The sequence below is a fragment of the Acidaminococcus fermentans genome (genome assembly GCF_009696675.1).
Taxonomy (GTDB): Bacteria; Bacillota; Negativicutes; order Acidaminococcales; family Acidaminococcaceae; genus Acidaminococcus.
The window spans coordinates 115,222-217,144 of record NZ_VULN01000003.1; the positions used below are offsets into that span (position 1 = coordinate 115,222).

At 54.8% G+C, this 101,923-nt stretch carries 94 protein-coding genes, 1 tRNA gene, 1 pseudogene and 1 riboswitch (1 of these 97 cut by a window edge); of the genes and pseudogenes, 87 read left to right on the forward strand and 9 right to left on the reverse strand.

Annotated features, from left to right (window positions below):
- Positions 1–195, forward strand: the end of a protein-coding gene (locus FX155_RS02845; protein ID WP_154487740.1) for a zinc-ribbon domain-containing protein. It extends 237 nt beyond the left edge of the window; 195 of the gene's 432 nt are visible here — the last part of the coding sequence; the start codon falls outside the window, past its left edge; the stop codon is at positions 193–195.
- Positions 196–254: 59 nt separating this feature from the next.
- On the opposite strand, the gene rpmB is transcribed toward FX155_RS02845, so the two are convergent.
- Positions 255–446, reverse strand: coding sequence for a 50S ribosomal protein L28 (rpmB, locus tag FX155_RS02850; protein ID WP_012937850.1), 192 nt, complete (start codon positions 444–446; stop codon positions 255–257).
- 119 nt (positions 447–565) lie between these two features.
- Between rpmB and recG the strand changes: the two genes are divergently transcribed.
- The 31 genes from recG (at position 566) to rpsI (ending at position 32,095) form a co-directional block, all read left to right on the forward strand.
- Positions 566–2,629, forward strand: coding sequence for an ATP-dependent DNA helicase RecG (gene recG, locus FX155_RS02855; protein ID WP_022488100.1), 2,064 nt, complete (start codon positions 566–568; stop codon positions 2,627–2,629).
- Positions 2,630–2,786: 157 nt separating this feature from the next.
- Positions 2,787–3,515, forward strand: a complete 729-nt coding sequence (locus tag FX155_RS02860) for a TVP38/TMEM64 family protein (protein ID WP_022488101.1) — start codon at positions 2,787–2,789, stop codon at positions 3,513–3,515.
- Between the two features lie 190 nt (positions 3,516–3,705).
- Positions 3,706–5,784, forward strand: a complete 2,079-nt coding sequence (fusA, locus tag FX155_RS02865) for an elongation factor G (protein ID WP_308664570.1) — start codon at positions 3,706–3,708, stop codon at positions 5,782–5,784.
- An 84-nt stretch (positions 5,785–5,868) separates the two neighbouring features.
- Positions 5,869–6,726: a DMT family transporter gene (locus FX155_RS02870; RefSeq protein WP_154487741.1), complete on the forward strand. Its 858-nt coding sequence runs from the start codon at positions 5,869–5,871 to the stop codon at positions 6,724–6,726.
- A 145-nt stretch (positions 6,727–6,871) separates the two neighbouring features.
- The gene (gene tkt, locus FX155_RS02875; RefSeq protein ID WP_154487742.1) at positions 6,872–8,860 is read left to right on the forward strand and encodes a transketolase; all 1,989 of its coding nucleotides are present in this window, start codon (positions 6,872–6,874) and stop codon (positions 8,858–8,860) included.
- A 57-nt stretch (positions 8,861–8,917) separates the two neighbouring features.
- On the forward strand, positions 8,918–9,733 hold the full coding sequence (thiD, locus tag FX155_RS02880; RefSeq protein ID WP_154487743.1) for a bifunctional hydroxymethylpyrimidine kinase/phosphomethylpyrimidine kinase: 816 nt from the start codon (positions 8,918–8,920) through the stop codon (positions 9,731–9,733).
- A 6-nt stretch (positions 9,734–9,739) separates the two neighbouring features.
- A complete protein-coding gene (gene thiE, locus FX155_RS02885; RefSeq protein ID WP_022487041.1) occupies positions 9,740–10,372 on the forward strand; it encodes a thiamine phosphate synthase in 633 nt (210 codons plus the stop codon).
- Positions 10,373–10,384: 12 nt separating this feature from the next.
- Positions 10,385–10,789 carry a hypothetical protein gene (locus FX155_RS02890; RefSeq protein WP_022487040.1) on the forward strand — a complete coding sequence of 135 codons (405 nt, stop codon included), beginning with the start codon at positions 10,385–10,387 and terminating at the stop codon, positions 10,787–10,789.
- A 77-nt stretch (positions 10,790–10,866) separates the two neighbouring features.
- Complete coding sequence (ylxM, locus tag FX155_RS02895; RefSeq protein WP_022487039.1) at positions 10,867–11,232, forward strand: YlxM family DNA-binding protein; 366 nt, start codon at positions 10,867–10,869, stop codon at positions 11,230–11,232.
- 2 nt (positions 11,233–11,234) lie between these two features.
- Positions 11,235–12,581 (forward strand): signal recognition particle protein, encoded by a 1,347-nt coding sequence (ffh, locus tag FX155_RS02900; RefSeq protein ID WP_022487038.1) that lies wholly within the window; start codon positions 11,235–11,237, stop codon positions 12,579–12,581.
- Positions 12,582–12,608: 27 nt separating this feature from the next.
- Entirely contained in the window at positions 12,609–12,881 is a 273-nt protein-coding gene (rpsP, locus tag FX155_RS02905) for a 30S ribosomal protein S16 (RefSeq protein ID WP_012937860.1), read from the forward strand.
- An 11-nt stretch (positions 12,882–12,892) separates the two neighbouring features.
- Positions 12,893–13,120: a KH domain-containing protein gene (locus FX155_RS02910; RefSeq protein ID WP_154487744.1), complete on the forward strand. Its 228-nt coding sequence runs from the start codon at positions 12,893–12,895 to the stop codon at positions 13,118–13,120.
- Positions 13,121–13,131: 11 nt separating this feature from the next.
- Positions 13,132–13,539, forward strand: coding sequence for a YlqD family protein (locus FX155_RS02915; protein ID WP_022487037.1), 408 nt, complete (start codon positions 13,132–13,134; stop codon positions 13,537–13,539).
- A 4-nt stretch (positions 13,540–13,543) separates the two neighbouring features.
- Positions 13,544–14,038, forward strand: coding sequence for a ribosome maturation factor RimM (gene rimM / locus FX155_RS02920; RefSeq protein WP_022487036.1), 495 nt, complete (start codon positions 13,544–13,546; stop codon positions 14,036–14,038).
- Position 14,039: 1 nt separating this feature from the next.
- A complete protein-coding gene (trmD, locus tag FX155_RS02925) occupies positions 14,040–14,810 on the forward strand; it encodes a tRNA (guanosine(37)-N1)-methyltransferase TrmD (protein ID WP_022487035.1) in 771 nt (256 codons plus the stop codon).
- 120 nt (positions 14,811–14,930) lie between these two features.
- Positions 14,931–15,272, forward strand: coding sequence for a 50S ribosomal protein L19 (gene rplS / locus FX155_RS02930; RefSeq protein ID WP_012937865.1), 342 nt, complete (start codon positions 14,931–14,933; stop codon positions 15,270–15,272).
- 57 nt (positions 15,273–15,329) lie between these two features.
- Positions 15,330–15,869 carry a signal peptidase I gene (gene lepB / locus FX155_RS02935; protein ID WP_022487034.1) on the forward strand — a complete coding sequence of 180 codons (540 nt, stop codon included), beginning with the start codon at positions 15,330–15,332 and terminating at the stop codon, positions 15,867–15,869.
- Positions 15,870–16,042: 173 nt separating this feature from the next.
- Complete coding sequence (gene ylqF / locus FX155_RS02940) at positions 16,043–16,930, forward strand: ribosome biogenesis GTPase YlqF (RefSeq protein WP_022487033.1); 888 nt, start codon at positions 16,043–16,045, stop codon at positions 16,928–16,930.
- 1 nt (position 16,931) lies between these two features.
- Complete coding sequence (locus FX155_RS02945) at positions 16,932–17,744, forward strand: ribonuclease HII (RefSeq protein WP_022487032.1); 813 nt, start codon at positions 16,932–16,934, stop codon at positions 17,742–17,744.
- Positions 17,745–17,835: 91 nt separating this feature from the next.
- Entirely contained in the window at positions 17,836–18,192 is a 357-nt protein-coding gene (locus FX155_RS02950; RefSeq protein WP_022487031.1) for a YraN family protein, read from the forward strand.
- A 137-nt stretch (positions 18,193–18,329) separates the two neighbouring features.
- Entirely contained in the window at positions 18,330–19,853 is a 1,524-nt protein-coding gene (locus FX155_RS02955; RefSeq protein WP_022487030.1) for a YifB family Mg chelatase-like AAA ATPase, read from the forward strand.
- Positions 19,854–19,865: 12 nt separating this feature from the next.
- Positions 19,866–22,184, forward strand: coding sequence for a prepilin peptidase (locus FX155_RS02960; protein WP_154487745.1), 2,319 nt, complete (start codon positions 19,866–19,868; stop codon positions 22,182–22,184).
- Positions 22,177–22,740 carry a hypothetical protein gene (locus FX155_RS02965; RefSeq protein WP_022487028.1) on the forward strand — a complete coding sequence of 188 codons (564 nt, stop codon included), beginning with the start codon at positions 22,177–22,179 and terminating at the stop codon, positions 22,738–22,740. The genes FX155_RS02960 and FX155_RS02965 overlap by 8 nt, the downstream gene beginning before the upstream one ends.
- 91 nt (positions 22,741–22,831) lie before the next feature.
- On the forward strand, positions 22,832–24,088 hold the full coding sequence (locus FX155_RS02970; RefSeq protein WP_022487027.1) for a pyridoxal phosphate-dependent aminotransferase: 1,257 nt from the start codon (positions 22,832–22,834) through the stop codon (positions 24,086–24,088).
- A gap of 79 nt (positions 24,089–24,167) precedes the next feature.
- On the forward strand, positions 24,168–25,826 hold the full coding sequence (locus FX155_RS02975; protein WP_022487026.1) for a nucleoside kinase: 1,659 nt from the start codon (positions 24,168–24,170) through the stop codon (positions 25,824–25,826).
- Positions 25,827–25,841: 15 nt separating this feature from the next.
- Positions 25,842–27,032, forward strand: a complete 1,191-nt coding sequence (locus tag FX155_RS02980) for a pyridoxal phosphate-dependent aminotransferase (RefSeq protein ID WP_022487025.1) — start codon at positions 25,842–25,844, stop codon at positions 27,030–27,032.
- Positions 27,033–27,463: 431 nt separating this feature from the next.
- On the forward strand, positions 27,464–28,717 hold the full coding sequence (locus FX155_RS02985) for a DEAD/DEAH box helicase (protein ID WP_022487024.1): 1,254 nt from the start codon (positions 27,464–27,466) through the stop codon (positions 28,715–28,717).
- Between the two features lie 29 nt (positions 28,718–28,746).
- On the forward strand, positions 28,747–30,213 hold the full coding sequence (gene gltX / locus FX155_RS02990; RefSeq protein WP_154487746.1) for a glutamate--tRNA ligase: 1,467 nt from the start codon (positions 28,747–28,749) through the stop codon (positions 30,211–30,213).
- A 4-nt stretch (positions 30,214–30,217) separates the two neighbouring features.
- On the forward strand, positions 30,218–31,117 hold the full coding sequence (locus FX155_RS02995) for an ROK family protein (RefSeq protein WP_154487747.1): 900 nt from the start codon (positions 30,218–30,220) through the stop codon (positions 31,115–31,117).
- A 127-nt stretch (positions 31,118–31,244) separates the two neighbouring features.
- Complete coding sequence (gene rplM, locus FX155_RS03000; RefSeq protein WP_022487021.1) at positions 31,245–31,682, forward strand: 50S ribosomal protein L13; 438 nt, start codon at positions 31,245–31,247, stop codon at positions 31,680–31,682.
- 20 nt (positions 31,683–31,702) lie between these two features.
- Positions 31,703–32,095 carry a 30S ribosomal protein S9 gene (gene rpsI / locus FX155_RS03005; RefSeq protein ID WP_012937880.1) on the forward strand — a complete coding sequence of 131 codons (393 nt, stop codon included), beginning with the start codon at positions 31,703–31,705 and terminating at the stop codon, positions 32,093–32,095.
- 158 nt (positions 32,096–32,253) lie between these two features.
- Here rpsI and thiC read toward each other — a convergent pair whose 3' ends face one another.
- From thiC to FX155_RS03020, 3 genes are all read right to left on the reverse strand, one after another.
- On the reverse strand, positions 32,254–33,561 hold the full coding sequence (gene thiC, locus FX155_RS03010; RefSeq protein ID WP_154487748.1) for a phosphomethylpyrimidine synthase ThiC: 1,308 nt from the start codon (positions 33,559–33,561) through the stop codon (positions 32,254–32,256).
- Between the two features lie 66 nt (positions 33,562–33,627).
- A riboswitch (TPP riboswitch) is annotated at positions 33,628–33,724 on the reverse strand.
- A 223-nt stretch (positions 33,725–33,947) separates the two neighbouring features.
- Positions 33,948–35,108 (reverse strand): tyrosine-type recombinase/integrase, encoded by a 1,161-nt coding sequence (locus tag FX155_RS03015; RefSeq protein WP_022487019.1) that lies wholly within the window; start codon positions 35,106–35,108, stop codon positions 33,948–33,950.
- A gap of 84 nt (positions 35,109–35,192) precedes the next feature.
- A complete protein-coding gene (locus tag FX155_RS03020; protein WP_022487018.1) occupies positions 35,193–35,873 on the reverse strand; it encodes a helix-turn-helix transcriptional regulator in 681 nt (226 codons plus the stop codon).
- 186 nt (positions 35,874–36,059) lie between these two features.
- Here FX155_RS03020 and FX155_RS03025 point away from each other — a divergent pair, with 186 nt between their 5' ends.
- The 16 genes and pseudogenes from FX155_RS03025 (at position 36,060) to FX155_RS03115 (ending at position 47,283) form a co-directional block, all read left to right on the forward strand.
- On the forward strand, positions 36,060–36,260 hold the full coding sequence (locus FX155_RS03025; RefSeq protein ID WP_022487017.1) for a helix-turn-helix domain-containing protein: 201 nt from the start codon (positions 36,060–36,062) through the stop codon (positions 36,258–36,260).
- Between the two features lie 70 nt (positions 36,261–36,330).
- On the forward strand, positions 36,331–36,531 hold the full coding sequence (locus FX155_RS03030) for a helix-turn-helix domain-containing protein (RefSeq protein ID WP_022487016.1): 201 nt from the start codon (positions 36,331–36,333) through the stop codon (positions 36,529–36,531).
- A gap of 5 nt (positions 36,532–36,536) precedes the next feature.
- On the forward strand, positions 36,537–36,809 hold the full coding sequence (locus FX155_RS03035; RefSeq protein WP_022487015.1) for a hypothetical protein: 273 nt from the start codon (positions 36,537–36,539) through the stop codon (positions 36,807–36,809).
- Positions 36,810–36,972: 163 nt separating this feature from the next.
- Entirely contained in the window at positions 36,973–37,191 is a 219-nt protein-coding gene (locus FX155_RS03040; RefSeq protein ID WP_022487014.1) for a hypothetical protein, read from the forward strand.
- A gap of 105 nt (positions 37,192–37,296) precedes the next feature.
- On the forward strand, positions 37,297–37,587 hold the full coding sequence (locus tag FX155_RS03045) for a hypothetical protein (RefSeq protein ID WP_154487750.1): 291 nt from the start codon (positions 37,297–37,299) through the stop codon (positions 37,585–37,587).
- 68 nt (positions 37,588–37,655) lie between these two features.
- Positions 37,656–38,171: a hypothetical protein gene (locus FX155_RS03050; protein WP_154487751.1), complete on the forward strand. Its 516-nt coding sequence runs from the start codon at positions 37,656–37,658 to the stop codon at positions 38,169–38,171.
- A gap of 793 nt (positions 38,172–38,964) precedes the next feature.
- Positions 38,965–40,884, forward strand: coding sequence for a tetracycline resistance ribosomal protection protein Tet(W) (tet(W), locus tag FX155_RS03060; RefSeq protein WP_063856415.1), 1,920 nt, complete (start codon positions 38,965–38,967; stop codon positions 40,882–40,884).
- 50 nt (positions 40,885–40,934) lie between these two features.
- Positions 40,935–41,702: a class I SAM-dependent methyltransferase gene (locus FX155_RS03065; protein ID WP_004010385.1), complete on the forward strand. Its 768-nt coding sequence runs from the start codon at positions 40,935–40,937 to the stop codon at positions 41,700–41,702.
- A 169-nt stretch (positions 41,703–41,871) separates the two neighbouring features.
- On the forward strand, positions 41,872–42,294 hold the full coding sequence (locus FX155_RS03075) for a sigma-70 family RNA polymerase sigma factor (protein ID WP_154487752.1): 423 nt from the start codon (positions 41,872–41,874) through the stop codon (positions 42,292–42,294).
- Positions 42,287–42,499: pseudogene (locus FX155_RS03080) on the forward strand (helix-turn-helix domain-containing protein). Before FX155_RS03075 ends, FX155_RS03080 begins: the two are co-directional and overlap by 8 nt.
- A gap of 497 nt (positions 42,500–42,996) precedes the next feature.
- Positions 42,997–43,395 carry a plasmid mobilization protein gene (locus FX155_RS03090; protein ID WP_002596229.1) on the forward strand — a complete coding sequence of 133 codons (399 nt, stop codon included), beginning with the start codon at positions 42,997–42,999 and terminating at the stop codon, positions 43,393–43,395.
- Entirely contained in the window at positions 43,367–44,992 is a 1,626-nt protein-coding gene (locus tag FX155_RS03095) for a relaxase/mobilization nuclease domain-containing protein (protein ID WP_002596230.1), read from the forward strand. The genes FX155_RS03090 and FX155_RS03095 overlap by 29 nt, the downstream gene beginning before the upstream one ends.
- The gene (locus FX155_RS03100) at positions 44,982–45,368 is read left to right on the forward strand and encodes a cysteine-rich VLP domain-containing protein (protein WP_002596231.1); all 387 of its coding nucleotides are present in this window, start codon (positions 44,982–44,984) and stop codon (positions 45,366–45,368) included. Before FX155_RS03095 ends, FX155_RS03100 begins: the two co-directional genes overlap by 11 nt.
- A gap of 72 nt (positions 45,369–45,440) precedes the next feature.
- Positions 45,441–46,235: a replication initiator protein A gene (locus FX155_RS03105; RefSeq protein WP_006356266.1), complete on the forward strand. Its 795-nt coding sequence runs from the start codon at positions 45,441–45,443 to the stop codon at positions 46,233–46,235.
- On the forward strand, positions 46,232–47,074 hold the full coding sequence (locus tag FX155_RS03110; RefSeq protein WP_002596233.1) for an ATP-binding protein: 843 nt from the start codon (positions 46,232–46,234) through the stop codon (positions 47,072–47,074). The genes FX155_RS03105 and FX155_RS03110 overlap by 4 nt, the downstream gene beginning before the upstream one ends.
- 14 nt (positions 47,075–47,088) lie before the next feature.
- A complete protein-coding gene (locus FX155_RS03115) occupies positions 47,089–47,283 on the forward strand; it encodes a transposon-encoded TnpW family protein (RefSeq protein WP_002596234.1) in 195 nt (64 codons plus the stop codon).
- 64 nt (positions 47,284–47,347) lie between these two features.
- Here FX155_RS03115 and FX155_RS03120 read toward each other — a convergent pair whose 3' ends face one another.
- Entirely contained in the window at positions 47,348–47,548 is a 201-nt protein-coding gene (locus FX155_RS03120) for a hypothetical protein (protein WP_002596235.1), read from the reverse strand.
- 225 nt (positions 47,549–47,773) lie between these two features.
- Here FX155_RS03120 and FX155_RS03125 point away from each other — a divergent pair, with 225 nt between their 5' ends.
- From FX155_RS03125 to FX155_RS03250, 26 genes are all read left to right on the forward strand, one after another.
- Positions 47,774–49,390 carry a recombinase family protein gene (locus FX155_RS03125; protein WP_002596236.1) on the forward strand — a complete coding sequence of 539 codons (1,617 nt, stop codon included), beginning with the start codon at positions 47,774–47,776 and terminating at the stop codon, positions 49,388–49,390.
- A 1,026-nt stretch (positions 49,391–50,416) separates the two neighbouring features.
- A complete protein-coding gene (gene nifJ / locus FX155_RS03130) occupies positions 50,417–53,932 on the forward strand; it encodes a pyruvate:ferredoxin (flavodoxin) oxidoreductase (RefSeq protein ID WP_022488152.1) in 3,516 nt (1,171 codons plus the stop codon).
- Positions 53,933–54,116: 184 nt separating this feature from the next.
- On the forward strand, positions 54,117–55,721 hold the full coding sequence (locus FX155_RS03135; protein ID WP_154487753.1) for a Na/Pi cotransporter family protein: 1,605 nt from the start codon (positions 54,117–54,119) through the stop codon (positions 55,719–55,721).
- Positions 55,722–55,798: 77 nt separating this feature from the next.
- Positions 55,799–56,341, forward strand: a complete 543-nt coding sequence (locus tag FX155_RS03140) for a TIGR00730 family Rossman fold protein (protein WP_154487754.1) — start codon at positions 55,799–55,801, stop codon at positions 56,339–56,341.
- A gap of 192 nt (positions 56,342–56,533) precedes the next feature.
- Positions 56,534–56,608 (forward strand) — tRNA-Gly (locus FX155_RS03145).
- Between the two features lie 192 nt (positions 56,609–56,800).
- Positions 56,801–57,550 carry a glycosyltransferase family 2 protein gene (locus tag FX155_RS03150; RefSeq protein ID WP_154487755.1) on the forward strand — a complete coding sequence of 250 codons (750 nt, stop codon included), beginning with the start codon at positions 56,801–56,803 and terminating at the stop codon, positions 57,548–57,550.
- Positions 57,551–57,583: 33 nt separating this feature from the next.
- Positions 57,584–58,513, forward strand: coding sequence for a glycosyltransferase family 8 protein (locus FX155_RS03155; protein WP_154487756.1), 930 nt, complete (start codon positions 57,584–57,586; stop codon positions 58,511–58,513).
- Between the two features lie 24 nt (positions 58,514–58,537).
- Positions 58,538–59,746: an O-antigen ligase family protein gene (locus tag FX155_RS03160; RefSeq protein WP_154487757.1), complete on the forward strand. Its 1,209-nt coding sequence runs from the start codon at positions 58,538–58,540 to the stop codon at positions 59,744–59,746.
- A gap of 12 nt (positions 59,747–59,758) precedes the next feature.
- Complete coding sequence (locus FX155_RS03165) at positions 59,759–60,550, forward strand: glycosyltransferase family 25 protein (protein ID WP_154487758.1); 792 nt, start codon at positions 59,759–59,761, stop codon at positions 60,548–60,550.
- Between the two features lie 50 nt (positions 60,551–60,600).
- On the forward strand, positions 60,601–61,614 hold the full coding sequence (locus FX155_RS03170; protein WP_229778410.1) for a glycosyltransferase family 9 protein: 1,014 nt from the start codon (positions 60,601–60,603) through the stop codon (positions 61,612–61,614).
- Complete coding sequence (locus tag FX155_RS03175) at positions 61,611–62,606, forward strand: glycosyltransferase family 8 protein (protein ID WP_154487759.1); 996 nt, start codon at positions 61,611–61,613, stop codon at positions 62,604–62,606. Before FX155_RS03170 ends, FX155_RS03175 begins: the two co-directional genes overlap by 4 nt.
- 107 nt (positions 62,607–62,713) lie before the next feature.
- Entirely contained in the window at positions 62,714–64,555 is a 1,842-nt protein-coding gene (locus FX155_RS03180; RefSeq protein ID WP_154487760.1) for a phosphoethanolamine transferase, read from the forward strand.
- Between the two features lie 45 nt (positions 64,556–64,600).
- Positions 64,601–65,566: a glycosyltransferase family 8 protein gene (locus FX155_RS03185; RefSeq protein WP_154487761.1), complete on the forward strand. Its 966-nt coding sequence runs from the start codon at positions 64,601–64,603 to the stop codon at positions 65,564–65,566.
- 32 nt (positions 65,567–65,598) lie between these two features.
- Positions 65,599–66,000, forward strand: coding sequence for an HI0074 family nucleotidyltransferase substrate-binding subunit (locus FX155_RS03190; RefSeq protein WP_154487762.1), 402 nt, complete (start codon positions 65,599–65,601; stop codon positions 65,998–66,000).
- 220 nt (positions 66,001–66,220) lie between these two features.
- Positions 66,221–67,171, forward strand: coding sequence for an ATP-binding protein (locus FX155_RS03195; RefSeq protein WP_229778411.1), 951 nt, complete (start codon positions 66,221–66,223; stop codon positions 67,169–67,171).
- An 18-nt stretch (positions 67,172–67,189) separates the two neighbouring features.
- Complete coding sequence (locus FX155_RS03200; protein ID WP_022488139.1) at positions 67,190–69,217, forward strand: LTA synthase family protein; 2,028 nt, start codon at positions 67,190–67,192, stop codon at positions 69,215–69,217.
- A gap of 630 nt (positions 69,218–69,847) precedes the next feature.
- Complete coding sequence (locus FX155_RS03205) at positions 69,848–71,014, forward strand: nucleotide sugar dehydrogenase (RefSeq protein ID WP_022488138.1); 1,167 nt, start codon at positions 69,848–69,850, stop codon at positions 71,012–71,014.
- Between the two features lie 9 nt (positions 71,015–71,023).
- A complete protein-coding gene (locus tag FX155_RS03210) occupies positions 71,024–72,022 on the forward strand; it encodes an NAD-dependent epimerase (protein ID WP_154487763.1) in 999 nt (332 codons plus the stop codon).
- A 48-nt stretch (positions 72,023–72,070) separates the two neighbouring features.
- Positions 72,071–72,898 carry a carbon-nitrogen hydrolase family protein gene (locus FX155_RS03215; protein ID WP_022488136.1) on the forward strand — a complete coding sequence of 276 codons (828 nt, stop codon included), beginning with the start codon at positions 72,071–72,073 and terminating at the stop codon, positions 72,896–72,898.
- A gap of 154 nt (positions 72,899–73,052) precedes the next feature.
- Positions 73,053–74,459: an alanine/glycine:cation symporter family protein gene (locus FX155_RS03220; RefSeq protein ID WP_022488135.1), complete on the forward strand. Its 1,407-nt coding sequence runs from the start codon at positions 73,053–73,055 to the stop codon at positions 74,457–74,459.
- Positions 74,460–74,656: 197 nt separating this feature from the next.
- Positions 74,657–75,976, forward strand: coding sequence for a trigger factor (tig, locus tag FX155_RS03225; protein WP_154487764.1), 1,320 nt, complete (start codon positions 74,657–74,659; stop codon positions 75,974–75,976).
- Positions 75,977–75,996: 20 nt separating this feature from the next.
- Positions 75,997–76,590: an ATP-dependent Clp endopeptidase proteolytic subunit ClpP gene (gene clpP / locus FX155_RS03230; RefSeq protein ID WP_022488133.1), complete on the forward strand. Its 594-nt coding sequence runs from the start codon at positions 75,997–75,999 to the stop codon at positions 76,588–76,590.
- Positions 76,591–76,633: 43 nt separating this feature from the next.
- Positions 76,634–77,908 carry an ATP-dependent Clp protease ATP-binding subunit ClpX gene (gene clpX / locus FX155_RS03235; RefSeq protein ID WP_022488132.1) on the forward strand — a complete coding sequence of 425 codons (1,275 nt, stop codon included), beginning with the start codon at positions 76,634–76,636 and terminating at the stop codon, positions 77,906–77,908.
- A gap of 68 nt (positions 77,909–77,976) precedes the next feature.
- A complete protein-coding gene (gene lon, locus FX155_RS03240; protein WP_154487765.1) occupies positions 77,977–80,295 on the forward strand; it encodes an endopeptidase La in 2,319 nt (772 codons plus the stop codon).
- Position 80,296: 1 nt separating this feature from the next.
- Positions 80,297–80,926 carry a ribosome biogenesis GTP-binding protein YihA/YsxC gene (yihA, locus tag FX155_RS03245; protein WP_022488130.1) on the forward strand — a complete coding sequence of 210 codons (630 nt, stop codon included), beginning with the start codon at positions 80,297–80,299 and terminating at the stop codon, positions 80,924–80,926.
- A 100-nt stretch (positions 80,927–81,026) separates the two neighbouring features.
- Entirely contained in the window at positions 81,027–81,695 is a 669-nt protein-coding gene (locus FX155_RS03250) for an NUDIX hydrolase (protein ID WP_154487766.1), read from the forward strand.
- Here the strand turns inward: FX155_RS03250 and FX155_RS03255 are convergent.
- Positions 81,613–82,845 carry a type II secretion system protein GspD gene (locus tag FX155_RS03255; RefSeq protein WP_022488128.1) on the reverse strand — a complete coding sequence of 411 codons (1,233 nt, stop codon included), beginning with the start codon at positions 82,843–82,845 and terminating at the stop codon, positions 81,613–81,615. The genes FX155_RS03250 and FX155_RS03255 overlap by 83 nt on opposite strands.
- Complete coding sequence (locus tag FX155_RS03260) at positions 82,842–83,366, reverse strand: hypothetical protein (protein ID WP_154487767.1); 525 nt, start codon at positions 83,364–83,366, stop codon at positions 82,842–82,844. The genes FX155_RS03255 and FX155_RS03260 overlap by 4 nt, the downstream gene beginning before the upstream one ends.
- 124 nt (positions 83,367–83,490) lie before the next feature.
- On the opposite strand from FX155_RS03260, the gene FX155_RS03265 reads away from it, so the two are divergent.
- Together FX155_RS03265 and FX155_RS03270 are read left to right on the forward strand one after the other, a co-directional pair.
- Positions 83,491–84,720, forward strand: a complete 1,230-nt coding sequence (locus FX155_RS03265) for a GspE/PulE family protein (RefSeq protein ID WP_154487768.1) — start codon at positions 83,491–83,493, stop codon at positions 84,718–84,720.
- Positions 84,721–84,731: 11 nt separating this feature from the next.
- On the forward strand, positions 84,732–85,385 hold the full coding sequence (locus tag FX155_RS03270; RefSeq protein ID WP_022488125.1) for a trimeric intracellular cation channel family protein: 654 nt from the start codon (positions 84,732–84,734) through the stop codon (positions 85,383–85,385).
- A gap of 282 nt (positions 85,386–85,667) precedes the next feature.
- Here FX155_RS03270 and FX155_RS03275 read toward each other — a convergent pair whose 3' ends face one another.
- Both FX155_RS03275 and FX155_RS03280 read right to left on the reverse strand, forming a co-directional pair.
- A complete protein-coding gene (locus FX155_RS03275; RefSeq protein ID WP_022488124.1) occupies positions 85,668–86,159 on the reverse strand; it encodes a YajQ family cyclic di-GMP-binding protein in 492 nt (163 codons plus the stop codon).
- Between the two features lie 118 nt (positions 86,160–86,277).
- Positions 86,278–87,834 (reverse strand): DUF4127 family protein, encoded by a 1,557-nt coding sequence (locus FX155_RS03280; protein ID WP_154487769.1) that lies wholly within the window; start codon positions 87,832–87,834, stop codon positions 86,278–86,280.
- Positions 87,835–87,969: 135 nt separating this feature from the next.
- Here FX155_RS03280 and uvrB point away from each other — a divergent pair, with 135 nt between their 5' ends.
- The 11 genes from uvrB (at position 87,970) to scfB (ending at position 101,629) form a co-directional block, all read left to right on the forward strand.
- Complete coding sequence (gene uvrB / locus FX155_RS03285) at positions 87,970–89,964, forward strand: excinuclease ABC subunit UvrB (RefSeq protein WP_154487770.1); 1,995 nt, start codon at positions 87,970–87,972, stop codon at positions 89,962–89,964.
- Entirely contained in the window at positions 89,957–92,776 is a 2,820-nt protein-coding gene (uvrA, locus tag FX155_RS03290; RefSeq protein ID WP_154487771.1) for an excinuclease ABC subunit UvrA, read from the forward strand. Before uvrB ends, uvrA begins: the two co-directional genes overlap by 8 nt.
- Complete coding sequence (gene uvrC, locus FX155_RS03295; protein ID WP_154487772.1) at positions 92,773–94,635, forward strand: excinuclease ABC subunit UvrC; 1,863 nt, start codon at positions 92,773–92,775, stop codon at positions 94,633–94,635. Before uvrA ends, uvrC begins: the two co-directional genes overlap by 4 nt.
- 120 nt (positions 94,636–94,755) lie before the next feature.
- The gene (gene rd, locus FX155_RS03300) at positions 94,756–94,917 is read left to right on the forward strand and encodes a rubredoxin (RefSeq protein ID WP_012937911.1); all 162 of its coding nucleotides are present in this window, start codon (positions 94,756–94,758) and stop codon (positions 94,915–94,917) included.
- Positions 94,918–94,986: 69 nt separating this feature from the next.
- Complete coding sequence (locus FX155_RS03305; RefSeq protein ID WP_154487773.1) at positions 94,987–95,796, forward strand: Cof-type HAD-IIB family hydrolase; 810 nt, start codon at positions 94,987–94,989, stop codon at positions 95,794–95,796.
- Positions 95,797–95,872: 76 nt separating this feature from the next.
- The gene (gene rapZ / locus FX155_RS03310) at positions 95,873–96,739 is read left to right on the forward strand and encodes an RNase adapter RapZ (RefSeq protein WP_022488118.1); all 867 of its coding nucleotides are present in this window, start codon (positions 95,873–95,875) and stop codon (positions 96,737–96,739) included.
- A 10-nt stretch (positions 96,740–96,749) separates the two neighbouring features.
- The gene (locus tag FX155_RS03315) at positions 96,750–98,123 is read left to right on the forward strand and encodes a gluconeogenesis factor YvcK family protein (RefSeq protein WP_154487774.1); all 1,374 of its coding nucleotides are present in this window, start codon (positions 96,750–96,752) and stop codon (positions 98,121–98,123) included.
- A 2-nt stretch (positions 98,124–98,125) separates the two neighbouring features.
- Positions 98,126–99,055 (forward strand): DNA-binding protein WhiA, encoded by a 930-nt coding sequence (gene whiA, locus FX155_RS03320; protein WP_022488116.1) that lies wholly within the window; start codon positions 98,126–98,128, stop codon positions 99,053–99,055.
- Positions 99,052–99,903 (forward strand): polysaccharide deacetylase family protein, encoded by an 852-nt coding sequence (locus FX155_RS03325; RefSeq protein WP_154487775.1) that lies wholly within the window; start codon positions 99,052–99,054, stop codon positions 99,901–99,903. The genes whiA and FX155_RS03325 overlap by 4 nt, the downstream gene beginning before the upstream one ends.
- Positions 99,904–99,990: 87 nt before the next feature.
- Complete coding sequence (gene scfA, locus FX155_RS03330) at positions 99,991–100,134, forward strand: six-cysteine ranthipeptide SCIFF (RefSeq protein ID WP_071142269.1); 144 nt, start codon at positions 99,991–99,993, stop codon at positions 100,132–100,134.
- Between the two features lie 85 nt (positions 100,135–100,219).
- A complete protein-coding gene (gene scfB / locus FX155_RS03335) occupies positions 100,220–101,629 on the forward strand; it encodes a thioether cross-link-forming SCIFF peptide maturase (RefSeq protein ID WP_154487776.1) in 1,410 nt (469 codons plus the stop codon).
- Positions 101,630–101,923: the final 294 nt, after the last annotated feature.

A 101,923-nucleotide genomic window follows, 5' to 3' on the forward strand; every position in this document is an offset into this window, starting at 1 on the left:
AATGTAATCGTGGACATCCACAAAAAACGCATGGAAGTGTACAGCCTGAAGCCCCAGAACCGGGAAACGGATAAATTTGTGGCCCTGTTCGAGGAAAAGGCCCAGGCTTACCTGGATCAGCGGATTTGTCCCCAGTGTCATGCAGCGCTGCCCAAAAACGTGGCCTTTTGCCCCTTCTGCGGGGCGAAGCTGTAGAGAGAAACAAAAAAGCTGGCTGCCGAAGCAGTCAGCTTTTTTATGTTGTAACCTATAGCTTAGATGGCGCGGGTTACCTTGCCGGAACGTAAGCAGCGAGTGCACACGTTGATGCTCTTCACTTCACCGTCTACCACCGCTTTAACCTTTTGAACGTTAGGTTTCCAAGAACGTTTTACATGTCTATTGGAATGGCTGACGTTGTTGCCGGACAGCTCACCTTTGTTGCAGATTTCACAGATGCATGCCATGGTCCCACCTCCTTCAAGTTATAAGGCAATGCTTTATTTTTAAAACTCAATGTAGCTATTTTAACACAAATTGGATTATAATTGCAAGTAGAAAACCATGAGAAAAGGAGAAAATGACCATGTGGTGGCAGGAACCTGTAAGCAAACTCAAAGGCATCGGGCCCAAAAAGGCCCTGGAATTCGCAAATATCAACGTAGAGACCATCGGCGACCTGCTGAATCATTTTCCCCGGCAGGGCTGCTATCTGGATTATTCCCACATCCGGACCATCGGAGAACTGACCACCGGTGGGGAAATGCAGCTGTTCCGGGGGACCATCGTCCGGCTGAACAACCGGCGGAGTGCCCGGAACATGAAATACGCCACCATTACCCTGGGGGACGGCACGGGCTTTGCGGAAATCGTCCTGTTCGGGGCACAGACCTACATGACCCGGGTGTACCATACCGGAGATGAGGTGCTGGTCATCGGCAAGGTGAACCTGGGCCGCACCGCCAAAAGTGTCACCAGCGCCAGTCTGTCCCATGTAAAGGATGAAAAGGCGGAGGCCCCCGGCATCCTGCCCACTTATGCCCTGACCGGCAGCCTGACCCAGAACCAGGTCCGGGGGGCGGTGCGCCAGGCTCTGGCCCTGGCCCGGAAGGAACTGCCGGAGTGCCTGCCGGAAAAGATCCTCCAGGCCAAGCATTTCCTGCCCCGGCTGGAAGCCCTGGAGAACATTCACTTTCCCAAAAGTCCGGAACTGCTGGAAAAGGCCCGGCAGCGGCTGATTTTTGAAGAGCTGTTCTTTCTCCAGTGCGGGCTGCTCCATCACCGGGTGGAAATCAAGAAGGACAGCCGGGGCATCAAGATGGCCCGGTCCGGAGAGCTGGTGCAGAAGGTACGGGAAGGTCTGGGCTTTGCGCTTACCGACAGCCAGAAAAAAGCCTGGCAGGAAATCGACGACGACATGCAGAGCCCGGAACCCATGAACCGGCTGGTCCAGGGGGATGTAGGCTCCGGGAAGACGGCCCTGGCCCTTCTGGCCCTGGCCAAAGCAGTGGAAAACGGCTACCAGGGCTGTCTCATGGCTCCTACAGAGATCCTGGCGGAACAGCATTACCAGGAAATGCAGAAGGTGCTGGAACCGGCCGGAATCCGGACGGCCCTTTTGACCGGAGGCCTGACTGCCAAAAAACGCCGTCAGGTGCTGGAAGGCCTGGCAGACGGCTCCATCCAGGCAGTGGTGGGGACCTACGCCCTGATCCAGGACAAGGTGGTGTTCCATTCCCTGGCCCTGGCCATTACGGACGAACAGCACCGGTTCGGGGTGGCCCAGCGGGCCAAACTCCAGGCCAAGAGCCAGTATGCGCCCCATGTGCTGGTGATGACCGCCACCCCGATTCCCCGGACTCTGGCTCTCACCGTGTACGGGGACCTGGACGTGTCCCTGATGAAAGGAATGCCCCCGGGACGGAAACCGGTCCGGACCCTGTGCTACACCGAGGACAAACGGCCGGCAGTGTACCAGGGGATGGTCCATCAGATCCAGGAAGGCCACCAGGCCTATGTGGTGTGCCCCCTGATCGAGGAAAGCGAAGGGGTGGACGCCAAGGCGGCGGAAGAACTCTACGAGGAACTGACTTCCACCTATCTGAAGGGGATCCCCTGCGGGCTCCTCCACGGCCGTCTGAAGCCGGAAGAAAAGGATGCGGTGATGGAAAGTTTCGCCCGGAACGAAACCAAGGTGCTGATCACCACTACGGTGGTGGAAGTGGGGGTGAACGTGCCCAATGCCACACTGATGGTCATCGAGGGAGCGGACCGGTTCGGCCTGGCCCAGATGCACCAGCTCCGGGGCCGGGTAGGACGGGGCAGCGCCCAGTCCTACTGCGTGCTGCTTACCGCTTCCACCAATCCGGTGACCCTGGAACGGCTCCAGATCATGCGCAGCTGCAGCGACGGGTTCCTGCTGGCGGAAAAGGATCTGGAACTCCGGGGGGCCGGCCAGTTCTTCGGCCTGCGCCAGCACGGCCTCAGCGACCTGTACATAGCGGACATCCTCCGGGATACGGATACCCTGGTGGAAGCCCGGAAAGCGGCCCAGTGGGCCATGGGAGACCCGGACACGGCCCAGGAAGTGATCCGCGCCGCTGCCACCACCCAGTTCGACGGACGGTTCGAGAGGATATTCAATGCATAAGGTGGAGCTGCACGTTGCGTGCAGCTCCCCTCGCTGTCAGCGGCCCCCTTCTTTCACCTTTCTTTACATGCAGTTTTCATTTCTGTAACAAGTTCCGGCTATAATAAATAAAATCCACTATTGACCTTTCATTGATTTTGTCATAAGGAGCCGTATCATGGAAGCACCTGTACAATCACAACCGCAATATCCTGCCCAAGACCGCTGTTCGGAACGGACTTTCAAACTTCTGGCTTTTGCCGGGCTGTTGGGGGTCCTGGTCCTGATCCATTTTCTGGACCCCGGATTCTATCACCAGATCGTCCACCTGGCCCGGGGTGGGAACATCCAGGAAACCGTGGACTTTCTCCGCTCCTTCGGCCCCTGGGCCGTAGTCATCAGTTTCCTGCTGGATGTGTTCATCAACGCCGCCGGCTGTCTTCCCTCCATTTTCCTGTCTACGGCCAATGGGGTGGTGTTCGGGCTGCCGGTGGGGATCCTGGTATCCTGGTCCGCGGAAAGCGTGGGGGTGATTCTCAGTTTCCTCATTATGCGGTATTTCCTCCGGTCCACAGCGGAAACCGTCATTGCCAAAAGCAACAATCTCCAGAAACTGGACGAGATGAGCAGTGAAAACGGCCTGGTGGCCATGGCACTGGCACGGACCCTGCCCTATTTCCCTTCCGGGATCCTCACCTGCTTGGGAGCCATCAGCCGGATGAAGTTCCGGGACTATGTGATTGCCACCTTTATCGGGAAACTGCCCTCCACGGCCCTGGAAGTGGTGGTGGGCCACGACATCGTCCATTTCCGCCAGCATATGGACCGGCTGGCCATCCTGGTGACTCTGGTGCTCCTGGTCTACGGAACGCTGCTGTACAGCCGGTACCGGAAACGTCGGGCCTGAGAAAGAGCTGCAGAAGGAATGTGTATCTATCGTTACACATTCCTTTTTCTTTTGGGAGAATTTCAAAAGTTTTCTGTAAAAAGCAGGAAAAAGGCTGTCTTTCCCCGAAAAAGAGTACCATCAGACTTGTTGAGGACCCTGTTTCGGCAGCGGTACCTCCTGCACCATACGGAACAAAGGGGGCTGTACAGTGAAAGAGTATACAGGTGATAAAATCAGAAACGTGGCAATCGTAGGTCATGGAGGCGCAGGCACCACTTCCCTGACGGAAGCTCTGCTCTACCGCAGCGGGGCCATCAGCCGGATGTGCAAGGTGGAAGACGGCCAGACCACTACGGACTTTGAACCGGAAGAAATCAAAAGAGGGGTTTCTGTCAGCGCCACCCTGGCACCGGTGGAATGGCGGGATGTGAAGATCAACTTCATCGATACCCCGGGGTTTGCGGATTTCGTGGCGGAAGTGAAAGGGGCCTTCCGGGCGGTGGACAGCGTGCTGATCGTGGTCAGCGCCACCAGCGGGGTCCAGATCGGGACGGAACAGTGCTGGAAGCTGGCGGAAGAAGCAGGTCTGCCCCGGCTGATCTTCGTGAACAAAATGGATCGGGAAAACGCTGATTACGACAATATCCTGGACAATCTCCGGGCCAAGATCGGGAAACGGATCCTGCCTCTGGAACTGCCTTTGGGCAAGGAAGCGGATTTCTGCGGGGTCATCGACGTGTTCAACCAGAAGGCCTACCGGGGCAACGGCAACGGGGCCGACGAAATCGAGGTCCCTGCTGATCTGAAGGAATGGGTCCAGGATGCCCATGACAAAATGGTGGAAGCGGCGGTCGAAGCCGATGACGAAATCATGGAACGGTATCTGGAAGGGGAAACCATTTCCGATGAAGAAGTGATGAGCTGTCTGGTGAAGGGCATCCGGCAGGGAATCATCTTCCCGGTGCTCTGCGGCTCCGCCTTCAAGAACATCGGCCTGGGCCGGACCCTGTCCGCCATTGTGGACTATACCTTCCCGGCCATCCTGAACGAATACCATGTAACCAACCTGAAAACCGGAGAAGTGGAACGGCGGGATTCCAACGCACCGCTGGCCGCTCTGGTGTTCAAGACCACCTCCGATCCCTTTGTGGGACGGATGAGCTTCATCCGGGTGTTCTCCGGGGTTATCAACGCCGACAGCACTGTGTATAACGCCAGCCGGGATGAAATGGAAAAGGTGGGGGCCATCTGTACCCTCCGGGGCAAGAACCAGATCCCCATGAAGGCCATTACCGCCGGGGATATCGGGGTGATCTCCCGTCTCCAGTTCACCATGACCGGGGATACCCTGAGTGCCAAGGAGGCACCGGTGCAGTTTGCACCCATTGAATACCCTCTGCCCATGTACAGCCGGGCCATCGCTCCCAAAAAGAAAGGGGACGAGGACAAAATTGCGGCGGCTCTGAACAAGCTCATGGACGAAGATCCTACCTTTATCGTCAGCCGGAACCCGGTGACCAAGGAAACTCTGATCAGCGGCATGGGAGACCAGCATCTGGACATCCTGATGGAACGGATGAAACGGAAATTCGGGGTGGAAGCCGTTTTGAAACCGCCCATGGTGGAATACCGGGAAACCATCCGGGGTTCTGCAGAAGTGGAAGGCAAATACAAGAAACAGACCGGGGGCCACGGCCAGTACGGCCATGTGGTCATCAAAATGGAACCTCTGCCTCCGGGAAGCGGTTTTGAGTTCGTGGACAAGATTTTCGGAGGTGCCGTGCCCCGGCAGTACATCCCGGCGGTGGAAAAGGGCATGAAGGAATCCATGGAACACGGGATCCTGGCCGGATATCCGGTGGTGGATCTGAAGATCACCCTGCTGGATGGGTCCTATCATACGGTGGACTCTTCGGAAATGGCCTTCAAAGTGGCTTCCCACATGGCCTTCCAGAAAGCGGCGGAACAGTCCAAGCCTGTGCTGATGGAACCCTATTACAACCTGGATGTGTATTGTGACGAACGGATGACCGGGGACATTATTTCCGACCTGAACAGCAAACGGGGACGGATCCTGGGGATGCAGTCTGCAGAAGACGGCCGGGCTGTGGTAAAGGCCCAGGTGCCCTATGCGGAAATCCTGGATTACGCTGTGGATCTCCGGGCCCTGACCCAGGGGACCGGGACCTTCGAAATGAAGTTTGACCATTACGAAGACGTGCCTCCCAAGATGGCGGACAAGATCATTGCTGAAGCCAGAGCCAAGGCAGAAGCCGCCAAAAAGTAAAAATATGCGTTTACCGGACCTGCCGGCCATTGCCGGAGGTCCGGTTTTTGTGTAAACTGAAAGGGATCGATTGTACAAGGAGGAATGGATGTGACACTGACTACTGAAAAAAAGGGCATCTTGGCTTCCATCCTGGCGGCGGTGTTCTTTACCACCATGGATGTGGGAGCCAAGAAACTGCTCCACCTGGGCACCGGGGAAATCACCTTCTTCCGGGGACTGGTGGGGATGCTGTTCCTGCCCTTTATGGCCCGGATGGAAACCCTGCCGGTGTTTTCCGGGAAGGACCGGGGGCTGCTCCATCTCCGGGGCCTGTTCGGATGTGCCTGCCTGCTGTTCTTTTTTTACTGCCTCAATGGATTGAAACTGGGGGACGCGGAAATCCTCACTCAGCTCTCTGCCTTTTTCATGTGTCTCCTGTCCCCGATTTTCCTCCGGGGCAGTCTCCAGAAGCGGTCGGTGCCCTGGCTGGGGGTGATCGCCTTGGGAGCGGCCATCGTCCTTCAGGTGTGGAATTTCCACTCGTTCAACCTTTATGCCCTGTTTGGAATCCTGTCCGCCTTCTTTGCAGCCAGCGCTTACGTGTGCATCGGGAAGATGACGGAGCGGGGAGGCCACACCCAGACGGAACTGGTGCTGTATTTCCAACTGTACAGCACTCTGGGAGGACTGGTGCTCATGGGTATGGACCGGTGGACCCTGCCGACAGGGGCCGAATGGGGATGGATCCTGGAAATGGCCCTGTCCGCCCTGATGGGGCAGGTGTGTCTCACCTGGGGGTGCACCCACATCCATCCTACTATGGTGAACTTTCTCATGTATACCGGCATCCTGTTCCATATCCTGGCGGGAGCTCTGCTCTGGGGCGAAGTCCTGACTGGGTATTCCTGGGTGGGCGGCAGCCTGATTGTGCTGGGGAGCGTGCTGCTGCTGAGACAGTGAGAAGAAGGGCGGTTGACAGATGACCGTTGACAGTGCTGCTGTCCTTGCAGCAGCACCCCTTGCGTTACCCCCTCAAATGGCCTATAATCAGAATGAATGACTGTGTATACCACTTTTTTACATCCGCTATGGAGGGATTTTTTTCATGCAAAATATTGATAATGAAAGCATCAACACCCTGCGTTTTTTGTCCATCGATGAGGTGCAGGCGGCCAATTCCGGTCACCCGGGCCTTCCTCTGGGAACCGCGCCCCTGATGTACACCATTTGGGACCGGTTCATGAAATACAATCCTGAAAACCCCAACTGGTTCGACCGGGACCGTTTCGTCCTGTCCCCGGGCCACGGCAGCGCCCTGCTCTATGCCATGCTCCATGTGGCCGGCTATGATCTGTCCCTGGAAGATCTGAAGAACTTCCGTCAGTGGGGCAGCAAGACTCCGGGCCATCCGGAATACGGTGTGACCCCCGGGGTGGATGTGTCCACCGGTCCTCTGGGCCACGGCTTTGCCATGGCAGTGGGACTGGCCATGGCGGAAGAAATGATGGCCACCCGGTACAACAAGGAAGGCTACAAGGTGGTGGACCATTACACCTACGGCATCACCTCCGACGGAGACCAGATGGAAGGGGTGGCTTCTGAGGCCGCTTCTCTGGCCGGTACCCTGGGTCTGGGAAAACTGATCTTCCTCTATGATGACAACAAGATCACCATCGAAGGCAGCACGGACATTGCCTTCCGGGAAGATGTGGGAGCCCGGTTCAAAGCCTATGGCTGGCAGGTGCTGCGGGTGGCTTCTTCTGAAGATGTGGAAGCTTTGGCCAAAGCCATTGAAGCCGCCAAGAAGGAAACCCGGAAACCGTCCCTGATCATCGTGAAGACCCATATCGGCTTCGGCAGCCCCCGGCAGGATATGGCCAGTGCCCACGGGGAACCCCTGGGGGCGGAAAACGTGGCCAAGACCAAGGAAGCCGCCGGCTGGGACGGCAGCCAGTCCTTTGTGGTGCCGGAAGCCGTGAAGAAACATTTTGCGGACAAACTGCCCCAGTGCCGGAAAAACGAAGAAGACTGGAACAAACTGCTGGAAGACTACGGCCGGGCTTATCCGGAACTGGCACAGGAACTGGCTGACCGGCTGGACGGGAAAATGGATCTGGATGTGAAAGACCTGATGGCTGCCTTCAAGGATACGGACAGTGTGGCCACCCGGGCCGCCTCCGGTTCCGTACTCCAGCTGCTGGCTGACAAGATTCCTGCTCTTACCGGGGGCAGCGCTGACCTGGGGCCCTCCAACAAAACGGAAATGAAGGGCAAAGGCTTCTTCTCCGCCGAAGACCGGACCGGCCGGAACATCCACTTCGGCATCCGGGAACATGCCATGGGCTGCATCGTCAACGGTCTGTGCCTCCATGGCGGTATCCTGCCTTTCGGGGCCACCTTCCTGGTGTTCGCCGACTTCATGCGGCCGGCTGTGCGGATGGCGGCTCTCATGGGCATCGGCAGCGTGTTCGTCTACACCCATGACAGCGTGTTCGTAGGGGAAGACGGGCCCACCCATGAACCCATCGAACAGACCATGAGCCTGCGGCTGATCCCCAACGTATCCGTGTTCCGCCCGGCGGACGCCCTGGAAACGGCTGTGGCCTGGAAAGCCGCCTGCGAAAACCGGAAGCAGCCCACCTGCCTGCTGCTCACCCGTCAGGGTCTGCCGGTGCTCCATGGGTATGAAAAGACCATTGCCAAGGGTGCGGCCAAAGGGGCCTATGTGCTGAGCCCCTCCGCCAAAGACAAGGTGAAGGCTGTGATCATTGCCACCGGCAGTGAAGTCCATCTGGCTCTGGATGCCCAGAAAGCCCTGGAAGAAAAAGGCATTGGGGTCAATGTGGTGTCCATGCCCAGCTGGGATGTGTTCGAACAGCAGAGCAGTGCCTACAAGAAGAAAGTCCTGCCCAAGGATGTGCCTGCCATCGCCCTGGAAGCCGGAGTACGCACCGGCTGGGCCCGGTACACCGGCAGCGAGGACAGAGTCCTGGGCATCGACCGGTTCGGCGCTTCCGCCCCCGGCAAGACCGTCTACAAAGAATTCGGCTTCACCGTGGACCATGTGGTGGAAATGGTGAAGAAACTGAAGTGATTGGATGAAAAAGGCTGTCGCTCAGGCGGCAGCCTTTTTCAGAAAGAAGGAGAAAACATGTTCCATCTGTTGACCATTGCCGGGTCGGATTCTTCCGGCGGAGCCGGCATCCAGGCTGACCTGAAGACTTTTGCCGCTCATGGCTGCTACGGCATGAGCGTGATCACTGCCGTGACTGCCCAGAACACCACCGGGGTCACCGCCATCCAGAACATCGACCCGGAAGTGGTGGAAGCCCAGATCGATGCCGTATTCCAGGATATCCGGGTGGACGGGGTCAAGGTAGGGATGGTGTCCAATTCCGCTTTGATCCGGGCCATTGCCCGGAAAATGGAGGAGTACGCTCCCAAAGTGCTGGTGGTGGATCCGGTGATGGTGGCCACTTCCGGCAGCTATCTCTTGGAAAAAGAGGCCCGGAAGGACCTTCAGGAAAAACTGCTGCCTCTGGCCACCCTGATCACTCCCAACATGCAGGAAGGAGAAGTATTGTCCGGCCTTTCCATCCGCAGCCAGGATGACATGGAAAAGGCTGCGGCGGTGATCTGCCAGAAAGGGGCCAGGGCCGTGCTGCTGAAAGGCGGCCATCTGGCGGATACGGCCGATGACTACCTTCTGTATCCCGGGGAAGGGGACTGGCTGAAGGGAAAATGGTTCCCGGGCCAGCGGTTCGACAACCCCAATACCCATGGCACCGGCTGCAGCCTGTCTTCTGCCCTGGCCGCGGAACTGGCCGCCGGTCAGCCACTTCCGGAAGCCGTGGAAAAGGCCAAGGCCTATGTGGCCCTGGGCATCCAGAACGGTCTGGCGGTGGGCAAGGGCCACGGGCCCATCCACCATTTCGTGGATCTGTACCGGCATGCCGGCTGGGAGTGATGCATCATGAAAAAATTTGATCTGAGCCTGTACCTGGTCACTGACCGGAACTGTCTCCAGGGCAGGGATTTTTATGAAGCGGTGGAGGAAGCCCTCCGGGCCGGGGTGACCCTGCTCCAGCTCCGGGAAAAGCATCTGGGCCTGGAAGACCTGGTGGCGGAAGGGAAAAAGGTAAAGGCCCTGTGCCGGAAGTACCAGGTGCCCTTCCTGGTGGACGACAATGTGGAAGCGGCCAAAATCCTGGAAGCAGACGGTGTCCATCTGGGCCAGGAAGACGAGGCCATCCAGAAGGCCCGGGCGGCTCTGGGGCCGGACGCCATCATCGGCATTTCCGCTCACAATCTGGAGGAAGCCCTGGAAGCCCAGGCCCAGGGGGCCGATTACCTGGGAGTGGGGGCCCTGTATCCCACCGGGAGCAAAAAGGATGCCTCCCTGCTGCCTGCCGGGATGCTGGAAAAAATCGTCCAGGCGGTCCGGATCCCGGTTGCAGGCATCGGAGGCATCCAGGAAGACCGGATGGAGGAAGTACTGGACCAGGGTGCCGCCGGCTGTGCCATGATCAGCGCCATTCTGGGAGCTCCTGACATCACCGCTGCTGTCAGCCGGATGAAGGCCCTAATCCAGGCCCGGCAGCAGTGACGGGAGGCAGCCATGGCAAGCGACCTGAAAACGGAAAAACTGGGGAAGAAGCTCCTGTCCCGGTTCACCCGGCAGCTGACGGACCAGGTGTTCCTGTTCCTCCAGCAGGACCCGGAGCTTTATGAGGAATACCAGGCCCTGGTCCGGGACAGCAGCCCCAACGGTGTGAATTCCGTCCTGGGCCGGATGATCACCGAAGCCTATGATCTGGTGAACCTGAACAAGGAAACCCATCCCCAGTCCCCTCTTTTGAAAAAATACACCCGCCATGCAGTCCGGTGGGAAAAGGAGGACCTGGAAGTCCAGAAAAAAGTCCTTTACGGGGACCGGGACCTGTTTACTCCCCAGCCGGCCAAATCCGGTGAGGAACGGAAAGCCCCCAAAAAGAAGGGACCGGACCAGGAGAGTCTCTTCTGAGAAAAAAACCTTGCCTGTCAAGGAAAAATCCTTGACAGGTTTTTCTCTTTATAGTACAATAGCACCCGGTGATATTCATGCAGGATGAAGGCTTTGAAAAAAGGATCCGGTTCGGTCAGCTCTATGCCATCTACGGCGGGCTGCTCACGGAGAAACAGCAGAAAATCATGGAAGAGTATTTCTACGATGACCTGTCATTGGGAGAAATCGCGGAAAATACCCAGACCAGCCGTCAGGCGGTCTATGATCTGCTGCGGCGTGTGGAACAGACCTTGGAAAAGTACGAAAACAGACTTCACCTGCTGCACCAGGATCAGGAACGGCAGTTCAAGCTCCGGGGAGCGGTAAAACTCCTGGAAGCCTGCCGGATCAGTGACAGCACCGATCCCCGTTTGGGGAAGGTGGAAGATATCCTGAAAAGCATCATTGACGAAAGCAGGTAACTATGGCTTTTGAAATCCTAACCGACAAACTGACGGCAGCCATCCAGAAGCTCCGGGGACAGAAGACGGTTTCCGAACAGGATCTGAAAGAGACCCTCCGGGAAGTCCGGCTGGCCCTGCTGGAAGCGGATGTGAACTTCAAGGTCGTCAAAGAATTTACCGCCAAGATCAAGGAGCGGGCCATGGGGCAGCAGGTTGACCCCAATCTCACTCCAGGCCAATATATTGTGAAGATCGTCCATGAGGAGCTCATCGAGCTCCTGGGGGGCACCCAGAGCAAGCTGAACCAGGCGGCCAATCCGCCTACGGTAATCATGCTGGTGGGGCTCCAGGGCGCCGGCAAGACCACCACTCTGGGCAAGCTGGCCAACTACCTGCGGAAAAACGGGAAGAAGCCGCTGATGGTGGCCGGGGACGTGTACCGTCCTGCCGCCATTACCCAGCTGGAAGTCATCGGCAAACAGCTGGATATGCCGGTGTTCTCTCTGGGAGACCAGGTTTCTCCGGTGGAAATCGCCAAAGAATCCCTGAAGCGGGCCAATGCCCTCCTGTGCGATACCGTGCTCATCGATACCGCCGGCCGTCTCCATGTGGACGAGACCCTGATGAATGAGCTGAAAGACATGAAAGCCGCGGTCCATCCGGACGAAATCCTGCTGGTGGTGGATGCCATGACCGGCCAGGACGCCGTTACGGTGGCCGATTCCTTCAACAAAGCCCTGGGCATTACAGGGCTGATTGTGACCAAGCTGGACGGTGACGCCCGTGGGGGCGCCGTACTCAGCGTCAAGGCAGTGACCAACTGTCCGGTGAAGTTTGTAGGGATGGGAGAAAAACTGGATGCCCTCCAGCCCTTCTATCCTGACCGTATGGCTTCCCGGATCCTGGGCATGGGGGACGTGCTCTCCCTGATCGAAAAGGCTCAGGAAGCCATCGATGTGGATTCGGCCAAAAAAATGGCGGAATCCCTGAAGAAGAATGAATTCACCCTGGACATGTTCCTGGACCAGATGAAACAGGTCAAGAAACTGGGGTCCCTGGAATCCATTCTCAGCATGATCCCCGGCATGGGTAAATTTGCCAAGCAGCTGGAAGGGGTGGATCTGGACGGCAAGGAAGTCCGCCGGCTGGAAGCCATCATCTATTCCATGACGCCTCAGGAGCGGCAGAATCCCCGGATCATCAACGGGTCCCGGCGCAAGCGCATTGCAGCCGGCTGCGGCCAGCGGGTCCAGGATGTGAACCGGCTGCTGAAGCAGTTCGAAGAGAGCAAGAAGCTCATGAAGACCATGCAGGGTATGAACAAGTATGCACGGAAAGGCAGATTCAAACTGCCTTTCATGCAATAAAACCAATCTGGTAAGGAGGTGAATGTTGTGGCAGTTAAAATCCGTCTGAAACGTATGGGTGCCAAAAAGAGCCCCTTCTATCGTATCGTCGTTGCTGACGAACGGGCTCCCCGTGACGGCCGTTTCATCGAAACCGTAGGTACCTACGATTCCACTGTTGATCCCGCCGTGGTTACCATCGACGAAGAAAAAGCTCTGTCCTGGATGAAAAAGGGCGCACAGCCGACTGATACGGTTCGTTCCATGTTCAGCAAACAGGGTCTGATGGCGAAACTGGCTGGCGAAAAAGCAGCCAAATAAGGAGGATGACTATGAAAAAGATAGTTGAAGTGATTGCTAAGGCTATCGTGAATAATCCCTCCGAGGTCCAGGTGGAGGAAGAAAGGACCGGATCTTCCGTGATCCTGAAACTCCACGTGGCGCCTGAAGATATGGGTAAAGTGATCGGCAAACAAGGCCGCATTGCCAAGGCCATCCGTCTGGTGATGAAAGCAGCTGCTACCCGCGAAAACGTGAAAGTCATCGTTGATATCGACTAAAGGTGGTTACCATGGATAAAATGATCGTTCGGGTGCCTGTAGTCATCAAGGCCAAGGTCACTGAAGACCTGAAAGCCAAGATCATTGCAGATATGAAGCGTCAGGTCCAGGCGGCAGAACTGGATTTCGAACAGTTCCAGTTCAATGCCAAGCGGGCGCTGAATGAACAGTCCGCTGCCGGTCCGGAGGCTGTCCGGGGGCTCCAGGAGCAGATCCAGTATGAAAAGGCCCAGCGGGGCCATGCTCTCCAGGAACTGAAAGACAAGCTGGAACGGGCTGAAAACCTGGAAATCGGCAGTGAAGTCGGTCATGGTACACTGGAACGTTCTGTAGAAATCGCTGTAGGCAGCGACCTGGAAGCCCTTATGGGGGCGGAAATCGTCGTGGAAGACGGCAAAGTCGTCGGCTTCAGAGAATAAGCCTATGGAACAGCATATCGTGATTGGCAAAATTGTCGCCCCGCATGGCGTGCGGGGCGAATTTCGCATTATGCCGCAGACGGATCATCCGGAGCGGTACGCCAAAATGAAGAAGATCACCCTGGACAACGGCCGGGACTACACGGTCCAAAGCCTCCGTCAGCACAAGAATGTGTACCTGATGAAGGTGGAGGGCATTGAGACCATGAACGATGCGGAGACCCTCCGGGGCCGGACCATCGTCCTGCGGCCGGAAGAACTGCCTCCTCTGCCGGAAGGCCAGTTCTATGTCCGGGACATCATCGGCTTTGCCGCCGTGACTCCGGAAGGGGAAACGGTGGGGATGCTGAAGGATGTGATCAGCCCCGGTTCCACCGATGTGTTCGTCATTGCTCCGCCCCAGGGGGAAGATATCCTGGTGGCGGCCATTGCGGACAATATCCGGAACATCGACTGGGAAAAGAAGCAGATCACTGTGGTGCTGCCGGAGTGGATCTGAGATGAAATTCGTATTTGTCACTCTTTTCCCGGAGATGATCCGGAGCGCCTGCAGCTGGAGCATCCTGGGCCGGGCGGCTCAGGAAGGGCTCCTGTCCGTGGACTGTGTGGATCCCCGGGACTATGCCACCGACCGGCACCGGAGCGTGGACGATACCACCTGCGGCGGCGGAGCAGGGATGGTGCTGAAACCCCAGACTTATCTGGCGGCCCTGGAACGGGCCCGGGAGCTGGCACCGGGAGCCCTGGTGGCGGCCCTGACCCCGGTGGGAGAATCCCTCCGGCAGGAACGGGTGTGTGAACTGGCCCGGAGCGGGCAGGATCTGATCCTGCTCTGCGGCCATTATGAAGGCTTTGACGAACGGATCCTGGAGGAAGCTGATCTCCGGCTTTCCATCGGGGATTTTGTGCTGACCGGAGGAGAACTGGCGGCCCTGTGCATCATGGATGCAGTGGCCCGGTTCATTCCCGGGGTGCTGGGCAAGCAGGTAAGCGCCGAGGAAGATTCCTTCCATGACAGCCTGCTGGAATACCCCCAGTACACCCGTCCGGTGGAGTACAGGGGCAAAGCCGTGCCGGAAGTCCTGCTTTCCGGCGACCACGGTAAAATCGGCCAGTGGCGGAGAAAGGAGAGCCTGCGGGCCACCTTCCTCCACCGCCCGGAACTGCTGCGGACCATGCAGTGGCAGAAGGGGGACGGGAGACTGTTCCTGGCCATGGAAGAAGAAGAAAAAGAGAAGTCCCGGACGGCCGGGAAAAGCAGGGAATCCTGACTTTTTCGGTTGCACCGGGAGCCGGCTGTATGGTATAATACAGCGTATGCATTAACGGGCGGTCCGCTGTTAGCACGTGGCTAGACATGAACGTCTTGGATTCTGAGGAGGAAATTAATAATGAACGTTATTGAAGCAATTGAAAAGGAACAGCTGCGTTCCGACATTCCCGAATTCCGTCCTGGCGATACCCTGAAGGTATATGTGAAGGTTGTGGAAGGCACCCGTGAACGGGTTCAGCTGTTTGAAGGCGTATGCATTGCCCGGAGCGGTTCCGGTGCCCGGGAAATGTTCACTGTTCGCCGCGTTGCTTCCGGCGTTGGTGTGGAAAGAATGTTCCCTGTCCATTCCCCGCGTCTGGAAAAAATCGTTGTATCCCACAGAGGTGTGGTACGCAGAGCAAAACTGTACTATCTGCGTAAACTGACCGGTAAAGCCGCTCGTATCAGAGAACGTCGGTAATCGGATCAATGAGGCAGTTGCTCCGGCAACTGCCTTTTTTATTGCAAAGGAGAAGGCATGAGCGAAGAAAAGAAATCCGGCTCCTGGCAGGATACGGTCAGTGACTGGCTGATTTCCATCATTGTGGCCGTGGTGCTGGCTTTTGGGATCCGTACCTTCCTGGTGGAACCCTATATGGTCTCTGGACCTTCCATGATGAACACCCTCCAGGACCAGGAACGGCTGCTGGTGAACAAGCTGGTCTATTACACCCGCCAGCCCAAACGGGGAGAAATCATCGTGTTCAAGTATCCCAGTGACACCCGGCGGGACTTCATCAAACGGGTCATCGCCGTGGGCGGGGACACCATCGAGATCCGGGACGGGAAGACCTATGTGAACGGGGAAGCCCTGGATGAAAGCTATATCCGGGAACCCTTCCACACCAACCTGCCCAAGACCACCGTCCCTGCCGGCCATATCTTTGTTATGGGGGACAACCGGAACAACTCCGAAGACAGCCGGTTCCGGGATGTGGGCTTTGTGGATCTGAGCCTGGTGAAAGGCAAAGCCAGCCTGATCTTCTGGCCCCTGGGACAGATACGGGCACTGCCTTGAAAAAAAGGGGCTGTGAAAAAATGAAAGATCATTTTTTCACAGCCCCTTTACTGCACCAAATTCCCGTTAATGCCCCGCTTTTTCCACAATTCGCTTCTGAATGGGAAGCATGGTATAATGGGGCCTATGCATATTGACAGGCGTTGCCTGTTTGGATAAGAAAGGATGTACCCATGGAAAATACAATCGGCGGAAAGAAATTCCATATCCAGTGGTTCCCCGGCCATATGACCAAGGCCAAACGGATGATGGAAGCCAACCTGAAACTGGTGGATGTGGTGGTGGAACTGCTGGACGCCAGGATTCCCCGGTCCAGTGCCAACCCCATGCTCCAGCAGCTGATCGGCAGCAAGCAGAAAATCGTGGTGCTGAACAAGACGGACATGGCAGATCCGGACCGGACCCGGGACTGGCTGGCCTATTTTAAGAAGCACAGCTTTACGGCCCTGGAGGTGGACTGTCAGAAAGGCAAGGGAGTCAAGGCCCTGGTGAATGCCATCCAGAAAGCCGGAGAACCCACCCTGGAAAAATGGCGGAAAAAGGGCGTACGGAACCGGTCCATCCGGGTGATGATCGTAGGAATCCCCAATGTGGGGAAATCCACCCTGATCAACCGGCTGCTGGGGAAGAACAAAGCCGCAGCCCAGAACAAGCCGGGGGTGACCCGGGGGCCTCAGTGGGTGATCCTGGGGAAGGGGCTGGAACTGCTGGATACCCCCGGTGTCCTGTGGCCCAAATTCGACAATCCGGAAACCGGGTTCTGCCTGGCGGTGACCGGTGCCATCCGGGAAGAGGTCTTTGATCAGGAAACCGCCGTCCATATCCTGGTCCAACGGCTGATGAAGCTGTATCCCCAGGAATTGTCCGCCAGTTACCGGATCGAACTGACACCGGAAGATACCGTGGAAGCGGCGGAGGAAAAAATCGCCCGGGCCCGGGGCTGCCTGAAAGCCGGCGGAGTCCTGGATATGAATAAAACAATCCAGATGATTCTCCGTGACTTCAAGACCGGGAAACTGGGATCCTTCTCCCTGGAAGCCGCTCCCCGGGACGAGGCCTGACATGGAAAAAAAAGAGAGCATCCAGGTAATCCGGGAACAGCTGAAACTGGGGCCGGAAGAAGCAGAACTGGAACGCTGGCGGAAGGATGGGCGGACCGGTGTCCGGAAACTGCTGGAAGCCTATGACCGGAAACAGGCAGCCCGGAAACTGGAACGGGAACGGCTGGAACGGCTCCAGGATCTGGAACGGGAATTTTGGGAACGGGGTATGGATCAGGTGGCCGGCTGCGACGAAGCGGGCCGGGGGCCGCTGGCCGGACCTTTGGTGACGGCGGCAGTGATCCTGCCTCACGGAATCTGGCTGCCCGGTCTTACCGATTCCAAAAAGGTCACTCCTGCCCGGCGGGAAACCCTGTATGGAGAGATCCTGGAACAGGCGGTTAGCGTTACCGTCAGCATCCTGGGACCCAGGGAAATCGATCGGCTGAACATCTACCAGGCGGCCAAAACCGCCATGACCCTGTGTCTGACCCATATGAAGGTGCACCCTCAGGGGGCCATTACCGATGCCATGCCCCTGGAGATTCCGGGGATCCCTGTGGAGGATATGGTTCGGGGGGACAGCAAAAGTGCAGCGGTGGCGGCCGCTTCCATCATCGCCAAGGTCACAAGGGACCATATCATGGAAGACCTGGACCGGGACTATCCCCAGTACGGATTTGCCAAACACAAGGGATACGGTACCGCCCGGCACATCCAGGCCATCCTGGACTGCGGCCCCAGCCCCTGGCACCGGAGAAGCTTCGAACCTCTGAAGTCCATGGATCTGAAAGAACCCGCCGTCAGTGAAAACAAACTGCTGAAGTTGAAATAGGGGGCTGTTGCCAGGGCAACAGCCCGGTCAGCTGTCAACGGCTTAAGGAAGTCAGCAAAGCTGACATTGAACAAAAAAGGAGGGAATCAGTATGGTCCACCAACGCCGCCGGTTCGGGAACTGGGGGGAGGAGGCGGCCGTCCGCTATCTGGAAAAACAGGGATATGAGATCCTGGACCGGAACTACCGGAGCAGTTGGGGAGAAATCGACATCATTGCCCGGCACTGGGGAGTGCTGGCCTTTGTGGAAGTAAAGACCCGGCACAGTCTGAAATTCGGCCGCCCTGCCGCCGCCGTGACCCGGGACAAACAGATCCGCCTCCGGAAAACCGCCTGGTGCTACCTGCGGGAGAATCCGGTGATCCGGTACAGGAGCCGGTTCGATATTATCGAGATCCTGGATCTGTATGGGAAAATTTCTCTGAATCATTTGAAGAATTGCTTTTAAGTATAAAATCTGTCAATGGTCAACTGCCGATGGATGCCAGCGTGGGTGGCTTTGGATGAAGAAATCGGTGGTTTCTCCAATCACGGCAAACGACACACGATGAACGACTCACGATACACGACAAAGGAGCTGATTCCATGTACGCACGGACCTGGGGGGAAACCACCCGCGGGATCAACGGAGAAATGGTTACAGTGGAGGTGGATGTGACCAACGGCATGCCTGCCTTTGAAATGGTGGGGCTGCCGGATACGGCAGTGAAGGAGGCCCGGGAGCGGGTGAAGGCTGCGGTGAAGAATTCCGGCTTCCGGTTCCCGGACACCCACATAACCGTGAACCTGGCTCCGGCGGACCTGAAAAAGGATGGGGCCGGACTGGATCTGCCCATTGCCCTGGGGGTGCTGGCTGCCAAGAAGTATGTGAAACTGCCGGACCCCATGCCCGTGTTTGCCGGAGAGCTGGCCTTGGATGGATCCCTGCGCCCGGTGAACGGGATCCTGCCCATGATCCTCCGGGCCCGGGACGAAGGGCTGCCGGCCATTTTCATCCCTTCCGGCAACGCCACCGAAGGGGAACTGGTGGATGGTATCCAGGTCTATACAGCGGACAACCTGGGGCAGATCGTGGACCATTTCCAGGAAAAGCAGCCTCTGGAGCCTCTGGCCAAAAAGGTGCTGGAACTGGAGAAACCCCTGGAGGATACCGTGGACTTTGCAGACGTCCAGGGCCAGAAAGTGGCCAAGCGGGCCCTGGAAATCGCTGCGGCGGGAGGCCACAATGTGCTGATGGTGGGGGCTCCCGGAGCCGGGAAGACCATGCTGGCCCGGCGGCTGCCTTCCATCCTGCCGCCCATGACCGAGGAAGAAGCCCTGGAAGTGACCAAGATCTACAGCATCTCCGGCCTTTTGAAAGGCCACCACGGCATTATGGTGGAACGGCCTTTCCGGAGCCCCCACCACACGGTTTCCCAGTCGGCACTCATCGGAGGGGGCAGCATCCCCCATCCCGGAGAGGTGACCCTCAGCCATCACGGAGTCCTGTTTCTGGACGAGCTGCCGGAATTTTCCCGGAGCGCCCTGGAAGTGCTCCGGCAGCCCCTGGAAGACGGGATGGTCACCATCAGCCGGGTCCAGGCCTCTCTCACCTATCCCGCCCGGTTCATCCTGGTGGCGGCCCAGAATCCCTGTCCCTGCGGGTTCTGGGGAGAAGAGGACAACCTTCACCAGTGCACCTGCCGGCCCGGGGACATCGCCCGGTATCAGAAGAAGATTTCCGGGCCCCTCCTGGACCGGATCGACATCCAGATCCACGTGCCCCGGCTCCAGTACCAGGAAATGAAAAGCAGAAAGAAGGGGGAAAGCTCCGCGGCCATCCGGGAACGGGTGGTGGCAGCCCGTCAGGTCCAGCGGGAACGGCTGAAAGGCACCCACCTGTTCTGCAACGCCAGTATGGGCCGGCGGGAGGTCAAGGCCTTCTGTCCTCTGACACCTCAGGCGGAAGCCCTGCTGGAAAAATATTTCGTCAGCCTGGGCCTCAGTGCCCGGAGCCATGACCGGATCATCAAAGTGGCCCGGACCATTGCGGATCTGGCCGGCAGTGAGGACATCACGGCGTTCCATCTGGGCGAAGCCATCCAGCTGCGGACCAGCATCCAGGGATAGGAGGGCGGAACCATGATTTCCCTTCCATGGCTGTCTTTGCTCATTTCCTTTTTCTGGTTCGCCCTGGGCTCCTGTCTGGGCAGCTTCCTGAATCTGTGCGCCAACCGGCTCCGGCGGGAAGAATCCATTATCTGGGGCCGGTCCCATTGTGACAGCTGCGGCCATATCCTGGGGCCGGGAGAACTGATCCCTCTGGTCAGTTATCTGCGCCAGAAGGGAAAATGCCGGCACTGCGGCAAAGAACTGACCGTATCCCTGTTCTGGCGGGAAGCGGAAGCCGGAGCCCTGTTCCTGCTCCTTTCCCGGATGCCCGGGCCTCCGGCGGTACTGGCTCTGAGGCTGGCTTGTGTGAGCCTACTGCTCCTTATGGCTTGGACGGACAGGGACGAAATGCAGCTGTACGAAGTTTTTTTCCTTCCCCTGGGACTGTTGTTCCTGCTTCTCCACGGACTGACGGACGGAGATTTTTTGTCTCCTCTGACAGGGGCCGGACTGCTGGGGGGACTGCTCCAGCTGATCCACTGGCGGTATCCCCAGGGCATGGGAGCCGGGGATCCCAAACTGGCAGCGGTGATGGGTCTGTGGCTGGGACCCTGGACAGGGCTCCAGGGCCTTTTCCTGGCTGCCGGCCTTGCTTTTGTTTCCGTCTGTCTGTTTGCCTTTAATCCGGAAAACAACGGATGGGACAAGGCACCAGTACAGGTGCCCCTGGCTCCCTATTTCGTCCTGGCCGGACTGCTGCTCCGGTTCCGTTCTGTCTTTGGGCTGATGGAACCGGACAGGATGCTGCTGTGTGTCCTTGGGCTTGCAGGACCGGGGCTGGAAGAAGGAAAAGCCCGGCTGGGCCAGGCTGCAGGGTGGCTCCGGCGCCGGCTGTCTCCCTGGCCCCGGCAGCTGCTGGGTGTTCAAATCAGCGGAGACCGGGTGACTCTGGTTCAGGTCCGGAAAAAGAAGAAAGCCTGGGAAGTGGAACGGTACCAGGAACTGGCCTGGCCGGAACGGATCCGGCTGGCCCTGTACCGGCAGCAGGGGGAGGAACCGGCCCTGTGGCTCCAGGAAGTCTGTGCCAAACGGGGGGTTACAGCCCAATCTATCCTGTGGCTCCTGGGGCCGGATCTGTTGGAATTCCGGAATCTGTCCCTGCCCGGTCTGTCCCGGAAGGAACAGATCCAGGCGGCATCCTGGGAGATCCTACAGCAGATCCCCTATCCCCCGGGTTCTTTTGCCCTGGGGACGGAACCCTGTCCGGACCGGAAGGAAGAAATCCTGGCGGGAGCCGTGCCCCTGGCCCTGCTGGATACCGTAGGGGTCATCAGCCGGCAGCTGGATTGGGAAATCCTGCAGGTGGAAGGGGCTCCGGCGGCCTGGGGATGGTGGCTGGAAAAAGAGGAGGCGGGATTTCTCCTGATCCTGGGAGAAGAAGGCCTCCAGGGGGCCTGGTATGCCCGGGGCCGTCTCCTGGCCTGTCGGAACCTGCCGGGATCCGGTCGGGGAGAACCTTTCCGGGACCAGCGGGACGAGGCGGTGGAAACCCTGTGGGAACATCTGTCTCCCGGGGTCCGGGACCGGTTCCAGGACGGGCCGTCCGGTCTGTATCTGGCCGGCGGTACGGAACAGGAACAGGCTGCCTGGCTGGAATTCTTCCGGCAGCAGTGGGAATGCCCTGCTCAGGTCCTGGAACTGGAACCCCGCTTCCAATGGGCTCCCTATTATGAAGAGAAAAAGCAGGCGGTTCTTACAGCTGGCCTGTGGGGTGTTTTGGGAGGGATCCTGGGGGCCGGACGGGAGAGTGGTTTCTGCTTTTCCCTGTTCCGGCAGGGAACGGGAAGGCTGTCCCGGATCTCCTGGTCGGCCCTGGGAAAGAAACTGGCGGCGGTTTCCCTGATCCTTTGTCTATGGCTGGCCGGATGCCTTTTCCTGGCCCGGAAGGAACAGGAACGGTGCATCTTACAGCTGCAGCAGGTCTCCGGCTGGGAAACCTTCTGGCAGGCACAGCAGCAGCGGCGGAAACAGCTGGCCCGGCAGCAGAAAGAAAAAAAGCAGCGGATCCGGCAGCAGGTGAACTGGGGGGATTTCCTGACTCTCCTGGGGAACCAGGTGCCGTCAGACTGCTGGCTTACCCGGGTGGAACAGCAGAAGGAGGGAAAGGTCCTGCATCTGGAAGGCCGGAGCCTGAAAAGGAATGGGGCTCTCCAGCTGGTAAAACGCCTCCAGCAGCGGCCGGAAGTGATCCAGGTGAAACTGGACCGGCTGGAACAGGAAGAAAGGGAATCAGATCTGACCGGTTTTGCCCTCCAGATCCGTCTGAAAGAGGAGGAAACTCATGGATGAAAAGAAACCGCTGGTTTCCCGGCTCCGGGAGGATCCGTTCCAGGGAGCCCTGCTAGGCCTGGGCGTACTGTGCCTGTGGACCTGGCTGGTGCTCCCTCTGGGCCGGGAACTGCTGACTGTGAAAAGACAGAATGAGGTCCGGAAGGAGAAACTGGAGCAGCTGGCCCTTTTTGCAGCCCGGTGGGATCCGGAACAGGAGGCCCGGGAAAAAAGTCTGCTGGAACAGGGAAAACGGGAGAATCCCTCCCTGCCTCCGGAAGCCTGGCTGGGGGCCCTGGAAGCTGCCGCTGCCCGGAACGGGCTCCAGGTGATCCGACTGGCTCCCCTGACTCCGAAAGGAAAAAAGGATCCGGCTGGCCTGGAAGCGGAACTGGAAGGCTCCTATCCCCGGCTGGTGACTTTTTTCCGCTGGTGGGAAGCCCGGTATCCCGGGGTGTGGACCCGGGAGGGGCGGCTGGAGGCCCGGGAAAAAGGGGAAAAAGTGCTGTTTCACGGAAAATTCATAACAGGCCCTGTGAAAAGTTCCAAATCGGGAGAAATACACACTTCTTATTGACCGATTTCGTTAATAATGAGATAATAGAATGTACAACGATTATTCTCGTTTTAAAAACGTTCGCTTTTTACTGAGGGGAGGACCTATTATTATGATGAACAGCTGTGTTGCACCACATGCCCAGAAGAAGACCAAGCCGTCCAAGGACCGTATTTTTGGAGCCAGCGAAGCGGCCCAGAAACGGATCAGCGAAATCGGCGCAGATGCGGTGATCAATGCCACCATCGGCTGCATCCTGGACAATGATGAAAACTTTGTGGTGCTGCCCACAGTCAGCAAAGTATACCGGAGCCTGAAAGACGCGGAATATTTTAAATATGCCCCCATCATGGGCCTGCCGGAATATCTGGAACTGGTTCAGAACGCCTGCTTCAGCCAGTCCCGTCCGGAAGGGTTTACGGCAGCCATTGCCACCGCCGGAGGCACCGGGGCCATCCATCATGCTGTCTGGAATTATGCGGAAGCCGGAGATACCGTTCTGACCTCTGCCTGGTACTGGGGAGCCTACAACCAGATCTGCGAGGATATGGACCGTCACCTGGCCACTTATCCCATGACCACCCCGGAACACAAGTTCAACCTGGCCGGCTGTGAAGCCAAAGTCCGGGAAATCCTGGCCCAACAGGACCGGATCCTGCTGATTATCAATACTCCGGCCCACAATCCCACCGGGTTCAGCCTGACTCCGGAAGACATTGAAAATGTGGTGAAGATGCTGGAAGCCGCCATTGCCGGTACCGACAAAACCGCCGCTCTGTGCCTGGATGTGGCTTACATCGACTATGCCGGGGAACGGGAAGAAGTCCGGAAAATCTTCCGGAAGCTGTCCAACCTGCCCAAAAACATCTTTGGCCTGATCGCCTACAGCCTGTCCAAGAGTTTCACCATGTACGGCCAGCGCTGCGGAGCTCTTATCGGGGTCACCAGTGATGAAAAACAGATCCTGGAATTCATCAACGCCAACAAATACACCAGCCGGGCCTGCTGGTCCAACTGCAACCGGGGTGCCATGGATACCCTGGACACCATCTACAGTGATCCGGAACTGCTGGAAACCATCCAGAAGGAACGGGCCCATTACTACAGCATGATCCAGGAACGGGGAGACATCTTTACGGATGAAGCCAAAAAGTGCGGCCTGAAGATGCTGCCCTACATTTCCGGTTTCTTCCTGTCCATTCCCGCCAAGGATCCGGAAGCGGTCTGCGACCGGCTCCATGAAGACAATATTTTCTGCGTGCCTCTGGCAGCCGGGGTCCGGGTAGCCGTATGCGGAGTGCCCAAGCATAAAGTCTACGGCATGGCAGCCAAAATCAAAGCAGCCATGGACGAAGTGGGAGAAGACTAAAAAACAAAAGGAGCCGGAAAGCAGCACAGGCAGCCTGCGGGCTGACAGATCCAGAAAACAGAAAAGGGGAGCGGAACAGATGCAGATTACAGGACCAGACGGAAAACCAAAAGCATTTCAGGACGGGACGCCTCTCGGAGTCATCGCCCAATCCTACAAACAGCTCTACAGCAGTCCCGTGGCGCTGGGGGTGGTGAACGGCCAGCCCCAGCCGCTGCAGCTGTGTCCTCAGGACGGGGATCATGTGACCTTCTATCCCCTGGACAGTGAGCAGGGATACCGGTCCTACATTGCCACCTTCCAGTTTGCCCTGATTGCCGCCATGAACCGGAGACGGCCGGAAATCCAGCTGGAAGTGGAAAACACCTTTGGTCATGGCCTTTTCTGTTCGGTCAAGAACAAGATCTTCCTGAGCAAATATGATCTGGAAGATGTGACCCACTGCATGGAAGAGATGATCCGGGATCAGGAACCGGTCCAGATCCGGCAGCTGAGCCGGGATGAAGCCCGGTCCTATGTGAAGCCCCAGTTCTTCCAGGATGAGGCTCCTTTGCTGGATGCCCTGCCGGAGGATTACCGGATCAACCTTTACGGGGTGGGGGACCGGTTTGCCTATTCGGTGATGCCCCTGCTGCCCAATCTGGGCTGCCTGAAGGCCTTTGAACTGGTGTGGATGGGGTCCGGGATCCTGCTCCGGTACGGCCGCCAGGACCAGCTGGACCGTCTGGAACCCTATGTGGAACGGAAAAAGCTGGCGGCAGTCTATGCCCAGTCGGAAAAAATGGGCCAGGTGATGCACTGTCCTACGGTGGCAGCCCTGAACCAGTACATCCGGGAAGGGAACAGCCGGGGCATCATCCAGATGTGCGAAGCCTACCATGAAAAATCCATTGCCCGGATCGCTGATGAAATCGACGCGGATGGACGGAATGTACGGCTGGTGCTGATCGCCGGCCCCTCTTCCTCCGGGAAGACCACCTTTTCCCAGCGGCTGGCAGTGCAGATGCGGGTGAACGGCCTGCGGCCCATTCCCATTTCCCTGGACAATTATTTCAAGGAGCGGGAGCAGACCCCTCGTCTGCCGGATGGCAGCTACGATTTTGAATCCATTGAAGCCCTGGATACAGAATTGTTCAATGAGCATATGGAACGGCTGCTCCGGGACGAAACCGTGGAAATCCCTTACTTCAATTTCAAGACCGGCCACCGGGAATATCGGGGCCAGAAGGTGTATCTGGGGGATGACGGAGTCCTGGTAGTGGAAGGCATCCATGGGATGAACGAGAAGCTTTCCGCCCGGGTCCGGCGCAGGAACAAGCTGAAGATCTACATCAGCGCCCTGACGCCTCTTTCTTTTGATGATTACAACCGGATTCCCACCACCGATATGCGGCTGCTCCGCCGGATGGTCCGGGATTCCCAGTTCCGCTCCCATGATGCCCGCCAGACCATCCAGAACTGGCACAAGGTGCGTCAGGGAGAAGAACGGAACATTTTTCCCTTCAGCGAAGAAGCGGACATTATGTTCAATACCACCCTCATTTATGAGCTGGCCGTATTCAAAAAATATGCCTGCCCCCTGCTGGAACAGATTCCCCGGGATGCAGCAGAATATCCGGTTGCCCGCAATTTCCTGGATATGCTGCAGATCGTAGAATCCATAGACGACAAGGCCATTCCCAACAACTCCATTATCCGGGAATTCATTGGCCATTCGATTTTTGGAGATTTACTGTAAGGAGGAACAAGAACCATGCACATTTCCCAACGGACGCTGCACATTCCCACATCCCCCATCCGGAAACTGGCGCCTATTGCCAACCGGGTGGAAAAGACCAAAAAGATCTATCATCTGAATATCGGACAGCCGGATATCCCCACCCCGGAAAGTTTCTTCGAAGGGGTGGCCTCCTACCATCCCAAAGTGGTGGCCTATGGAAAATCCCAGGGGGATGCCAAACTGCTGAAAGCCATCCAGGGATATTATGAATCCTGGGATATGGACTATGCCCTGGACGATATTTTTGTCACCAACGGGGGCAGTGAAGCCATTTCCTTTGCCATTATGACCACCTGTGACCCGGGGGACAATGTGCTCATGTTCGAGCCCTTCTATGCCAACTACAAGAGCTTTACCGGGGCCTACAATGTGGAAATCAACGGGGTTCCCACCTCTCCGGACACCGGCTACCATCTGCCGGATCAGGAAACTGTGGAAAAATACATCAATGACAAGACCCGGGCCATCCTGATTTCCAACCCGGGGAATCCCACCGGGGTAATCTACACCCGGGAAGAAATGGACATGCTGTCCCGGATTGTCCGGAAATATGATCTGGCTCTCATTGCCGATGAAGTGTACCGGGAATTCGTCTATGATGGACAATACACCAGCTTCGGACGGCTCCGGGAACTGGATGACAACCTGGTGCTCATCGATTCCGTCTCCAAACGGTACAGCGCCTGCGGCGCCCGGAGCGGCTGCGTGATCACCCGGAACAAGGCTCTCCAGCAGGAACTGCTGAAATGCTGCCAGGCCCGGCTTTCCTGTCCGGACATTGTGCAGCTGGGAGCTGCGGCTCTGTACACCACCCCCAAATCTTACTGGGAAGATGTGAAGAAAGAATATACCAAACGAAGGGATACCATCAAGGGATTCCTGGCCCAGATGCCCGGCGTGATTTCCTCCGATCCCAAAGGGGCTTTCTATGTCATGGTGAAAATGCCCATCGACGATACGGAAAAATTTGCCAAGTGGCTGTTGGAAGACTTTGACATCGACGGGGAAACTGTGATGATCACCCCCGGCAACGGGTTCTATGCTTCTGATGTAACCAGAGGACAGGACGAAGCCCGTCTGGCCTACGTACTGAACGTAAAAGACCTGGAAAAAGCCATGCACATCCTGGCGGAAGGATTGAAGCAGTATCCGGGGAGAAAATAAAAAAAACCGCTGCCCAGGCAGCGGTCTTTTTTTATTTGCAAATGGAATCGATCCAGGCAAACAATTCTTCCAGATCGTAGTCTCCCGCGTGGCCTTTGCCCCAGGCGGTTGACGGATTTTCCCTCCAGATAGGCGGAAGGAATGAAAATGTTCATCTTTTCATAGTCTGCATTTTTGGGATGGGATACATACACCAGATCCCGCCAGGCATAGTAGGAAACCTGCCGGGCTTTGAGATGTCAGCGTTGTTCGATACAGCAGCAGGCCAGATTTGCTTATTGCGGGCCAAGCTGATAGCTGACTTCTGATAGACCCACAAGATACGGTCTGATTTCTTCTTACTCGCCGCCCCATCCCCCTTTTTCCTTCCCTTCCTCCGGTTTTTACGCTATAATAAAGGGTACGATTGAAAAATGAGAGGAGATGATTCCATGGCGGCAGGTTTTGCCCAGCTGAAAGTGGACGAGGCGATGGTGGAGAAGCTCCATCGGACGGGGAAGGACATCCCCACCCCTGTACAGGAGCGTGCCATCCCGGCCCTTCTGAACGGCCGGGACGTAATCGCCCGTGCCCAGACCGGGGTAGGGAAGACACTGTCCTTTGTGATCCCCCTGTTTGATAAAGTGGACCCGAAGAAGGAATTTGTCCAGGCCCTGATCCTTTCCCCCACCCGGGAACTGGCTCAGCAGACGGCCGGGGAAATCCGGAAACTGGACGGGGATACGGGAATCCATACCCTGACGGTCAGCGGCGGACGGGATTTTGAAGAGGAAAAACGGAAAATCGGGCACAGGGCCCAGGTGCTGGTGGGAACTCCCGGCCGGCTGCTGGATCACCTGCGGAAGGGGAACACCAGCCTGGGCGGGGTGAAATACCTGGTGCTGGACGAAGTGGATGAAATGCTCCGCCAGGGCTTCGGGGAGGATATCGAAACCCTCCTGAGCCTGATGCCCCAGCCCCACCAGACCATGATGTGTTCCGCCACATTGGATGAGGAAGTCCGGAAACTGGGCCGGCAGCTGACCACCAATCCCCTGGTCATCGACATTGCCCCCAGGGAAGCCACTGCTTCCACTATCCATCAGATCTGCATCAAGGTCAGCGAAGACCACAAGGCAGAGGCCCTGGCTTCCCTGATCCGCCGGTACAACCCCTTCCTGATGCTGGTGTTCTGCTGCAGCAAGGAACGGGCCATCGAACTCAGCGACTGGCTCTATGGGGAAGGTTTCAATGTGGATGTGCTCCACGGGGACATGTCCCAGACCAAGCGGCGCCAGGTGATGGAAAACTTCCGGAAGGCCAAGCTCCAGATCCTGGTGGCCAGCGACATTGCCGCCCGGGGCCTGGATGTGGAAGGTATCACCCAGGTGGTGAACTACGACATTCCCCACGATCCGGACTGGTATGTCCACCGGATCGGACGGACGGGCCGGGCCGGCAGCGAAGGCACGGCCATCACCTTCTATACGGCGGATGAGACCCGCTGGCTCCAGAACCTGGAGAAGAAGCTGAACATCACCCTGGAACGGCAGAATCTGGCCGGGGAGAAGGTCCGCCGGACGGTGAAGCCGGTGCGTCCCAAGAAGAAACGGGTGCCCAAACGGGGCAAAAGCGCTGTAGGTCCCAACAAACGGGGAACCAAATATGCGGAAGCGTCCCGGAAACAGAAACCCAAAGAAAAATAATCAATCATTGAAATGGAGAGGTGCTAACCATGAGTGAAGTACGTGTACGTTTTGCTCCCAGTCCCACTGGGTATCTGCACATCGGCGGGGCCCGGACGGCTCTGTTCAACTGGCTGTTTGCCCGGAGCCAGGGGGGGAAGATGGTCCTGCGGATCGAAGATACCGACCGGGACCGGCTGAAGGAAGATTCCGTCTCCCAGATCATTACCAGCCTGAAATGGCTGGGCCTGGACTGGGATGAAGGACCGGAAGTGGGCGGGGACCATGGCCCCTACTACCAGTCTGAACGGCTGGACCTGTACCGGAAATACTGCCAGCAGCTGGTGGATGAGGGCAAGGCCTACTACTGCTTCTGCTCCGCCGCCGATCTGGAAGCCCAGCGGGAAGAACAGCGGAAGAAAAAGCAGCCTTTCCATTATGCAGGCACCTGCCGGGACCTGGATCCGGCGGAAGCCAAGAAACGGGTGGAAGCGGGAGAAGCCCATTCCATCCGGATCAAACTGCCCAAAGAAGGCACCATCACCGTCCATGACATGATCCACGGGGACGTGACCTTCAACTGGAACCAGTTCGATGATTTCGTCATTATGAAGACCAACGGGATCCCCACCTACAACTTTGCCGTAGTGGTGGACGACCATCTCATGGGCATGACCCATGTGCTCCGGGCGGAAGAACACCTGACCAATACCCCGAAACAGCTGGTGATCTACGATGCCCTGGGCTGGAAAGCACCGGAATTCGGCCATATGCCCATGATCCTGGCACCGGACCGGAGCAAACTGAGCAAACGGCATGGAGCCACCTCTGTGGAAGAATTCCGGGACAAAGGGTACCTGCCGGAAGCCATTATCAACTACTTGACCCTGCTGGGCTGGGCACCCGGCAATGACCAGGAAATCTTCACCCTGGAAGACACGGTGAAAGCTTTTGACTTCAGCAAAATGTCCAAAAAGGCTGCCGTATACGATGTGAAAAAGCTCACCTGGCTCAACGGACAGTATCTGTCCGACCTGCCTCTGCGGAAAATCGCCGATGCCGCCGTGCCTTTCTTCAAGAAAGCCGGACTCATCGATGACAGCTATCTGCCGGCTCATCAGGAATACTTCGACCACCTGGTGGATGTGGTCCGGGTGCGGGTAAAGACCCTGGAAGAACTGGCGGATGGTGCCAGCTATTTCTTCAAGGATTTTGACAGCTACGATCCCAAAGGCGTGGCCAAGTCCTTCAAGCCGGAAGCCGCTGACCTGCTCCAGAAAGCCCATGATGCCCTGGCAGCCCTGCCAGTGTTCGATCTGAAGACTACGGAGGAATGCTACAACAAGCTGGCGGAAGAACTGGGCCTGTCCCTGGGCAAAGTGATCCATCCCACCCGTCTGGCCCTGACCGGCCGGACCTTCAGCCCGGGCATGTTCGACGTGATGGTGCTCCTGGGCCGGGAAAAGACCCTGGAACGGCTGGAAAAAGCCATCGCCTTCATCAAGACACAGGGCTGAACCCATGGATAAATACATCTGCCTGGATATTGGGGGCACCGCCATCAAATACGGCCTGGCAGACAGCAGAGGGAGACTGTTCAACAAGGACAGTCTCCCCAATGTTATTGCCAAAGACGGAGTGGACGCCTTCCTGGACCAGGTGCTGGGGCTGATCGGCTTCTACCAGAAATACTTCAAGATCCAGGGGGCCGCCATTTCCATGGCTGGCATGATCAATCCCCAGAACGGGGAAGTGCTCCATGCGGCTCCGCATTTTCCCGGGCTCACCGGCACCAATCTGGTCCAACTGGTATCCCGGAAGCTCCAGCTGCCCTGCCGGGTGGAAAATGACGTGAACTCTGCAGCCCTGGGGGAATACTGGCTGGGGAACGGCCGGGGAGCCAAAAGCCTGTTCTGCATCACCATCGGCACCGGCATCGGGGGCGCCTTTGTACTGGACGGCAAACTCTGGCCCGGGAATTCCTTCACTGCCGGGGAAGTGGGACAGGCCAAACTGGGTGGCCGGAACCACTGGGAGGACGCCGCTTCCGTCACTGCTCTGGTCCAGAAAGCCGCCCGGCTGAAAGGAGTGGATCCGGAAACCCTCAACGGGAAGATCCTCTGTGAAATGGTCCGCCACGGGGACAAACCTCTCCACCGGCTGCTCCGGGAAACCGTCCACCAGTGGGCCACAGGAATTGCGGCCATCTGCTACATGATGAATCCCCAGCGGGTGATCCTGGGGGGCGGCATCATGGCCCAGCAGGACCTGCTGGAACCCATGCTCCAGGACAGCCTGAAAAAGGAACTGCTGCCGGTGGTACTGGACAAGACCACCGTGGCCTTTGCGGGCCTGGGCAATGATGCAGGGCTGATCGGCGCCCTATACAACTTCCTGGCCAGAGAAAAGAAAAGAAGTTGACATCAGCTGTAATATACTGTACAATATTACGGTATCACTTTGAGCATGCGCCGTTAGCCCCGGCCCGTACCCAAAGACTCATCACTGGATACAGTTCAAGATTGAGTTTTTATTAGGAGGAATAAGGATGAAAACATACATGGCCACCCCGGCTACCATTGAACGCAAATGGTATGTAGTGGATGCCGCTGACAAGACTCTGGGCCGTCTGGCTGCAGAAGTTGCCAAAGTGCTCCGCGGTAAAAATAAACCGACTTTTACCCCGCATATGGATACCGGTGATCACGTGATCATCATCAACGCTGCTCAGGTGAAACTGACCGGCAAAAAACTGGTGCAGAAGGTTTACTTCCGTCATTCCGGGTATCTGGGCGGCGACAAATACACCAAAGCAGGGGATATGCTGAAGAACAACCCTGTAAGAATGGTGGAACTGGCTGTTCGGGGTATGGTTCCCCACAACCGTCTGGGCAATCAGATCATCAAGAAACTGCATGTATACGCTGGTTCTGAACATCCTCATGCTGCACAAAAGCCTGAAGTTCTGACCATCGATATTCGCTAAGAGGAGAGGAGAACTAGAAAATGGCAAAAGTTACGTATGATGCAACTGGCAGCCGCAAAAGCTCCGTTGCCCGTGTTCGCCTTGTTCCGGGCGAAGGCAAAATCGTTGTAAACGGCCGTGAACTGAGTGAATACTTCGGCCTGAAGACCCTGGAACTGGTTGTTCGGCAGCCGCTGGACACCACCGAAACCCTGGGCAAATATGATGTACTGGCCAACGTTGTTGGCGGCGGCATCTCCGGCCAGGCTGGCGCAATCCGTCATGGTATTGCCCGCGCCCTGCTGAAAGTTGACGCTGATTTCCGTCCTCTGCTGAAGAAAGCCGGTCTCCTGACCCGCGATCCTCGGGAAAAGGAACGCCGCAAGTACGGTCTGAAAAAAGCAAGAAAGGCTTCCCAGTTCTCCAAACGGTAATTTTCCGTTCCGGTTCATGGAAACCTCAAACGAGGGTATTGCACATTCTGTGCAATACCCTCGTTTTTTGCATATCCAACGAATCCTTTTCTTCAGCCATTGACCATTGACAATTGACCATTGACATAAAAAACAGGGGCCTGGATGGCCCCTGTTTTTTATTTGCTCTTCTTCGCCTTGACTTCGTCCATGTATTCGTTCATGATCTTCACGGCGCAGTAGTCTCCGCACATGGAGCAGTATTCTTCGCTGCTCTTGTTCTTGGCAGACCGGATGGCTCTGGCTTTTTCCGGATCGATGGCCAGGCTCAGCTGTTTGTCCCAATCCAGGACTTTCCGGGCTTTGGCCATGGCCAGATCCTGGGCTACCGCAGAGGGCAGGCCTTTGGCCACGTCGGCGGCATGGCCGGCGATCCGGGCGGCTACCACCCCTTCCCGGACGTCATTGATGTCCGGCAGGCCCAGGTGTTCGGCCGGAGTCACATAGCACAGGAAGTTGGCGCCGGTAAAGGCGGCCAGGGTACCGCCGATGGCGGAAGTGATGTGGTCGTAGCCGGGAGCGATATCGGTGACCAGGGGCCCCAGCACATAGAAGGGAGCACCGTGGCAGATCCGTTTCTGGAGCTGCATGTTGGTGGCAATCTGGTTGTAGGGAACATGTCCCGGGCCCTCCACCATCACCTGTACCCCTTTGGCCCAGGCACGCTGGGTCAGTTCGCCCAGGTTCAGCAGTTCCTGGATCTGGGTCCGGTCGGTGGCGTCTGCCAGGCAGCCGGGCCGGCAGCCGTCGCCCAGGCTGATGGTTACATCATATTTGGCACAGATGTCCAGGATTTCGTCGTAGAATTCGTAGAAGGGATTTTCCTTCCCGTTGTGGAGCATCCAGCCGGACAGGAAAGAACCGCCCCGGCTGACAATGTCCATTTCCCGGCCTTCGTTGATCAGGTTGTGGAGGCACTGGCGGGTGAGGCCACAGTGCATGGTCATGAAGTCAGCCCCGTCCTTGGCCTGCTGTTCCACTACGGTGAAAATGTCGTTCTTGTCCATTTCCGTCACTTTGCCATGGGCCTTGATGGCCTGGACCGTGGCCTGATAAATGGGTACGGTGCCCACCATGGCGGTGGAATGTTCAATGATGGCCTTCCGGGAGGCGTCGATGTTGTTGCCGGTGGACAGATCCATCACCGCATCAGCTCCGGCGTCGATGGCTGCTTTCAGTTTGTCCAGTTCCGGAGCGGGATCCGGAAAAGCGGAAGAAGTCCCGATGTTGGCGTTCACCTTGGTGGAAAGGCCTTCGCCCACACCCCGGGGGACCAGGTTCTTGTGGTTGATGTTGGCGGGGATGCAGATGGTGCCTTTGGCCACTCCGTCCCGGATGAATTCCGGGGTGACTCCTTCCTGGCGGGCCACTTCCGCCATCTGGTCAGTGATTTTACCCTGCAGTGCAGCTTGTCTTTGGGTCAGCATAAAACAAATCCTCCTTCATGGATACAAAAAGGGCCGCTTTCCTGACATAAAGGAAAGCGGCCCGACAAAACAGCCTCACCACTTTCCTTCGGCGGTATTAACCGCATCAGGTTCAAAGGGTCGACCGTCAGGTCTCTCAGCGATAGCGCCCCTAGTGATGCTTCAACTTTAACAAAAAATAGAAAAGAATGCAACAGGAAAAATTCAAATTGCTAACTTCTGAGTAGTTAGACAATTCACAATAAATCTAGGCGGCCTAATTGCGTTTATGTTCGCAACAGACCGTAAACGTAGAATCCATGCGGGTTTTCGGCTTTTTCGTCACCTTCTTTATGTTCGATGAAATCCGTAAAAATAACAACGCTCTGCACAATTTCTGCACATTTTTAGATGGTCAGTTTTTCAAGGGCTTCCCGTTCTTTTTCCTTCATTTTACTGGTGACATGGGTGTAAATCTTCATCGTGGTTTGCGGGTTGGAATGTCCGACCCTTGCCATAATGGTTTTGAGGGGGAAGTTTTCTTCTACCAACATACTGATATGGGTGTGACGAAAAATATGAGAAGTGATGTGCTTGCCATTGACCCGAACCTTTTTGAGAGTCGATTCAATGGTATTATAGTCATAGGGAGAACCAGAGCGACCCGTAAAAATGTAACCTTTGTCCTTGTAACCGTCCGTCCACAGAGATTTCCTTTTATCATCCGTGATGAACCATTCAAGGATACTGACGGCACGGGAGTTGATTGCCACGGTGCGACAGGAAGTCGCATTTTTAGGAGTGCTACGGCGGGTGGGCAATTCCTCGTATTCTACACGAGTTATTGTCCCATTGACATGGATTTCCTTCTTTTTAAGGTCGATATCTTCCCGCCGCAAGGCCAGAAGTTCCCCAATCCTCAGCCCCGTCAAGCTGATGAACTCCATAGCGTATCCGATTCTCTCGTTTATCGCTACAAGTTGGTGAAGACAATCCTTCAATTCATCCCGTTCCAAAAACTTGTTGGCGGTCTTGCCTTCTTCTTCCATCGTCATGGGACGGCGGGGAAGTCGGATTTCCAGAAATTCGTTGATATTGTCGATATAGTGGGCCTTTTTCGCATAGCGCATGGAATTCTTGATGATTCCCAACACTGCATTACAGTACCCTCGTGAATTTGCGTTCATGGATTTTATGGCCCTTTCCACAAGGGCGGGGGTAACGTCACGGAACAAAATCCCATCGGGAAGCAAGGAGAGAATCTTGCGAACTTGATTGATGTGATTTTGTTGTGTCTGCGGCTTTACCTCGCTTTTCACAGAGTCGAGCCATTCGCCCAACAGTTGCCGCATGGTCAACGTTTTGGCTATCGTTTCAGCCCTTTTCGGTTTGGCCATCCTCTTGACGTTGTACTTCTTCAACAACATCCGCCGTGCCTGGCCCTCAGCCTGTTTCGTGTGTTTGGCAAGGGTGACGGCAATGGAATAGGTCTTCCCATTCTCATCGGTGAACCGTTCACGGTAGACATACCGTGTACCTTTCGAATTTTTCGTTTCAGTTATCCACATATACAATACCTCTTTCCCGTTCCACGCTGCCCCTGTAAGCCGCCAGACATGGGATAAAGGTATCAGCCCCCGCATGGACGGGGGTTATTTTTTGGGAACTGTGGACAGGTCGAACGGGTGATACCGCTCTTCCAGATATTCGCAAACATCGAAAAAGTTCGGGTTCAGTGAAGTGAATTTCGCTCTCAGTTCCTTGTATTTTGGGTCTTTATCTAACTCCATCATAGCGGGGTAGAGTGATTCTTCCTGTAGAAGACGGAAGGCGTTATCCAGTTGCCGCCGTTCAACATGGTTGCCCTTTGACTGTAAAAGACTGACGATTTCAACAACTCTTTCATATGGTAAATAGTAGGATTGCACGGGCGGCGCATACAGTTTGGTAGAACGGTCTTTAGAATCCGACATTCTGAACGGAAACCCCTCAACGCTTTCAGTAGAAAGAAGTTCAACGGTCGTGGAACCATCTCTTTCGAGAAATTGCAAACGATACCCATAGGATTCCAAAAAGTTTACAAGTTTTTCTTTCTCGCTTTCTGGTTCGTAATCTATGAGCCTGTCAAGCGATAATCCCAACACCCTTGCGATTTTCCAACAGATTTCAATGGACGGTGTTCTTCTTCCACCCTCGTAATTTATGAGGGCTTGCCTAGAAATATTGGCCCCGTGTGCAAGTTCTTCTTGTGTCAGTTCGGCACGTTCTCTGTAGAACTGGATTGCCTTTCCCAATTTACCTGCAAATGAATCATCTTTAGCGGTTGCGACCATTTTTATCACCTCATCTCAATTATACAGTTGCGTTTAACCCTAGTCAACAACTGAATCGTAATTTCTATTATGGTCGCCCCTTGTAATTTTAGAAAAAGTGTGCTACTGTATAAATGTAACCAAATGGAATAGTAAAAATAAATGCTGTTCCAAATGTTCAGACACTAGAGAAAGGAAGTGTTCCTCATGAGAATCAACGTTTACGCCGTGTTGGACGCAATGGCAAAGAAGGAAGTCAACCAAACCGCCCTCGCCAAAAAATCGGGCGTGACAAGGCAAGCCATAAACAACGTGCTGAAAGGACAGAAGAGGGGTGTGCGTATCGACACGATTGGCAAACTTGCCGCCGCACTCGATGTTCCGCCCCTCGAACTCATCCAAAAATAAAATGCTGACTACGCTGCCCCTGTAAGCCGTCAGCCTGGACAGTTCAACGAATCGGGAAGGAGATATTTGTATGGAAAAGTACACATTGAAGAAGGCACGGGAACAGTTGGGCCTTCCACAAGACATGGCCGCATTTATCATCGGGGTGACTTCCACCACCTTGCGGCGTTGGGAACGGGGTGAATCAACCCCGACCCTTGAAGGGTTTTGGAAACTCTGCAAACTCTATGGGGTTGAACCCGACAAAATCTGTCTAATGGAAAGGAGATGATTTCCATGAAGGAGAACGAGATGGTCAAAATCGGCGGCAAGCTGTTCCGTCAGTTCGCCCCCATCGATTTTGATGGGAACCAATGGTTACGGACGACCCAACTTGCAAAGATGTTCTCTCTGACACGTAGCACGATTTGGAAGTTCGTGGGAATCATGGAAACCGAACCACGGTACAAGAACAGCATTCTTCATGTCAGCCCCCGTGCCACGCTCATCAAGGGGCGGGATTTCCTCGCATACCTGCAAGACCGTAACCGAAACTACATGAGGGGGTGAAGACAGACGGCGGCAAGGGTATCACGGAAGAACATGGACGGAAAAGGCCCAAAAACAGCGAGCAAGGGGCCAGATTTTCAAAATAAAAAATCAGCCGTGATAGATTCCATGCACCAAATAGATGACACGGAAATACCACGGCTGATGGAAAGGACGATTTTTCATGAAGAAGAAAATCATTGTTACTGAATCGAAAAAAACGCCGATACGGGCCATTCGTGAATATTGCCTAGAGTGTAGCGGGGGGAGCAACGTAGAAGTGAAATTGTGCGCTCTGGAACGCTGTCCCCTGTATGCGTTTCGGTTCGGGGTGCGCCCCGCAACGGCGGCAAAGAGATTTGCCAGTCAAGGCAATGACGTAATAAAAAAATCCGCTCTGTGAAGGACAAAAACACGAAGCGGATTGGAACAGTACAACGGGAAAGAAGTATCTGTTTTTTCTATTGTAACACGATTTGTTACATTTTACAAGTGAAAGGAGAATTTGATGATATATCAAATTTTAAAATCCCGTCATGCTGACAGCCCCGAAACGGCTGTCACTACAGATGAACTGATTGAAGCGACTGGACTCAGCAAACGACAGGTTGTTGAACAGGTCAAGAAAGAGCGTGAACATCACTTCATCAATAGTATTACGAAAGACGGCGGCGGCTACTACCGACCCCGTACAAGGGCGGATGTGGCGAAGTACAACAAAATCCGTGAATACAGGATTGCCCAAACGGCTATTACCATGAGGATGTCCAGAAAGTTCTTGAAGCGTTGGGGGAACTGAAACCCGTGGGGGCTGCCGTTGTGCGGCCCCTCTTCCATTCTAATCAACTCTACAAGGAAGTGATAAATTTGGGCAAGAAGCGAAATAAGAAAAATAATCTGAACCCGTGGTTGACAGCAAACCGACCAGAGCAGAAAGATTCCTTCATACAAGTTGGTGTAAGCCTTGCAACTCATCCCGCTTTTAAAGATTTATCATACTCAGCAAAGTTTACATATGAACAGATGTGCCGTGCGGCGAACTATGCTAAAAATAATGGTCTATCAGAATTCGTTTTCCCTCAGTCTGTGTTTAGTAAATATGGAATAACCAGAAGCACGTTCCAAAAAGCGAAAGAACAACTAATAAGCCACGGCTTTATAGTCTGCACGTTTTGCGGAAAAAATCAACGAGTTGAATCAAAATACAAGATGGTGAATTGGTGGAAAGAGTGGAATCCTTTAAACGGCTGTCTGAAATGGGGGCGGCTACTGTCTAAAAATGGTACGGCTAACAACGTTGGCGCACCCGATGTTGAGTGTCAGCCCCTTCCTAAAATGGATATTACAATTTCCGGAAATGATGAAACCCCGCATGAAACCTAGCTTTTTGGGATTGTAGGCTGTTTCTTGTGCCGTACCAATTTTAGACAAGGGGTGTACCGAATTCAGACAGATATTATAATAATATAACCATGGCTAGGGGCTTATTTAGTGGTTGTATGTTTGTCACCCTGTTGAAATGCTCATGTACGGTAAGGAAGCAAGCAACCGAAAACAAGAGATAGACCGCCAGCACTACACTATTCCGAACCAAAGACCAAAAGATAAGCATTGTGGGAAAATCTAAACTTTTGGATTTTCCTACAATGCCAACTACGGCGGAATCCCTCCCACTCCTTATATCTTTCTGTATACATTGAATTTGTATTTAGTAAAATGCAGACAACACCACGGATCGGCTTTTGGTTGGACAATTCCAACCAAACACCACAGCAGACAGCAGAAAACATTCTGAACGCTAGGAAGCCGGTATGATTGTTACATATAAGGGGAAGAAAAATTTCTTTTAGGTACTTGCTTTCCTAAAACTGATGTGATATAATGATTTAATCCAGAAAAGGAGTAAAAAATATGCGGCAAGGGATTCTTAAATAAAACTATAATCAAATAGTGGGAACAAAGGATTATGATAGCTCCTTTTGTAGGGGCTTAGTTTTTTGTACCCAATTTAAGAATACTTTTGCCTTATCAATTTTGACATATCCCCAAAAACAGCAATCACAAACAGGTGTATGCTGTATATGTGTATGTCCGCAACTTATAATCCCCAGTGGTAAAAGTATTTTACTGCTGGGGATTTTTATGCCCTTTGGGGCTGTAAAGGGAGGACAATCACATGAAAATAATCAATATTGGAATTCTTGCCCATGTAGACGCTGGAAAGACGACCTTGACGGAGAGCCTGCTATATGCCAGCGGAGCCATTTCAGAACCGGGGAGCGTCGAAAAAGGGACAACGAGGACGGACACCATGTTTTTGGAGCGGCAGCGTGGGATTACCATTCAAGCGGCAGTCACTTCCTTCCAGTGGCACAGATGTAAAGTTAACATTGTGGATACGCCCGGCCACATGGATTTTTTGGCGGAGGTGTACCGCTCTTTGGCTGTTTTAGATGGGGCCATCTTGGTGATCTCCGCTAAAGATGGCGTGCAGGCCCAGACCCGTATTCTGTTCCATGCCCTGCGGAAAATGAACATTCCCACCGTTATCTTTATCAACAAGATCGACCAGGCTGGCGTTGATTTGCAGAGCGTGGTTCAGTCTGTTCGGGATAAGCTCTCCGCCGATATTATCATCAAGCAGACGGTGTCGCTGTCCCCGGAAATAGTCCTGGAGGAAAATACCGACATAGAAGCATGGGATGCGGTCATCGAAAATAACGATGCATTATTGGAAAAGTATATCGCAGGAGAACCAATCAGCCAGGAAAAACTTGCGCGGGAGGAACAGCGGCGGGTTCAAGAAGCCTCCCTGTTTCCGGTCTATCATGGCAGCGCCAAAAAGGGCCTTGGCATTCAACCGTTGATGGATGCGGTGACAGGACTGTTCCAACCGATTGGGGAACAGGGGAGCGCCACCCTATGCGGCAGCGTTTTCAAGGTTGAGTACACCGATTGCGGCCAGCGGCGTGTCTATCTGCGGCTATACAGCGGAACGCTGCGCCTGCGGGATACGGTGGCCCTGGCCGGGAGAGAAAAGCTGAAAATCACAGAGATGCGTATTCCATCCAAAGGGGAAATTGTTCGGACAGACACCGCTTATCCGGGCGAAATTGTTATCCTTCCCAGCGACAGCGTGAGGTTAAACGATGTATTAGGGGATCAAACCCGGCTCCCTCGTAAAAGGTGGCGCGAGGCCCCCCTCCCCATGCTGCGGACGACGATTGCGCCGAAAACGGCAGCGCAAAGAGAACGGCTGCTGGACGCTCTTACGCAACTTGCGGATACTGACCCGCTTTTGCGCTGCGAAGTGGATTCCATCACCCATGAGATCATTCTTTCTTTTTTGGGCCGGGTGCAGTTGGAGGTCGTTTCCGCTTTGCTGTCGGAAAAATACAAGATTGAAACAGTGGTAAAGGAACCCACCGTCATTTATATGGAGCGGCCGCTCAAAGCAGCCAGCCACACCATCCATATCGAGGTGCCGCCCAACCCGTTTTGGGCATCTATCGGACTGTCTGTTACACCACTCCCGCTTGGCTCCGGCGTACAATACGAGAGCCGGGTTTCGCTGGGATACTTGAACCAGAGTTTTCAAAACGCTGTCAGGGATGGTATCCGTTACGGGCTGGAGCAGGGCTTGTTCGGCTGGAACGTAACGGACTGTAAGATTTGCTTTGAATACGGGCTTTATTACAGTCCAGTCAGCACGCCGGCGGACTTCCGCTCATTGGCCCCGATTGTATTGGAACAGGCATTGAAGGAATCGGGGACGCAGCTGCTGGAACCTTATCTCTCCTTCACCCTCTATGCGCCCCAGGAATACCTTTCCAGGGCTTATCATGATGCACCGAAATACTGTGCCACCATCGAAACGGCCCAGGTAAAAAAGGATGAAGTTGTCTTTACTGGCGAGATTCCCGCCCGCTGTATACAGGCATACCGTACTGATCTGGCCTTTTACACCAACGGGCAGAGCGTATGCCTTACAGAGCTAAAAGGGTATCAGGCCGCTGTCGGCCAGCCGGTCATCCAGCCCCGCCGTCCAAACAACCGCCTGGACAAGGTGCGCCATATGTTTCAGAAGGTAATGTAAAGATACATAATCGTCAAGACGGCAACAATCAGAAGTTATGGAGGGTAACAATGGAATATCGTAAGGAAGATTTAATGGAAGCAAAAAAGCAAATTTTGGGAGTGGGAGAGAACATGGGAACAGAGGAAAGTAAAAAAATCTGGGAGGAGAACGCACAATTTTGGGATAATGCAATGGGTGACGAATCTAATGAATTTCACAGAGAGGTAGTGCGTCCCAAAGTAACGGAACTTCTATCTCCTAATCCTGCGGATTATATTTTGGATATTGCGTGTGGCAATGGAAATTATTCTTCGTATCTTGCACAAAGAGGCGCTTCGGTTGTCGCTTTTGATTACAGCAAAAAAATGATAGAATTGGCTAAAAGACGGCAATCACAATATGCAAAACAAATTGAATTTTGTGTGGCGGATGCGACCAATAGAAAAAGTATATTAGAATTAAAAAGAAATCGAGCCTTTACGAAAGCAGTTTCTAATATGGCAATTATGGATATTACGGATATTGAACCACTTCTTATGGCTGTTTATGAACTGTTGCAGGAAAGCGGAATTTTTGTCTTTGCAACGCAACACCCTTGTTTTGTCACGTTGACTGAAAAATATATGACACCGCACAGTTACTATGATATAGCGATTGAAGGGCAACCGAAAGAGCAGATTTATTATCATCGTTCCATACAAGATATTTTTAACCTTTGTTTTAGAGCTGGATTTGTCATTGATGGATTTTATGAAGAATGTTTCAAAACCAACAAAGAAATTCCTATGGTAATGATAGTAAGGCTTAAGAAGGTAAAACGTGATACCTTACAATAAATTCAAGTTTGTCGGGTAAATAGCAAAGCCAGCCGAGCCAGCGGGCGGTCAAGATGAACGGGCTTCGCCCACCGTTGACAGCCCCGCCCGGTTTCGCAGTTAGGCAGTCAAGGAGCGACAGCAAGGAGTGCTGCCGCCCCGCACTATTATTCAGAGAGGGGGAATTTCCATGACAGACCAGAAAGCCTATCAAGAATATATCCAGCGCAGGTACAACGCCTTTTGCAAGACTGTTATCCGCTGTGCCGCCTTGGACAAGATTTTGAAGCTTAAACGGCAATGGGAACGGCAAGTTTCCCTTGACTATCTGATGAACGAGAAGTTTGTCCAGTTTGCCGCGTCGGAGCCGGACGAGGAATACCCATTTACCGTCTGCGGTCAGACCGTCCTGCTCTGCAACGCCGCCCTTGCCGACGCGATCTCTGTTTTGCCGGAGCAGACGCGGGAAGAAATCCTGCGCTATTACTTTCTGCGCCAGCCGCAGCGCGTGATCGGCGCGTGTATTGGCCGGTCACGCAGCACAGCGGGGCGGCATATCCAGCTTGCCTTGCAGCGGCTACGCGAAGAAATGGGGGTGAGCCGGTATGAGTAGACTTCTCCCCTATGAAACAATCCTCAAAGCCCGTGAGGGCGACCCAGAAGCCGTGAACGCTGTCCTGCTCCACTACGCCGGATATATCCGCTATTTCTAAAAAGTGAACGGGCAGGTCAACGCCGAGGTGGAGGACTATGTAAAGCAGCGGTTAATTGACTGTCAATTCAAGTTCCGGCTTGACGAACCACCGGACAAGTCATAAAAACTGAATACCAGCCGCCACCGACGCGGCCAGCGAAAGCAGTAAGTCTTGAAAAAGATTTACTGCTTTTTTTGTTGTCCGGCTCCGCTCCCGGCCATTTTGCCCCCTGCCGGTTGTAGTAGTAAGCGAGGAGGGAATTTTTCTGCCCTGGTGTTTGGCATTTGGAGCATTTACCCGTAGTAGAGGGCAAAGAGAAAGGATTTCTCCAACACCGGGTAGAAACCACTGCGTCCGGTGTCATTTTAGCGAAAGCGGGCAGGAATGCCCTTTACAGGATTAGTAGTAGCAGAAAAAGAGAAACAAACTTTTGTGGTTGCAGTTTTCCAAAAAAGTGGCGGACGGAAGTGAGAGAAAGTTTGCAGTCACGGAGAGCAAGTTTCTACCACGGTGCCAAAATCCGCAATTCTGCAGTTTTGCCCCTCGCGGGAAACTTGTTGGGGAGTGCCTTCCCCAAACCCTGCTCATGCGCCCTTACGGGCGAGAAAGGAGGTCACACCATGCGAAAGAAATACAACACGCCCCACCGCAGCCGCGTTGTGAAAACCCGGCTGTCCGAAGATGAGTATGCCGACTTCACAGCGCGGCTTGCGCCCTATGGTATCAGCCAGTCCGAATTTCTCCGGCAGGCGATACGGCGGGCGACCATACGCCCGGTTGTCCATGTGTCGTCGGTCAATGACGAGTTGCTTTCCGCTGTCGGGAAGCTGACAGCCGAGTACGGCAGGATCGGCGGCAACCTCAATCAGATTGCCCGGTATCTGAACGAATACGGCGTACCCTACAACACCCTTTCCGGCGAGGTACGCGCCGCCATATCCGACCTTGCCGTCCTCAAGTATGAAGTCCTCAAGAAAGTAGGTGACGCGGTTGGCAACACTCAAGCATATCAACTCTAAAAACGCCGACTACGGAGCCGCCGAGCAATATCTTCTCTTTGAGCATGACGAGTTTACCATGAAGCCCGTCCTTGATGAAACCGGCAGGCTTATCCCCCGCGAGGACTACCGGCTGTCCACGCTGAACTGCGACGGGGAGGATTTTGCCGTTGCGTGTATGCGGGCCAATCTCCGCTATCAGAAAAACCAGCGGCGGGAAGATGTGAAAAGCCACCACTACATCATCAGCTTTGACCCGCGGGACGGGCCGGACAACGGCCTGACCGTAGACCGGGCGCAGGCGTTGGGGGAACAATTCTGTAAAGAGCATTTTCCCGGCCACCAGGCCCTTGTCTGCACCCACCCGGACGGGCATAACCACAGCGGCAACATTCATGTGCATATCGTCATAAACAGCCTGCGGATTGAGGAAGTGCCGTTCCTGCCCTACATGGACAGGCCGGCCGATACGAAAGTCGGCTGCAAGCACCGATGTACCGACGCTGCCCTGCGCTACTTCAAATCCGAAGTCATGGAGATGTGCCACCGGGAGGGGCTTTATCAAATCGACCTCTTGAACGGCAGCAAGAACCGCGTCACCGACCGGGAGTATTGGGCGCAGAAAAAGGGACAGGCCGCGCTGGACAAGCAGAACGCCCCCATGATTGCCGATAGTATCACGCCCCGGCAGACCAAGTTTGAAACGAACAAGGAGAAGCTGCGGCAGACCCTACGGAAAGCCCTTGCCACCGCCGCCAGCTTTGACGAGTTTTCCTCTCTGTTGCTGCAGGAGGGTGTGACCGTCAAGGAGAGCCGGGGGCGGCTTTCCTACCTCACGCCGGACAGGACAAAGCCAATTACCGCCCGGAAGCTGGGCGACGATTTTGACCGCGCCGCTGTCTTTGCCGTTTTAGAGCAAAACGCCGCCAGAGCAGCCGAAGCGCCAGCCAGATCCCCCGATCCCCCACGCACCATAAAAGACCGCTTGCAGGTTGCCAGAGCCGAGATAGCCGCCCCGAAACAGGACGGAGTGCAGCGGCTTGTGGACATTGAGCAGAAAATGGCCGAGGGCAAAGGCCGGGGCTATGAACGCTGGGCGAAGATACACAATCTGAAGCAGGCCGCCAAAACGCTGTCCGTCTACCAGCAATACGGCTTTACTTCCCCGGAGCAGTTAGAAGCCGCCGTTGACACCGCCTATCAGAAAATGCGCCAGACCAGCGGCGAACTGAAAGCACTGGAAACGAAGCTGCAAGGGAAAAAGAAGTTGCAGCGGCAGGTGTTGGCCTACGCCCAGACCAAGGCCGCCCGCGACGGGCTGCGGGCACAGAAATCCGAGAAAGCCCGCGCCGCATACCGGCAGGCCCATGAGAGCGATTTTATCATAGCCGACGCAGCAGCCCGGTATTTCAAGGCGCATGGCATTACCAAGCTGCCCGCCCGGAAAGCGTTGCAGGCCGAGATCGAGCAGCTTATCTCCGAGAAAGACGGCCTGTATAACACCTATCACGAACAGAAACAGCGGTTCAAGGAGTTGCAGACCGTCAAGCGGAACATCGACCAGATTTTGCGCCGGGACGAGCCGCACCGCAGAAAGGAGCAGAGCCATGAGCGATAACCTGCCCCACATGGACTACCGCCAGCACCGGCGGGCGCGGCGGCTGGTACATGAGTGCTGTAACTACGATGAGGGGAACTGCCTGCTATTGGACGACGGGGAGCCTTGCGTGTGCGTCCAGAGCATTTCCTTTTCCCTCATGTGCCACTGGTTCCGTGTGGCTGTCCTGCCCCTTGACGGGGAGCTGGCCGCAGCCCTCTTGTGCCGGGGAAGCCGGAAACGGTGTGCCGTCTGCGGGGCGGCCTTTGTCCCCAAATCCAACCGGGGAAAATACTGCCCCGACTGCGCCGGGCGCATGAAGAAAATCAAAGCCGCCGAGAGAAAGCGGAAACAAAGGCAGAGATGTCACGCTTTAGAGCCTTTCAAACCCGCATAAATCAAGGCTTTTTTCGTGGGTGTCAAAGGGTACGCGATACATTTATCCTTTTCCCCCGGAAACGGCGTTTTAATGCGTGACAATACGCCAAAATCAACCCGAACACAGGGAGGTGATCCTATCGCTGATTATATCAGGGCAGACACGCGGCTGCCCGCCTATCTGCCGTATCCCCGTTTCCTGCTGAAAATGGAGATTTCACAGACCGCCAAGCTGCTGTATTCGCTGCTGTTAGACCGTTCCACCCTCTCCCAGAAAAACAAGTGGCTGGACGACGAGGGCAGGATTTATATTATCTATCCCATCGCGGAGATAGCAGAAATACTGGATAAAGGCAGCACCACCATCAAGGGGGCGCTTAATGAACTGGACACGGCGGGGCTGTTGGAACGGGAACGGGGCGGCTTCTCCGCACCGAACCGGCTTTATGTCAAAGTACCGCCAGTGCCACAGGTACAGTTTTCAGACCAACTGATGGCCGGAAGTCCGCCCCTCATAGAGCCGGAAAACCGTCCTACTGATGGTCAGAAAACCGACCTTATGATGGTCGGAAAACCGTCCCCTAACCAAACTACTATAAACAACCTTACAGAGAGCCAAACAAAGGGAGTGAGTGGGGGGCCGTCCGCGCCCTATGGCCGATATGGAAATATTTTTCTGTCACAGACCGAATACGACGAGTTGCAGGCAGAGTACCCTGACAGGCTGGAACGGTTCATCGAGGAAATGAGCCGCTACCTTGCCGCCAACGGGAAAAGCTACCAGAACTATGCCGCCGCCCTGCGGATATGGGCGGGGAACGACAAAAAGGAAGCCCCTAAAAAGGGCATACCAGACTACTCATGCAAGGAGGGCGAGAGTTTATGAAGAATGAAATCAACGCGGTTTTGGAGAATATGACGACCACCATCCCGGAGCCGGAGGACTACACCGGCGAGGACGGTTTACTGTACTGCGGCAAGTGCCGCAAGCCGAAAGAAGCCTATTTTGCGCCGGATAAGGCCGCTATCTTCGGGCGCGACCGCCACCCGGCAGAGTGCGACTGCCAGAGAACCGCCCGCGAGGAACGGGAAGCCGCCGAAAAGCGGCGCAGACACCTTGACACCGTGGAAGAACTGAAACGCCGGGGCTTTACCGACCCCACCATGCGGGACTGGACTTTCGAGAACGACAACGGCAGGAACCCGCAGACCGGGCTTGCCCGCCGGTATGTGGAGCATTGGGAAGATATGCGGACAGACAATATCGGCTGCCTGTTCTGGGGCGGCGTAGGCACCGGCAAAAGCTACCTTGCAGGCTGTATCGCAAACGCCCTCATGGAGAAAGAAATCCCCGTCCGCATGACGAACTTTGCTCTTATCCTCAATGACCTTGCCGCCAGCTTTGAGGGGCGCAACGAGTACATTTCCCGCCTTTGTCGTTATCCGCTGCTGATCCTTGACGACTTCGGCATGGAACGCGGGACGGAATACGGGCTGGAACAGGTGTTCAATGTGATTGACAGCCGTTACCGCAGCGGCAAGCCGCTGATCGTCACGACCAACCTTACGCTGGACGACCTGCACAACCCGGAGGACACCGCCCATTCCCGGATTTATGACCGCCTGCTTTCCATGTGCGTCCCGGTACGCTTTACCGGCGACAACTTCCGGCAGGAAACCGCCAAGCGGAAAATGGAGAGCATGAAGAAACTGATTACCGACTGAAAGGAGTATTGCCTATGGCAGATAACAAGCAGCACGACACCCGCACCACCCGCCGCCCTGACTGTGTGACGGAAATCCGCATGGGCAATTCCGTCCTTGTCGTGTCCGGCTATTTCAAGAAAGACACCACAACCACAGCCGCCGACAAAATGGCGCGGGTACTGGAAGCGGAAGCCGCTGCTACACAGGAGCCGACTTATCCGGCGTGAACCGGGGCATGGAAAAGCGGCCATGCCAGGGAGCATGACCGCTGGAACGAAAATCGGAAGTGCTTTAGCAATTCTTAATCTCATTCTCTATAAAATAATTTGCAATTTCAAAGGCTTTTATTCTTCTCTTTGCCAATGTGATTTGTGATTTATAACGCTCGGAATTATCCTTTGATTCAAATGTTTTTACTGTTTCTCTTAGCTTGTGCAGAGTTGAATCAATTTGCCTTTTGGCCGCGGTTAATTCATCTATTGTATACTTCATGTTTTCTCCTTTAACTTCTGATTTTTTTGTTAAATCAGAGTATACCACGGAGTTATGAACTTTTCTACTGCAAATATGGGACGACAACCCATACCATAAAAATCGGAAAATTGAAAAGCTGTAAAGAAGCAAATTTAACGCTTTTGCCGCTGTACAGCCCCCGCCGTTCCGTGGTACAATGAAACCACGGAATAGTGGGGCTGGCTGTCGGAAACGGAGGATTTTATGTTAAGACAAGCCACCCAAAACCTCATTACCGCCCTTTATCCGAGATTGTCCCACGAGGATGAATTGCAAGGCGAGAGTAATTCCATATCGAACCAAAAAAGGATACTCGAAACCTACGCAAAACAGAACGGCTTTACCAATCTGCGCTGGTACACCGACGACGGTTTTTCCGGCGCGAACTTCCAGCGGCCCGGATTTCAAGCCATGCTTGCGGACATTGAAGCCGGGAAAGTGGGTACGGTCATCGTCAAGGACATGAGCCGGTTAGGGCGAAACTACTTGCAGGTAGGGTTTTACACGGAAATGCTGTTCCCTCAAAAGGGTGTGCGTTTTATCGCTGTCAACGATAATGTGGACAGTGCCAGCGAGGGCATGGACAACGATTTTACCCCGCTGCGAAATCTGTTCAATGAATGGCTGGTGAGAGATACGAGCAAGAAAATCAAGGCAGTGAAAAAGTCAAAAGGCATGAGCGGCAAGCCTGTTACCAGCAAGCCGGTTTACGGCTATGTGATGGACGAGGACGAGAATTTTATTATAGACGAGGAAGCCGCCCCGGTGGTGCAGCAGATTTACCAGCTTTGCCTTGCCGGGAACGGCCCGACCAAGATTGCCCGTATGCTGACGGAGCAGCAAATCCCCACGCCGGGGACGCTGGAATATCAGCGGACAGGCAGCACCCGCCGTTATCACCCAGGCTATGAGTGCAAATGGGCGACCAACACCGTCGTTCATATCCTCGAAAACCGAGAGTACACCGGATGTCTGGTGAACTTCAAAACGGAAAAGCCTTCTTATAAGGTCAAGCACAGCATAGAGAACCCCGTCGAGAAGCAGGCCATTTTCGAGAACCACCATGAGCCGATCATCGACAAGGAAACATGGGAACGGGTGCAGGAGTTACGCAAACAGCGCAAACGCCCGAACCGCTACGATGAAGTGGGGCTGTTCTCCGGGATTTTGTTCTGCGCCGACTGCGGCCATGTGCTGTATCAGCAGCGGTATCAGAACAAAGACCGCAAACAGGACTGCTACATCTGCGGCAGCTACAAGAAGCGCACCCGCAACTGTACGGCGCACTTTATCCGCACCGATCTGTTGACCGCTGGTGTCCTGGCAAATCTCCGGCAAGTGACCGAATACGCAGCCAAGCATGAGAGCCGGTTTGTGAAACTACTTGTCCAGCAGAACGAGATCGGCGGCAAGCGAAAGACCGCCGCAGCCATCAAGCAGCTTGAACAGGCGCAGGAACGCATTTCTGAAATCAGCCGCATTATCAAGCGGCTGTATGAGGACAATGTAAACGGCAAAATCAGCGATGAGCGTTTCATGGAACTGTCGGCTGACTACGAAGCCGAGCAAGCGGAGCTGAAAAAGAGAGCCGCCGCCCTGCAAGCCGAACTGGACAAGTCACAGGCAGCTACCGTCAACGCCGAGAAATTTATGGGCATTGTCCGCAAGCACCTTGCCTTTGAAGAACTGACCCCCACTCTCTTGCGGGAAATGATCGAGAAAATTGTGGTGCATGAGTGCAGCTATGATGAGAACGGCACCCGCAGGCAGGACATTGAGATTTATTACAGCTTTGTCGGCAAGATTGACTTGCCCGAATAACCGCCCGACCTATCCGACACAATGGCCAAGTGTCGGATAGGAACGGCAAAATTTTTTGCACTTCTATTGCTTCTTTATCACACATAAGCAAACAGATGGGGCATGAACCACCACCACAACCACACCCCTGTATGACCATTGAAGATGTCAACAACCATTGGAACCATGAGTTGTAGACCATTCCACAAGGAAACCCCTTCCTGTCTATGGGGAGAAGAAGGAAGCAAAACCGTTCGGCGTTCTGCTTGAAGGCCAGACCATCGGGGGCCAGAAGTGCGGCAAATTCCCAAAAGGGCGTGCGCTGCTGTTCGTCCTGGCCAATGCGGGGGCTGTGATTTGCGGCCCCCTCTTATTCATGATGAGGAAAATCATCGAGTATACGCCCCATTTTCAAGAAGAAAATCATGGGGATATATAAACCCTTGCACAGAACACAACGAAAGCCCATTGGGATAGAAGCGGCGGCTTCCATGAACCAGTAAGAGGGAATCCCTGTAGCTGAACCGTCCCCGATTTCGTCAAGGTACTGGTTCGGGCCTTCAATGTGCGAGGGTCGGGCGCACGGCGGCGGGTCTTATGAGAAATTTCACAGATTTGTCACATTCTATACAGTGCCGCATGGATTCCCCCGCATGATGTTCGGCGGCGTGACATGGCGTGACCGTCACGTGACATCACCGTGACGTCACGTTTTTGGGAAGTTGCTTCTAAAAGTGAAAATTTCTCTTTTCCCTGTGGAAGCGTTGAAGAACCCAAATAAAAAAGGCCCGATTCTTCATCGGGTCTGGACGGCTTACAGGGGAAGCGTGAAGTTTTATGTTATGCTCATTTTTTGCACAATCGGTGGTTTATGGCCCGCAAAGCCAGTAACCACGAGATGTTAGACAATTCGCAATAAATTGTCTACAAATAAGAAAAAATTTATTTGAGATTCTGTTCATTTTGATATATAATTATAGGCGACTAGGGGGACTATGGAAGTCTTACTATCGTAGTCAGTATCTCTTAGAAAGAGGGGCTATTTAAATGAAAAAAATGAAGACAATGGATGGCAACACCGCGGCCGCATATGCTTCTTATGCGTTTACGGAAGTTGCAGCGATCTACCCGATCACTCCTTCTTCTCCTATGGCAGAAGCAAGTGATGAATGGGCTTCTCATGGCAAGAAGAACATTTTCGATCGCCCGGTACAGATCATGGAAATGCAGTCTGAAGCAGGTGCTGCCGGTGCTGTGCACGGCTCTCTGGCTTCCGGTGCTCTGACCACGACCTACACTGCATCCCAGGGGTTGCTGCTGATGATCCCGAACATGTACAAGATCGCTGGCGAACTGCTGCCCGCCGTATTCGACGTTGCAGCCAGAGCTTTGGCTACCAGCTCTCTGAACATCTTCGGTGACCACAGTGACGTTATGGCCTGCCGTCAGACCGGCTTTGCCATGCTGGCAGAAAGCGGCGTTCAGGAAGTTATGGACCTGACCGCAGTTGCTCACCTGTCCGCCATCAAAGGCCATGTGCCTTTCCTGAACTTCTTCGATGGGTTCCGTACTTCTCACGAAATCCAGAAGATCGAACTGCTGGACTATGATGAACTGAAAAAACTGGTTGACTACGATGAACTGAAGAAATTCCGTGAAAATGCGCTGAACCCGGATCATCCTGTAATCCGTGGTACCAACCAAAACCCGGATATCTACTTCCAGACCCGTGAAGCTGTAAACAAATACTACGAAGCCCTGCCGGAAATCGTAGAAGATTACATGAACAAGATCAGCAAGCTGACCGGCCGTGACTACAAGCTGTTCAACTACACCGGTGCTCCCGATGCTGAAAACGTTGTAGTAATCATGGGCTCCGGCGCTCAGACCGTGGAAGAAGTTGCCAAGATCCTGAACGCTCAGGGCGAAAAAGTCGGCGTGCTGAACGTACATCTGTATCGTCCGTTCTCCGCCAAACATTTCTTCCAGGCCATGCCTGCAACCGTAAAACGGATTGCTGTTCTGGACCGGACCAAGGAAGCTGGCTCCAACGGCGAACCTCTGTACCTGGATGTCCGGGACATCTACTACAACAAGGCTGACCGTCCTCTGATCATCGGCGGCCGTTACGGCATGGGTTCCAAGGAATTCTATCCTGGCGATGCTCTGGCTGTGTTCGACAACCTGAAGGCTGCTGAACCCAAAGACCACTTCACCGTAGGCATTGTGGATGATGTGACCAACACCTCCCTGCCGAAGGAAAAGACCCTGGACATCACCCCGAAAGGCACCATCTCCTGCAAGTTCTGGGGCCTGGGTTCCGATGGTACCGTTGGTGCCAACAAGAGCGCCATCAAGATCATCGGCGACAAGACCGACATGTACGCACAGGGCTACTTCGCTTATGACTCCAAGAAGTCCGGCGGTATCACCGTATCCCACCTGCGTTTCGGTCATACTCCGATCCATATGCCGTTCCTGATCAACTTCGCTGACTATGTTGCTGTACACAATCCTTCTTATGTACATCGTTACAACGTAGCCTCCGGCCTGAAAAAAGGCGGCGTGTTCCTGCTGAACTGCCCCTGGAACGCTGAAGAACTGGACAAGGAACTGCCTGGCCAGCTGAAACGCTACCTGGCAACCAACGACATTCAGTTCTACACCATTGACGCTGTGAAGATCGCTTCTGAAATCGGTCTGGGCGGCCGTATCAACATGATCATGCAGGCTGCATTCTTCAAACTGACCGGCGTAATCCCTGTGGATGATGCTGTGAAGTACCTGAAGGAATCCATTGTTACTTCCTATGGCAAGAAAGGCCAGAAGGTCGTTGACATGAACAATGCCGCTGTTGATCAGGGCGTCAATGCCATCAACAAAGTGGAAATCCCCGCTGCATGGGCTGATGCAAAAGACGAAGACCTGTACAAGAAGACTGGCAACGCCTTCGTTGACAACATCATGATCCCCATGAACGAACAGGAAGGCGACAAGCTGCCGGTCAGCGCTCTGATGGGCCAGGCCGATGGTACCTTCCCCTCCGGTACTGCTGCTTATGAAAAACGCGGTATCGCCATCAACGTTCCTGAATGGAACATTGAAAACTGCATCCAGTGCAACCAGTGCGCCATCATGTGCCCGCACGCTGCCATCCGTCCGTTCCTGCTGACTGACGAAGAAGTGAAGAACGCTCCGGAAGGCCTGAAGACCAAACCGGCTCTGGGTGCAAAAGGCCTGAACTTCTGCATCACCGTGAGCCCCATGGACTGCCAGGGTTGCTCCAACTGCGTGGATGCCTGCCCGGGCATGAAAGGCAACAAGGCTCTGGCCATGAAACCTTTCGCTACTCAGGAAGGCCGCGCTCCCATCTGGGATTATGTGGTGAACAAGGTTGCTCCGAAAGCCAACCCCATGACCACGGCTACTGTGAAGGGCTCTCAGTTCGAACAGCCCCTGCTGGAATTCTCCGGTGCCTGCGCTGGCTGCGGCGAAACCCCGTATGCCAAACTGGTTACCCAGCTGGTTGGTGACCGTATGATGATCGCCAACGCTACCGGCTGCTCCTCCATTTGGGCTGCTGCTGCTCCTTCCATGCCTTACACCACCAACCACAAGGGCCATGGTCCTGCCTGGGCCAACTCCCTGTTCGAAGACAACGCTGAATATGGTCTGGGTATGTACCTGGGCGTAAAGGCTGTCCGGGATCGTCTGGTTGACGAAATGAAGGCTGCTGAAGCTGTTGCTTCCGCTGACCTGAAGGCTGCCATGGAAGACTGGATTGCCAACAAGGACGAAGGCGAAGGCTCTCGTGCCCGTGCTGAAAAACTGGTTGAACTGTTGGAAGCTGAAAAAGCCGGCAAACCGGAACTGGAAGCTCTGTACGAAAACAAACAGTTCTTCGTGAAACGTTCTCAGTGGATCTTCGGCGGCGACGGCTGGTCCTATGATATCGGTTACGGCGGACTGGACCATGTACTGGCATCCGGCGATGATGTAAACGTAATGGTATTCGATACCGAAGTTTACTCCAACACCGGCGGACAGTCCTCCAAGTCCACTCCTGAAGCTGCTGTTGCTCAGTTTGCCGCTTCCGGTAAACGGACCAAGAAGAAGGATCTGGGCATGATGGCCATGACCTATGGCTATGTATACGTAGCTCAGATCAACCTGGGCGCTGACAAGAACCAGGCTCTGAAGGCCATCCGGGAAGCTGAAGCTTACCATGGTCCTTCCCTGATCATCTGCTACAGCCCCTGCATCAACCACGGCATCAAGAGAGGCATGAACCACTCCTTCCTGGAAGCCAAGGCTGCTGTTGACTGCGGTTACTGGAGCTGCTTCCGGTACAACCCGACTCTGAAGGCTGAAGGCAAGAAGTCCTTCTTCCTGGACAGCACCAAGACTCCGAACTTCGATGAATTCGAAAACTTCCTGAAGGGCGAAGTACGGTATGCATCCCTGGCCAAAGGGTTCCCTGACATTGCAGAAGATCTGTATGCCAAGACCAAGAAAGACGCTGAAGAACGTCTGGCCGGCTATGTAAAACTGGACGCTGAATAAGTCTCGATTCTTCAAAATCTCCTGTCACGAAAGTGACAGGAGATTTTTTTTAATAATGTTCAGAATGTTGCATATTTCCATTATGAACTGGTGTAAACAGGAGATATGTGGTAAAATTTAGTCATATCGCTATTCCACCAATCTATAAGTACAATTGAAAACGCAAACTGCGGAGGAGATTATTTTGGTTCAGCTATTCTTGTTTTTAGGCGGCATTTCTCTTTTCCTGTACGGTATGCAGCTGATGGGCGACGGCCTGCAGCAGGCGGCTGGGGCCAAGCTCCAGAAAATCCTGGGGCAGCTGACAAAGAAGACCATCTACGGGGTGGCCCTGGGGGCCGGGGTTACGGCAGTGCTCCAGTCTTCCAGTGCCACCACGGTTATGACCGTGGGGCTGGTCAACGCCGGACTGATGAACCTGGAACAGGCCTTCGGCATCGTCATGGGGGCCAACATCGGGACCACCATGACCGCACAGCTCATTGCCTTCAACCTGACCGACTACATCACCCTGATCATTGCCATTGGCTTTGTGATGCAGATCATCTGCAAAAAACGGACCCTGAAGAACCTGGGTTCCGTGCTCCTGGGCTTTGGTATCCTGATGCTGGGCATGAGCATGATGAGCAATTCCGTCATTCCCCTGCGCCAGGATCCCCGGATCGTGGATATCCTGGGAAGATTCTCCACCCATCCCATTATGGGGCTCCTTACCGGTCTGGGCATGACCCTGGTAATCCAGTCCTCCTCCGCAACCATCGGTATCCTGATGGCTATGGCCAGCCAGGGGCTGATCCCTCTGGAAGGGGCCATTCCCGTAATCCTGGGTGATAACATCGGTACCTGTATCACCGCTGTCATCGCCACCCTCCAAAGCGGTCTCAACGCCAAGCGGGTAGCCTGTTCCCATGTCATGTTCAATCTGTGCGGCAGTATCATTGCTCTGCTTCTGCTGCCCTTCTTCATTTCTTTTGTAAAGGATATTTCTCCGGCTGGGAATATCGGCCGACAGATCGCCAACGCCCACACTACCTTCAACGTGGTGAACACCTGTATTTTCCTGCCTCTGGCACCATATTTCACCCGGTTCATCAAAAAGATCATGCCTGGGGAAGACAATGATATTTCCTATCAGCCCAAGTATCTGGACAAGAACGTGCTGAACACTCCGGCGGTCGCTCTGGGACTGGCTACTAAGGAAGTGGTCCGGATGGGGGACCTGGCTCTGGAAAATATCCGGAAATCCTTTACCTGTGTGGATAACTACAATAAAAAGGACGTGGAATTCGTTCTGGAACATGAACCGGTCATCGACAGCTTGGAAGAGGCCATTACCGTGTATCTCACCAAGATGAGCGAAAAGAACATGACCAAGGAAATGTCCAACCTGCACACCGGTCTGATCCATGCCTGCAACGATATTGAACGGATCGGGGATCATGCGGAAATCATCGCCAAACGGGTCCGGAACATGAGAGAAGACGGAACCACCTTCTCACCGGAAGCCAACCGGGAAATGAAGGAGCTGGAAGTGCTGGTGGTAGCCGCTGCCACCAAGGCCATCAAGGCCCTGGAAACCAATGACAAAGATCTGGCCCGGGAATCCCTGGATTTCTCCCATCAGGTGAAGCTGAAACAGAAAGCCATGCGGAAGAGCCATGTGGAACGGCTGAACGAAGGGGTCTGTACCCCGGAAACCGGTTTTGTGATGCTGGAACTGCTGATCAACATGAAACGGGTCAGCGACCACAGCAAGAATATTTCTCAGCTTGTACTGGGGGATTTCTGAGAATTGATTGTCAATGGTCGATGGCTGAAGGATAGGAGCTGCCTGGAGCAGCTCCTTTTTTATGAAAAGGAGAGGAAATGAACATCACTGTTTATCTGGGAGCCAATCCGGGGAACCGTCCGGAATATGCCCGTTATGCGTATGAACTGGGACAATGGATTGCCGGTCATGGCCATACTTTGATCTACGGAGGCAGCCGTACCGGACTTATGGGGAAATTGGCCGACGGCGCTCTGGAGCAGGGCGGATGGGTGATCGGGGTGGAACCCCGGTTCTTTATGGAAAAAGAACTCCAGCACCAGGGCCTGACAGAGCTGATCGTCACCGAAAACATGGCCCAGCGGAAAGAGAAGATGCTGGAACTGGGGGACCTGTTCCTGGCCTTCCCGGGAGGCATCGGGACCCTGGAAGAAATCAGCGAAATCATGAGCCTGAACAAACTGGACATGGTGTCCAAACCTTTTGCCTTCCTGGACTACGAAGGCTATTGGCAGCCCATGAAGGCCCTCCTGGACCGGATGGCGGGAGAAGGGTTCGTGTGGAAAGAATGGGTGGAAAGAATCCTGTTCATCAGGGATCTGGAAGAACTGGAACGGTACTGCAACGGAATGAAACAGTGAAAATCAGCTCCAAGGGATTCCTGCCGACTTACACGGTACCGCCGGGCGCACGCCGGGCGGCCCGCCGGCCCTTGTCAGCCGGGTCGTCGACTTATACGATACCGTAGGGGCCGCACGCCGGGCGGCCCGTAAAAAGGTTCTTTCCCTTGACATAAGCTAAATACTGTAATATACTATACAAGTAATCCATTTGCGGAAGTAGCTCAGTGGTAGAGCATCACCTTGCCAAGGTGGGGGTCGCGAGTTCGAATCTCGTTTTCCGCTCCATAACGAAATGAAGGGGCTGTTGCTGACTGCAACGGCCCTTGTTTTTATTCAGAGCCGGCAGCAAGCCGGTTTCCAGAAGACGCAGACCATTGACCGCTGAAAGGGTGGATTTTTACAAAATCCACCTTGCCGTCTTGCCTTTCCTCCCCCTTTACGGTAGACTAAAGGTTGAATGAGAAAAGGAGATTCATCATGGGAACCTGTACGGTAGTTATCCTGACGAAAAACGAGGAAAAACATATCCTGGCGGCCCTGGATTCTGCCCGGCCCTGTGCCGACCAGCTGCTGGTAGTGGATTCCGGCAGTACGGATCATACGGTGGCCCTGGCCCGGGAAGCCGGGGCGGACATTGCTTTCCGGGAATGGGACGAGGATTTTGCCGCCCAGCGGAATTTTGCCCTGGCCCAGGCTGCAGGAGACTGGATCCTGTACCTGGATGCAGACGAACGGCTGACTCCGGCCCTGGCGGAAAAAATCAACGCCATCAAAGCCGGCAGCCTGGACCATCAGTATGGGTTCCGGCGGATCAACATCGCCTTCGGCCATGAATTCCACCACGGAGCCTTTAGTCCAGACCGGGTGAAGCGGCTGTTTCCCCGGGAAAAGGTCTGTTGGGTGGGGAAGGTCCATGAGCGGCCGGAATGTCCCCTGCCGGTGACAGAATTGAAAGAACCTCTGGAGCATTATACCTACGACACCTTTGCCCAGTGGTGGAACAAGGCCGGGCATTATACCACCCTGTGGGCGGAAGAAGCCTATGGCCGGGGGAAAAAGGCCACCGCAGGGACCGCTGCCGGCCACGCCCTGATGGGAATGGTGAAGGCCTATGTGCTGGAAGGGGGCTTCCTGGAAGGGAGCATGGGGTTTGTGGCCACCCTCCAGCACGGCATCTACACAGCCATGAAATATATGAAATTGGCGGAACTTTGCAGGAAAAAGTGACAAGACATAAATCAAACAAAAGAGGTGACAGAAATGGACGAAATTTCCATTGTACTGGCTTCTGATGACAATTATGCCCAGCATGGGGCTGTAGCCTGTGCTTCCATCCTGGCCAACCACCGGGGAATAGCCCCCATCCATTTTTACTATTTCGAGGATGGAATCAGTGAGGAAAAGCAGGCAGGGATCGCCGCCACGGTGACAAAGGGCAGGGGAACCATCACCTTTATTCCCACTGCCCAGAAGGAAATCCAGGCCCATACCAGCGGCCATGTGAACCGGGCGGCCTATCTCCGGCTGCTGATCCCGGAACTGGTACCGGAAAACGTAAACCGTGTGATTTATCTGGATACGGACCTGGTGGTGCTGGACGACATCCAGGAACTGTGGGAGATGGACCTGGAAGGGAAACCTTTGGGGGCGGTGCCCGATCTGGGAATCCTGGCATCTTCCCGGATGCGCCGGCAGAAAGAGGAAACACTGGGAATTGAAGAGGGGGAGCTGTACTTCAATTCCGGGGTGATGGTAATGGATCTGAAGGCCTGGCGGGAAAACCAGTATGGGCCCCAGGTGATCCGGTGTGTGGAAGAGGGGAACTTCCGCCATCATGATCAGGACGGGCTGAACAAGGTGTTCCGGGACAACTGGAAGCCCCTGCCCCTCCGGTGGAATGTGATTCCGCCGGTGTTCACCCTGCCGGTGAAAGTGCTGAAAAAATCCCGCTGGCGGAACCTGGCCCTGGAGGCCCTGGAACGGCCGGGGGTGTTCCACTGGGCCGGCCGGTACAAACCCTGGGAGTTTCCGCCCAAGGGCCATTTCAACGAAAAATACTATACCTACCTGGCCAGCACAGCCTTTGCCGGGGCAAAAATGCCCCAGCCGGGAACGGATATGAGGGGAAAATCCGTAACCCGTCAGGAACTTCGGCTGAAGCTGGCTGAATTGTGGAAGAAACTGTTCTAGGGAAGTTGGGGGAGAATTGAAAGAATGATTTCGGACAATCGGCTGCAGTGGCTGCTGATGGCAGCTACCAATCTGTATCTGTTCTTTCTGTGCAGTACAAAATGGAATGCAGGGTACAGCATCAGTCTGGGATTGGTTGTTGTTGTAATGTTGATTTATTGGAAACGGAAGAAAAAAATCGCAATACCGGTCCACAAAGTATGGCTTTTGTGTTACGGCTTATTTATGGGGCTTATTTTTCTGGCGGCGGTAGCGTCGGGAAAGACTGTCGTCATAAAAAGTGCAATGAATTTTATTTTCTATACGATTCCTTTTTGGGTTTTGGTGATGGCTCTCCAGTACAAGGAGAAGCCCATCAGGGCATATGCGCAGTGGGGCCTTTGGGGTGGGTCTCTGGTTTTATGCGGGGTTGCTTTTTATCAGCATGTTCTCCAAAATTTCCCTGCCCGGCTCCAAGGGCCTTTTCCCAATCCCAATAATTTCGCACTGGCTCTGGAATGTCTTCTTCCTTTTCAGGGCTGGCTTCTTTGGGACACTTGGAAAGGGGAAAAAACTGCAAAATGGGAGTGGCTTGGAATTATACCTTTTGCCTGTAGTATTGTTGCTTTGTGGATGACTCGTTCCAGAGGAGGTATTGCAGGGGCTTTTGCAGGAATGGCTATTGTTATTGTGTATCATTGGATCATAAAACGAAAATGGAGTGCAAAAAAACAGATAGCCATATTTTTGTTGTTCCTTACCAGTATGGGAATCTGTACAGCATTTGGCACTGTGAATTTAGCCCGTCGCAAGTATGATGGCGAACGGGTGCTGCTGTGGAAATCATCGTATTCCATGTGGCTTGATCATCCTGTTATCGGTGTGGGATTTGGACAATGGAGTAAAATTTACAAGGCAAAATATATTTTGCCGGAAGCAAAGGAACCGGATTTGCCCGTACCTCACAATAATTTTATGACTTTTTTATCTACTGCTGGATTACTGGGGGGAGTTGGATATTTTTGCTTTGCGGCAGGGACTCTGCTTCTTATGATGAGAGCCATACAACTGCACTCTGAGGAATATGTCTGTTATGCTGTATTGTGGCTTTGCCTTGCCAATCTTATTCATGGAATGGTGGACAATACCCTTTACTCAAAATCAACTATGAGATTATATTTTGCCATGTGGGGCATTGGCTGCAGTATACAGACTTCTTCGAAGGGTAAGGCTGATTATCGTACGATTAAATAGCAGGGGTGAGTCATGGGGATGATGGAAATTTATCATTATATAATCAGTTCACCAGTTGCATATCAGAGACGGACTCAAATTGATAAAAATTTTAGGGAATATGGAATAAAACCCAATTTTTTTAACGCCATTATGGGGAATCAGCTGACTGAACAGGAGTTGCAGCAATTCACTGCAAAACATAATATTTTAAATAAAGGGGCAATTGGCTGTGCCCTTTCCCATCTTGAAATTTACAGGCAGTTGTTGAAAAGTGAAGAACCTTATGTTTTTGTATTCGAAGATGATGTTCGCCTATCTCCGGACTTTGTCCAATATTTCCCTAAAATCAAGGAATTTTTGAATCAGATGACTAAACCGGCAGTACTGCTTCTTTATAGAGTAAAGGCTCCGACAAAAACCGTTTTTTCATTGGGGAATGGATATAAAATTCTTCATGCGTTGGCTGGAACAGCTGCTCATGGATATGCAATCAATCGAAAAGCGGCAGAAAACTTGCTAAAGGCACAGAATCCCATACAGTTTGAAATTGATGCTTGGAATCTGTATTATAAATTAGGTTATTTAACCATATACTGCATAAATCATGAGTTTGGCTATTTGGATTCAAATGTTTCGCGGAACTCTGTTATTGAACAGGTTGCCGAAAAAGAAAGAAAGTCATCAAGATATGTCAATCAATATAAAAAAGAACATTTCATGACGTTATATTTCCGGTATCCAATCTGGAAACGGTGTATACTTCAACTGAAAAGAATTCAGCGTCATTTTATGGAAATGTACTATGACAAGGAAAATAAATGACTTACAAAAATATTTTTGTTGATGGTATCATGCATATGGGAGATATGATTATGACCGCCTCTGTGTTTCCGGTGCTTCGGAAGCATTGCCCCGGGGCTAGGATTACGTATCTCTGCAGCGCCAACCTGGCCTTTGTGGCAGAACTGCTGGAGGGTGTGGATGAAGTGATCCCTTACCGTTATGCCAGCGGAGGCGGGTATGGGGATGTGTGGCGGATGGGGCGGCAGCTGTCCCAGCGTCATTTTGACCTGGGGATTTCCCTGGACCCCCGGGAACGGGTAACGCTGATGAAATGGTTTGCCCGGATTCCGGAACGGATCAGCATGGAACAGGCACTGGGCTGGAAACTGGGATGGGAAAAATGGTTCTATACCCGGGACCTGGAACTGCCTGCAGGCTGGTCCTATCAGGAACATTCCATGGCGGCCAGCTTTCAGCAGATGATGCGGGGCTTTTTCGGAGATCCTTCCCAGGAATTCGTGCCGCCCCGGCTGAAACCCATGGCGGCGGAACAGGAACGATGGGCACAGAAGCTGCTGCAGAAAGCGCCGGCCGCCGGGAAGAAGATTGCCTTGTGCATCCAGACGACCTCCCGGACCAAGGACTGGCCGGCGGAAAAGTTCAGCCAGGTTTGTGACTGGCTGGCAGAAACTTATGGAGCTACCCTGTACCTGACGGGCATTCCTGCCCACCGGGAACGGGGAAATGCCATCCTCCAGGAAATGAAACACCGGGAGGCCGTGGTGGATCTGATCGGGAAAACCAGCTTTCTGGAACTGACGGCTCTTCTGGCCCATATGGACCTGCTGCTGACCCTGGATACCGGGACTGCTCATATTGGAGCAGCGGCAGGTTGTCCGGTGGTTACCCTCTTTACCTTCAATTCCCCGGTGATCTATCGGGCGCCGGGAAAACATTGTGTCGGGGTCAGCGGGCATCTGCCCTGTTCTGGCAAACATATCTGCATCGGTCCCAGCCGGTGTACAAAATCCGACTGTGTGGATGCAGTGACCGTTCCCATGGCGGAAGCGGCCATAGAGACATTATTTCAGGAGACAGCATGAAAACATTTGAACCGGGCTTTTTTGCCCTGGAGAATTTTATTCGGAAGCAGGAAACCTTCGATTTTCTGGATCCCCATTCTGGGGAACCCTGGCATATGGCTTACAATGTGAACGACCCCTTTTTCCAGATCATGGGGGCTTCTATGGTTTCGGTGCTGGAAAACAATCCGGCCCATCCTTTTGTGTTCCACTTGTTTACCGACGGCTACAGCCGGGAAAACGGGGACAAAGTCCGGCAGCTGGCAGAAAAATGGCACTGCCGGTGCACTCTATATGAACTGGATATGGCACCCTTCCAGGATTTCCATGTAAAAGTGGCCCGATTTTCCCGGATTACCTACGGCCGGCTCTATATGGCCAAAGTTCTGAAGGGGGAAACGGACCGGTTCCTGTATCTGGATGCGGATACCATGGTGATCCGTTCCCTGGAGGATCTGTTTGGTCTTTCCATGGAGGGCGAGGCTATGGGGGCTGTTTCCGAACGGCCGAAAGATGCGGCCTATCGGGGCGGCTATCTGAAGCTGAAGAACGGAAAGTATTTCAACGACGGAATCATGGTGATCAATATCCCGGAATGGGAAAAGCAGGGGATTACGGAAAAAGCCTTTTCCTTTCAGAAGGAACCCCGGGAACGGTTCCTGGGACAGAGCCAGGACGTGCTGAATCTGACTTTTGACGGCACCAATCTGTTCCTGCCTCCGGTGTACAACGAATTCGGAGGTGGGGAAGACGACAAGGGTGAGGGAGTGATCATCCACTGGACCGGCCGGCGGAAGCCCTGGCAGATGGTACTGGCCCCCTTCGATGCCCAGTGGCGGCAGTACAATGCCCTGTCTCCTTGGGAGACCATCACCAATACCCTGCCCATCAAGAAGCCGGAAAACTACCATGACTTCAAACAGTGGGCCAAATACCGGAAAAAAGACAGCCTGGCAGATTATCTGTGGGGAATGGGCTGGTATGCAATTTTGAAAATGCGGTATAAGCTGTAACCGTGCGTCACCCTTTTACAGGTGGAGAGAGGGTGACGCTTTTTATTTATTCTTTTGATCCGTAAAGATAATTATATGTACTACTGAGATGATGGAGATGGATTATTTTGGATAGAAAAAACAGTTTTGAAAAATATAAGGGGTATGGACATAAAATTCTCGTATCATTAATTGTTTTTCTGGGGATACTGCTTATCTCCCGGCTGCCATCTACTGTTTATGATTCTTATCTTCGGTATAAAGACATAATAGGAATTACAGCTGTCTGCTTTTTATCGGCTGTGACCCTAATGGACTTCCGAAAAAGAGCTTTTGTTTGTTGGATTTTAATGCTTTTACTTTATGAGGTTCCAGCTTATATAAAGTTATCAGTAGGAAGTCCATTAAGCATGGATGAGATAACCGATACTTACTGTCTTGCCACATCGCTGTATTCGTTTATCAGTGGTGGTTTGGTTGCCATTCACTGGATCTCTAATCGAAAAATTCGGCGGATAGTTGGTGCTGCCTGGAATTTACTGGCTTTGGCGGTCATTTTTGCACCGCTGGGGCTGATTGGTTACTACTTTTTAAGTGGTCATTTGCTGACATCCAGTATTGTGCTGACTCTTTTTCAAACCAATCTTCATGAAGCGGTGTCCTATCTGAAAAATGATAACCCTGTTTTATGGGGGGTGTCTTTTGCAGTTGTTTTCAGTATTGCGGGAATCTATATCTATCAGCTGAATCGGACGGCAGATAAGGTACTTAATAAAGAACTGGCGCCAGGTTTTACAGTAGTTTTGCTGGCGGCAATAATTCTCTGTGGAACCAAGGGCGTTGCCAAAGTCAGGTATGCATCGGTTACCAGTCTGATAAAACAAACCAGCCAGAGTTTAGAACAATATAAAGAGTACACCAATGCCAAACGGCGAAGAGAGGAAAATCTGAAAGAACTAATACATCTGTCTGTCGATTCTCAAAAGAGCGGTACGTTTGTGTTGGTCATTGGGGAGTCTGAATCACGGGATCATATGCATGCTTATGGTTATCAACGGGAGACGACACCCTGGTTGGATCAGGCTGTTTCGCAGCCTGAAAATATTTTGTTTACCCATGCATATTCCAATCATACGCATACAGTTCCCACCTTGACATATGCTTTGACTGAAAAGAATCAATATAATGCGGTGCCTTTGGAAAAGGCTTATTCTATTATAGAAGTGGCAAAAGCAGCCGGATACCGAACCTATTGGATCAGCAATCAAGTTAAATATGGGGCTTATGATACTCCCATAGCCGCTATTGCAAGCTCGGCAGATCAGGAAATTTGGATTAACGGAAATTCTGGATATACTACTTGGACGAATTATAATGATGGTGAATTGGCTAATAAGCTGCGTCAAATCAAATTCGATTCCCAGAAAAACAATCTGGTGATTATCCATCTTATGGGCAGCCATACCGATTATCAGGAAAGATATCCCAAAAAGCAAGAGAAGTTCTCAGTGAAAGACAAGAAAACAAGAAGAATCAATTCCTATGATAATACCGTCTTTTATACGGATGCGGTTTTGCACCAGATTTATGATATAATGCGAGCAAGAGATGAGTTCCAGGGAATGGTCTACTGTTCTGATCATGGAGAAGATATGCAGCACAGCCATGAAGTGACAAAATTCACTTGGTCTATGGCACGGATTCCTTTTGTCGTTTTTCTGTCCCAGAACTATTGCCAAAGGAATCCTGCAACATTCCAGAATCTGGTAAAGCATAAAGAGGATTATTGGACCAATGATTTACTGTATGATGTACTGATCGACTTGATGGGAATTCAGAATCTGCCTGGAAGAGAGGAAACAAAAGACATTGCTTCAGATCAGTATTTTCTTCCATTGGAGCAAGGAAAAACCTGCCATGGGACAAAGTCCCTGGCTGATGATCCTGGCGTAGGTTCCGACAATCAATAAAAAATGAAATAAGAAGGAGAAGCAGTTTAGTACTGCGGGAGAAATATGGAAATTACGGCAACAATAGAAACCCAAAAAATTGAATTTGGCAGTCCGGATGTACTGGCAGGAAAAGAATCAGTGCATATTGGGTACGGAACAGATGAGAATTTTGTGATGCCTATGGGCGTTTCCATGATTTCTGTTTTGGAAAACAATAAGGAACTGCCGATTGTTTTTCATATCCTGACGGAAAATATCAGCGAGAAGAGTATTAACCAACTGAAAACCATAGCATCTAGATATCCAAATTGTGGAGTACAAGTTCATTTTACAGATTTGAGCATTATTGATGGTCTGCCTATGTTTGCCCTTGGCAAAGCAACCTATATCCGGGTGTTTTTGGGGCAGATTTTGGATCCTGCAGTGGAGAAAATTCTCTATTTGGATGGAGATATCGTTTGCCTTCAGTCAATTCAGAATCTGATTCATAGAGATTTTTCTGGGAAAACGGTAATGGTGGTAGAAGATGTACCAGCAACAGCCAGAAAGCAGGAAAAAAAGTTTCAGCTGCAGCAGTATTTTAATGCTGGAATGATTTTTATGAACATGGTTCAATGGCGGCAGGAAAAAATCTCCGAGAAATTTCTTGATGTATGTTTTGAGTATAAAGAGAGATTGAATTATTTAGATCAGGATGCATTGAATATAGTGTTGGAAAAGAAGAAACTGATGGTAGGAAGGGAATATAATTTTATTCCACTTTCTGCCGAGGAAACTGAAGTCCCAGATAACGCGGTATTTCTTCATTATGCAGGGACGAAGCCGTGGTATTGCTGGTTGGATTTTCCCCTGAAAAGATATTTTATAAAATATTATAAGATGTCTCCCTGGAAAGATGAATCGCTGCAGCAACCCCGAAATTACCGGGAAATGCATTATATGTCCCGTGCCCGATGGAGACAGGGAAAATATTTTGATAGTGTGTACTGGTTTATCCAATATATTTCTACTAAAATCAAGAAAAAATAATTTGTTGAATGTTGGTAAAAGGGGAGTAGAAGATGGCATCTAAAAATCTCTTACAGATACGGATGGAGACAGCCAAAAAAATCCTCACCAAACTCCACGAACTGGCCGTAAAACCGGATCTGTCCGAGGTGGAACGGGATGCCCTGATCCAGCGGTTCGAATTTTCTTTTGAACTGCTTTGGAAATGCGCCAAAGAATACCTTTATGTGGAAGAAGGGATTGATGCGGCGTCTCCTAAAAAGGTCATCCGGTGCTGCCGGGAACTGGGGCTGCTGGATGAGGGGCAGACCCAGGAAGCCCTGCAGATGGCAGATGACCGGAATCTGACCTCCCATACCTATGATGAAACTTTTGCCCAAGCGGTGGTGGAACGGATCCGCCAGTATGATCCGCTGCTCCAGTCCTGGCTGGATAAAATAGGCGATGCCAGGTAGAAAAAGAAGCGTATAAATCGGAACCGTAGGGGCGGCAGACCCGGCCGCCCGCAGATACATCGTTTGTTCATGTGTTCTGCGGGCCGCCGGCTGTACAGTTCCTGCGGTTTTTTTCGTTGCAAACGCAAATGCAACGCAAAATTTACGTTGCATTTGCGTTGCATTTTTTATTATAATTGATGCAACGCAAATCACAGAACTGTGAAAGGGGGCGAAGTTTTTGGGAAGAAAAAGCAATACGCTGGACCGCCTGGCTTTGAACCGGTTGATCCTGGAAGGGTCCCACCGGTATTTTGAAGATTTGCCAGCAGAGGATTCTTCTTTAACCTTTTCCGTCCTGTCCCGGGAAATGGAAAAACAACTGGGGGTTTCTCAGGTGGATACGGATGTATTGAAAACATTGGGATTTTATACGGCAGGAGGCAAGTTCTCCCATGTGGCGGAACTTTTTTCTGATCAGAATACCTTTCCGGGGGTGGATATGATGGTCTTTGGCCGGTCCATCAACGAAATCCGGGAACGGATCAAAATCCATGGATGTTCCGTATTGTCGCTGTTCCACCAGGCTGTGGAACGGATTGCCCGGGAATACCAGGTGGAGAAAATCGATGGAGTGGAACGGCGGATGGTGGAGAAGATTCCCGGCCAGGCCATCAGAGAAGCCATGGCCAACGCTCTGGTACATCGTACCTGGGATATTCCCACTGCTATACGGGTGGCCATGTATCCGGACAAGGTGGAAATTACCTCGCCGGGAGGACTGCCGGCAGGCATCAGCCAGGAAGAATATCTCCATCATCAGATTTCCATTCTGCGGAATCCCAAACTGGCCAATGTGTTCTATCGGCTGGGGTATATTGAAGCCTTTGGAACGGGCATCCAGCGGATCCTTTATGCCTACCGCCAAAGCCGGGTCAAACCGGATTTTCAGGTAACGGATCATATTATTCAGGTGATCCTGCCTCTGGTGGATGCCATGCCGCCCTTGGACCAGGAGGAGCAAAGAATCTGTGCCGTATTTCCGGAAAATGGCCTGCTGAGCCGGCAGGAAATCGAACAGGCCACCGGTTTTGAAAAGACCAAAGTCATCCGTCTGTTGAACCGGCTGGTGGGGAAAAAGGCCGTGCTGAAAGTGGGCAAAGGCCGGGGTACCCGGTACCAGCGGCAGTAATCCAAAAGGAGGGAAATTTTGTTCAGTCTATTCTACGCATCGCTGCAGCAGGATGGAAAGCTGTTTTTGTTCTTTCCCATTCTGTGTGCTGTTTTTCGTCTGATTTTCATTGCTGTGTACAATCCGTACCGGAGCCTGAAAGGCAAGGGGAAGGTAATCTGGCACTGTTTCCGGTACGGGTTCTGGTGGGGGATGGATTTCAACGCCTATGTGTTCCTGATTCCCCTGGTGGTACTGTCCATTCCCGGGGCCTTTTTTACCGACTGGTACCGGAAAGGAGACCTGCTGCGGATGGCGGGAGGGCTTACCTACAGCCTGGTACTGTACCTGGCCTTTGCCGGGAAGATGCTGTTCTACAAGCATTTCCATGATATCTTCAACCAGACCATGAAGCTGGGGGCCAAAGCGGAAAAGCACAACCTGGTGGATATTTTCTTCCATCAGGACCACGGGGTCTGGATCCTCTTGGGCATCCTGCCCTATCTGGGGGTGTGCGACTTCTGCATCCACAAGCTGCTCCAGCTGCCCAGCTTCCAGTATCTGATCTTTTTCAGCCCGGTGCTCCAGTACGCCTACAACACGGTGATCGTCCTGGGGGCTGTGGCGGCTTTTTACTGGTTCCGGTACGGGGGGACTTTTTGGCATGACGACAAGCCGGAATGGGATACCATCCCCAGTGTGGTAAAAAAGGACATTTTCTTTGCCAAGGCCACGGTGGACGATCTGGTGGCCCTGGAACAGGTGATGAAGCACAAACTGAATCCGGCCTATGAGCACACCGATGCCCAGGACCTGAAAGCCATCCAGCCCTTCCTTACGGAAAAGGTCCCGGCGGACAAGCTGCCCAACCCGGCCTATGGGTTCAAAAGGACGGCCAAAGGGGCCCGGATCACCAAACCCACCCATATTTTCCTTTTTGTGGGAGAAACCTATCTCCAGCAGTTCTTTGATCCCCAGTTCGCCTGTCTGAACCTGGTGGAAGGGGGCCGGCAGCTGATGGAGGATCCTCATACGGCGTCCCTGACCAGTGCTCTTTCTGCCGGTATCATCTCCCGGCCTTCCATTGTAAGCCTGATGAGCGGAATCTTCGATGCAGGGCTGGAACTGAACGAAAAAGAAAGCTTCTGGCGCAACAACCTGCCCACGGCCCTGCCCCGGCAGCTGAAAAAACTGGGGTATCATTCCACCTACTGGTACGGTGGGAATGTAACCTATGGGAACTTCAACCAGTTTGCTCCCGCCTGCGGCTTCGACCAGGTGATGACCGCCACGGATTTCTGTGGTAAAGACGCTCCCAAGACCTGGGTGGGGGTCTATGACAATGTGTTCCTGGAAAAGGCGGCGGAACTGATCCTCCAGCAGGAAGAGGCCAACGGGCCCTACCAGTTCCATTTCCTGTACACCACCAGCTACCACGGCCCCTTCAAGATTCCCCTGAAGGAGTACGGGTATGACCCGGAAAAGGTGATGCCTGAGGCGCCCCGGGACATCCGGCGGAACAAGGAAATCCAGAAAAACCTGGGGACCTTCTGGTTCTCGGACCAGGCCCTGGGGAAATTCATCCGGACCATGCGGAAAGCCTATCCGGACTGTCTGTTCATCCTTACCGGGGACCATTCCATCGATATGAGCCCGGTGCTGGGGAAAACCTCTCTGATGGGACGGGACTGCAACCTGCGGGAACGGCACAGCCCGGTGCTGCTGGTGAACCACCGGGAGCTGAATCCCCACAGCCTGGCCGGGAATACCATCGGGAGCCACATGAACATTGCCCCCACCATTTTCGAACTGATCGCCCCCAAGGGGTTCACCTATTATTCCTTGTATCCTTCTCTGCTGGAACCCATCGATCATGTGGTATCGCCTTACCACTGGCTGCGGAAAGACGCCTACGGCAGCTACAGCCAGGACTTCTATCAGCCCCTGGGGCCCCAGTACGGTCCCGAAGACCTCCAGGAAGGCCCCAAACCTTACACGGAAGAAAGGGAAGCCTGGATGGACCTCACCGGTTATCTGGTCCGGCATCCGGAGGTGCTGGAAAGATAAAATCTGTCAGCGGTCAACGGCCGGTGGAAGGAACCCACAGCTGTGGGTTCCTTCTGAAGGGAAACGCAGCCCTATGGGCTGCTAACCCACCACCCATGCTGCGCATGGATACCCCCGCCCTTGTAAAGGGCGGATATACGCTCGGGCTAACGCCCATTGCCTCCGTGACACGCAGCCTGAGCTCCAGAGTCACTATCCGTCCCTTTCCAAGGGCGGGGGACCGTTGCGCTTGTAAAGGGCGGATATACGCTTGGGCTAACTCCCATTGCCCCCGTGATACGCAGCCTGAGCTCCAGTGCCACTGTCCGTCCCTTTCCAAGGGCGGGGGACCGTTGCGCTTGTAAAGGGCGGATATACGCTTGGGCTAACGCCCATTGCCCCCGTGACACGCAGCCTGAGCTCCAGCGTCACTATCCGTCCCTTTTCAAGGGCGGGGGACCGTTGCGCTTGCGCAATGGTGGTGGGTTAGCAGCCGCTGGCTGCGTTTTTATTTCTAAAAATTTGCCTGCAAGTTTTTTCCAATGTCTGCTGACCGTTGACAGTTGAACGTTGACGGGGTGCCGCACGCAATGTGCGGCACCCCCTTTTTTTATGGTATAATATTCTTATTGCAGGAAAGGAGCCGTTTTTATGAAAATCGCTATTGCAGGCACCGGCTATGTGGGCCTTTCCAACGGGCTCCTGCTGGCCCAGCACCAGGAAGTGGTGGCGCTGGACATTGTGCCGGAAAAAGTACAGATGCTCAACGAAGGCCGGTCCCCTCTGGTGGATGCGGATATTTCCCGCTTCCTGAAACGGAAGGATATCCGGTTCCGGGCCACTCTGGATCCCCGGGACGCCTTCGAAGGAGCTTCCTATATCATTATCTCCACCCCCACCAACTACGATCCCCAGAAAAACTTCTTCGATACTTCTTCCGTGGAAAAAGTCATTGAAGAAGTGCTGGCCATCAACCCGGAAGCGGTGATGGTAATCAAATCCACGGTGCCGGTGGGCTATACGGAAGAAATCCGGAAACAGTACCATACGGACAACATCATCTTCTCTCCGGAATTCCTCCGGGAAGGGAAGGCTCTGTACGACAATCTCCATCCCTCCCGGATCGTAGTGGGGGAGGATTCTCCCCGGGGCCGGCAGTTTGCGGCTCTCCTGGCAGAAGGGGCGGAAAAAAAGGACATCCCCCAGCTGTTCACGGGCTCTACGGAAGCGGAAGCCATCAAGCTGTTTGCCAACACCTATCTGGCTCTCCGGGTGGCCTACTTCAATGAACTGGATTCCTATGCGGAAATCCGGGGACTGTCCACGGCCCAGATCATCAAAGGGGTCTGCCTGGATCCCCGGATCGGGGACTTCTACAACAATCCTTCCTTTGGGTACGGGGGCTACTGCCTGCCCAAGGATACCAAACAGCTCCTGGCCAACTACCAGGATGTGCCCCAGAACCTGATTTCCGCCATTGTGGCGGCCAACCGGACCCGGAAGGACCACATTGCTGACGAAATCCTGGCCCGGAATCCCAAAACGGTGGGAATCTACCGGCTGACCATGAAAAGCGCTTCGGACAATTTCCGTTCTTCCGCCATCCAGGGTGTGATGAAACGGATCAAGGCCAAGGGGATCCCGGTGGTGGTCTATGAACCCACCCTGAAAGAAAAGGACTTTTTCCGGTCCCCGGTGTGCCGGGACCTGGACCAGTTCAAAAAGGAATGTGACCTGATCGTGGCCAACCGCTGGTCAGAGGATCTGGCGGATGTGAAAGACAAAGTCTATACCCGGGACCTGTTTGACCGGGACTAAGGAGCAGTTATGGAACCTTTTGACGCCAACAAGAAAATCCTGATCACCGGAGCCGCCGGCTTCATCGGCTATCACCTGGCCAGACGGCTGCTGTCCCTGGGGGCCCGGGTGGCCGGACTGGACAACATGAACGCCTATTACGATGTGCAGCTGAAGAAGGACCGGCTGGCCCGGCTGGAACTGTACCCGGCCTTTTCCTTCACCCAGGGAGACCTGGCGGACAAGGAAACGGTGGACCGGACCTTTGGGGATTTCCGGCCGGACATTGTGGTGAACCTGGCGGCCCAGGCCGGGGTCCGCTACAGCATCGACCATCCCAGGGAATACATCGATTCCAACATTGTGGGGTTCTTCAACATTCTGGAGGCCTGCCGGCATTTCCAGCCTGAACATCTGCTGTTCGCTTCCAGTTCCTCCGTATACGGGAATCAGAAGAAGACCCCCTTTGCCACCACGGACAATGTGGATCATCCCATCAGCCTCTATGCGGCCACCAAGAAATCTGACGAACTGATGGCCTATACCTACTGCCATCTGTACGGGATCCCGGCCACCGGCCTCCGGTTCTTTACGGTGTACGGGCCTTTCGGCCGGCCGGACATGGCGTATTTCAAATTCACCAACAAGATCATGAAGGGGGAACCCATCACCATCTTCAACCAGGGGGACATGTACCGGGACTTCACCTATGTGGACGATATTGTCACCGGCATCCAGAACATGCTGTGCCATCCTCCCAAGGCCAATGAGGAGGGGGACCGGTACAAGATCTACAACATCGGGAACAACCACCCGGAAAAGCTCATGACTTTCATCGAGACCCTGGAAAAGGCCCTGGGAAAAACGGCGGAGAAGGAATACCTGCCCATGCAGCCCGGGGACGTGTACCAGACCTATGCGGACGTAAGCGAACTGGAACGTGACTTCGGATTCCGGCCCAGCACCACCATTACCGAAGGGCTGGGGAAGTTCGCCCAGTGGTACCGGGAGTATTATCATGTTGAGTGAAGAGTGAAGAGTGAAGAGTGAAGAGTGAAGAGTGAAGAGGAGACCCACATGACCAAATTCATTGCTGCTGCTGTCCAGATGGACTCCCAGGATGATAAAAATGCCAATCTGGCTGCGGCCGAAGGCTATATCCGGGAGGCGGCCGCCAGGGGAGCCAGTCTGGTGGTGCTGCCGGAATCCATGAACTACATCGGCCGGGATATGGCCGGAGAAGCAGAAACCATCCCTGGAGGTCCCACCTTCCGGAAGATGGCGGAACTGGCCCGGGAACTGGGGATCTGGCTGGAAGCCGGGAGCATTTATGAAAGCAATCCGGAAGACCCGGCCCGTCCCTTCAACACCACCTTCCTGGTGCGCCCGGACGGAACCCTGGCCGCCAAATATGCCAAGCTCCATCCCTTTGACGTGGTGTTGCCCAACGGGGTAACCAGCCGGGAAAGCGACCGGGTGTGCCCGGGGAAGACCCTTGCCCTGGGGGATACGGAATGGGGGAAACTGGGCCTGGCCATCTGCTACGATGTCCGGTTCGGAGAGATGTTCCGGATCATGGCCCTGGAAGGGGCGAAGATTTTTGCTGTCCCTGCCAATTTCACCGTGAACACCGGGAAGGACCACTGGGAAGTGCTGGTCCGGGCCCGGGCCATCGAGAATGAATGTTACGTAATCGCTCCCAACCAGATGGGGAAGAAGCCCCGGTTCACCGCCTACGGGAATTCTCTGATCGTGGATCCCTGGGGCACGGTAATTGCCAGGGCGTCGGACAAGCCGGGGGTCATCACCGCCGAAATCGACCTGGATTACGTGACCAAAGTCCGCCAGAGCACCTTTACCCTGGACAACCGGCGGCCGGATGTGTATGAATTGAAAATGTTGTAAAAATGGGGTGTGAATTCTTTCGCACCCCATTTTCGTACATTATTTTTACGGAAACGTGTCAATTTCTTGTCCATAGTGTATAATGTAAAGTATCATATTACGCTTTTTTCTGCAGAGGAACAGGAAAAAGCCCTGAAAGGGAGGACAAATGTCAATGTCACAAATACTTACCACCATGGACGACGTACTGTATTATCCCATCCTGGTCATCGTGCTGCTGGCAGCCGGCCTGTTCTTTACGGTTCGGACCCGACTGATTCAGTTCCGCTGGTTCCGGGAATGCATCCGAGTGGTCATGCAGAAGCCCAGCAAGGAAGGGTCCGTATCTTCGTTCCAGGCTCTGATGGTTTCCACCGCTTCCCGGGTGGGCACCGGGAACATCATCGGTATCTCCACCGCCCTGTGCCTGGGTGGCTTCGGTTCCGTGTTCTGGATGTGGGCCATTGCCATCATCGGCGGTGCTACGGCCTTCATCGAAAGCACTCTGGCCCAGGTGTACAAACGCCGGGATGCCAACGGGGACAGCTACGGCGGACCGGCCTACTACATTGAAATCGCTCTCCACAACAAACTGCTGGCAGGGGCCTTTGCCTTCTTCCTGATCATCACCTATGCCGGCGGGTTCAATGCCCTGGCTTCCTACAACCTCCAGTCCACCTTCAGCGTGTACGGATTCTATGAAAAAGGGGTCACCTCCTGGGTCATCGGGGCCATCCTGGCTGTGCTGGTGGGCTACTGTCTCATGGGCGGCGGCAAACGGATCATGCGGGTGACGGAAGTGCTGGTGCCCTTTATGGGGGTTCTGTATGTAATCCTGGCCCTGGTGATCATTGTGATGCACATCGGGATGATTCCCTCCGTGCTGTCCGCCGTGTTCGCCGATGCCTTTGACTTCCAGAAGATCCTGGGGGGTATCAGCGGTTCCTGCATGATGTATGGCATCAAACGGGGCCTGTATTCCAACGAAGCCGGTGTAGGGTCCGCCCCCAACGCCGCCGCTGCGGCTGATGTGGCCCATCCGGCCCAGCAGGGTCTGGTGCAGATGCTGTCCGTGTTCATCGATACGGTGCTCTGCACGGCTACCGCCCTCATGTGCATATTCTCCGGGGTGGTACCCACCAAGGCCATGGCCGGGGCTCCCTATGTACAGGCTGCCACCCAGACAGACTTCGGGGCTTTCGGTCCCATTATGATCACCGTGGCCATGGTGCTCTTTGCCTTTACCACCCTGATTGGGAACCTGTTCTATGTGGACAACTGCCTGGCCTACCTGAACGGGAAAAAGACTCCCAGTGCCGGCTTCATGAAGGGCTTCCGGCTGCTGGCGGTGCTGGTGATCTTTGTGGGCGCCGGCATGTCCATGGACAACGCCTGGGCTGTGGCTGATATCTGCATGGCCTTCATGTGCCTGATCAACATCCCTTCCATCCTGGCCCTGAACGGCACGGCCATTGCAGTGATGGACGATTACGGCAAACAGCTGGATGCCGGAGTGGAAAACCCGGTATTCAAGGCATCCAATATCGGTCTGGACGAATCCGAGCTGGATTACTGGAAATAATTCCGGACAACCAAACTCTCCCTGCCTCCTCACAGGGGGAGTTTTTCTTTTGCCTTTTTCCTGTCTGTCTGACTTTTGGTTGCTTATTTCCACCTTTTGTGCTATGCTATATGAGCGGTTTTTTAAGCAATTACGACAGACTGTTAAGCATGAGACAAATAAAAATGGCTGACAGCATGTGAGGAGGATTTTTTTAAATGAGCGTTTCCGTAGAAAGAAAAGGTAATGAAGCAACTCTGAAAGTCACTTTGCCGGTTGAAGACGTAGCCAAGGCTTTTGAAAAAGCAGTTGCCAAGATCAACAAACAGGTAACGATCCCTGGCTTCCGTAAGGGCAAAGCTCCCCGTCGTGTGCTGGAAATGCACGTAGGCAAAGACGCCATCAAAGAAGAAGCTTTCGAAATCGCTGCCAACAGTGAATATAGAGAAACCCTGAAAGAAAACCAGTGGGTTCCCGTTTCCGATCCTGAAATCAAAGATTCCAAGTTCGAAGAAGGTCAGCCCATGGAAATGACCCTGGTGGTCACCCTGCGTCCGGAACCGGAACTGGGCCAGTACAAAGATCTGGACGTAGTGAAGGACGAAAAGGAAATTACCGACGCTGATGTGGACAAGGAAGTGGAAAACCTGCAGAAACGGGCCTCCAAGATGGTGGAAGCTCCGGAAGGCAAGGCTCTGGAAAAAGGTGACCTGGCCATCATCGACTTTGCCGGCACCATTGACGGCGAAGCTTTCGAAGGCGGCGAAGGCAAGGGCTATCCTCTGGAAGTGGGCAGCAACAGCTTCATCCCCGGCTTTGAAGATCAGCTGGTTGGCCTGAAAAAGGGTGAATCCACGGATGTGAACGCAACCTTCCCGGAAGACTACTTCTCCAAGGAACTGGCCGGTAAAAAGGCTGTGTTCAAAGTCACTGTCCAGGATGTGAAAGTGAAGGAAGTTCCCGAAGTCAACGACGAACTGATTGCTGCCAATAGCGACAGCAAGACCGTGGCTGAATTCCGGGAAAAGACCATGGATCGTCTGAAAAAGGCCGAAGCTCAGCGGGCTCAGTCCGACTACGAAGCCAACCTGATCAAAAAGGCTGTAGAAAATGCCAAATTCGAAGTGCCTGATGTGATGGTGACCCAGCGGGCCAACCAGATGATGGACGAACTGGCCATGAACCTGGAAGCTCACAAAATGAGCCTGCCTCTGTACCTGCAGTACCTGGGCAAGGATGTGAAGACCTACCGGGATGAACAGAAACCGGTGGCTCTGGAAAACATCAAGACCGATCTGGTCCTGGATGCCATTGCCCTGAAGGAAGGCATTAAAGTCAGCGAAGACGAAATCCGCAGCGAAATGGAACAGCTGGGTGCCATGCACGGTGCTACCCTGAAACAGGTGGAAAAGATCGTGAAAGAAAACGGTTCCCTGGCTGTGCTGGTGAGCAACATTGCCCGCCGGAAAGCTGCCCGTCTGGTCATTGACAGCGCCAAAAACGCTCCCAAGGCCGCAGAAGCTGCTGAAGAAAAATAAAATCCCAGGAGGTGGACGGCATGAGCTATGTGCCTATTGTGGTAGAACAGACCAGTAAAGGCGAACGGAGCTATGACATCTATTCCCGGCTGCTGAAGGATCGGATCATCTTCGTCACCGGGGAAATCGAAGATCACATGGCCAACCTGATCATTGCCCAACTGCTGTTCCTGGAGTCCGAAGATCCGGACAAAGATGTCCATCTCTACATCAACAGCCCGGGCGGCAGTGTCAGTGCCGGGCTGGCGATCTATGACACCATGCAGTACATCCGTCCGGATGTTTCCACCATCTGTGTGGGAATGGCGGCCTCCATGGCTTCCGTACTGCTGGCAGCCGGCGCCAAAGGAAAACGCTATGCCCTGCCTCATTCCAGAGTGATGATCCATCAGCCTCTGGGAGGGGCCCAGGGACAGGCCACGGACATTGAGATCCATGCCCGTGAAATCCTGCGGATCCGGGAAGAGATGAACCAGATTTTGGCCAGCCACACCGGTCAGACCCCGGAACAGATCCGTCTGGATACGGAACGGGATCATTTCATGACCGCTGAGGAAGCCGCAAAATATGGTCTGATCGACCAGGTGGTCCATCAGATCAAGACCCAGAAATAAGGGGTAAGTGTCCATCTTGCCCTGGCTGTAAGGAGGGTTTCAGATGGGTTACGATGACAAGAACAACGGCCTGGAGGGTCCGGACTATACCTGCTCCTTCTGCGGGAAAAAGCAGAGCCAGGTAAAGAAACTGATCGCCGGCCACAATGTGTTTATCTGTGATGAGTGCATTGCCCTGTGCAATGAGATGCTGGAGAAGGATTTGAAAGCTCCGGCGGAAGAAACCATTACGGATCTGCCCAAGCCCAAGGAAATCAAGGCCATCCTGGACCAGTATGTAATTGGTCAGGAAGAGGCCAAGAAGACCCTGGCTGTGGCGGTATACAACCACTACAAACGGATCAACTATGAACAGGGACACCACCAGGATGTGGAACTTCAGAAGTCCAACATCCTGATGCTGGGGCCTACGGGCAGCGGCAAGACCCTGCTGGCCCAGACCCTGGCCAAAATCCTCAAGGTTCCCTTTGCCATTGCGGATGCCACCAGCCTGACAGAAGCGGGCTATGTGGGGGAAGATGTGGAAAACATCCTGCTCCGGCTGATCCAGAATGCAGACTATGATATTGCCCGGGCTGAACGGGGCATTATCTATATCGACGAAATCGACAAGATTTCCCGGAAGTCCGAGAATCCTTCCATTACCCGGGATGTGTCCGGGGAAGGGGTCCAGCAGGCTCTGCTGAAGATCCTGGAAGGTACGGTGGCCAATGTTCCTCCCCAGGGAGGACGGAAGCATCCTCATCAGGAACTGATCCAGATCGATACCACCAATATCCTCTTTATCTGCGGCGGCGCTTTTGCCGGCCTGGAGAACGTGATCAACGCCCGGACCGGGAAGAAGAGCATGGGCTTCGGGGCGGACATCCCCACCCAGGCGGAAAAGAAGAGCGAAAACCCCTTCCGGCACGTACTGCCGGAGGATTTCGTGAAGTACGGCCTGATCCCCGAATTCGTAGGACGGCTGCCGGTGGTGGTGACCCTGGACAACCTGGACGAAAAGGCCCTGATCAAGATCCTGACGGAACCCAAGAATGCCCTGACCAAGCAGTATGAACATCTGCTGGCCATGGACCATGTGGAACTGGATTTCGACGAGGGAGCCCTGAAGGCCATCGCTCACGAAGCTTTGGCCCGGAATGCAGGCGCCCGGGGGCTGCGGGCCATCATCGAAGGCATCATGAAGAACGTGATGTACGAGGTGCCCAGCCGGGACAATGTGGAAAAATGCATCGTGACAGCGGATGTGGTGACCAAGCACAAGGAACCCAAGCTGTTGCTGAAGCAGGAAGATAACGATACAAGAAAGAATGCCTAGAGAAAAGGAAAAGGGGTGCCGGCATCCCTTTTCCCTTTTTCTCTATTCGACAAGGACGGTGAAACAAGATGTTGGATGCCAATACTATGAGACTGCCGCTGCTGCCGCTCCGGGGGATCCTGGTGTTCCCCGGGATGATCATCAATCTGGATGTGGGACGGGACCGTTCCATCCGGGCGGTGGAAAGCGCCATGAATATGGGAAAGCGGATCCTGCTGGTGACCCAGCGGTCTGCGGAAGAAAATGATCCTACTGCCAAGAGCCTGTACAATTTCGGGGTGATCGCGGAAATCAAACAGCTGCTGAAGCTGCCCAACGGGGCCATGCGGATCCTGGTGGAAGGCCTTACCCGGGTGGAAGTAATCTCCGTGGTGGACGCGGTAGGGATGAACCTGGAAGCCTATGTGGCGGAACGGGAAGACATCAATGACCACTCCAACGAAGTGGAAGCCCTGAAGCGGATGCTGGTGGAAACCTTCGAACAGTGGGTGCTGGCCAGCAAGAAAGTGAACACGGAAGTGCTGCTCACCTTTAAGGATCAGCCGGATCCCGGGAAAATCGCCGATATGATCGCCGGGTACCTGACCATCGATGTGGAGGAAAAGGAAAAACTCCTGGAAGCAGTGGATGTGAAGGAACGGCTGCACCTGCTCTATGGGTATCTGTGCAAGGAACTGGAAATCGTCAACCTGGAAAAGGACATTTCCCAGCAGGTCCGGAAGCAGATCGAGCAGAACCAGCGGGAATACTACCTGCGGGAACAGCTGAAGGCCATCAATAAAGAACTGGACGAAGGAGGCGAAAAAGGCTCCGAAGTCAAGGAATACCAGGAAAAGATGCAGCAGGTGAAGCTTCCTGACGATGTGAAGGAAAAGCTGGACAAGGAGCTGGACCGGCTGTACAAGATGCCTCCCATGATGGCGGAAAGCGCAGTGATCCGGAACTATCTGGACACGGTGCTGAGCCTGCCCTGGGGGAAGATGACCCAGGACAACTACGACCTGAAGAAGGCGGCTGCGGTGCTGGACAAGGACCACTACGGCCTGAAAAAGGTGAAGGAACGGATCCTGGACTACCTGGCAGTGCGGGCCCTGACCCACAGCAACCGGGGGCCCATCATCTGTCTGGTGGGGCCTCCCGGCGTGGGGAAGACCAGTCTGGCCCAGAGCATTGCCCGGGCTGTGAACCGGAAATTCACCCGGATCAGCCTGGGGGGCATCCGGGATGAAGCGGAAATCCGGGGCCACCGGCGGACCTACATCGGGGCCATGCCCGGCCGGCTCATCAATGGGATGATCGACTGCGGCACCGACAATCCGGTGTTCTTGCTGGATGAAGTGGACAAGATGGGGGCGGACTTCCGGGGAGATCCGGCTTCTGCCCTGTTGGAAGTGCTGGATCCGGAACAGAACAGCCATTTCAGCGACCACTACATCGAATTCCCCTATGACATGAGCAACGTGTTCTGGATCGTGACCGCCAACACGGTGGAAACCATCCCGCCGGCGCTCCTGGACCGGCTGGAAGTGATCGAACTGTCCAGCTACACCGACGAGGAAAAGCTGAAGATCGCCCAGCTCCACCTGCTGCCCAAGGAACGGAAGGCCAACGGCCTGACCGGCAAACAGCTGAGCCTGGGGGCTGCTTCCATCCAGCACATCATCCGGGACTACACCCGGGAAGCCGGGGTCCGGAACCTGGAACGGAAGATTGCCACTGTCTGCCGAAAGGCAGCCCGGAAAATCGTGGAAGACGGAGTGGCCAAAGTCAGTGTGACTCCGGCCCATCTGAAAGATTACCTGGGACCAGCCATTTTCCTGGAAAGCGACATGCGGGCCCGGTCCGAAGTAGGGGTCTGCACCGGTCTGGCCTGGACCAGTGTAGGCGGCGAACTGCTGAAGATCGAAGTGGTGGTCTGCGAAGGCAAGGGCAAACTGGTCCTCACCGGGCAATTGGGAGATGTGATGAAGGAAAGCGCCCAGGCGGCCTTTACCTACATCCGTTCCCGGGCCAAGGAACTGGGGCTGGATCCGGATTTCAATGAGAAAGTGGATATCCACATCCATGTGCCGGAAGGGGCCATTCCCAAAGATGGTCCTTCTGCGGGGATTACCATGGCCACGGCCATGGAAAGTGCCCTGACCAAACGGAAGGTGAAGGCGGACCTGGCCATGACCGGGGAAATCACCATCACCGGCCATGTGCTGCCCATCGGCGGCCTGAAGGAAAAGGTCCTGGCAGCTCACCGGTATCGTGTGAAGACGGTGCTGATTCCCCGGCAGAACCAGCAGGATCTGGAGGAAATCCCGGAAAAAGTCCGGAATGACATGACCTTTATCCCTGTGGACAGTATGGACCAGGTGACCAAACTGGCCCTGGAGGCATAACATGGCAGGAAAAGAGTGGGACATCATCGGTGCTTCCTATGTGGCTTCGGCGGTAAAGGCCACCCAGTATCCCCAGGATACCATTGACGAGGTGGCGTTCATCGGACGGAGCAATGTGGGAAAATCTTCCCTGCTGAATTCCCTGGCCCGGCGGAAGGGCCTGGCCAGGGTCAGCAGCTCTCCCGGCAAGACCCAGACCATCAACTTCTATTCCTTCCAGGCCAAGCGCCAGCAGGAGGAAAAAGTGGACCGGCACACCTACTATGCAGTAGATTTGCCGGGGTACGGATTTGCCCGGACCAGCAAAGGGAACAAGGAGCAGTGGTCCGCCTTTATCTGCAAGTACATGGAGAATTCCCAGTACCTGAAGCTGGTCTGTGTGCTTATGGACATCCGCCATGCACCCATGGAAAGCGACATCGACTGCTACCAGTGGCTGCTGAGCCTGGGACTGCCTATTATGGTGATCCTGACCAAAAGCGACAAGCTGAGCAAGGGCGCCGTGGCCAGCCAGAAGGCCCTGTACCAGAAGACCTTCGGCCTGGGGGACGAGCAGATCATGACCTACAGTTCTACCAGTCATACCACAAGAAAAGAACTGATCAACCGGATCATGGAGCATTTGGAATAAAAGAAAGGGGCTGTTGCGAAAGCAACAGCCCCTTTACCATTTCCTAAAAATATTGTACAATTCTGTTATGTTCGATACAAAAACGAAGGGAGAAACGGGTATGAGTCAGGAAATGGAACAGCGGCAGAAACTGGCCGGGCTTTGGCCGGACCAGCGGCAGCGGGTGGATAAAACCCTCCGGCTTTGGGAAAGCGCCGTGCTGCTGCCTTTGCGCTGGACCAAACATGGGTGGGAAATCCTTTTTGAGGTCCGGGCCGCCAACATGAGCTGGCAGCCGGGAGACATCTGCTTTCCCGGAGGCCATCGGGAGGATTCGGATTCCAACTTCTGCGCCACTGCCCTCCGGGAGACCCGGGAAGAACTGGGCATCCCGGAAGACAAAATCCAGGTACTGGGGCCTTTGGACTATTTCTACGGCTATTCCGGTCCCATGATCTATCCCTTTGCCGGGATCCTGCCCAGCCAGGTCTCTCTCCAGCTGGACAAGCAGGAAGTGGGGGAAGTGTTTTCCGTCCCGTTGAAGGACCTGTTGGCCATCCATCCGGTGGTGGGGAAACTGTCCCTGGCCAGCCGGCAGGAACCGGGATTTCCATCTCAGTGGGCCTATGGCTTCCAGGACGGCTGGAACATCCGGGGCGGCTATGAAGTGTTCTTCTACCCCTGGAAGAAGCGGATCATCTGGGGCATTACCGGCCGGATCCTCCATCAGTTCCTGGAACGGGTCCGGCAGGGAGGGATCCTTCCGGAGGCAGCACACCGGGATCACTGAGATAGGGGGTCAGGATCATGCATACCTCCGTCCGGTTCCGGCTCTGGCTCCGGAACTTGAAAAGCTCTCCCAGAAGGGGCAGTTTGGACAGCAGGGGAATGGCCTCCAGCCGGTGCTGTTCCTGTTCGCTGATCAGCCCGCCGATCACCAGGGTTTCCTTTTCCCGGAGCCGTACATGGGTATCCGCCGTACGGCTGGTGATCCGGTAGTTTTTCAGTTCCGCGATCAGGGTGGGAGTGCTCACTTCCGTGTGGACTTTGGCGGTGATCAGTCCGTCCTGGCTCAGGTATGGAGTGTAGGAAAGCCGGATCCCCGCATCCACATATTCCGTAGTGCTGGTGGTGGTGCTGTTGGTGACCTTTTCCGTCACCACCGGGATATGGTCCCCAATGAAAATACTGGCTTCCCGGCCGGGAAGAGTGATGATCCGGGGGGTGGCCAGCACCTTGGCCTTTCCTTCCTGGCAAAGGGCACTGAGCCGGGCCTGGAAATTGGCTCCGTACCCGTGGCCCAGATGGATCCGGCCGGCCATGTTTTCTTCTCCCTGGTCTTTGCCGGCCGGCAGAGGACTCCAGTCCCACTGGAGCCCCAGTTCCCGGGAGGCGGTTTCCCCCAGGGACAGGATCCGGGCTTCCAGGGTGATTTGCCGGGTGGGCCGGTCCAGGGCCTTCAGGGCCTCCTTCAGCCGGTTTTCCTCTCCCGGGGATCCGTGGAACAAAATGGCGTTGGCTCCTTTTGACCAGGCCAGGGGAGCGGAAAACAGGGGCTTTAGGGATTCGGCGGTTTCCCGGGCGGAGATGTATTCCAGCGGATGCACCGACAGACGGCCGTCCAGGGCGTCCATCCGTTCCGGCCGGGCCACCCACAGGGTATCTCCTTCCAGGTTCCAGCAGAGCCCCTGGCTGCGGGTGACGGCTTCCAGCGCCTGGGACAGGGGCATCTCATGGAGCTCCAGGGACAGGGTGCTGGAGGCCGGCTCGTCCAGGATCAGGCTCCGGCCGGACAGCTGGGCAATGCTCTGGAGCACGGCACCGGTGGGGGCATTTTCCACGGAAAGGGAAATGGGATCTTCCAGAGAAGCGGCCAGAACCCATTTGACCGGTGTAAAAAAGCAGAAAATACAGAAACAAATGACAGAAAGTCTTTTCATGGCCATACCTCCCCGATCCGGATCTGACGGGCCCCGCATTCCAGGGCAGAGGGCAGGACCTGGGTGATGGAACCCAGGCCAGGGAGTTCATCTCCTTTGCCCAGGAGACGGTGTCCTTCCGGCAGGGCCGCCAGAGCTTTCCGGGTGCCGTTCATTTCCAGGATCCCCAAGAGACGGCAGACCTGGAGGGAAGGAGCCGGCTGGGAAGCAGCCGGAGCCGCCGGGATTCCGGAGGGAATCGGGACGGCTGGAACTTTTTTCCCGGGGGCAAGGGTCCCGACCGGATGATCCAGAGGCCGAAAGGGGTCCCGCCGGGGCAGAGGCTTGGGACGGACCGGCTTTTTCAATGGTTCCGCCGTTTCTTCTTCTGCAAGAGCAGGCAGGGGCGGAAAATCCGGCAGAGAGGGAGAAGGGAACAGATACAGGGCGGAACCGGTGCCGGCGGCTGCCAGCATCAGGCCCAGTCCCAGCCGGGAGGACAGAGCGGGGAGCGAAGAAAAAGAAAACGGTAAGGAAAACATGGGAACCTCCTTCATGAAATGGATTCAGGTTCCATTATAGGAAATTTCAGGAAATTTTCCTACCCCTCGGGTCATGAACGGAGGAAAAGAGACAGTGAACGGTCAGTCAGAAAGGAGAAGAGCCATGTTCGGGCATCCCTATGGCAGTGTTTCCGGTGGAAACCGGTGGAACAATCCTCTGGAAGGAGGAAGAGAGGATACGGCATCGCCGGCTGTCCGTCTGGCCCGGCAGGTGCTGGAAAAGGCCCTGGAACGGGGAGCCAGCGACATCCATCTGGAACCGGAAAAAGACCGGATGACGATCCGCTGCCGGGTGGACGGAGTGCTCCAGCCCCTTTGCCAGGTGGAACGGAACCTCCAGGATCCGCTGCTTTCCCGGTTCAAAATCCTGTCCGGGCTGGACATTGGAGAAAAACGGCTGCCCCAGGACGGACGGTTCCAGATCCGGTGGCGGGACCGGCCGGTGGACGTGCGGGTGTCCTCCCTGCCCACCCTGTTCGGAGAAAACCTGGTGCTTCGGCTGCTGGACCAGGAGGCTCTGCCCCTGGATCTGTCCCGGCTGGGGTTCAGTGATGCCAACCGGCAGCGGCTGTCCCAGTGTCTCCGGCAGCCCCACGGACTGTTCCTGGTCACCGGGCCCACAGGCAGCGGCAAATCCACCACCCTGTATGGGGCTCTGGCGGCCCTGGACCGGGAGCACCAGAACATCATCACCGTGGAGGACCCGGTGGAGTATCAGCTTCCGGGGATCCGGCAGGTGGCAGTGCGGCCTAAAATCGGGCTGACTTTTGCCCGGTGCCTCCGGAGCATCCTACGCCAGGACCCGGACTGCATCCTGATCGGGGAGATCCGGGACGGAGAAACGGCGGCCATGGCCATCCAGGCAGCTCTTACCGGACACCGGGTACTGAGTACCCTACACACCAACCGGGCGGCAGGGGCGGTGAACCGGATCCTGGACATGGGAGTGGAGCCCTATCTGGCGGCTTCTGCTCTCCAGGGCGTAGCCGGACAGCTGCTGGTCCGGAGACTGTGCAGGGAGTGCAAAAAGGCGTATACTGTAACGGAAAGGGACTGGGAATGGAAGTATCTGGGGCTGGAAGAGCCACGGACCCTGTACCGGGCCCAGGGATGCCCCCACTGCCGTCATACGGGCTATGCCGGCCGGCTGCCTCTCCAGGAGGTGCTGGTGATGGACGGCGGGCTGCGCCGGGGGATCCTGGAAGGATGGAGTGAAGAACGGCTGGAACAGGAGGCCCGGAAAGGGGGCTTCCGTTCCCTCCGGGAAGACGGCCGGGACAAGGTACTGGCTGGAGAGACCAGCGGAGAAGAACTGCTGAGAGTGTTGGGATAAAGGGAGGATGTATGCTGCAGCTGTGGAATCTGTTTGAAATCGCCGGGACTGTTTCTTTTGCGGCTTCCGGTGCCATTGTGGGCATGGTGAAGAACATGGATGTGTTCGGAATCACGGTGCTGGCGGTGCTTACCGCCGTGGGAGGCGGGATGATCCGGGATGTGCTGGCAGGCTATACCCCTCCCATGGCTCTGGAGAACCCGGGAAACCTGCTGCTGGCGGTGCTTACGGCTCTGGCCATGTCCTGGCTCTTTGCCTCCTACCGGATCGCGGGACGGAAACGGCAGATCGTGACTTTTTTCTATATTGCGGCGGATACGGTGGGACTGGCTTCCTTTACGGTGACCGGGACCCTCACCGGCCTGTCCCAGGGCAAGCCCCACACCTTTGTGTATCCCATTATGCTGGGGCTCCTGACAGCGGTGGGAGGCGGGGTGCTCCGGGATCTGATGGCCCAGCGGGTGCCCAGTGTGCTGAACACCGATGTGTACGCCACCGCCTCCCTGGCCGGCAGCCTGGTCATGTGCCTGTGCTGGCATTACGAAAGCCAGGACCTGGCCCCCTGGCTGGGCGCCTTCATGGTGATTGCCCTCCGGTTCTTCGCTGTCCGCTTCCGCTGGCAGCTGATCCATCCCATGGAGAGGAGGAAGAGGGGGAAGGAATAAAAAAGGTGCTGTTGCATGCGCAACAGCACCTTAGTCGGAAGTCGGGAGTCTGGAGTCGGAAGCCTCAGGACAGGATCCGCCTGGCTGGGCGGATCCTTTTGATTCTGTAAAACCAGAATCGAAATCAACCTGATAGGGCATTTCGTCCAAAGGTTTTACACATTCAAAAAAATTTGCTTGCAAATTTAACATTGGGCTCCAGACTTCAGACTCCAGACTTGAGCCGCTATGCGGCTCTACAGCTAAGGGGGTGTTGCACGGAACGTGCAACATCCCCTTTTCTTATCTCATATTGATAAACTGCATATCGATTCCGAAATCCTGTCCTTTGACCAGCTGGATCACGGCCTGGAGGTCGTCTTTTTTCGGGCCGGACACCCGGATCTGATCGTCCTGCTGCTGGGTGGTCACCTTGATCTTGGCGGCTTTGATGGCAGCGATGACCTTTTTGGCGGTTTCCTTGTCGATGCCCTGTTTCAGCTTTACGGTCTGCCGGACGGTGCCTTTGGCGGCAGGTTCCACTTTGCCCGGGTCCAGGCTGCGGAGAGACAGGCCCCGTTTGGCCATCCGCTGACGCAGGATGTCCAGGATGGCACCCAGTTTGTATTCGTCTTCCGCTGCCAGTTTCAGGTCTCCGTCAGAGAGCTCGATGGTGGCGTTGGAGCCCCGGAAGTCATACCGCTGTTCGATTTCTTTCCGGGTCTGGTTCAAAGCGTTGTCCAGTTCCTGCATGTCAATCTGGGAAACAATGTCGAAAGAGCTGTTCTTGGCCATAAATAAATCCTCCTGTAAATACATAGTTAAAATTTGTTCAAAGCCGGCGGCAAGCCGGCTTCCAGTGGCTAGAGACTAGAGACTGGAGACTAGTGACCAGCCAGGCTGCAGCCTGGCCTCACTTCACTCTCACATCCACCTCGAACATCCGGTTCCAGGGGAATTCCACCGTATAATGGGTGCCCTTCAGGGTGGGTTCGTCTTCCACGTACTGGCGGAACAGCCGGTTGGTACCGCTGAGGATCCGGTTGTAGTATTTCCCCAGATCGTACTTCAGCTTGAAATCGTGCTGGTCGATGCCCAGGCTGATCCGGTACCGGACATTGGCCTGGTAGATCCAGTCGTCCAGGAGCCGGGTCTTCAGCAGCCGTTCCCGTTCCGCCGGTTTGATCCGTTTGCCCAGGATCCCCTGGCTCAGAGCATAGCCGATGCTGTTGTCCGCAGTGTTCCAGCCGGAATAGGCGGTGAGCCCCAGCAGGGCTTTGGCATCGGTCATGGCCAGCATGAACCCGTTGTCCGCCCCGTTGGCATAGGAAATATCCGCCAGAGCCACGGGCTTCTGGGTCTCCAGGTCCGCCAGTTCTGCAGCGAAGGCCCGGTTGGCCCGGCTGGCGTAGGGGGCGTTGTCATTGGCGGTGGAATCCAGGCAGACCCCGTCTTCCGGAGTGTTCACTGCCAGCACCAGATCCGCCTTCTTCAGGTGGCTGGTTTCCACTGCCCCGCTGGCCAGGATCTGGTTCCGGACAGAATCTTCCGCCCGTTCATCGGAATACAGGGGCACGGTATCGCCGCCGGCTCCGGGTGCAAACAGGGGATAGACCCTGGGCTTTTCCCCCCGGATCTCATTGATGGCCCGGGTCACCAGCAAAAGCCCCACCTGGTCCACCCCGGGCAGGATCTGGAACCGGTTTTCCGTAACCCCGTCGCCCACAAATTTCAGGTGCCGGGCTTCCATATGGGTCTGGGACAGGGGCGCATCGTCATCCTTGCCCAGGGCAAAATAATGGAAGGTGCCGTTCTGGCACAGCCGGATCAGCCGTTTGTTGGTCTGGAAATTCATCAGCCGCCGGGTCCGCCAGTCCTTCATGACGGAATCGGGAATCTGGGCCAGCAGGGTCTGCCGTTCCTGGATTTCCGGATAGCTCAGGGATCCGTCCCGGTCCTCCTTGTCCTGGAGCTGGGAATAACGAAAGATCTTGGGGCCGTATTCCTGGTAGTACCCAGGTTCCACTTTCCCGATGCTCTGCTGGGGCGTCCGCATAATGGTGCTGAAGGCATAGATCTTCAGCCCCGGGTTGTCCTTTTTCAGCTTTTCCAGACGATGGACCTTTTCCTTCAGGTATTTTTCCAGATGGTGGTGTTTCCGGGAAGCCACCAGGCCCCCGTAGTTCAAGCTGTCCGTAGCCAGCACCGCTGCCTCTGCATGAGGGGCTTCCTTTTCCAGCCAGTTCCACAGGGCTTCATTGTCCCCGGAACCCCGATGGTCGGACAGGTCCTTTTCCGGAGGGGTGGTCAGGGGATAGCCGGCCGCCTTGGCGGTGTCCACGGTATATTCCAGACACACAGGCCGGTTGTCCAGGGGAACGTACAGAATCTTTGGTGAGGCTTCTGCGCCCGGTGCCAGGGAAAACATCAGCAGGGCGCCAGCCAGTACCGATTTGAACGATAAATGCATGGTTTCCTCCTTCTTACAGAATCATTTTATTATACACTATCTGTATGGCTAAAAGAAAGACTTTAGACTCACCAGTCAGTACTTTTTCCGTATGATATAATGATAGAGATACTGAAAGAACAAGGAGAAACCATTATGCCATTTGAAATCCATGCTCCTTTTGCTCCGGCAGGAGACCAGCCGGAAGCCATAGAGGCCCTGGCCAGAGGGGTGGAGGACGGGCTCCATACCCAGGTGCTGCTGGGGGCCACCGGCACCGGGAAAACCTACACCATTGCCCAGGTGATCCAGAAGGTCCAGAAACCCACCCTGGTGATCGCCCACAACAAGACCCTGGCGGCCCAGCTGTGCAGCGAATTCAAGGAATTCTTCCCCAACAATGCGGTGGAATACTTTGTGTCCTATTACGATTACTACCAGCCGGAAGCCTATATCCCGGCCACGGATACCTATATTGAAAAAGATTCTTCCATGAACGATGAAATCGACAAGCTGCGGCACTCGGCCACTTCCGCCCTGATGGAACGGCGGGACGTGATCGTAGTGGCGTCGGTGTCCTGCATCTATGGCCTGGGCGGCCCCAAAGACTACTACGACAGTGTCCTGTCTCTGCGGGTGGGCCAGACGGTGGAACGGGATGCCATCCTGGAGAAACTGGTGAAGATCCGCTATGAACGGAATGACCTGTCCCTGGAGCGGGGCAAGTTCCGGGTCCGGGGAGATGTGATCGAAGTGGTCCCGGCCAGTTACGGAGAAAAGGCCATCCGCATCGAACTGTTCGGGGACGAAGTGAACAGCCTGGAGGAAATCGACGTGCTCACCGGCCAGGTGGTGGACAAACGGACCCATGTGGCCATCTTCCCGGCCAGCCATTATGTAACCAGCGATGAAAACCTGGAACGGGCCCGGAAAGACATCCGCCGGGAACTGAATGAACGGCTGAAGGTGCTGAAGGGGGAAAACAAGCTCCTGGAAGCCCAGCGGCTGGAACAGCGGACCAATTACGACCTGGAGATGATGCAGGAGCTGGGGTACTGCAGCGGCATCGAAAACTATTCCCGGCACCTTACGGGACGGAAGCCTGGAGAGCCGCCTTTTACCCTGGTGAACTACTTCCCCAAGGATTTCCTTACGGTAATCGACGAAAGCCATGTGACCCTGCCCCAGCTCCGGGCCATGTACGCCGGGGACCGGGCACGGAAGGAACAGCTGGTAAAGTACGGGTTCCGGCTGCCTTCCGCCATTGACAACCGGCCGCTCACCTTTGACGAATTCCAGGCCCAGCGGGGGCAGATCATCTATGTATCTGCCACTCCCGGGCCTTACGAAATGGAAACCACCGACCAGGTGGTGGAACAGATCATCCGGCCCACCGGGCTTTTGGACCCCCAGATCGAAGTGCGGCCCATCAAGGGACAGATCGACGACCTGCTGGGGGAAATCCACAAGGTCACCGGCCAGAAGGAACGGGTGCTGGTAACCACCCTGACCAAAAAAATGGCGGAAGACCTGACGGAATATCTTACCACCGCCGGGGTCCGGGTCCGGTACCTCCATTCGGACATTGCCACCATCGAACGGGCGGAAATCATCCATGACCTGCGGGCCGGGAAGTTCGACGTGCTGGTGGGCATCAACCTGCTCCGGGAAGGGCTGGACATGCCGGAAGTGAGCCTGGTGGCCATCCTGGATGCGGACAAGGAAGGATTCCTCCGCAGCGACACCGCCATGATCCAGACCATCGGCCGGGCAGCCCGGAATGCCCACGGCCGGGTGATCATGTACGCGGACACCATTACCGGATCCATGGAGCGGGCCATCAGCGAAACCGCCCGGCGACGGGAAAAACAGGAGGCCTTCAACAAGGCCCACGGGATTGTACCCAAGACCATCCAGAAAAAAGTGGTGGAACTGATCAAACTCACCAAGGTGGAAGAGGACGATACCGCCGCCAAGGGATATACGGCCAAAACCGTGAAGAAACTGAAGCCCCGGGAACTGGACAAACAGATCCGGGCCATGGAAAAGAAAATGAAGGAAGCGGCCAAACAGCTGGACTTTGAACTGGCTGCGGAATACCGGGACCAGCTGATCCTGCTGAAAGGAGAGCAAAGAAAAGCTCATGAATGAAGACGCCATTGTGATCCAGGGTGCGCGGCAGCACAACCTGAAAAATATCTCCCTGAAGATCCCCCGAAACAAGCTGGTGGTGATCACCGGACTGTCCGGAAGCGGAAAATCCTCCCTGGCCTTTGACACCATCTATGCGGAAGGCCAGCGCCGGTATGTGGAAAGCCTGTCCGCCTACGCCCGGCAGTTCCTGGGACAGATGGACAAACCGGATGTGGACTATATCGGAGGGCTGTCCCCGGCCATTTCCATCGACCAGAAGACCACCAGCCGGAACCCCCGGTCCACCGTGGGGACGGTGACGGAGATCTACGACTATCTCCGGCTGCTGTTTGCCCGGATCGGGATCCCCCACTGTCCCAAATGCGGGAAGGTGATCGAACGGCAGTCCCCCCAGCAGATCGCCGACAAGGTGCTGGAACTGCCGGAAGGGACCAAGTTCATGATCCTGGCCCCGGTGGTGTGGGGACGGAAAGGGGAACACAAAAACATCCTGGAAACCGTCCGCCGGGCCGGCTATGTGCGGGTGAAGGTGGATGACCACATTTATACCCTGGATGAGGAGATCCAGCTGGACAAAAAGAAAAAGCATTATATTTCCGTAGTGGTGGACCGGCTGATGGCCCGTCCCAGCCTGGGGAGCCGGCTCACCGATTCCCTGGAGACAGCCCTGAAGCTGGGGGAAGGCACCGTGGCCATCGAAGAAATCGGGGGAGAGACCCATGTGTACAGCGAAAAGTTCGCCTGTGCGGAATGCGGCATCAGCCTGCCGGAAATCGAACCCCGGCTGTTTTCCTTCAATGCCCCCTACGGGGCCTGCCCGGATTGTATGGGCCTGGGCCAGCACATGGAATTCGACCCGGATCTGATCATCCCGGACAAGACGAAGCCTTTTGACCAGGGGGCCATTGCGGCAGTAAGCTCCAATGTGAAGTCCTATTTCCTGTGTCAATTGGCAGCCGTATTGAAAAGCCGGGGCTTCTCCCTCCAGAACTGCTGGAAGGATCTGCCGAAAAAATTCCAGCAGCAGCTGTTGGAAGGGATCCCGGACGAAATCTTCACCTTCTCCTATCAGAATCTCATGGGGGAAATCAACGAACACAATACCCCTTTTGAAGGGATCATTCCGGTGCTGAAACGGCGGCTGAAGGACGCCATGAGCGAAAGCCAGCGGCTGGATTACGAATCCTTCATGACCGCCATCGAATGTTCCACCTGCCACGGGGCCCGGCTCCGTCCGGAAGTCCTGGGGATCACTGTGGATGGGAAGAATATCCAGCAGGTGTGCCAGCTGCCGGTACGGGAATGTCTGGATTTCTTCAACCATCTCCAGCTTTCGGACCGGGATGCCTTTATCGCCAAACAGATCCTGAAGGAAATCCGGGCCCGGCTCAGCTTCCTGAACAATGTGGGGCTGGATTACCTGACCTTGGACCGGGCGGCGGCTACTCTGTCCGGGGGAGAAGCCCAGCGGATCCGTCTGGCCACCCAGATCGGCTCCGGACTGGTGGGGGTGCTGTACATCCTGGATGAACCCAGCATCGGCCTCCACCAGCGGGACAATGACAAACTGCTGGAAACCCTGAAGAACCTCCGGGACATGGGGAACACCCTGATTGTGGTGGAACATGACGAAGACACCATGCGGGCGGCAGACCAGATCATCGATATCGGGCCCGGGGCCGGGGAAAACGGAGGCTATGTGGTGGCCCAGGGCACGGCAGAAGAAATCAGCCAGGTGCCGGAATCGGTCACCGGCCAGTACCTCAGCGGCCGGAAGAAAATCCCTGTGCCGGCCCAGCGCCGGAAGGGCAGCGGGAAGACGCTGACCATCAAGGGAGCCCGGGCCAACAACCTGAAGAACATCGATGTGTCCATTCCCCTGGGAACGCTGACAGTGGTTACCGGGGTCAGCGGCAGCGGCAAAAGTACCCTGATCAACGATATCCTGTACAAGGCCCTGGCCAAGAAGCTGATGGGGGCCCGGGAACGGCCTCTGGCCCACGACCGGATCACCGGGATCCAGCATATCGACAAGGTGATCAACATCGACCAGAGCCCCATTGGCCGGACTCCCCGGTCCAACCCGGCCACCTACACCGGCACCTTCGACCTGATCCGGACCCTGTTCAGCACCACCAACGACGCCAAGCTCCGGGGCTACAAGCCCGGCCGGTTCAGCTTCAACGTGAAGGGCGGCCGGTGCGAAGCCTGCCACGGGGACGGGATGCTGAAAATCGAGATGAACTTCCTGCCCGATGTGTACGTGCCCTGCGAAGTGTGCAAAGGCACCCGGTACAACCGGGATACTCTGGAAGTCCGGTACAAGGGAAAGAACATTGCGGAAGTCCTGGACATGACCGTCAGCGAGGCCTGCCAGTACTTCAGCAACCAGCAGCGGATCCTCCGGAAGCTCCAGGTGCTGGAAGACGTGGGCCTGGGCTACATCCGGCTGGGCCAGGCGGCCACCACTCTCTCCGGCGGGGAAGCCCAGCGGGTGAAACTGGCCACGGAACTGGCCAAGGTGAACACCGGCCGGACCCTGTATATTTTGGATGAACCCACCACCGGGCTCCACATGGCGGATGTGCACAAGCTGCTGGAAGTGCTCCAGCGGCTGGTGGATGCCGGGAGCACCGTAGTGGTCATCGAACACAACCTGGATGTGATCAAAAGTGCTGACTGGCTTATCGACCTGGGGCCGGAAGGGGGCGACCGGGGCGGTACGGTAATTGCCACCGGGACTCCGGAACAGGTGGCGGAAGTGCCGGAATCCTACACCGGCCAGTATGTAAAGAAGGTCCTGGAATGAACGATGCCATCAAAGAGACCCTGGCGGTGCTCCCCAACGCCCCGGGAGTCTACATCATGCACGACGCCTCCGGAAAGGTGATCTATGTGGGTAAGGCGGTGATCCTGAAAAACCGGGTGCGCAGCTACTTCCGCCCGGCCAGCCAGGTGTCCCCCAAGGTCCGGGCCATCAACGCCCATGTGGCCTCCATCGAGACCATTGTCACCGCCAGCGAGATGGAAGCCCTGATCCTGGAATGCAACCTGATCAAAAAGTACCGGCCCCGGTACAACATCGACCTGAAGGATGACAAGACCTATCCCTATCTGAAGATCACCGTAGGGGAGGCCTATCCCCGTATGGTGCTCACCCGCTGGGTGCAGAAGGACGGGGCCCGGTACTATGGTCCCTTTGCAGATGCGGGAGCCCTCCGGGACACCATGAAGCTGATCCGGACCATGTTTCCCCTCCGGCACTGCCGAAACCTGAATGCCAAACGGCCCTGCCTCCAGTACCATCTCCACCGGTGCCTGGCTCCCTGTACCGGGAAGGTGCCTGTCAGCGAATACAAGCAGATGGTGGATGCAGTGCTGCTGCTGCTGGACGGGAAGGTGTCCCAGCTGGAAAAGGATCTGACCGCAAAAATGCAGCAGGCTTCGGACAATCTGGAATTTGAGGCGGCGGCCCGGTACCGGGATTCCCTGCTGAGCCTCCGGAAGCTGGCGGAAAAACAGAAAGCCACCACGGAAAGCGGGGACCGGGATGTGGTGGGGCTGGCCATGGATGACAGCGGGGTCTGTGTCCAGGTGTTCTTTATCCGCAGCGGCAAGATCCTGGGCCGTGACAGCTTCTTCCTGGACCAGGAAATCGGGGAACCGGGAGGAGAAGTGCTGGCAGATTTCCTGAAGCAGTACTACCATGAAAACCACCGGCCGCCCCGGGAGATCCTGGTGAGCGAAGATCTGGCAGACAGCGACCGGACCCTGCTGTCCCAGTGGCTCAGTGGTCTGTGCGAAAAGCCGGTGAACCTGCTGGTGCCCCAGCGGGGCCTGAAGCACGACCTGGTGCTCATGGCGGTGAACAATGCCCGGAAGAATCTGGAAGAGCGGCTCCGCCGGGGCCATGCCTTTGGAGGGACGGACCTGGATGCGGCGGAACAGCTCCAGAAGGCCCTGGGACTGGAGAAGCCCCTGGAACGGATGGACTGTTTCGATATTTCCCACAACCAGGGCCGGGAGACGGTAGCTTCCATGGTGGTGTTCCGGAACGGTGCCCCCAGCAAGAAGGATTACCGGAGGTACAAGCTCCGGTCCACAGAAGGGAAGCCGGACGACTTCAAATCCATGGAAGAAGTGGTGTATCGGCGGTACAGGGACCTGGAAGATCTGCCCAGCCTGATTATCATCGATGGGGGCAAGGGACAGCTGAGTTCCGCCTGTGCCGTGATCCGGGGCCTGGGAATCACCCCGGAGGAGGTGCCCGTCATCGGTTTGGCCAAGCGGGAAGAAGAAATCTTCAAAGAGGGGGTCCACACCAGTATCCTGCTGGACAAAATGTCTCCGGCCCTCCACCTGATCCAGCACATCCGGGATGAGGCCCACCGGTTCGCCATCACCTACCACCGGAAACGGCTGGGGAAACGGAACCTGGTGTCCGTCCTGGACCATCTGGAAGGGCTGGGGCCCAAACGACGGTCCGCTCTGTGGAAACGGTTCGGTTCCCTGGATGCTATGCGCCAGGCTTCTGTGGAAGATCTGGCGGCAGTGGATTCCATGACCCGGCCGGTGGCGGAACGGGTCCATGCTTTTCTCCAGGGCAGCCTGCTGGAAAAAACGGCCCTGCTGGAACAGGGGCAGGAGAGCCTGAAAAAGGGAAAATAAAAATAAGTTATTAGCCAATAATTTTTCTTAAAAATTTCTTTAAAACCTATTGCCACAGGAAAGAACCTTTGGTATAATCGAGGGCGAAGAAAACAAATAATCCTGAGGGGGATACGAACAATGAAAAAATACGTTTGTGACGTTTGCGGTTATGTATATGATGAAGCTGCCGGTGATCCGGAACACAACATTGCTCCCGGCACCAAATTCGAAGACCTGCCGGAAGATTGGGTCTGCCCCATCTGCGGCGTAGGCAAAGACCAGTTCTCCGAAGAAGCCTAAAAAGCCAGAAAGGCTGTCGCATTCCAGCGGCAGCCTTTTTTTGTTGGGAAAACGAGAAGGAGGAAACCCATGTCCCTGAAAATGATTGCCATGGATCTGGATGGCACTCTGCTGGATGAAGAAAAGAACATTGCCCCGGAAGATGCGGCGGCGGTAAAAGACGCGGTAGCTGCCGGCTATTTCGTGACCCTGGCCACGGGACGGATGTACCGGTCGGCCCTGCCCTATGCCCGGGAACTGGGCATTACCCGTCCTCTGGTGGTCTACAACGGGGCTCTGATCCGGGATCCCCGGACCGGAGAGACCCTGGGAGCCTGGCCCCTGCCTCTGGAAGTGGCCCAGCCTCTTCTGGATGACTGCCTGGGCCGGGGAATCTATATCCAGGCCTATGTGGATGACCATCTGTGGGTGCCTCGGGACTGTAAGGAAGCCCGGTTCTATTCCCATTTTTCCCGGGTGCCCTATGAAGTGAAAACGGAAGAAATCCATCACCTGTCCCAGGCTCCCCACAAACTGCTGGTGATTTCTGACCAGGTGAAGACCCTGCGGCCGGAACTGGAAGAGAAATATGCCGGGAAGATCAAAATCGTCAGCTCTTCCAAAGGATTCCTGGAAGTCACTGCTCCCGCCACCAACAAATGGCATGCCCTCCAGGCTCTGGCGGCCCGGGAAGGGATCAAAGGAGAGGAAATCCTCTGTGTGGGGGATTCGGACAATGATCTGGACATGATCACCCACGCCGGCCTGGGAGTGGCCATGGGGAACGCCAGCGATCCGGTGCGCCAGGCGGCCCGGGTGGTGACGGCTCCCAATACCCGGAACGGGGTGGCCCGGATCCTTCGGACGGTGATGACTGAACAGGTGGAGGTACCGGTATAAAGAACCGGGGAAGACTTTACACGGACTTTTTTTCCATTGTATAATAAAAACATTGAAAACTTTGCAGGGGGTGTGGATGGAAATGGCGAGAACGTTGCTGATAACCGGGATGTCCGGTGCGGGGAAGACGCAGGTAATGCGGACCCTGGAAGATCTGGGCTATTTTTGCGTGGACAATCTTCCCCCTACTTTTATTCCCAAATTCATTGAACTGTGCCTCCAGAACAAGAACGGAGGGGCCCAGCTGGCACTGGTGGTGGATATCCGGGGAGGGAAATTTTTCAAGGATCTGAACCAGGTCCTGGACCAGCTGAACCAGAGCAGCGTGCCTTATGAACTGGTCTTCCTGGATGCGGATGATGCCACCCTGATCCGGCGGTACAAGGAAACCCGCCGGCGCCATCCTCTGGCAGGGCGCAACGGACTGAGTGCTGACATTGCCCGGGAACGGGATATCCTCAGCCAGATCCGCCAGCGGGCCACCACCATCATCGATACGTCCAAGACCAGCACCAAGGAACTGCGCAGTAAAATCGTCCAGCTTTTCGGCAAGGGAGGGGAACTGCCTCCCATGAACATCGTGGTCCAGTCCTTCGGATTCAAATACGGCATTCCTCTGGACTGCGACATGGTCTTTGATGTGCGGTTCCTGCCCAATCCCTTCTATATTCCGGAGCTGAAGAATCTCTGCGGCAACGACCAGCCGGTGATGGATTACATCCAGGAAAAACCGGTGACCGGGGATTTTGAGGAGAAGCTGTTCGGGCTGATCCAGTTCCTGCTGCCCCAGTATGTCCAGGAAGGGAAGAGCCAGCTGATGATCGGCGTGGGCTGCACAGGGGGACGGCACCGGAGTGTGTTCATAGCCAACGCCCTGGGCCGGTTCATTGAAAAATGCGGCTATGGGGTGCAGGTCATCCATCGGGATTTAATAAAGAAATAGGTGAATGCGTATGAAATGGATTAAGTGGTTGTACCCGGGGCTGAACCTGAAGCGCTGGCTGTTCCTTTTTGCGCTGGGCGCGGTGCTGGCCTGTGTGGGAGTCACTTTAATCTTCAACTATCAGTTCGTGGGGCTGTTGGAAGCCTTGGTACTGAAGTTCATCAATTCTGTGGGGGGCGAATACTACCAGTCCACCATTACGGCCCTGGGGGCTTTCAATGTAGGCCTGGGCATCCTCTTTATGCTTCTGGGGGCCACCCATGTGGTGAAGACCATCATCAATGCAGTGATGCCGGGGGAAAAGGAATCCCTCCGGGAACTGATTTTTACCCAGCAGAAGCTGGACAAGGGCCCCAGCGTGGTGGTCATCGGCGGGGGCACCGGGCTGTCCGTGCTGCTCCGGGGTATCAAACTGATCACCAACAACTGTACGGCGGTAGTGACCACGGCCGACGACGGGGGATCATCCGGCCGGCTGCGGAAGGAACTGGGGATCCTGCCTCCCGGTGATATGCGGAACTGCCTGGTGGCGTTGTCTGATACGGAACCGCTGATGGAAAAAGTCATGCAGTACCGGTTCAAAAGCAGCGCCCTCAGCGGCCACAATCTGGGGAATCTGTTCATCGCCGCCATGAGCGATGTGGAAGGCGGGGACATGGAAAAAGGCATTGCCGCTACCTGTGAGATCCTGAAAGTGCGGGGCCATGTGTGGCCCAACACCACGGACAACATCCAGCTGAAGGCAAAGATGGACGACGGCAGTACCGTGGTGGGGGAAAGCTCCATTACCGCTTCTCCCCACAAAATCGTCCGGCTGATGACGGAACCGGAAAATCCCCGGGCCTCCCAACGGGCGGTGGATGCCATCATGAAGGCGGATGCCATCATCCTGGGGCCCGGCAGTCTGTACACCAGCGTCCTGGCCAGCCTTATCGTCCCCGGGATCCGGGATGCGGTGATCCGGTCCAAGGCCGTGAAAATCTACGTGTGCAATGTGATGACCCAGCCTGGGGAAACCGACGGCTACGGGGCCTATGAGCATGTCCAGGCCCTGATCCGGCACATGGGCTGCCAGTGCCTGGATTATGTTGTGGTCAACGAGCAGAAGGCCTCTCCGGAGATTTTGGCCAAGTACGAAAAAGAAGGGGCCATGCCGGTGTCTCCCGATGTGGAGAAAATCGAAAAGCTGAGCATCGACTGTGTGCCTGCCAAGCTGCTGAATGACAGCGACCTGGTCCGGCACAATCCTCTGAAGCTGGCCAAGACCATCATCGCCCTGATCTACCGGCTGAAGCTGTTCGGCAAGGGAATCCGGTTTTTCGACTACTTCTTTGCCCGGCAGACCATGCAGGAACTGCGGAAAAATGCCAAAAAGGAGAACTGACCATGTCTTTTTCCCATGATGTGAAAAACGAAATTGCACGGTCAGAAGGAGAAAACCACGACTGTGAACAGGCAGAGCTGTTCGGGCTGCTGCGGATCAGCGGGGCAGTTTCCCTCAGCGGCCGGAAGGTGGGCATCCACTTCACCACGGAAAACGCCGCCCTGGCCCGGCGGGTGCTCCGGCTGCTGAAAAACAATTTTCCGGTCCAGACGGAAGTGATCGTTACCCGGAGCCGACGGCTGAAGAAAAACAACCGGTATCAGGTCCATGTGATCCCTTCTGACGAAGCAAGGACGGCTCTCAGCCGGCTCCATCTCCTGTCCCCTCTGGAAGAGGCAGGCAGCGCCCTGCTGAAAAAGGAAGGAGAGAAGCGGGCCTTCCTCCGGGGAGTATTCCTGGCCGGGGGATCGGTGAACAAGCCCATCAGCGACTATCATCTGGAACTGATCTGTGACAGCCTGGAAATGGGCCAGTTCATCCAGAAAATCATGAAGGGCTTCAGCCTGCCTGCCCGGATCGTGGACCGGAAGAATTCCTACATCGTGTATCTGAAGGAAGGCAATGCCATTGCCGGGTTCCTGTCCCTGATCGGGGCCAGCAATTCCTACCTGGAATTTGAAAATGTCCGGGTCCTGAAGGATATGCGGAACAAGGTGAACCGGCAGGTGAACTGCGAAACTGCCAACCTGAACAAGGTGGTCCAGGCGGCGGTGCGGCAGCTGAACGCCATCCGGGTCATTGAAGAAACGGTGGGGCTGAGCACCCTGCCGGAACCTCTCCAGGAGGCGGCCCGTCTCCGGAAGGATCACCAGGATCTGTCCGTGGGGGAACTGGCGGCCCTGACGGAAGACAATGTGGGCAAATCCGGATTCAATCACCGGTTGAAGAAATTGGAACAGATTGCAGAGAAATTGAAGGATGGGGAGCAATGAAGAAACTGATCATTTTTTTGGCCATTGTAGCGGCTTTGTGCGGCCTGGGATACGGGGGATATGTTTATGTGAAGCAGGATTTTCCCCGGTTCTGTGAAGAGACCGTGCCGATTTTTGCCTACCACCGGGTGGAACCGGGCCATGACGACCCGTATACCATGCCTCCGGAACAGTTTGACGAACAGATGAAATATCTGAAGGAACAGGGCTGGAAGACCATGACCCTGGCGGAATACGTGAAGGGCCGGAAGGAAGGGCGGAAGTTCCACAAGGAATGTGTGCTGATCTTTGATGACGGGTATTTGGACAACCTGACTTACGCTGCCCCTATCCTGAAAAAATACGGCTTTGTGGGGAACATGTATATGGCCGTGAAGTATGAAGGCTGGCCCGGATATCTGGACTGGCACCAGGAACATGAACTGCTGAAGTACGGGTGGGCCCTGGGGTCCCATACCTTCAACCACAAGCCCCTCCAGTCCATGACACCGGAACAGATCGACTATGAACTGACCAGCTCCATGGAACACATGCGGGGCATCTACAATCCCCCGGAAGGACTCACCTTCTCTTATCCCAACGGGTCCGCCAGCGATGCCATTGCAGCCCAGGTGAAAAAAGCCGGGTACATTGCCGGGGTGGACGGCCGTGTGGGGGTGAATACGGACAAGACCGATCTGATGCGGCTGCACCGGGTGAACGTGTTCCAGAACAAACCGGAGAATCTGGGATGCTTCCAATATGATTTGAAACGGGCTCAGATCCAGAGCTATATTGATCAGACTGGGGTGAATACAGACTGGATCATCCACAAGTATTATGAACTGAAGGCGAAATTCCATCTGTAAGAAAGATAGAAACGGTTGAAAGACTTGCGTTCTTTCAGAAAAACAGATACAATGAAGTATAAACATGAAGATAGGGAGGAATCGATGATGGCAAAGAGAATCAAGACTGTGAATAAAGAAATGCTGAAGAAAACCCTGAGAACCGGCGGCTGCGGCGAATGCCCGGCATCCTGCCAGTCTGCCTGCAAAACTTCCTGCACGGTAGGCAACCAGGTTTGCGAAAAAGCATAATTCCATTATGCGCGGAAGCTCCCTGCATGCGCAGGGAGCTATTTTCTTGTACCAAACAAGCAATATAAGAAGGGCGGATAGAAACTTGCTGATCCATAGAATGCATCTGGACGACAATTATGTGGTCCTTGACGTGAACAGCGGCGCCGTGCATATCATCGACGCCATGATTTATGACCTGCTGGGCTTTTACGACGGCACCAATCCGGAAGAAACCAAAGCCCATTTTGCCGGCAAATACCCGGCGGAAGACGTGGCCGAAGCCCTGGAGGAACTCCAGGACCTGCAGAAGGCCGGTCTGCTGTTTTCTCCGGATTTCCCGGTGCCGGATACCTTTTCTGATGAACCGGTGCTGAAATCTCTGTGCCTCCATGTGGCCCACGACTGCAACCTGCGCTGCGGCTACTGCTTTGCAGACACCGGAGACTTTGGGGGCCACCGGGCTCTCATGAGCAAGGAAGTGGCCCGGAAGGCCATTGAATTTGCCATTGCCGGCAGCAAACAGCGGCACAACCTGGAACTGGACCTGTTCGGCGGGGAACCTCTGATGAACATGCCTGTGGTGAAATACATTGTGGACTATGTGCGCCAGCGGGAACAGGAAACCGGGAAGAACATCAAACTGACCCTGACCACCAACGGCACCCTGCTTACCGATGAGATCGTCAAGTATCTCAACGACAACCGGGTGATGCTGGTCCTGTCCCTGGACGGCAGCAAAAAGACCCATGATCACATGCGGCCTTATCCCGGCCATGTGGGGTCCTATGATGCGGCGGTGAAGGGCTTCAAAAAAGTCATCGAATCCCGCCATGGGAAGAACTACTATCTGCGGGGGACCTATACCCATTACAACACCCATTTCTGCGATGACGTGCTGGCTATGCTGGATGTGGGATCTGAGATTTCCATGGAACCGGTAGTGGGCACCACGGAACCCTGGGTGCTGACAGAAGAAGACTGGTCTACCCTGGACAAAGAATACGAAAAACTGGCCCGGGCCTATCTGGAAAAGAAGCGGGCAGGAGTGCCTTTTGACTTCTTCCATTTCAACGTGGCTCTGGACAACGGGCCCTGTGTGGCCAAACGGCTGGCAGGCTGCGGGGCCGGTCATGAATATTTTGCCATTACTCCGGAAGGGGACATTTACCCCTGCCACCAGTTCGTGGGACGGGAAAAATACAAAATGGGTACCCTGGATACAGGCATCGTGAAGAAGGATATGGTCCAGTACTTCCGTCACATGCATGTGATGAAGAAGGAAGACTGCCGGACCTGCTGGGCCCGGTTCTTCTGCAGCGGCGGCTGCCATGCCAATGCGGATCTGGTCAACGGGACCATTGAAAAGCCCTATGCTTATGGGTGCAAGATCCAGAAGAAACGGCTGGAAATGGCCATTATCGTCCAGGCTCTCCTGACGGAAGATGTGAAAGAAGGCGGTGCAGACCACCGGCCTGTAATCGACAACTTCAAATTCCAGGTGGAGAAAAAGTAACTGGATTGTCAGCGGTCAGCTGTCAATGGTCAGCGGCCGATGGAAGGGATTGGCAGAGTATATCCTGCCAATCCCTTTTCACTTTTTTTAGAAATTCTGTTGACAAAAATATAATCCCATGATATTATAATCAAGTCGCCGATGAGCGACGAGGTTGGAACCCTGAAAACTGAATATTGTTGACAGATGTGCGGGTCAAGTCACTTTTAGTGATGAGATCGAGTCACCTGGATGACAACCAGGTTAAAAAATCAAAGCTAGTTTTTCGAGAGCCATGAGGCTCTTCAAAATACC

Coding starts and splice junctions, on each gene's coding strand:
- rpmB (WP_012937850.1), bottom strand. CDS start 446: ATGGCATGCATCTGTGAAATCTGCAACAAAGGTGAGCTGTCCGGCAAC.
- recG (WP_022488100.1), top strand. CDS start 566: ATGTGGTGGCAGGAACCTGTAAGCAAACTCAAAGGCATCGGGCCCAAA.
- FX155_RS02860 (WP_022488101.1), top strand. CDS start 2,787: ATGGAAGCACCTGTACAATCACAACCGCAATATCCTGCCCAAGACCGC.
- FX155_RS02870 (WP_154487741.1), top strand. CDS start 5,869: ATGGATGTGACACTGACTACTGAAAAAAAGGGCATCTTGGCTTCCATC.
- tkt (WP_154487742.1), top strand. CDS start 6,872: ATGCAAAATATTGATAATGAAAGCATCAACACCCTGCGTTTTTTGTCC.
- thiD (WP_154487743.1), top strand. CDS start 8,918: ATGTTCCATCTGTTGACCATTGCCGGGTCGGATTCTTCCGGCGGAGCC.
- thiE (WP_022487041.1), top strand. CDS start 9,740: ATGAAAAAATTTGATCTGAGCCTGTACCTGGTCACTGACCGGAACTGT.
- FX155_RS02890 (WP_022487040.1), top strand. CDS start 10,385: ATGGCAAGCGACCTGAAAACGGAAAAACTGGGGAAGAAGCTCCTGTCC.
- ylxM (WP_022487039.1), top strand. CDS start 10,867: ATGCAGGATGAAGGCTTTGAAAAAAGGATCCGGTTCGGTCAGCTCTAT.
- ffh (WP_022487038.1), top strand. CDS start 11,235: ATGGCTTTTGAAATCCTAACCGACAAACTGACGGCAGCCATCCAGAAG.
- FX155_RS02910 (WP_154487744.1), top strand. CDS start 12,893: ATGAAAAAGATAGTTGAAGTGATTGCTAAGGCTATCGTGAATAATCCC.
- FX155_RS02915 (WP_022487037.1), top strand. CDS start 13,132: ATGGATAAAATGATCGTTCGGGTGCCTGTAGTCATCAAGGCCAAGGTC.
- rimM (WP_022487036.1), top strand. CDS start 13,544: ATGGAACAGCATATCGTGATTGGCAAAATTGTCGCCCCGCATGGCGTG.
- trmD (WP_022487035.1), top strand. CDS start 14,040: ATGAAATTCGTATTTGTCACTCTTTTCCCGGAGATGATCCGGAGCGCC.
- rplS (WP_012937865.1), top strand. CDS start 14,931: ATGAACGTTATTGAAGCAATTGAAAAGGAACAGCTGCGTTCCGACATT.
- lepB (WP_022487034.1), top strand. CDS start 15,330: ATGAGCGAAGAAAAGAAATCCGGCTCCTGGCAGGATACGGTCAGTGAC.
- ylqF (WP_022487033.1), top strand. CDS start 16,043: ATGGAAAATACAATCGGCGGAAAGAAATTCCATATCCAGTGGTTCCCC.
- FX155_RS02945 (WP_022487032.1), top strand. CDS start 16,932: ATGGAAAAAAAAGAGAGCATCCAGGTAATCCGGGAACAGCTGAAACTG.
- FX155_RS02950 (WP_022487031.1), top strand. CDS start 17,836: ATGGTCCACCAACGCCGCCGGTTCGGGAACTGGGGGGAGGAGGCGGCC.
- FX155_RS02955 (WP_022487030.1), top strand. CDS start 18,330: ATGTACGCACGGACCTGGGGGGAAACCACCCGCGGGATCAACGGAGAA.
- FX155_RS02960 (WP_154487745.1), top strand. CDS start 19,866: ATGATTTCCCTTCCATGGCTGTCTTTGCTCATTTCCTTTTTCTGGTTC.
- FX155_RS02965 (WP_022487028.1), top strand. CDS start 22,177: ATGGATGAAAAGAAACCGCTGGTTTCCCGGCTCCGGGAGGATCCGTTC.
- FX155_RS02970 (WP_022487027.1), top strand. CDS start 22,832: ATGATGAACAGCTGTGTTGCACCACATGCCCAGAAGAAGACCAAGCCG.
- FX155_RS02975 (WP_022487026.1), top strand. CDS start 24,168: ATGCAGATTACAGGACCAGACGGAAAACCAAAAGCATTTCAGGACGGG.
- FX155_RS02980 (WP_022487025.1), top strand. CDS start 25,842: ATGCACATTTCCCAACGGACGCTGCACATTCCCACATCCCCCATCCGG.
- FX155_RS02985 (WP_022487024.1), top strand. CDS start 27,464: ATGGCGGCAGGTTTTGCCCAGCTGAAAGTGGACGAGGCGATGGTGGAG.
- gltX (WP_154487746.1), top strand. CDS start 28,747: ATGAGTGAAGTACGTGTACGTTTTGCTCCCAGTCCCACTGGGTATCTG.
- FX155_RS02995 (WP_154487747.1), top strand. CDS start 30,218: ATGGATAAATACATCTGCCTGGATATTGGGGGCACCGCCATCAAATAC.
- rplM (WP_022487021.1), top strand. CDS start 31,245: ATGAAAACATACATGGCCACCCCGGCTACCATTGAACGCAAATGGTAT.
- rpsI (WP_012937880.1), top strand. CDS start 31,703: ATGGCAAAAGTTACGTATGATGCAACTGGCAGCCGCAAAAGCTCCGTT.
- thiC (WP_154487748.1), bottom strand. CDS start 33,561: ATGCTGACCCAAAGACAAGCTGCACTGCAGGGTAAAATCACTGACCAG.
- FX155_RS03015 (WP_022487019.1), bottom strand. CDS start 35,108: ATGTGGATAACTGAAACGAAAAATTCGAAAGGTACACGGTATGTCTAC.
- FX155_RS03020 (WP_022487018.1), bottom strand. CDS start 35,873: ATGGTCGCAACCGCTAAAGATGATTCATTTGCAGGTAAATTGGGAAAG.
- FX155_RS03025 (WP_022487017.1), top strand. CDS start 36,060: ATGAGAATCAACGTTTACGCCGTGTTGGACGCAATGGCAAAGAAGGAA.
- FX155_RS03030 (WP_022487016.1), top strand. CDS start 36,331: ATGGAAAAGTACACATTGAAGAAGGCACGGGAACAGTTGGGCCTTCCA.
- FX155_RS03035 (WP_022487015.1), top strand. CDS start 36,537: ATGAAGGAGAACGAGATGGTCAAAATCGGCGGCAAGCTGTTCCGTCAG.
- FX155_RS03040 (WP_022487014.1), top strand. CDS start 36,973: ATGAAGAAGAAAATCATTGTTACTGAATCGAAAAAAACGCCGATACGG.
- FX155_RS03045 (WP_154487750.1), top strand. CDS start 37,297: ATGATATATCAAATTTTAAAATCCCGTCATGCTGACAGCCCCGAAACG.
- FX155_RS03065 (WP_004010385.1), top strand. CDS start 40,935: ATGGAATATCGTAAGGAAGATTTAATGGAAGCAAAAAAGCAAATTTTG.
- FX155_RS03075 (WP_154487752.1), top strand. CDS start 41,872: ATGACAGACCAGAAAGCCTATCAAGAATATATCCAGCGCAGGTACAAC.
- FX155_RS03090 (WP_002596229.1), top strand. CDS start 42,997: ATGCGAAAGAAATACAACACGCCCCACCGCAGCCGCGTTGTGAAAACC.
- FX155_RS03100 (WP_002596231.1), top strand. CDS start 44,982: ATGAGCGATAACCTGCCCCACATGGACTACCGCCAGCACCGGCGGGCG.
- FX155_RS03105 (WP_006356266.1), top strand. CDS start 45,441: ATGCGTGACAATACGCCAAAATCAACCCGAACACAGGGAGGTGATCCT.
- FX155_RS03110 (WP_002596233.1), top strand. CDS start 46,232: ATGAAGAATGAAATCAACGCGGTTTTGGAGAATATGACGACCACCATC.
- FX155_RS03115 (WP_002596234.1), top strand. CDS start 47,089: ATGGCAGATAACAAGCAGCACGACACCCGCACCACCCGCCGCCCTGAC.
- FX155_RS03120 (WP_002596235.1), bottom strand. CDS start 47,548: ATGAAGTATACAATAGATGAATTAACCGCGGCCAAAAGGCAAATTGAT.
- FX155_RS03125 (WP_002596236.1), top strand. CDS start 47,774: ATGTTAAGACAAGCCACCCAAAACCTCATTACCGCCCTTTATCCGAGA.
- nifJ (WP_022488152.1), top strand. CDS start 50,417: ATGAAAAAAATGAAGACAATGGATGGCAACACCGCGGCCGCATATGCT.
- FX155_RS03140 (WP_154487754.1), top strand. CDS start 55,799: ATGAACATCACTGTTTATCTGGGAGCCAATCCGGGGAACCGTCCGGAA.
- FX155_RS03150 (WP_154487755.1), top strand. CDS start 56,801: ATGGGAACCTGTACGGTAGTTATCCTGACGAAAAACGAGGAAAAACAT.
- FX155_RS03155 (WP_154487756.1), top strand. CDS start 57,584: ATGGACGAAATTTCCATTGTACTGGCTTCTGATGACAATTATGCCCAG.
- FX155_RS03160 (WP_154487757.1), top strand. CDS start 58,538: ATGATTTCGGACAATCGGCTGCAGTGGCTGCTGATGGCAGCTACCAAT.
- FX155_RS03165 (WP_154487758.1), top strand. CDS start 59,759: ATGGGGATGATGGAAATTTATCATTATATAATCAGTTCACCAGTTGCA.
- FX155_RS03170 (WP_229778410.1), top strand. CDS start 60,601: ATGACCGCCTCTGTGTTTCCGGTGCTTCGGAAGCATTGCCCCGGGGCT.
- FX155_RS03175 (WP_154487759.1), top strand. CDS start 61,611: ATGAAAACATTTGAACCGGGCTTTTTTGCCCTGGAGAATTTTATTCGG.
- FX155_RS03185 (WP_154487761.1), top strand. CDS start 64,601: ATGGAAATTACGGCAACAATAGAAACCCAAAAAATTGAATTTGGCAGT.
- FX155_RS03190 (WP_154487762.1), top strand. CDS start 65,599: ATGGCATCTAAAAATCTCTTACAGATACGGATGGAGACAGCCAAAAAA.
- FX155_RS03205 (WP_022488138.1), top strand. CDS start 69,848: ATGAAAATCGCTATTGCAGGCACCGGCTATGTGGGCCTTTCCAACGGG.
- FX155_RS03210 (WP_154487763.1), top strand. CDS start 71,024: ATGGAACCTTTTGACGCCAACAAGAAAATCCTGATCACCGGAGCCGCC.
- FX155_RS03215 (WP_022488136.1), top strand. CDS start 72,071: ATGACCAAATTCATTGCTGCTGCTGTCCAGATGGACTCCCAGGATGAT.
- FX155_RS03220 (WP_022488135.1), top strand. CDS start 73,053: ATGTCACAAATACTTACCACCATGGACGACGTACTGTATTATCCCATC.
- tig (WP_154487764.1), top strand. CDS start 74,657: ATGAGCGTTTCCGTAGAAAGAAAAGGTAATGAAGCAACTCTGAAAGTC.
- clpP (WP_022488133.1), top strand. CDS start 75,997: ATGAGCTATGTGCCTATTGTGGTAGAACAGACCAGTAAAGGCGAACGG.
- clpX (WP_022488132.1), top strand. CDS start 76,634: ATGGGTTACGATGACAAGAACAACGGCCTGGAGGGTCCGGACTATACC.
- lon (WP_154487765.1), top strand. CDS start 77,977: ATGTTGGATGCCAATACTATGAGACTGCCGCTGCTGCCGCTCCGGGGG.
- yihA (WP_022488130.1), top strand. CDS start 80,297: ATGGCAGGAAAAGAGTGGGACATCATCGGTGCTTCCTATGTGGCTTCG.
- FX155_RS03250 (WP_154487766.1), top strand. CDS start 81,027: ATGAGTCAGGAAATGGAACAGCGGCAGAAACTGGCCGGGCTTTGGCCG.
- FX155_RS03255 (WP_022488128.1), bottom strand. CDS start 82,845: ATGAAAAGACTTTCTGTCATTTGTTTCTGTATTTTCTGCTTTTTTACA.
- FX155_RS03260 (WP_154487767.1), bottom strand. CDS start 83,366: ATGTTTTCCTTACCGTTTTCTTTTTCTTCGCTCCCCGCTCTGTCCTCC.
- FX155_RS03265 (WP_154487768.1), top strand. CDS start 83,491: ATGTTCGGGCATCCCTATGGCAGTGTTTCCGGTGGAAACCGGTGGAAC.
- FX155_RS03270 (WP_022488125.1), top strand. CDS start 84,732: ATGCTGCAGCTGTGGAATCTGTTTGAAATCGCCGGGACTGTTTCTTTT.
- FX155_RS03275 (WP_022488124.1), bottom strand. CDS start 86,159: ATGGCCAAGAACAGCTCTTTCGACATTGTTTCCCAGATTGACATGCAG.
- FX155_RS03280 (WP_154487769.1), bottom strand. CDS start 87,834: ATGCATTTATCGTTCAAATCGGTACTGGCTGGCGCCCTGCTGATGTTT.
- uvrB (WP_154487770.1), top strand. CDS start 87,970: ATGCCATTTGAAATCCATGCTCCTTTTGCTCCGGCAGGAGACCAGCCG.
- uvrA (WP_154487771.1), top strand. CDS start 89,957: ATGAATGAAGACGCCATTGTGATCCAGGGTGCGCGGCAGCACAACCTG.
- uvrC (WP_154487772.1), top strand. CDS start 92,773: ATGAACGATGCCATCAAAGAGACCCTGGCGGTGCTCCCCAACGCCCCG.
- rd (WP_012937911.1), top strand. CDS start 94,756: ATGAAAAAATACGTTTGTGACGTTTGCGGTTATGTATATGATGAAGCT.
- FX155_RS03305 (WP_154487773.1), top strand. CDS start 94,987: ATGTCCCTGAAAATGATTGCCATGGATCTGGATGGCACTCTGCTGGAT.
- rapZ (WP_022488118.1), top strand. CDS start 95,873: ATGGAAATGGCGAGAACGTTGCTGATAACCGGGATGTCCGGTGCGGGG.
- FX155_RS03315 (WP_154487774.1), top strand. CDS start 96,750: ATGAAATGGATTAAGTGGTTGTACCCGGGGCTGAACCTGAAGCGCTGG.
- whiA (WP_022488116.1), top strand. CDS start 98,126: ATGTCTTTTTCCCATGATGTGAAAAACGAAATTGCACGGTCAGAAGGA.
- FX155_RS03325 (WP_154487775.1), top strand. CDS start 99,052: ATGAAGAAACTGATCATTTTTTTGGCCATTGTAGCGGCTTTGTGCGGC.
- scfA (WP_071142269.1), top strand. CDS start 99,991: ATGGCAAAGAGAATCAAGACTGTGAATAAAGAAATGCTGAAGAAAACC.